The sequence below is a fragment of the Pseudomonas sp. RC3H12 genome, assembly GCF_018596375.1.
In the GTDB taxonomy this organism is placed as follows: domain Bacteria; phylum Pseudomonadota; class Gammaproteobacteria; order Pseudomonadales; family Pseudomonadaceae; genus Aquipseudomonas.
The window spans coordinates 1-111,495 of sequence record NZ_CP075595.1 but is presented as its reverse complement, the minus strand read 5'-3'; the positions used below and the strand labels follow the sequence as shown (position 1 = coordinate 111,495).

The window sequence follows — 111,495 nt, the reverse complement described above, 5'->3', positions numbered from 1 at the left end:
CCTGGATCGCGCAGCGGTTGCGGTTGACCAGCTGATGCCCGGACTGGGTCTCGTCTTCCGCCTGGTCGGCCGCCATCGCCGCCATCTGCGCGCTGCTGGCTACCTGGGCGACGCTGGCGCTCATCTGCTGGATCGCCGTGGCCACCTGGTCGGCCTCGTTCTGCTGCTCCAGGCTGTTGGCGTGGCTGCTGTGCAGTGCCTCGGCCAGGGAGCCCGAATGCCCGGCCAGGCGCGACGAGGTGTCGCCGATACGGCCGACCACCGCGCCCAGCTGCGCCTTGAGCATGCGCATGGCGAACTCGATCTGCCCCAGGCCGTCGCGCCGGCCGGTATACAGCCGTTGGCTGAGTGGGTTGTCGGCAATCGCCTGGGCCTGTCGGCGCAGCCGCTCGTACGGGCGTAACAGCAACCGGATCGCCAGGCTGCTCAAGCCGACCGCCGCCGCCACCTCCAACACGGATTCCAGCAACGGTGCCCCCAGCCACCACTGCCCGGCGCCCAGCACCAGCGCCAGCACGGCGCCGACCGCCAGCGACAAGCGGGTGCCCAACCCGATCACCGGCAGGCGCTCGCGCCAGCCACGCCGGCCCTCGCGCAAGCGCGCATAGGCACGCTCGGCCGCCGCCACCTGCTCAGTGCCAGGCTTGGTCCGCACCGATTGGTACTCCAGCACCTGCCCGCCGCTGCTGATCGGCGAGACAAACGCGCTCACCCAGTAGTGATCGCCATTCTTGCAGCGGTTCTTCACCAGCCCCATCCACGAGCGCCCGGCCTTGAGCGACTGCCACATCTGGGCGAAGGCCTGGGGCGGCATGTCGGGGTGGCGGACGATGTGGTGGGGATTGCCCAGCAGCTCCTCGCGCAGGAAACCGCTGACCTGCAGGAAATCGTCGTTGGCATAGGTGATGCGGCTGTCCAGGTCGGTGGTGGACAGGATGTTGGCGTCGCCGGGGTAATCCACTTCGCGACCGGTAACAGGCATATTGCACTTCATCGGAGGCACTCGTTGTTGTACGGGAGATCGGCAGGGCGTACGACTCTAGGGGCAAACGCCGACGTAACATTGATCCATGGCAGGATATTGGCACTTGGCCATCAACCCACCGAAACTGACAGCCGTGACAGCCTGGCGTCACGCTGCCGACCCGGTCGGCGCGCTATAACCCTGTAACCAGCCAATCCCTCCCCCTGCCCTCCGGCCAAGGTGCCCACCCGATGCGACGTCCGTCCCGCCTCCTCGTACTCGCCGCCCTGGCCCTGGTCCTGCTGGTCGCCATCGGCGCCTGGCTGGGGTCGCGCCGCGAAGCGCCGGCCAACCGCGCCGCCAGCACGATACCGGTGCGAGTGATCGCCGTGGCCCAGCAGGACGTGCCGCGCTACCTCAGCGCCATCGGCTCGGTGCTGTCGCTGCACAGCGTCGAGGTGCGCCCGCAGGTCGAGGGCGTGCTGACCCAGGTGCTGGTCAAGGAAGGCCAGTGGGTCAAGCAGGGCGACCTGCTGGCCACCCTCGATGACCGGGCGATCCGTGCCAACCTCGACCAGGCCCGTGCCCAGCTCGGCCAGACCCAGGCGCAGTTGCAGGTGGGCAAGGTCAACCTCAAGCGCTACCAGTTGCTGAGCAGCGACGACGGCGTGTCCAAGCAGACCCTCGACCAGCAGCAGGCGCTGGTGAACCAGTTGCAGGCGACGATCAAGGGCAACCAGGCGGCCATCGACAATGCCGCGGTGCAGCTCAGCTACACGCAGATCCGCTCGCCGGTGAGCGGTCGCGTCGGCATTCGCAACGTCGACCCTGGCAACCTGGTCCGCACCAGCGACACCCAGAGCCTGTTCAACGTCACCCAGATCGACCCGATCGCCGTGGAATTCGCCCTGCCCCAACAGCAGCTCCCAGTCCTGCAGGGCCTGTTGAACTCAACCACGCCCGCCGAAGTGGAGACCTACCTGGACGCCGACGGCGAACGCAGCCTGCTCGCCAAGGGGCACTTGATGCTGATCGACAATCAGGTCTCGGCCACCACCGGCACGGTGCGGGTCAAGGCCGAGTTCGCCAACCAGGACGGACGTCTGTGGCCGGGCCAGCTGGTCACCGTGCGCCTGCGCACAGCGGTGGACGAGGACGCCCTGGTGGTGCCGCCACCGGTGGTACAGCGCAGCATCGACGGCCACTTCGTCTACCGTCTGGACGGCGACAAGGTCAGCGCCGTACCGGTCAAGGTGGTGTACCAGGACAGCACGCTGAATGTCATTGCCGGGGTCAAGGCCGGCGATCGCCTGGTGCTGGACGGTCAGTCGCGGCTCAAGCCCGGCAGCACCGTGGAGGTCACCCCCGACACCCCTGCCCCGGCGGAAATGGCCGAAAGCAGGAGCCAGCCATGAACACCCGCAACGGGGTCTCGGCCTGGTGCATCGACCACCCCATCGCCACCTTGCTGCTGACCTTCGCCCTGGTCCTGCTCGGTGCCATCGCCTTCCCGCGCCTGCCGGTGGCGCCGCTGCCCGAGGCCGACTTCCCGACCATCCAGGTCACCGCCCAGTTGCCCGGCGCCAGCCCCGAGACCATGGCCTCGTCGGTCGCGACGCCCCTGGAGGTGCAGTTCAGCGCCATCCCCGGCATGACCCAGATGACCAGCAGCAGCGCCCTGGGCTCGACCAACCTGATCCTGCAATTCACCCTGGACAAGAACATCGACACCGCCGCCCAGGAGGTCCAGGCGGCGATCAACACCGCCACCGCGCGCCTGCCCCAGGACCTGCCCAGCCCGCCCACCTGGCGCAAGGTCAACCCCGCCGACAGCCCGGTGCTGATCCTCACCGTCAGCTCGGCGCAGATGCCCGGCAACCAACTGAGCGACTACGCCGAGACCCTGCTGGCCCGCCAGCTCAGCCAGATCGACGGCGTCGGCCTGATCAACATCACCGGGCAACTGCGCCCGGCCATCCGCGTGCAGGCCCAGCCCGAGAAGCTCGCCGCCATCGGCCTGACCCTGGCCGACATCCGCCAGGCCATCCAGCAGACCAGCCTCAACCTGGCCAAGGGCGCGCTGTACGGCGAGCACAGCGTGTCGACCCTCGCCGCCAACGACCAGCTGTTCCACCCCGAGGACTACGCGAAGCTGATCGTCAGCTACCGCAACGGCGCCCCGGTGCACCTGGCCGACGTCGCCAAGGTGATCGACGGCGCCGAGAACGCCTACGTCAGGGCCTGGTCCGGCGAACAGCCGGGGTTGAACCTGGTGATCTTCCGCCAACCCGGGGCGAACATCGTCGACACCGTGGACCGGGTGATGGCTGCCCTGCCCCGCTTGCAGGAAATGCTGCCGGCAGCGGTCGAAGTGTCGGTGCTGCAGGACCGCACGCAGACCATTCGCGCCTCGCTGCACGAGGTGGAGCTGACCCTGCTGATCGCCGTGGCCCTGGTGATCGGGGTGATGGCGCTGTTCCTGCGCCAGTGGTCGGCGACTTTCATCGTTTCCAGCGTGCTCGGTGTGTCGCTGATCGCCAGCTGCGCATTGATGTACGTGTTCGGCTTCAGCCTCAACAACCTCACCCTGGTGGCCATCGTCATCGCCGTGGGTTTCGTGGTGGACGATGCCATCGTCGTGGTGGAGAACATCCACCGCCACCTGGAGGCCGGCGACGACAGCCGCACGGCCGCGCTCAAGGGCGCCGGCGAGATCGGCTTCACCGTGGTATCGATCAGCTTCTCGCTGATCGCCGCGTTCATTCCGCTGCTGTTCATGGGCGGCGTGGTCGGCCGGCTGTTCAAGGAATTCGCCCTGACCGCCACCGCGACCATCCTGATTTCGGTGGTGGTCTCGCTGACCCTGGCACCGACCCTCGCCGCGCTGTGCATGCGCCGCCCCGAGGCACAGCATGACGGTTTCGGCCAGCGCCTGGTGCGCTGGTACGAAAAGGGCCTGGACCGAGCCCTGGCGCACCAGCGCGTCACCCTCGGTGTGTTCGGCCTGACCCTGGCATTGGCGGTGGTCGGTTATGTGGCCATCCCCAAAGGCTTCTTCCCGTTGCAGGACACCGGTTTCATCCTCGGCACCAGCGAGGCGGCGGCCGATGTGTCCTACCCCGCGATGATCGAGAAGCACAAGGCCCTGGCCAAGATCATCGAGGCCGACCCGGCGGTGCGCGCCTTCTCCCATTCGGTCGGTGTCACCGGCAGCAACCAGACCATCGCCAACGGGCGCTTCTGGATCTCCCTCAAGCCCCGTGGCGAACGCGATGTGTCGGCCAGCGAATGGATCGACCGCATGCGCGCGAAACTGGCGCAGGTTCCCGGCATCGTCCTGTACCTGCGTGCAGGGCAAGACATCAACCTCAGTTCCGGGCCGTCGCGCACCCAGTACCAGTACGTGCTCAAGAGCAATGACGGCGTCGCGCTGAACCTGTGGACCCAGCGCCTGACCGAACGCCTGCGCGAGAATACGGCGTTCCGTGACCTGTCCAACGACCTGCAGTTGGGCGCCAGCGTCACCCGCATCGATATCGACCGCCAAGCCGCCGCGCGCTTCGGCCTGACCACCACCGACGTCGACCAGGCGCTGTACGATGCCTTCGGCCAGCGGCAGATCAGCGAGTTCCAGACCGAGACCAACCAGTACAAGGTGATCCTCGAACTGGACGCCCGCCAGCGCGGCAAGGCCGAGAGCCTCAACTATTTCTACCTGCGCTCGCCGCTGTCCGGCGAAATGGTGCCGTTGTCGGCCCTGGCCCATGTCGCGCCACCCAGCACCGGCCCTTTGTCGATCAGCCACGACGGCTTGTTCCCGGCGGCCAACCTGTCGTTCAACCTGGCCCCCGGGGTGGCCCTGGGCGATGCGGTGCAGATCCTCGAACGCACCCAGCGCGAACTGGGCATGCCCGACGCCATCGCCGGCAACTTTCAGGGCGCCGCCCAGGCCTTCCAGAGTTCACTGTCGAGCCAGCCCTACCTGATCCTCGCCGCGCTGGTGGCGGTGTACATCATCCTTGGCGTGCTCTACGAGAGCTTCGTGCACCCGCTGACCATCATCTCCACCCTGCCCTCGGCGGGCCTGGGCGCGCTGATCCTGCTCTGGGCGATGGGCCAGGACTTCACCATCATGGGGCTGATCGGCGTGGTGCTGCTGATCGGCATCGTCAAGAAGAACGGCATCCTGCTCATCGACTTCGCCCTCGAAGCCCAGCGCAACCACGGCATGACGCCGGAGCAGGCGATCCACCAGGCGTGCCTGGTGCGCTTCCGCCCGATCATCATGACCACCCTGGCCGCGCTGCTCGGCGCACTGCCGCTGATGTTCGGCTTCGGCGCCGGCGCCGAGTTGCGTCAGCCACTGGGCATCGCCGTGGTCGGCGGCCTGCTGGTGAGCCAGGCCCTGACGCTGTTCACCACCCCGGTCATATACTTGGCCCTGGAGCGCCTGTTCCACCGCCGCCGGGCCACCGTCGCCCCCGCGCCGACCGCCAGTTGAGACAAGACCATGCGTGTGCTGATCATCGAAGACGAAGAAAAAACCGCCGACTACCTGCATCGCGGCCTCACCGAGCAGGGCTTTACCGTCGACCTGGCACGCGACGGCATCGACGGCCTGCACCTGGCCCTCGAAGGTGACTACGCGGTGATCGTGCTCGACGTGATGCTGCCTGGCCTCGATGGTTACGGGGTGCTGCGTGCGTTGCGGGCGCGCAAGCAGACGCCGGTGATCATGCTTACCGCCCGCGAGCGGGTCGAGGACCGCATCCACGGCCTGCGCGAAGGCGCCGACGACTACCTGGGCAAGCCGTTCTCGTTCCTCGAGTTGGTGGCCAGGTTGCAGGCCCTGACCCGACGCAGCGCGGTTCATGAACCGTTGCAGATCCAGGTCGCCGACCTGTGGATCGACCTGATGGCGCGCAAGGCCAGCCGGGCCGGCCAGCGCCTGGACCTGACCGCCAAGGAGTTCTCACTGCTCAGCGTGCTGGCCCGGCGCCAGGGCGAGATCCTGTCCAAGACAGCCATCGCCGAACTGGTCTGGGACATCAATTTCGACAGTGACGCCAATGTCGTCGAGGTAGCGATCAAGCGCCTGCGCGCCAAGCTCGACGGGCCGTTCGACAACAAGCTGCTGCATACCATTCGAGGCATGGGCTATGTCCTGGAACATCGTGGGTAGCCTCAGGGGCGCTGCGCGCATTTCGTTGATAGCGTGGGAGCGGGCTTGTCCCGCGATGCAGGCCGCGCCGTGGATGGCACCGGCTTGGTCGGTGTTCGCGGGGCAAGCCCGCTCCCACGCTATCCCCAAGGGCACATGGGCATGAAGCGCTTGCACACAAAACCGAGCAACTCCATCGCCCTGCGCCTGTCGGCGCTGTTCGCCATGGTCGCCCTGGCCGTGTTCGTGCTGATCGGCAGCGCGCTGTACCGCCAGGTCGATCGCAGCCTCGACCTGTTGCCTGAAGCCGAGCTCGATGCGCGCTTCAGCGTGCTCGAATCGACCCTCAATCGCTACGGCACCCCCGAGCACTGGGCCAAGATCAACAACAAGCTCAACCTGCTCGGCGAAGAAGACCGGCGCATCCGCTTCTGGGTGGTGAGCGGCGACCCGGCCTTCGAGTACGGCTATCCCAGCGAACAGGTGCGCGGCTTAGCCAAGGGCCCTGTGGGCATGCGCGAGCTGCGCCTGTCCGACAGCCCCTATCCCTACAAGGTGCTGGTCAGCGAGCTGCCCGCGCAGGGTGAGCGCCCGCCCCTGCGTTTTCTGATCGGCATCGACACTGAAACCTTCTGGCAGGCCCAGCACAGCCTGCTGGTGGCCATCGTTGGCCTGGCGGCTTTCGGCGTGCTGCTGGCTTCGCTGCTCGGTTACTGGGTCGCACGTATTGGTCTGCGGCCCCTGCTCGCCCTCTCCGAAGAAGCCCAGGCCCTGGCGCCGCCACGCCTGGACGGTCGCCTGCAGACCCGCGACCTGCCGCCTGAACTGGCACGCTTCGCCGGCACCTTCAATGCCGCCCTCGACCGCGTCAGCCAGGCCTATTCGCAACTGGAAGCCTTCAACGCCGACGTCGCCCACGAACTGCGTTCGCCGCTGACCAACCTGATCGGCCAGACCCAGGTCGCCCTCACCCGCGGGCGCAGCGCCGAGCACTACTTCGAGGTGCTGCAATCGAACCTCGAAGAACTCGAGCGCCTGCGCAGCATCATCAACGACATGCTGTTCCTGGCCAGCGCCGACCAGGGCAGTAAGGCCACCGCTCTTACCCAGGCCTCGCTGGCCGAGGAAGTGGCCACCACCCTCGACTACCTCGACTACATCCTCGAAGACGCCCACGTCAGCGTCACCGTCAGCGGCGATGCCCAAGCCTGCATCGAAAAGGCCCAGTTGCGCCGGGCGCTGATCAACCTGCTGAACAACGCCGTGCAGCACACCGCACCGCACCAGGCGATCCAGGTACGCATCGAGGCTACTGAGGAGCAGGTCAGCATCGCCGTGAGCAACCCGGGGCCGGCGATCGACGACGAACACCTGCCGATGCTGTTCGAGCGCTTCTATCGGGTGGATGCGGCCCGCGCCAACAGCGGCGGCGGCAACCACGGACTGGGCCTGGCCATCGTCAAGGCAATCGCCCTGATGCACGGCGGCAGTGTTTTCGTGCACAGCGAGGCCGGGGCCAATACCTTCGGTATCAACTTGCCGAGCGCTCAACTACGCGGGTTTGCGGTAAAAGTCTGAGTGTTTTTGCCGCGATCATTACTTTTTGCGCAACAGTGCTTATCTGAACAGCCTCTGTTTCCACGCTGTTTACAGGACTAACTTTAGCCCTGTCTCCATTAGCACTTGCCCCGCAAGAAGGTTGTTCCAAATGTCCAACAGTATGGGTATTGCCAGCGTCTTCGTCCTGTCTTCCCTGTTGTTGTCGCCCCTGGCCATGGCGGAAGAATCCCCGGCCTTCGTCGCCCGCAACGCCGAACTCGCCGCGGTTCACCAGGAGGCGCGTGACGCCTACGCCGCGCAGCAGTCCGCTGCGGCTAAAGACGCACAGCAGACAGCTTCCAAGGTATCTGTCGATACCGATGCCGATAGTTGACCGGCCACGTCAGCTGTTTCCAGTTTTCCCTGGGCTACACCATGGGCACTGCCTGTGACGATATGTTAGCCTTTCAAAGCCGCTGCCTTTCAGCGGCTTTTTTTATGCGTCGGAAATCTCAGCCTGGCTGTTACGTCTCTAATAAGAACTTGCAGACACGACAATAAAAAACTGCCCCATCGCTTGACCAAAGGAGTTTGTACCGGTGTCTTTCGCGTTTCGTTTCACCCCGTTGTTCGTTGCATTGGCCGCAACGATGCCCGTGGCCGCACAGGCCGATGAAGACAAGGCTGATGGCTTCATCGAGGGTTCCACGCTGAACCTGCATTTGCGTAATGCCTACTTCAATCGCAACGAGAAGAATGCCTCGATCAAGGACAAGCGCGAGTGGGGCCAGGGCGCCGTCGCACGCTTCGAGTCCGGCTACACGCCTGGCGTGATCGGCTTCGGCCTCGACGCCCACGCCATGGTCGGCCTGAAGCTCGACGGCGGTGATGGCCGCGCCGGCACCTCGATCCTGCCGAGCGCGCCAGAAGACAAGGCGCGCCACGCCTTCTCCACTGCCGGCGGCGCGATCAAGCTCAAGGGCTTCGACACCGAGTTCAAGGCCGGTGACCTGTTCCTCACCAACCCGGTGATCGCCGGTGGCGAAAGCCGCATGCTGCCGCAGACCTTCCGCGGCGTCGCGCTGACCAACAACAGCATCGACGGGCTGATGCTCGAAGGCGGCAAGGTCAGCTTCACCAAGCCGTACAACCAGAGCGGCCACCGCCGCATCAACACCTACTACAGCAACCAGACGCCCGAGCAGGACAGCCAGAACCTGAGCTGGGCCGGCGCGTCGTGGAGCGGCACCGAGGGCGTCACCGCCAACCTCTACGCCGCCGAGCTGAAGGACATCTGGAACCAGTACTACGCCGACTTCGACTACACCTACGCGGTCAACGACCTGGTCAGCCTGAACCCGGGCGTGCACTTCTATCACACCCAGGACACTGGCCAGTCGAAGCTGGGCAGCATCGACAACAACACCTGGAGCGTGCACTTCACCGTCGCCGCCGGGTACCACAGCGTCACCGCCGCCTACCAGCGGGTCAATGGCGACACGCCGTTCGACTACATCAACCTGGGCGACAGCATCTTCCTCGACAACTCGCGCATGTACTCGGACTTCAACGCGCCGAACGAGCGCTCGTGGAAGCTGCAGTACGACTATGACTTCGCCGGCCTCGGCATCCCAGGCCTGAGCACCTCGCTGTCGTACTCGCGCGGCAAGGCCGACCTGACCAAGGCCAGCCAGGACACCCAGTACTACGCCTTCTACAACGCCGACGGCGAAAATGCCCGGCACTGGGAGCGCGACTTCGACGTGAAGTATGTGTTCCAGGAAGGTCAGATGAAGGACCTGTCGGTGCTGCTGCGCTATGCCACGCACCGGGCCAACGCGGCGTACTCGAACATTCAGGACAACAACGAATTCCGCGTGATCGTGGATTACCCGCTGAACGTGTTCTGATCTGAAACCGATCGCGGGGCAAGCCCGCTCCCACGCCAGGTGGCTTATCAGGCGTGGGAGCGGGCTTGCCCCGCGATGGACTTCAACGGTTACGGTTCAACCCAATCTCCAGGTCATTGATCAGCGCCTTGGCCATGGCACTGAGCATCCGCGCCGCACTCCCTGCTTTCAGGTCCCCTTCCATTTCCGCCTCGGTGGTCAGGTGCAGGATGCAATCCTGCAATACCGACAGCTCATCGAATGCCCGGCTCAAGGGCACACCCGGCAGCACGCGATAACATTCCAGGAAAGTCTCGTCGCCAGCGGTGACGGGCATATCGGGCTGCTCGCTCATGGCTGCTCCTCCAGCGAGCTGGCGTGGGCCATCAGGCAACTCAGCAGCCGGCTGAGGATGGAAATGTTCTCCACCAGGATCTCCGGACGCTCATCCACGGGAAAGGCCATGTAGACATCGCAGGTGCGGGTCATCATGGTCATCAGGACTGCGGCATGCTCCCAGACTTCGGCGAGGGGCAGATGGTCGATGATGGAGATGTAGGGGATGGGTGGGTCAGGTACCAGCTTTTTCATAAGCAATTTCCAATGTCGTTAAAGGAAACCGCCAACTCATCCTTTCTCACCAGATAAGGGTGGCAGCCGTACACGGGGTGAGAAAACCGAGGACATTGGAACCCGGCCAGACCTAGGTCTGCCCATGCACGGCTGCCGTAACAGAATGCGGAACCAACATCGTTCAGGTTTCTCACGCCCGGTCACCAAATTTGGCGACCCGACGACATTAGCCCTGATGTATTTCCCGGCCTATCCAGACCCTTCCGGCAAGCGCGTAGGATAGGTCCCAAGCACAGCCCAACTGAAGCATTTGGTTTCAGATTCGGAAATGTCGTACATCTCATCACACGACGAGGCACCTTGGCACTCACCTTGCCAACGCTGCTAACTACGGGCTCGAATACTGGCCACGGCGTCATCATAGGAAGGCGGTTCCTCATACACTGGAGGCGGGTCAATGGTCTCAGCAGAGGTCCGATGAGGCGGCTCTGCTGAGTCGCTTCCGCCAGCTGTACCCCAGCTGGGTAGCGGAAGCCCATTTTCAGCAGCATGTTGGAATCGTGCCGCTTCGAGTTTATCGAAGGTCTTATCTATCTTGATTCTATTGCTCTCATATCTTTGCCACGAATTCGAAGTGTCGATCGATGAGTGAGCCTCAGGATTTGTCTCGACTTGACCGCCAAACTTCTTGGCTTTTTTGATCCTGCTAGGCAACTTGTCAATATGGCGTCTGGCTTTCTCGCTCAGACCAGGGTAGTTCTGCCAATCGGAAAAGTCCTGAAGCGGATTTTCGAGCAGTGCCTCCGGCCGCAACGGTCGCAGCTGATTGCGAGTTGGTCTCAGACCTGAATCATCCCGCAAATTCACAGGGTCCCCAGAGCAGTAGGCATAGGCGTTTATCCCCCCTTCGCCAAACGGGCTCAAGCGGTCCGCCGAGATAAATCGCATAAGCCTTGGGTCATAGACACGACGCCCATTGCCCAATAGATAACAGCCGTGCCACTGCGTACGGAGGTATCCACTGAATCCCAATAGCGACAACGCGCCGTTACTCGCGACATCCGCACCATAGGGTGTATAGGCAATAGCATGGCGTCCCCCGCAAACGACTTGCTGAACCGAACGTTGCTGGTCGAGCGACAGCAAGCTGATAGCGTCAAGAACATTCTGGATTGGACTCATGAAAATGCGCCTATCAAGGGACTTCATATCACCCTGGCTGCACCAGACCAGTTTGACAACTGACAATAATGCCAGGTCATGACCCCACCGTTCCTCTCCATACGCGTCCAACGACGCCCCTCGGGCGATTCCTGCCTTCTGCGCGATAAGCAGTGACACGCACTCAAGACCTTGATCACGAGTAGAGGCCACCTTTCGCAATGGGCCCACTGAATCAATTCCGTCGGGCAAAACACCTTTGATCTTGTCCGACAATCGCGCCTTGCCTAAAATACCGCCGCCGCTTTCCGGCCCACTCCCCATGGATCCCGGGGCTTATGCAGTTGCGAGCATGACGTTGCCCACCCGATCACCACGATCCGCCCTGTACAAGTCACACCCCGAGCTGGTCCTCAACCTGGGCAGCTGCCTTGCCGTGCTCGCCATAGTGGCCATCGTCGGCTACCTGCTGGCCCGCGAGCGCGACAGCGTCGAGCAATCGGAAATGCGCTCGTCGAGCAATATCGTGCAACTGATCGAAAGCGACATCCTGCGTAACGTCGAGCTCTACGACCAGTCGCTCAAGGGCCTGATCTGGGCCGTGCAGCACCCCGAGCTGCTCAACGTGCCGACCAAGCTGCGCCAGCAGATCCTGTTCAACCAGGCCTTCTCCGCGCCGGTGCGCGGCGACATTCTCTGGCTCGACGCCAAGGGCGACGTGCTCGGCGACTCCACCAGCGCGGTGCCGCGCCAGGCCAACTTCGCCGACACCGTGGCCTTCCAGGCGCACCGCGACCGCCCGGGCCTGGGCCTGCTGATCAGCCCGCCGTTCAAGGCACGGCTGGGCAACCTGGACTGGTGCATCAGCTTCAGCCGGCGCATCTCCGGCGCCAACGGCGAGTTCCAGGGCCTGGCCGCCGGGGCCCTGCGCCTGTCCTATTTCAACGAACTGTTCCAGCGCCTGGACATCGGCGTGGACAGCAGCATCAACCTGCTCAATACCGATGGCCAGCTGCTGGCGCGCCAGCCGACCCGGCCGCAGGATCCACTGATCGGCACCAGCTTCAGCGAGCGCCCCAACTTCAAGCGCATCCTCAGCGAACGCAGCGGCAGCTTCACCGCCCGCTCGACGGCCTATGAGGGCCAGCGCCTCTACACCTTCGCCCGAGTCGCCGACCTGCCGTTGATCGTGCTGGTGGCCCACTCGGCCGATGAAGTGTTCCAGTCGTGGCGGCGTACCGCGATCGTGGTCAGCGTGGCCACTGGCGTGTTGTGCATTGGCATCCTCTGGCTGACCTTGCTGCTGGGCCGCGAGCTACGTCGGCGCCACGATGCCGAACTGGGCCTGGCCACCCTCGCCGCCACCGACAGCCTCACCGGCCTTGCCAACCGCCGCCGCCTCGACCAGGTGCTGCGCCAGGAATGGGCGCGCGCCCAGCGCAACCGCAAGCCGCTGGCGGTGTTGATGGTGGATGTGGACCACTTCAAGGCCTTCAACCAGCGCCATGGCCATGCCGGTGGCGACCATGTGCTGCGCGAGGTGGCCACCACCATCGAGCTGTGCATCCGCCGCCCTGCGGACCTGGCGGCGCGTTACGGCGGAGAGGAGTTCCAGGTGGTGCTGCCGGAAACCGAGTTGGCCGGCGCCCGGTTGCTGGCCGAGCGGATTCGCGCCAGTGTCGAGGCGATGCCGCCATTCGGCGATGACGAGCGGTCAGTGACGGTCAGTGTGGGGATTGGCCTGCATATCCCCGGTACCCATCAGGACCTGGCGGCGCTGCTGGGCGATGCGGACGAGGCGTTGTATCGAGCCAAGGCCAATGGGCGGAATCGGGTGGAAGGACCCGCGGGGTGAGTCATGGGGCCGTTACACGGCCCCATGCTGATCAGGACCGAGCGCGGGCTGCGTTACGCAGAGCCTTCACCTGGTCATGATTGCGCTGCACGCCCTGCAGTTGTTTCTCTACCAAGGCATACGAAGTGTCATTGGCCGAGCGCCCCAGTTTGACCAGCTTCTCGCGGGCTTCCTTGTAGGCCTTCAGCGCATGGTCTTCACCACGCTCCACTTCATTGAGCACCGCCTCTTCATCCTTGCCGGTGACCATCGACTTGAGGTTGACCCAGCCACGGTGCAGGTCGCCGCTGATGCTGGTGCTGGTTTCCGGATCGCCGCCCAGGCGGCGCACTTCGCCTTGTAGCTCGGCTGCGGCGCTGGCGCACTCGCTGGCGCGTTGCACGAAGAACGCTTTCAGTTCAGGGTTCTTCACATCCTCGGCGGAGGTCTTGAAGCCTTTCTCACCATCCTTGCTGTACTCGATCAGGTCGTTGAGTACGTCGATCGTGTCTTTGTTGGGGTTACTCATGGCAACAACTCCTTGGCAGGTGATAGTCACCTTGATCGGAGCAGGCTTCGTGCCAGGCCCAGAAAATAAAAATAAATCATATAAATCAGTAACTTGAAGATTTCATAAACACTCCGTTAAACGGCGTTCTGCATGATCGCCGCTTGGGTCGTCGTGCAGTTTGCAGTAAGGTCGCGCTTCAACCACCACCGGCCACCGCCCGATGAAACCCGAAACCCTGCAACTGCTGGTCACCCGCACCATGCCTTTTGGCAAGTACCAGGGGCGGATCATCGCCGACCTGCCCGGGGACTACCTGGCATGGTTTGCCCGTAAAGGCTTCCCGCCCGGGGAGCTGGGCGGGTTGCTGGCGCTGATGCACGAGATCGACCACAACGGCCTGGGCGACCTGCTGGTGCCGCTGCGGGCAAAGATGCCGCGCCGCTGAACGATCAAGAGCCCACGCCACCTGCCGAGACAATTACATCGTTAACTCAAGGACGAACCACCGCTCATGCAAGCTCGCCAATCCGCCTCCTCGGCTTTCGTCATCTCGCTGCTCGTCGCCGGGTGGGGGCTTTTCTACCTGGGCCGGCTGCGCTGGGCATTGATACTGCTGGGCCTGATCCTCGCCGACTTTTTGCTGATCGGCCTGTTCGCCACGCCCAGGGCATTGATCGTCGGCCTGGGTGTCGCTCTGGCGCTGAAGTTCGGCTCGGCGTGCCTGGCCGCAGGCCTTGTGTGGCGCGGCCGCGCCGGGGCTGAACCCGCCGGCGCACGCCTGGTTGCCTACGCTGCGGCGGTGATAGGCGTGGCCGCCCTGCTGCTGGTGCTGCGCGGGCCACTGTTTGGTTACCAACTCAGCCAGATCCCTTCAGGTTCGATGGAGCCGACGCTACAGATCGGCGATCACATCATCAGCGACACGCGCTTGAGCGCAGCGCCCAAGGTGGGGGATATCGTGCTGTACCGCTATCGCAATGGCGAGGCATTCAAGCGTGTGGCGGGGGTTGCCGGCGACCGGCTGGAGATCGTCAATGGCGAAGTGATCGTCAATGGGCGCAACCTGGGGCTGTTCCATGCAGCGCCCGAGCATGTACGCCGTCCCGAGTCGCTGAGCCTGGCACCGACGGTGATTGAGACCGGGCACATCTACCTGCTGGGTGACCGCCGCGACAACAGCAACGACAGTCGCTATGACGGCCAGGTTGCGGTAGCGGACGTGACGGCAAAAATCACCGGGATCTGGTACTCGAAGAACCGCCAGCGTATCGGCACCACCTTCGAATAACCAGCACGGGCCTGCCCCGCGATGGAGTCTGCCGGCCTAGCCCTTGGCCGGCGCCACGACCATCTCCACCTGCTCGCTCTTCTTGATCAGCGCGTACACCACCGCCGTCAGCAGGCTGCCGGCGACGATGGCCAGCAGGTACAACAGCGCATGGTTGATCGCGTTGGGGATCAGCAGCACGAACAGCCCGCCATGGGGCGCCATCAGCTTGCAGCCGAAATACATCGACAAGGCCCCGGTCAGCGCGCCGCCGGCGATGCTCGCCGGAATCACCCGCAGCGGGTCCTTGGCGGCGAACGGGATCGCGCCCTCGGAGATGAAGCACAGGCCCAGCGCCAGCGCCGCCTTGCCGGCCTCGCGCTCACTCTGGGCGAACTTGCGCCGGGCCAGGAAGGTGGCGATGCCCAGGCCGATCGGCGGCACCATGCCGGCGGCCATGGTCGCGGCCATCGGCGCGTAGCTCGACGAAGCCAACAACCCCACCGAGAAGGCATAGGCGGCCTTGTTGATCGGCCCGCCGAGGTCCACGCACATCATGCCGCCGAGCAGCAACCCGAGCAGCACGGCGTTGGTGGTGCCCATGCTGTCGAGGAAGTGGGTCAGTCCCGCGAGCATGGCCGCCACGGGCTGGCCAACCACGTAGATCATCACCAGGCCGGTGAACAGGCTGGCCAGCAGCGGGATGATGAGGATCGGCTTGAGCGCGTCGAGGCTGCTGGGCAGGCGCACCCAGCGGGCGATGGCCTTGGCGCTGTAGCCGGCCAGGAAGCCGGCGACGATGCCGCCGATGAACCCCGCCCCGAGCGTGCTCGCCAACAGGCCGCCGATCATCCCGGGCGCCAGGCCCGGGCGGTCGGCAATGGACCAGGCGATGTAGCCGGCGAGCAGCGGCACCATCAACTTGAACGCCGCCTCGCCGCCGATCTGCATCAAGGCGGCGGGCAGCGTGCCGGGCTCCTTGTAGGCCTCGATGCCGAACACGAACGACAAGGCGATCAGCAAACCGCCAGCCACCACCATCGGCAGCATGAACGAGACTCCGGTCAGCAGGTGCTTGTAGACGCCGGTCTTCTCGGCCGGCGGCATCGCGCCGGTCGCCCCCGCTGCCTCCACCTTGCCCTCGGCCAGTGCCTTGTCCAGCGTGGCGCGGGCCTGCTTGAGGGCGATGCCGGTGCCGCAGCGGTAGATGCGCTTGCCGGCGAAGCGCGCGGCCGGTACTTCGATATCGGCGGCCAACAACACCACATCGGCTGCGGCGATGGCCTCGGCCGGCAGCGGATTGCGTGCGCCGACCGAGCCCTGGGTTTCCACGGTGAGCTGGTAGCCCATGGCCTGCGCCGCCTGTTGCAGGGCTTCGGCGGCCATGAAGGTGTGGGCCACGCCGGTCGGGCAGGCGGTCACAGCGACAATCTTCGGCGCACCCTGCACCGGGGTTTGCGCTGCCTGCACCTGGGCGCCGGCAGCGGCCTCGTCGAGGAAACCTTCACGGTCGGCCAGGGCCTGGGCCGGCGTGCTCTGGTACAGGCGCTTGCCGGCAAAGCGCGCCAGGTCCACCGGCCCGGTGCTGACCACCAGCACCCAGTCGGCCTCGGCGATCTGCGTTGGCGTCAGGCGCAGCTCCGGGTGTTCGGCGTCGTGCACCTCGACGCAGGTTTTCCAGCCCCGACGCTGGGCCGCGGCGGCCAACAAGCGGGCGCTGAGCACGCTGGACACCTGGCCGTTGGGGCAGGCGGTGACAATGGCAATGTTCATCAGCAGCCCTCTTCTTGTTGTTCTGTAAGGCGCACGGCGGCTTCCAGGCGCTCCAGTTGCTCACGGTCGTGAATGCCGAAGCCGACCTGGGTGACTGCCTGGGCGGCGATGGCGGTGGCGCGACGCAAGGTAGCGGCGGGCGCTTCGGCCTGGAGCAGGCCATGGACCATGCCCGCGACCAGCGAATCACCGGCGCCGACGGTACTGGCGATGCGCACTTTCGACGGTTGCGCATGCAGTGCCAGGCCAGCGGCGAACCAGTTCACGCCCTGCTCGCCCTGGGACACCACCACATGCTCGACGCCAGTGGCGAGCAGCCGCCGTGCGGCCGCGCGTTGCTCGTCCGCGGCCTGCACCGGCAGCCCGAGGACTTCACCCAGCTCCTCGGTGTTGGGCTTGACCAGCCAGGGCGCGGCCTGCAGGCCTGCGCGCAAGGCTTCGCCGCTGCTGTCCAGGGCCACCTTCAGGCCCTGCGCCTTGAGCATCAGCAGCAGCTCGCGCAACCACTCGGGGCTGACCCCCCGTGGCAGGCTCCCGGCCACCACCACGGCGTCATGCCCCGGGGCTACGTGGGCCAGACGTTGCAGCAAGGCGTTGCGGGCGGCCTCGTCGACCTGCGGCCCTGGCCCGTTGATATCGGTGACCTGGCCATCGGCCTCGACCAGCTTGATGTTGCTGCGGGTCTCGCCCGGCACGCGGACGAAGCAGTCGGCGAACCCACGCCAGGCAATCAGCGCCTCGAACGGCGCCAGGTTGTCCTGCCCCAGGAAACCGCCGACGGTGACGCTGTGGCCCAGGTCGGCCAGCACCTGGGCGACGTTCAGCCCCTTGCCGGCGGCATGGCTGTGCTGCGCCTGGCTGCGGTTGACCGCGCCGGGTCGCAGGCGGTCGAGGCTGATGGTGATATCCAGCGCCGGGTTGAGGGTGAGGGTGAGGATCTTGGCCATCAATAACGCTCCACCAGCGCCCGAACTGCCTCGGCGCTGTCTTGTTGCAGGGCCTCGCGCGCCAGGGCGCGGGCCGTCGAAAGGTCGGCCTGGCGCACCAGTGACTTGACTTCAGGAATGCTGCGGGCGGCGACGCTCAGTTCGTCCACCTCCAGGCCCAGCAGCACGGCGACCGCCTGCGGGTCGGCCGCCAGCTCGCCGCACACGCCCACCCACTTGCCCTGGGCATGGGCGGCGCGCACGGTCATGTCGATCAGGTTGAGCACTGCCGGGTGCAGGCCGTCGGCCTGGGCCGACAGGCTCGGGTGACCGCGGTCGATGGCCAGGGTGTACTGGGTGAGGTCGTTGGTGCCGACGCTGAAGAAGTCCACTTCACGGGCCAGCTGCGGTGCCAGCAAGGCGGCCGACGGCACTTCGACCATGATGCCCACCTGCAGGTCGGCCACCGGGATCTCTTGGCGCAGGCGCTCGACCATGGCCTTGGCGGCGCGCCATTCATGGAGCTGGCCGACCATGGGGAACATGATGCGCAGCGGGCGGTTGTCCGCGGCACGCAGCAAGGCGCGCAGCTGGTCTTCCATCACCTGCGGGCGTTGCAGGGTCAGGCGCACGCCGCGCACGCCGAGGAAGGGGTTTTCCTCAGCCGCGATCGGCCAGTACGGCAAGGGCTTGTCGCCCCCGACGTCGAGCGTGCGCACCACCAGTGGCCGTCCGTCCAGGCCATCGAGCACCCGGCGGTACTCGGCTTCCTGGGTCGCCACGTCGGGCAGTTGCGGGTGGGCCATGAAGATCAGTTCGGTGCGCAACAGGCCGATGCCTTCGGCACCTTGCTCCACCACCTTGTCGATGCCGTTGCTCTGGCCGATGTTGGCGAACACTTCGACCGCATGGCCGTCGCGCGTCCGCGCGGGCTCATGGCGGTTGGCCCAGGCGATCTGCAGCCGACGCTCGCGGGCATCACGCTCTGCCAGGGCTCGTTGCAACTCGGACTCGGCTGGCGCAACCACGACCTGCCCGCGCTGGCCATCAAGCAGCAGTGGCGTGCCGCTCTCCAGCAACAGCACGGCCGCCCCGGCCCCGACCACCGCCGGGATGCCCAGGGCCCGGGCGACGATGGCGCTGTGGGCGGTGGCGCCACCCTGCGCGGTGACGATACCGGCGACCCGTGCCGGGTCCAGGCGCGCCACGTCCGAAGGGCCGACTTCGACCATCACCAGCACATAGGGCTGCTCTGGCTCGGCGCTGTCCTTGACGCCGCACAGTTGCGCCAGCACCCGACGACCGATATCGCGCAGATCGGCGGCGCGCTCGGCCAGCAGCGCATCGTGCAGGGCCTCCTGCTGACGGGCGGCGGCTTCGATCACCGCCATCCACGCAGCGGCGGCGCTTTCGCCCTGGGCCAGGCGCAGCTCGACGTCGTCGGTCAGGGCCGGGTCGGCGAGCATTTCCTGATGGGTGACAAAAATTTCGCCGATGGCCTTGTCGCTGCGTTGCACCAGGGCCTGAAGATCGGCGTGCACCGTGTCGATGGCCTGGCGCAGCCTGGCCCGCTCCTGGGCGGGCGACTCGCCGCGCAGCGGGTAGTCGATATCGCGCTCGACCTGGACATGGGCCGGACCGCTGGCGATGCCCGGCGCCGCAGCGACGCCTTGCAGCGTGCTGCCTGGCGTCGGGGCCTGCAGGGCGGACATCGGCGCCTCGTCCTGCACCGCTGTGGGCGGCAGTGGATCCACCTCCTCGCCCAGGCCCTGCTCGATGGCTGCCAGCAGTACCGGCAAGGCATCGGCGGCGATATCGGGCTCGGCGATCAGTTCCAGCACCTGGCCACGGCGAGCGCCGAGGCTGAGCAGCTTGCTCAGGCTCTTGACCGAAACGGCGGGCTGGGCGCTGTCGTGCAGCCGTATGCGGATCTCGCCCTCGAAGCCCTTGGCCAGCTGCGCCAGTACCTTTGCAGGGCGAGCATGCAGGCCATGGGCGTTGGCCAATACTATCCGGGCGCTCGGCCAGTCGGCGGGCGCCTCGCCGCCGAGCACTTCGAGTACGGCGCGGCTGCTGGTGGCCTGGTAGAGCATCTGCCCACGGCCTTCGATCAACACCTCGCACAGGCGCTCGAGCAGGGCTTGATGCGCCGCTCCGAGGCTGGCCAGGCAGAACAGGCCATTGAGCGGTTGATCGCGGTAGCGCAACGGTTGTTGCGGGGTGACGAAGGCCAACCCCGGTTGGCGCACCTCACGTTCGCTGTGCAGCCACCACAGCCCTTCACCCAGCGGCAGCGGCTCGGTCTGCTGCAGCACGGCGGCAAAGCCGCTGTCGGCACAACCGGCGCGTTGCAACAGACGAGCGCCGCGCCAGGCCAGTTCGTCGAAGTCTTCCGCCGCCAGGTTGAGGCCGACCAGCTGGGCATCCAGCGCCAGCTCGCGTGGCGCTCCTTGCAGTAACTTGAGCAGTGCCTCGGCGCTACCGGAGCGACGCAGCGCCTCGGCCAGGTCGGTTTCACCGAGGGCGCGGGTCAGCAGTTGCAGCAGGCGCAGATGTTCATCGGAGCGGGCGGCGATGCCGATGGCCAGGTAGACGATCTGGCCGTCGCCCCAGTCCACGCCGTCGGGAAACTGCAGCAGGCGTACGCCCGTGGCAAACACCAGCTCGCGGGTCTGCGGCGTGCCGTGGGGGATGGCGATGCCCTGGCCGAGGAAGGTCGAGCCCTGTGCCTCCCGGGCTTGCAGCCCCGCCAGGTAACCCTCGGCGACCAGACCATCGGCAACCAGTCGATCGGCCAGCAGCGCCAGTGCCTCGCCTTTGTCGGCGGCACGCTGGCCCATGGCAATCTGCTCAACGGCAAGCTCGAGCATGACCCTCTCCTTTTGCGGCAGCCCCGTCGGCTACCGAGGTATTGTTGTGGAATTCGACGGCAAAAGCCGCCGAAACGATCAGCACAACCGGCGAAGACTGATTTTCAGGCAGGAAAATTCGCCTTGCTGAAACGTTTAATCTGACCAAGCGGCCACGTTACTCGATAATCTGCCAACGAAAAAGCCCCATCCTGTCGGACAATTGCGACAATGGTCGTCTGCGCGCGGGCCCGTCGATGGGTGAAACTAGCCGGTCAAGCCCCGCAGGCAGTCCCGGAAACAACAAGGAAAATTCGGTGAAACTCAGCGATATCGCCCGTCTGGCCGGTGTGTCCGTAACCACCGCCAGCTACGTCATCAATGGCAAGGCCGAACAGCAGCGCATCAGCAGCAGCACCGTCGAGCGCGTGCGTGCGGTGGTCGAGGCCCACGGCTTCACCCCGAACCCCCAGGCCGCCGGCCTGCGCAGCCGCCACACCCGCACCCTGGGCTTCATTCTCCCGGATCTGGAGAACCCCAGCTACGCCCGCATTGCCAAGCAGCTGGAGCAAGGCGCCCGTGCCCGTGGCTACCAACTGCTGATCGCCAGCAGCGACGACCAGCCCGACAGCGAACGCCAATTGCAGCAGCTGTTCCGTGCCCGGCGCTGCGACGCACTGTTCGTCGCCAGTTGCCTGCCGCCGGAAGACGAGAGCTACCGCGAGCTGCAGGCCAAGGGCCTGCCGGTGATCGCCATCGACCGGCGCCTGGACCCGGCGCACTTCTGCTCGGTGATCAGCGATGACCGCGACGCCAGCCGCCAGTTGGCCCAGAGCCTGTTGAAAACCCGCCCGCGCAGCATCGCCCTGATCGGCGCCCGCCCCGAGCTGTCGGTGAGCCAGGCCCGCGCCGGTGGCTTCGACGAAGCCTTGCAAGGTTTCGACGGCGAAGTGCGCCGCTACCAGGGCGAAGCCTTCAGCCGCGAGTGCGGCCAACGCCTGATGCAACAGCTGATCGATGAACTGGGTGGCCTGCCGGATGCATTGGTGACCACTTCGTACGTGCTGCTGCAAGGTGTGTTCGACACGCTGCAGGCGCGCCCCGACGACTCACGCCAGCTGCAGCTGGGCACCTTCGGCGACAATCAGTTGCTCGATTTCCTGCCGCTGCCGGTCAATGCCATGGCCCAGCAGCACGGCCTGATCGCCGCCACCGCGCTGGAACTGGCCTTGGCCGCCATCGAGGACAAGCGCTACGAGCCCGGCGTGCACGCCATCGGTCGCACCTTCAAGCAGCGGATCGCCAAGGCCTGACCATGCGCCTGATCGACACCCACACCCACCTCGACTTCGCCGATTTCGACGCCGACCGCCCGCGCCTGCTGGCCAACGCGGCGGCGCGCGGGGTGGAGCGCATGGTGGTGCTGGGGGTGTACCAGGACAACTTCCAGCGAGTCTGGGACCTGGCCTGCGCCAACGAAGGCGTGTACGCGGCACTGGGGCTGCACCCGATCTACCTCGAGCAGCACCTTCCCGAGCACCTGGCGCAGTTGCGCGACTGGCTCGAACGCCTGCGCGGCAATCCACGCCTGTGCGCGGTGGGTGAGTTCGGCCTGGACTTCTACCTGCCCGAACTGGACCCGACGCGCCAGCAGGCGTTGTTCGAGGCCCAGCTGCAACTGGCCTGCGACTTCGAGCTGCCGTCGCTGCTGCACGTGCGCCGCAGCCACGCCCAGGTGATCGCCACGCTCAAGCGCTACAAGCCGGCGCGGGCGGGGATCATCCATGCCTTTGCCGGCAGCTACGAGGAGGCGCGGGAATACATCAAGCTGGGGTTCAAGCTGGGGTTGGGCGGCGCCGCGACATGGCCGCAGGCACTACGCCTGCGCAAGACCCTGCCCAGGCTGCCGCTGGACAGCGTGGTGCTGGAGACCGACGCGCCGGACATGGCGCCGGCGATGTTCCCGGGGCAGCGCAACAGCCCGGAGCACCTACCCGAGATTGCCGGGGCGCTGGCCGAAGTCATGGGGATCGAGACAACGCTGCTGGCAGAGGCCAGCAGTCGCAATGCCTGCGGGGTGTTTGGCTGGCAGCCCGACACAGGATCCGCGTCGGCCTCGATCACACCCTGAACGCCCCGATCAACCGTTTGAGCTCCACCACCTGCGCCGACAACGCCCGGCTGGCATCTTCGGTCTGACAAGCGCCTTCGGTGGTGTCCTGCGCCGCACGGTTGATCGCCACAATGTTCTGGTCGATGTCGTGGGCCACGGCGGTCTGCTGCTCGACGGCGGCGGCGATCTGCTGGTTCTGTTCGACGATCCCGCCCACCGCGCCAAGGATGTTGCCCAGTGCCTGCTGCACCTGGCGCGCTTCGTCCACGGTGCCAGCGGCCATCTGGTGGCTGCTGCCCATCACCCGCACCGCCGCGCCCACGCCTTCGCGCAGGCGCTGGATCATCTGCGCGATCTCCTCGGTGGAGTCCTGGGTGCGCCTGGCCAGGGTGCGCACCTCGTCGGCGACCACGGCAAACCCCCTGCCCTGCTCACCGGCCCGGGCCGCTTCGATGGCAGCGTTGAGGGCCAGCAGGTTGGTCTGCTCGGCGATGCTGCGGATCACCTCCAATACCCGGCCGATGGCCTGGCTGTCGCCCGCCAGCTGGTTAACCGCCGCCACGCTCTGGTCGATCTCGCCGGCCAGGCGGGCGATGCTGCCCTGCTGGCTTTCCACCAGGTCGCGGCCCGAGGCACTCTCATGGTTGACCCGCTGCGCGCCTTCGGCGGCCAGGGCCGCGCTGCGGGCGACCTCCAGCGCGGTGGCGCTCATCTGGTTCATGGCCGTGGCCACCTGCTCGATCTGCTCGCGCTGGCCACTGACCGCCTGGTTGCTGCGGCTCGACACCGAAAGCACCTGGCCGGCCTGCTCCTCGACCGTGGAAACGGTCTTGCCGACCTGTTCGATCAGCCCGCGAATGCGCCGCACGGTCTCGTTGAAACCACGCCCCAGTTCGCCCAGTTCGTCCCGGCTGCTGGCCTGGAAGCTGATGGTCATGTCGCCGGCGGCCACCTTGTCCATGGCGGTGCCCAGGTTGCCGAGGGTTTCCCGGGTGGAGACGTAGAAGCCGCTGTAGAGGTAGATGATCAATGCGAAGACGCAGGCCAAGGCCGCCACCAGCGCGACCGTGCGCAGGCGGTGCTGGCCGAGGCGCTCTTCCAGTTGCCCGTGCAGATGGGCCAGTACGGCATCGTTCAAGCGGTATGTCTGCGCCATCAGGTCGCTGGTCTGCTGGTAGAAACCGGCCCACGGCGCGTCCAGGCTCTCGGCCACCACCACCTGGTCCTCGAACAGGGTCGCCGCCTGCTTGACGGTGGCCTGGCTGGCCTGGGCGCTACCGGCGAGCGCGAGCTTGAGCCCGGCATCGGTTGCCAGGGCGTCATCCAGGCGAATGGCGTAATCGGCGGACAAGCGCTCCAGGCGCTGCAGCAGGTCTTCGAAACGCGCGCTGCCCGAGGAGTCCATGAAGCCACGGCCCAGGGCCACAGCGCCCATTGCCCGGCCCTCACCGATGGCCTGGGTCACCTGGGCGGTGGCATTGCCGAGCAGCTCGCTCAACTGACGCACCGAGGCCTGACTGTCCTGGCTGAGCCCCGACTGGCTGGCCACCAGCTTGCCCAGCACCTGGGCCTGGGCCAGCAACTTGTCGAACAGCGCCGCCTTGTTCTGCAGCGAGCTTTCGTCACGGGCACTGGCAAAGGCCTCGGCCAGCTCGGCACGCTTGGCCTCGAACGCAGGGTCGCTACCCTTGAGGCCATCGAGCCGGGCCTGGACCTTGTCCTGCAGCGCCGCGATGCGGCTTTCCACATCGCCGGCCTGGCCCGACTGGCCCAGCACGGCGTTGATCTGCAGCAGGTTGCCGAGGGTCTCCAGGTCGCCGCGCAACGTCAGGCTCTCGGACAACGGCGCCAGCCCCTGCAATTCGCCACGGGTGGCCTGGAGCTGGCTGTAGGCGTCGCGTACCAGATAAAAGCTGGTGACCAGCATGGGCAGGAAAAACAGGACGCTGATCAGGCTGAACTTCATGCCGAAGCTCAGCCGATTCATCAGTGCGATGGCCGGATAGAGCAGACGCTTCACAGGTCACCTCCTTGAATTCTTGTTGTTCTGCGGGGTAGCACTAGGCCATCTAGGGCCAGTGGCCTTGTATAGCGCAGATTGGAATCAAGGTTTGTAACTTATGGTTAAGCGATCAGCCGGTAGCGAACTGCTCAGACCAACACGGTCCACAGGGCAAAGCAGGCATACCACAGCACCGCGCAGCGCAGCAGCAGCTCCCACAGGCTGTCCAGCCGCTCAAGACCGCGCTGGCGGTCCTCTTCCTCAGGGATGTCGTCGGCCACCCGGCCGACCTTGGCCACCAGGTGCCCGGCGCTGACGTGCCAGTCGAGCAGCTCGTGCAGCATCACGCGGGTCACCGCGACGAAGTTGCCGACCAGGGCGAAACTCACCGTCATCACCCGTACCGGCAGCCAGTCCATGGCGTGGCGCAGTTGCCCGGCCAGGCTCTGCAAGGCGGGCTGGCGGCTGTTGTCCATGGTCAGCGCCAGCAGGCGGTAGGCCAGCGCCGCCGCCGGGCCGAGCAGGAAGTACCAGAAGATCACCGCGAAGAAGCTCTGGTAGGCCTGCCACAGCAGGTGGCCCTGAACCCGCTTGATCAAGCTCTGGGCATCGTCGGCGGCCAACCCCAGGTCGCGCTCGGCCACGTGCAGCGCGGCCTGTTCGTCACCCCGGCGCCAGGCGTCGCGAAACGGGCCCAGCGCCGCCTTTACATCGCCGCGCCCCAGGCTGTAGATCAATACCAGCAGGTGCACCGGCAACGCCAGCAAGCCATAGGCCACCGGCTCCAGCACATGCAAAAGCAGCACGAGCAGCGCCACCGGTGCCAGGATCAGGATACTCAGCGTCCACCACGGGTGGACCTTGCCGCTGCGCTCCAGGCGCACCAGCTCGCCCAGATAGAAGCCGTCGCGCTGCAACCGCTGGCGCAGGGCCGAGAACTTCTCGACCCACAATGCCAGCACCAACACCAGAAAACTCATGCCTTGTCCTCGTTGCGTTGCAGGGCAGCCCGGTAGCGCAGCCAGTCGAATGCCGGGCCCGGGTCGGTCTTGCGCTGCGGGGCAATATCGTTGTGGCCACAGATGCGCTGGGCGTCGATCACTGGCCAAGCCGCGCGGATCTCGCGGGTCAGCCGCTCCAGGGTGGCGTACTGGGCATCGGTGTAGGGCAGTTCGTCGGTGCCCTCCAGCTCGATGCCGATGGAAAAATCGTTGCAGCCCTCGCGCTCGCCGAAGCGCGACACGCCGGCATGCCAGGCGCGGTCGAGCAACGAGACGAACTGGGTCACCGCGCCATCGCGCTCGACGAACAGGTGCGCCGAGACGGTCAGGTGGTTGATGGTCGCGAAGTACGGGTGCTCGTCCGGGTCCAGGCGGTTCTGGAAGAACTGTTGCACCTTGCCGGTGCCGAAGCAGGCCGGAGGCAGGCTGATGTTGTGGATGACCAGCAGCGCAATGGCCTCACCTTCGGGGCGGGCGTTGAAGTTCGGCGAGGGGCAGTGGCTGACGCCGGTGAACCAGCCGGTCGCGCGGTCCAATTGCATGGTGCAGATCCTGAAATGACGCCCGAGACAGATAGTCAGTATGCCGTGGGCGGCCAGTGCTTGCATGTAAATGATTGTGCAGGAGGCTTCAGCCTTGCTGTGCCTGCTGCCCACGCAATTGCTCCAGCACCGCCTCCAGCGCCCGCTCGAACAGCAGGCCATCGTCCAGCAGGCGTACCTCGCCACGACGCAGGGCCATGGCCAGGCCCATGCGGTTCCATTCGCGCACCTTCATGCCGGTGCGGTTGCTGAAGACCAACCGGTCATTGCTGTCGATACGCGCCACCAGCTTACAGCGCAGCGGCTCGTCGTCGTCCATCACCTCGACCCAGGTGCCGACCTGCAACCGCTGTACCTGATGAACGGCAGGGTCATGCTCGTCGAGCGGCAGGCCAGCGTCCAACTCGGACTCATCGCTGACGACCAGCACGATATCGTCCTCCACCCACACTTCGTCCAGCGCGGCATCCGCCTCCGGCGTGCCGCCACAGGCGCGCTGGTGCAGCTTCTCCAGTTGCAGGAAGAAATCACGGGTGGCAGCGGAGTCCAGCGCCACCCCCGCCAGACCGTCGCGCAGCGCCTTGAGCAAGCCCGGCACCTGCTCCAGCAGGCGCTGCGGCTCACGGTACGGGGCAATGCTGACCAGCAGGTCGTCCACCGTCGCCAGGGCCTCGGCCCAGGCTGGCGAAGCCTCACCCTGCTTCAGCCAGGCCAGCAGCAGCACCTGGCTCCAGGATTGAACCAGCATCTGCACCACCACCTGCGGCAGCACCCGGCCATGCAGGCGGTCGTTGAGCTCCTGCTGCACACGCTGGCGGGCCAGCAGCGTACGGGCGCGGCCCTCCTCGGCGTCACGGGTGCGCTGTTCGAGCAGTTCGTTGCGCCGACGTTCATCCTGGCTGAAAGCGAGAAACTCATCGAGCAGTTCATCAAACAGGGCGCAATCGTCGGAAAAGTCATTGAGCAGGCGCTGCACGATCCGTTCGACGCGCAGGTGCAGGCTGTCGCGCAGCCCCTCGGCCTCGGTCTCCCAGCCAATGGCCGCGGCGGCGATTTCGTTGAGCAGGCGGCGCGCCGGGTGGCTGCCACGGCTGAACATGCCCTTGTCGATCAATGCCACCTTGAGCACCGGGATGTGCAGGCGGACGATCAACGCGCGCAGGCTGGCCGGCAGGTTGTGGTCACCCTGGATGAAGGTGAACAGCAGGTCGACCAGGTTGATCGTGTCTTCGTCGTCGGTGGCAATGCGCCGCCGCGTGCCGCTGCGCACGCTGACCCGCAACAGCAGTTGCTCCAGCTGCTGGCCGAGGTTGAAGTCATCCGGCTCGCCAGGGGCCGGCACATAGTGCTGCAAGTGGGTGAGCAGGCGCAGCAGGTCGCCGGTACTGGTCGGCTGGGCCGCACCGGCCGCCTGCAAACGCGGCGTGACCCGCCCGCGCACCGGCGCCAGCAGCGCCTGCACCGAGGCGAAGAACGCCTGGCCGGCGGAGTCGGGCAGGCCGCCCGGCATGACGCTGGCCGGCACGCGCCTGGCAATGCCGCGCCGGTCCTCGGCACGGCGCCGTGGCGCGGGCAGCAGGTCCGGCAGCACGCCGGCACTGGCGAGCAACTGGCTGGCCTCGCCGTAGAGCAGGTCGAGGTCGCGCAGCACATAACGCTCGTACAGCTTGAGCAGCACCATCTTGACGTTGGCGCCGACCCCCAGGTTGCGCCCGGCATCCAGGAAGTAACCGCAGAGGTTGCCTGGCCCGAGTGGGTTGTGCACGGTCTCCAGCGGCACCTCCAGCAACGTGGTGAAGCGCAGGTTCAGTTGATCGAGCAGAAACCCGTCACGCGACAGCACCCGATCGACCATGGCCTGCACGGCCACGGTTCGCTCCAGCGCCGACCTGTCCTGGGTCTGTGACCTGACCAGGGCCTCGAGCCCACCGCCCTGGCCGATACGGGCAAAGGCGTCGTAGAAGGTGTCGAGGAACCCGCGCTCGATGCTCTTGCGCTTCAGGCGCAGGTCGCGCATGGCTTCGAAGTACAGGTTCTGGTCGAGGCGGCCACTGGCCTTGTCGGCCATTTCGAAAAGGGTGTCGTCAGCATTGTCGAACAGCGCCTGCAAGCCCTGGCGCAATTGCAGCGCGGCTTTGTCGCGCACCTGCAGGAGCAGGACCGGAAGGCATGGCGAGGGCGCGCGCGCACCCCGGTCGATGGCCGCCGCCAAGGGCACCACCTTGCCTTCATCATGCATCCCGGACTCCTTGCTGGATGTTGCGTTGTTCGACTGGAAGTGAAATCGTCAAAGCTATGACGCCAATTACAAGGCGCCATTATCGGTGAAAATTCTGACAGCTGCTAGCACGCCTTTCGCACGCCTCAACGGACAATGCATTTGCACAATTGCTCAAACCGCCTGACCAAAGGTCATCGGCACGGCAGCTGTACACGCCGCCCCCCTGCCCTATAATCGCCGGCACCTAGCTTGTGGAGCCGACCATGCCGAACCTACGCCTCGCCGACCTGACCGCCGAAATCGAAGCCAACGTGCGCCGCGCGCTGCTCGAGGACATCGGCGGCGGCGATATCACCGCCCAGCTGATCCCGGCCGAGCGCCTGGCCAAGGCGACCATCATCACCCGCGAGGACTGCGTGATCGCAGGCTCCGCCTGGGTCGATACGGTGTTCCGCCAGCTCGACCCGCGGGTGGCGGTGCACTGGCAGGTGGCCGATGGCGAGCGCGCCACCGCCAACCAGGCGCTGTTCCACCTCGAAGGCCCGGCACGCTCGCTGCTCAGTGGTGAACGCTCGGCGCTGAACTTCCTGCAACTGCTCTCGGGCGTTGCAACCCGCGCGCGCTTCCTGGCCGACCTGGTCGAGGGCACCCAGGTGCGCCTGCTCGATACCCGCAAGACCCTGCCGGGCCTGCGCCTGGCGCAGAAGTACGCGGTTACCTGCGGCGGCTGCCACAACCACCGCATCGGCCTGTACGACGCGTTCCTGATCAAGGAGAACCATATCGCCGCCAGTGGTGGCGTGGCCGAGGCCGTGGCGGCGGCGCACCGCATCGCCCCGGGCAAGCCGGTGGAGATCGAGGTGGAAAGCCTGGACGAGCTGCGCCAGGCGCTGGCGGCGGGCGCCGATATCGTCATGCTCGACGAACTGAGCCTGGATGAAATGCGCGAAGCGGTACGCATCACCGCGGGCAAGGCCAAGCTCGAGGCCAGCGGCGGGGTCAACGAGACCACCCTGCGGGTGATCGCCGACACCGGTGTGGACTACATCTCGATCGGTGCGATGACCAAGGATGTGAAGGCGGTTGACCTGTCGATGCGACTGAGCCTGTGAGCTGAATCGCAGGTACAAAAAAACCGGCCAGATGGCCGGTTTTTTCATTGTGAGGCAAGCCCGCAGGGGCTGGATCAGTGCGCGGCGTTGGCCAGGCCGTCCAGGTAACGCTCGACGTCCAGGGCCGCCATGCAGCCAGCGCCGGCGGAGGTGATGGCCTGGCGGTAGACGTGGTCGGCCACGTCGCCGGCGGCGAACACGCCCTCGACGTTGGTGGCGGTGGCGTTGCCTTCACGGCCGCCGTGAACCACCAGATAGCCGTCCTTCAGGGTCAGCTGGCCTTCGAACAGCGAGGTGTTCGGGGTGTGGCCGATGGCGATGAACACACCGTCAACCTTGATTTCGTCGAAGCTGCCGTCGTTGTTCTTCAGGCGCGCACCGGTCACGCCCATGTTGTCACCCAGCACTTCGTCCAGGGTTGCGTTGAGCTTGAGTTCGATCTTGCCTTCGGCGACACGGGCGTGCAGCTTGTCGATCAGGATCTTCTCGGCGCGGAAGGTGTCGCGACGGTGTACCAAAGTCACCTTGCTGGCGATGTTGGCCAGGTACAGCGCCTCTTCCACGGCGGTGTTGCCGCCGCCGACGACCGCCACCGGCTTGTTGCGGTAGAAGAAGCCGTCGCAAGTGGCGCAGGCCGACACGCCCTTGCCCATGAAGGTTTCTTCCGACGGCAGGCCCAGGTAGCGAGCGCTGGCACCGGTGGCGACGATCAGCGCGTCGCAAGTGTAGGTGCCGCTGTCACCGCGCAGGGTGAACGGCTTGTTGGCCAGGTCGACGGCGTTGATGTGGTCGAAGACGATCTCGGTCTCGAAACGCTCGGCGTGCTCCTGCATGCGCTGCATCAGGGCCGGGCCGGTCAGGCCGTGGGGGTCGCCCGGCCAGTTGTCGACTTCGGTGGTGGTGGTCAGCTGGCCGCCCGCCTGCATGCCGGTGATCAGCAGCGGCTTGAGGTTGGCGCGGGCGGCATACACCGCGGCGCTGTAACCGGCAGGGCCGGAACCGAGAATGATGACGCGCGAATGACGTACTTCGGACATGTCGAACTCCTGTCGAGCGGGCCGCACGGGGCCGGCGTCTGTGCGCCGGTTGCGCCAGCTGGAATTAAAAGGGACCCACGCAGCACTTGGGGAAGGCTACAACGCGTTGGTCCAAAACCAAAAAAGTTGAGCGCACTGTAGCGAGGCCGCAGAGATTAAGGAAATATCCTTCGACAATCCACCTTATAGACAGTCTCTATCCGCAAAGGAAAACGCCAGGCATTGTGCCTGTGCTTTGTTACACGCCGTTTCCCGGAGGCGCGGCGCCTTTCGTCGGCGCGCCAAACTCGGTAAGGTCAGCGCGTTTTCCTCAAGCGGAGCACTCCGATGCAAGCCCCCGTCCTGTCCGGCCCGCAGTACCTGCGCGAAGGCCTGAAACTGGTCCTGAGCCCCAGCCTGCGCCTGTTCGTGCTGCTGCCCCTGGCGGTCAACCTGCTGCTGTTCGGCGGCCTGATCTACTTTGCCGGCCACCAGTTCAGCCTGTGGGTCGATGCGCTGATGCCCACCCTGCCCGACTGGCTGGGTTTTCTCACCTACATCCTGTGGCCGCTGTTCGTCGCCCTGGTGCTGTTGATGGTGTTCTTCACCTTCACCCTGCTGGCCAACGTCATCGCCGCGCCGTTCAACGGTTTCCTGGCGGAAAAGGTCGAAGTGGTGGTGCGCGGCCAGGACAACTTCCCGCCCTTCAGCTGGAGCGAGCTGATGGCCATGGTGCCACGTACCCTGAGCCGCGAGATGCGCAAGCTTGGCTACTTCCTGCCACGGGCCATCGGCCTGTTCATCCTGTCGTTCATCCCGGTGGTGAACGTGATCGCCGCGCCGCTGTGGCTGGTGTTCGGTATCTGGATGATGGCCATCCAGTACATCGACTACCCGGCGGACAACAACAAGATGAGTTGGCAAGACATGCTCGCCTGGCTGCGCGCCAAGCGCTGGCAATCGATGGGCTTTGGCGGGGTCACCTACCTGGCGCTGATGATTCCGGGGGTCAACGTGCTGATGATGCCGGCGGCGGTGGCCGGGGCGACGTTGTTCTGGGTGCGTGAGCGCGGCTGAATGAGTGCCATCGCGGGGCAAGCCCGCTCCCACTGGATCCGTGGGAGCGGGCTTACCCCGCGATGGCTTGAGTTCGGTCAGTGGCTCAGCTGGCTGGAAAACTGCCCCACCGCATCCACCACCTTCTTCGCCCCCTCCTGGATCTCGACGATCACCCCGCCGGTATCGGCGGCCAAGGCCAGGCCCTGCTCGGCCTGACGCTTGCTGGTGTCGATGATGTCCACCGCGGCCTGGGCCAGCTGTTCGTTCTGCTGCACCACCTTGGCGATTTCCTCGGTGGCGCTGCTGGTGCGCGAGGCCAGTTGGCGCACTTCGTCGGCGACCACGGCGAAACCACGGCCCTGTTCGCCGGCCCGTGCGGCTTCGATGGCGGCGTTGAGCGCCAGCAGGTTGGTCTGCCCGGCGATGTCGCTGATGGTCTTGATGATCGCGCCGATCACCTTCGACTGCTTGTCCAGTGCCTGGATGCCCTCGGCGGCTTCCTGCATCGAGCCCTCCAGCCCACGCATCACCTCGACGGTCTGGGTTACCACGTCGGTGGCCTTGCGCGCGCTGTCGTCGGTTTCCAGCGAGGTGGTGTAGGCGATGTCGGCGGCCTGGGCCACGGCCAGTTCCTGGTTGACCTGGTCGGTGATCACAGTGGCGAACTTGACCACTTTGTAGAGCACGTCATGAGCGTCGATGATCGGGTTGTACGAGGCCTCCAGCCACACCACGCGGCCATGGGCATCGATGCGCTTGAAGCGCTCGGCAACGAATTCGCCGCGGCGCAGCCTGTTCCAGAACTCCTGGTAGCCCGCCGAGTTGGCTTCTTCCGGCTCGCAGAACATGCGGTGCGACTTGCCACGGATCTGTTCGAGGGTGTAGCCCATGGTCTGCAGGAAGCGGTCGTTGGCGGTCAGCACCTGGCCTTCGAGGTTGAACTCGATCACCGCGGTGGAGCGCATCAGGGCCTTGATCAGGCTCTCATGCTCGCGGGAGGTCTCGATGGTGCGGGTCAGGTCGCTGGAGTGCAGGGAGAAGTACTTGATGCGCCCGTCGCTGTCCTTGACCGGTTGCAGGATCGAGCGCAGCCAGGCCTCTTCGCCGTTGCCACGCAGCAGGCGGAAGGCGCCGTTGAGGTGCTCGCCCCGGGTGATGGCGTGCTTCATGCGCTGATAGAAATCGAGCTTCTTCACATGCGCCGGGACGATCTCCTCGATATTGCGCCCGATGAGCTGCTCGGCGCGGTAGCCCATTTCGGCCTCGAAGTTGCCGTTGACCGACTCGATGCGCCCCTGTGGATCGAGCTGGAGCACCAGCATCTCGCTGTCGAGGCTGTTCTTGACCTGCTCGATGGACATCAGTTCTTCGCGCAGTTGCTGGATTTCTTTCTTCAGTTTGCTGTTGAACATGGCCGCTCTCCCGGAGCGAATTCCCGTAGTCGAATGCATCTGCATCGGCTGCGTCCCGAGAGTTCTTGAGTGCGTTGCAAGGAAATATTCATACGGATGAAACTGCCGGGAATCAGGCGTCATCCGCACGTCACAAAGGCGTCATATGGCCGCAACGGGGGCGGCGGACACTTTTTGCCATGAACACACCGTCCTTGCGCATCACCCTGGTCAGCGAAACCTTCCCACCCGAGATCAATGGCGTGGCCAACACCCTCGGCCGCCTCAGCGAGGGGCTGCGCCAGCGCGGGCATCAGGTCGAACTGATCCGCCCGCGACAGGCCGCCGACAGCGCAACGGGCAACGATGACGAACTGCTGCTGTGCCGTGGCTGGCCACTGCCCGGTTACCCCGGCCTGCAGTGGGGCGAAGTGTCGATGCACAAGCTATGGCGTCGTTGGCGTCGGCAGCGTCCGGACGTGCTGTACATCGCCACCGAAGGCCCCTTGGGCCTGAGCGCCCTGCGCGCTGCCCGGCGCCTGGGCGTGGCGGTGGTCAGTGGCTTTCACACCAACTTTGCGCAGTATTCGGGGCAGTATGGCCTGGGGCTGCTGTCGCGGCTGCTCACCCACTACCTGCGCTGGTTTCATCGGCGTACCGCCATCACCCTGGTGCCCAGCATCAGCCAGCGCCTGGAACTGGAACGCCGCGGCTTCGAACGCCTTGGCCTGATGGCCCGCGGGGTCGATGCCGGCCTGTTCAACCCGGCACGGCGCAGCCAGGCCCTGCGCGGGCAGTGGGGGCTGGGCGCGGATGACCTGGCCGTGCTGCACGTCGGACGCCTGGCCGCAGAGAAAAACCTGGCCTTGCTGCGCCCTTGCATGGAAGCCCTGCTCAAGGCCTACCCGCACCGGCGGCTGCGCCTGGTGATCGTCGGCGATGGCCCACTGCGCGGCCAGCTCGAACAGCAGTTGCCCGATGCGGTGTTCTGCGGTGCGCAGCGCGGCGAGGTACTGGCCGAGCACTATGCCAGCGGCGATTTATTCCTGTTCCCGAGCCTGACCGAGACCTTTGGCAACGTGGTGCTCGAGGCGCTTGCCTCGGGCCTTGCCGTGGTCGCCTACGATGAAGCCGCCGCCGCCCAGCACATCCGCCACGGCCACAGCGGCGCGCTGGCCATGCCGGGTGATCAGGCGGCGTTCATCGACGCCGCCTGCTGGTTGCTGGAGGAAAGCGAGACCCTGCGCCGGGTGCGCCTCAATGCCCGCCAGCACGCCAGCCGCCAGGGCTGGCCGGCGATCATCGAACAGTTCGAGGGTTACCTGTACGGAGCCTGCCGCGAGTTGCAGAGCACCCGCGAACAGACGCCGCCCCTGGTGATCAAGCCAGGTTCGTCAGCGCCTCACGGCTGAACGGCAGCACGTCTCCCTCACGCCCCTCGCGAACCTTGCGCGCCCATTCGGCATCCACCAGCAAGGCGCGGCCCACGGCCACCAGGTCGAACTCCTGGTCCTGCAGGCGACGCAGCAAGCCTTCGAGGCTGGCCGGCTTGGCCACCTTGTCGGTAGCGACCATGAACTGCAGGAACTCGCCATCCAGGCCGACGCTGCCCACGGTGATGGTCGGCTTGCCGGTGAGCTGACGGGTCCAGCCGGCCAGGTTCAGCTCGCTGCCCTCGAATTCTGGCTCCCAGAAACGCCGGGTAGAGCAGTGGAAGATATCCACACCCGCCTCGGACAAGGGCTTGAGGAACGCTGCCAGGGCCTCGGGGGTCTGCACCAGGCGTGCGTTGTAGTCCTGCTGCTTCCATTGCGAGAAGCGCAGGATGATCGGGAAATCCGCGCCCACGGCCTGGCGCACGGCCTGGATCAGTTCGATGGCGAAACGCGAGCGTCCTGCCAGGTCGCCGCCGTATTCGTCGTCGCGACGGTTGCTGGCCTCCCAGAAGAACTGGTCGATCAGGTAGCCGTGGGCGCCGTGGATTTCCACACCGTCCATGCCGATAGCCTGGGCATCGCGCGCGGCCTGGGCGAAGGCGGCGATCACCTCGCGAATGTCGTCGTGGCTCATCTCCTGGACCAGTACCTGGCCATCCTTCTCCTTGCCGCTCGGGCCATAGCCCGGCACCTCGGCATCCGGCTCGGTGCCCAGGCGGCGCACACTGCCCACGTGCCACAGTTGCGGCACGATGCGCCCGCCTTCGGCATGGACCGCGTCGACTACACGTTTCCAACCGGCCAGGGCATCTTCACCGTGGAAGCGCGGCACGTTGGGGTAGCCATTGGCGGCCTTGTGCCCGACCGTAGTGCCTTCGGTGATGATCAGCCCGACCCCGGCTGCGGCACGACGGCGGTAGTAATCGACCACACCGTCATGGGGCACGCCCCCGGGGCAGAGGGTACGGGTCATCGGCGCCATGACCACGCGGGTCGGCAGGTCAAGGGAGCCTAGGGTGAAAGGCTGGAACAGAGGGTTGCTGGACATGCGGCGCTCCCGGCGGGTGAGGAAATGCGCCTGAGCTTAGGGGCCGCCTGGCGGATGGCCCAGCATTATTGATTTCAGTGATCGGCCGTCATCGTTGTGAGCAGAGCGAATTGCAACAGGAAATTTATTTTCAGAAAGGGCTTGAATTCATCCGACAGTTGCCTGACTTTAGAGTCAAGAGGCGCAGGAAAACCAACGCCCTCAGTGGCCTAGGCGCGCCTCTCGCGAGCAAGCTGAATAAGGATTGAATCATGCAAATCCAGGTCAACAGCAGCAACCATATCGAAGGCAACATCCGTCTCGACCAATGGGTCCGCAGTACCCTGCAAAGCAGCCTCGAACGTTACGAGGACGACCTCACCCGCATAGAAGTCCACCTGCGTGACGAAAACGGCGCCAAGCCCGGTCCCCACGACAAACGCTGCCAGATGGAGGCTCGCCCTAAAGGTCACCAGCCGATTTCCGTGACCCACACCGCCACTTCGCTGGAGCACGCCGTCGATGGCGCGGCCAGCAAGCTGAACCACGCCCTGGAGCATTTCTACGGCAAGTTGCGCAGCAAGCGCGGCGCCCTGGAACTGAGTGATCCAGACGCCTGACCGACAATGGTTCAGACAAGAACGCCCGGCCTTGCGCCGGGCGTTTTCGTTGTTCACCGATCAGCGGGCCTGAACCAACCTCGGTCGAGCCCGGTCAACTTCTGCAATCATTCACTGCAGAACCCGACCATGAACAATCCCTTCGATCAGATCAGCGCCGCCTTCGCCCCGGAGTACCGGGTCAACCTGAGCATCGAACGCCTGGACGGCAGCATCATGCTGACCCTCTCCGACGACAGCGGCGTGGTCGCCAAGCGCCTGATCACCCAGGCCCAGCGCAACGACCCGGTGCGTCTGCAACGAGTCATCGACAGCATTCGCCTGGGCCTGGCCATCGAGCTGGGGCAAAACCCGCTGGAAGTGCTCGCAGCCCTGACCCGCCCCGCGCAGGGCGAGCGCCGTGTCCCTGTCGTCGGCCTGGCAAACTGAGGGTTATTTGCCCTCGTCCACTTCCTTGCCGCTGGCATCCAACGCCTTGGTCGACGGGTAGCGGTACGACGCATAGCGCACCACCAGGATGGCGAAGGCCAGCAGCAGGATACCGCCGCACACGTACAGCAAGCCGACATCCGGCGCCTTGTGGTGCGAGACATCGCCGATCAGCAGGCGGGTCAGCGCGGTGATTGCCACGTAGAGCAGGAAGCGGATCGGCATGTGGTTGGTCTTGAAGTAGATCCCCACCATCGCCCCCAGCTCCAGGTAGATGAACAGCAGCAGGATGTCATCCACGCTCACCCCACCCTTGCCCAGCATGTCCAGGAAGGTCACCACCGCCGCATAGGCGGTGATCGCGCCGATACCGAACAGCGCCAGGTAGTGGAAGGCCTCCACACACAGGTTGCCCAGCGAGTCGGCGGAGCCGTGCAGGCCCTTGCGCAGCTTTTCTGCCCATTTGATGTTCACGATGTTCGATTCCTGATACTGAAGGTCTGGTGCCATGCAGTTAAAGGGCCATGGCTCCTGTCTTGGAAGGCGGTCGATTGCCGCAGGGCACCTGTGGGCTACGCTGATTTTCAGTTTGCCTGGCCATCATTGCGGTTGCAGGGTGATGGCCTGGCGATGTACTGTATAAAAATACAGTTGTCCGCAACCCAATCAGCAAAAAGGCACAGAGGTGATGAATGGCCGTCGAAGTGGTGTACCGCAGCAGCCGCGACCCGGAGCGCTTGTTCATGGATAAAGCCGAAGCAGACCGTCACGACAAGATGCTCGAGCTGGCCGAACGCCTGGCCGAGGTACTGCACAAGGCCGTACCTTCGATGAGCGAGCAGCAGGTAGAGGAAGCCGGCATCTACATGGCGAAGAACCGCGATGTGTTCGCCCGAGCGTTCAAGAGCCAGCCCGATGCGCTGGCGGAGCTGCTCGAAGGCGGCGCGGTGGAATGACGCCATCGCGGGGCAAGCCCGCAAGGCCCGTATCCATGGAAAATTTCGTAGGAGCGGGCTTGCCCCGCGAAATGGCTTTCAGCCGTACAACAATCTTTCCGCCAGCATCTGCGCCACCCGTGCCGGCGAACGTTTCTCCGCCTGGGCATGGGCGAACACTTCGGTCAGCCGCGAAGGTATCCGCGCCAGGTGCGCGGTAATGGTCCCCAGCCCCTCGCCCCGATGGGTGAGCGCCACATAGATCAACCCACCGGCATTGATCACGTAGTCCGGCGCATACAGGATGCCCCGGCTCTCCAGCTGGTCGGCCACCTGCAGCGTGGTCAACTGGTTGTTCGCCGAACCCGCCACTGCCGCGCAACGCAGTTGCATCACGCTCTGCCCATTCAACACCGGCCCAACGCCACACGGCGCGAAGATATCGCACGGCGTGCTGAGCAAGGCTTCATGGGCCACCGGGTGGGCATTGAGCTGCTCCACGGCCAGGCGCACCTTGCCGGCATCCAGATCGCTGACCAGCAATTCGGCACCCGCCGCATGCAGTTGCTCGGCCAGCGCATAGCCGACGTTGCCCAACCCTTGCACCGCCACTCGCAGCCCCTCCAGGTTGTCACTGCCAAGCCTGGCCATGGAGGTGGCGCGGATGCCGGCGAACACGCCCAGCGCCGCATGGGGCGAAGGATCGCCCGAGGCGGTGGTGCTGGTGACGTAGGGAGTGGCCTGGGCAATGCAGTCCATGTCGAGGGTCGAGGTGCCGCTGTCCACCGCGGTGATGAAACGCCCCTGAAGCGTGTCGACGAAGCGCCCGAACGCCTCGAACAGCGCTGCACGGTTTTCCACATGCGGATTGCGCACGATCACCGCCTTGCCGCCGCCCATCGGCAAGCCAGCCAGGGCTGCCTTGTAGCTCATGCCCTGGGCCAGGCGGATGGCATCGGTCATGGCGCTCTCGTCGTCGGCATAGGGCAGGTAGCGACAGCCGCCCATGGCCGGGCCCAGTTGTTCGCTGTGAATCGCCACCACGGCCTTCAGACCCGTGGGCGGGTCGATGAACAGGTGCAGTGACTGGGTGCGGGTGCTTTGCATGAGCGCGAACATCGACGGGCTCCCCCGAGAGGTGCTTCTACCAGTATAAACAGGTCAAGGCCGCACACCGCGCGGGCGGACCACTGGACGAAAAGCCGCGCCAGGGCTACAAGTTAAGCGTGATGGAGAAGCCCCATGAACCCACGCCAAGCCTGCCTGGCCTGCCTGGAACGCGAGCCGGTCGCCCTGCTGGAAGCCGCGCTGTGGATAGCCGCCGAGCATGATCGCACTGTCGAGCCCGCGGCCAGCCTGGCCAGGCTGCATGAGCTGCAACGCGAAGTCAGCACCAGCCTGCCGATGCTGCCGGTCAACGAACTGGCCCAGCCGTTGCTGCGCCAGCTCAACGCACTGGGCTACCAGCAGGACGAGTACCACCCGTTGCGCCCGCACGTGGCCTTGATGGACAAGGTGCTGCAACGTCGGCGCGGCCAACCTCTGCTGCTGGCAATCCTTGCCCTGGAGCTGGCACGGCGGCTGTCGATCCCCCTGGAAGGCGTGAACTTTCCCGGCCACTTCCTGCTGCGGGTACCCGGTGCCGACCACCTGCTCGACCCTTGTGGTGGCCGGCGCCTGTACCCCAACGACTGCCGCGAGCTGCTCGCTCGCCAGTTCGGCCCACAGCTGCCGCTGACCGCCGAACACCTGCGAAGCGCCTCACCGATGCAGATGCTCCAGCGCCTGTCGCGCAACCTTCGCCAGTTGCATATCAGCAACGACAACGACCTCGCGGCGCTGATCGATGCCGAGCGGGTCATGCAACTGGGCCCGGTGCAGGTCGGCGACTACCTGGCCCGGGCCACGCTGTACCAGCACCTGGACTGTCCCCAGGCAGAGCGCTTCGACCTGGAGCACGCCCTGCTGCTGACCGACGACCCGGTGCAGCGCCTGAAACTCACGGAACGCCTCGGCCAGTTGCCCAACGGCAAACGTTCAATCCATTAATGCCTCGCCCTTGACCGTCGCTTCGCGCGGCTGCGGTGCGCGGACCCGGCTGATCAGCAGCGCGCCGAGCAGCGCTGGCACGGCGCAGAAGAAGAAGATCTGCTCCACTGGCATGTGCAACGTCAGCAGTAGACTGCCGAGCAACGGTCCGAGGATCGAGCCGAAGCGCCCGACACCCAGGGCCCAGCCGGTGCCGGTGGCGCGCACCTGGGCCGGGTAGAAGTTGCTGACGAAGGCATTGAGCGTCAACTGCCCGCCAATGATGCAGAACCCGGCGGCGAACACACTGGGCACCAGCCAGCGCGGGTCGTCATGGTTAAGGCCAACCAGCACGCTGAACAGCGCTGCGCCCAGCAGCACGCCCGCCAGCAGGTGAGCCTTGTTGGCCATGCGGTCGGCGCACCAGGCCAGGCACACCGCGCCGAAGGTGCCGGCGAACAGGAACAGCGAAGTCACCAGGTTGGCCTGGTTCAGCGCCAGCCCGCTTTCCTGCAGCAGCGACGGCAGCCAGCTGATCATGAAGTACAACAGGATCAGGCTGACAAAGAAGGTGCTCCACAGCAGCAGCGTGGGCCGGGCGAACCCCTCGCGAAACAGCGCCACCACGGTGAGCTTGCTGTCCGCCGGCTCGTCGCTGGCGATGCGCGCCGCCGGTACCTGCCAGCCCGGCAGCAGGCGAGCGGTGACCCGCTGCAACCGCGCATAGGGCGGGGCGTCGCGCAGCAGGCGCGGCAGCGATTCAGGCAGGAACAGCGCCAGGAACGGGAACAGCAGCAAGGGCGCCACGCCGCCAGCGAGGAACACTGCCTGCCAGCCGTATTGATCGATGAAGCCCGCAGCGACGAAGCCCCCAGCAGCGCCACCCAGGGAGAAGCCGCAGGCCGCCAGGGTGACCATCAGGGTGCGCAGTCGAGGCGGGGCGTAGTCGGCCATCAGCGCCATGGCGCTGGGCATCGCGCCGCCCATGCCGATACCGCAGAGAAAGCGCGCCAGCATCAGGCTGTCGAGGGAAGAGGCGAACACCATCAGCAGCGTCAGGCTGGCGTACAGCAGCACGCAGCACAGCAGCACCCGGCGCACACCGAAGCGGTCGGCCAGTGGCGTGACCGCCAGCGAACCGACCGTAAGCCCCAGCAGGTTGGCGCTGAACACCGGCCCGAAAGCGGCCTTTTCCAGGCCCCAGTCCTGGGCTAGCGCGGGGATCACATAGCCCAGCACCTGGGCGTCATAACCATCGGTGACCAACAACAGGATCAACAGCAGCAGCAGGCGCCACTGGTAGGGTGACACCGGGCGCGCGTCGAGCGCCGCGCGAAAGCTGGCTATCTGGTTGTGCATCGCAAGGTCCCTGTCTTTTGTTGTTATGAGTGCAGGTGCGGGCGGTGGCGATCAGTCGGGCGTGTCGGGCTGCCTCGCCGGGTGGGCCTGATGGAAGGCCGGGTGCTGCCCAGCCAGGGCGGCCACCCGGCGAATGCGCGGGTAGCCACCAAGGTCGATGTTGAAACGCTCTGCCGCGTACAACTGTGGGATCAGGTAGACGTCGGCCACGCTGGGCGTCGCCCCGAAGCAGAAGCCCTCATCGCCGATCAGTTGCTCCACCGCCGCCAGCCCCTGGCCGATCCAGTGGCCGATCCACTGGTTGACCTGTGCCTCGTCGTGCCCCAACTGACGCAGCTGGTTGAGCACGCTGACGTTGTGCAACGGGTGGATATCGCAGCCGATGATCGCTGCCACGCCGCGCACCCTGGCCCGGGCTTCGGGCGCACGGGGCAGCAGTGACGTTTGCGGGAAGGCTTCCTCCAGGTATTCGATGATCGCCGGCGACTGCACCAGCAACTCGCCAGCGTCCGTACGCAGGGCCGGCACCCGCCCCTGCGGATTGAGCGCCAGGTAGTCCGCCCCGCGCTGCTCGCCCTTGAGCAGGTTCACCGGCAGGGCCTGGTAATCCAGGCCCTTGAGCGCCAGGGCGATGCGCACCCGATACGACGAGGTGGAGCGGTAGTAGGTGAACAGTTCCATCGCCCTGCCCTCCTCAGTTGGCCGCGACGATGGTGCCACGGCATTCGCCGAAGCCGATGCTGGCCACGCCATCGCGCACGCAACGGGCGCGCAGGATGATCTCGTCGCCGTCCTCGAGGAACTTGCGCACTTCGCCGCTGGCCAGTTCCACCGGGTGCTTGCCGCCTTCGGTGATCTCCAGCAGGCTGCCGAACGAGCCTGGCGCCGCGCCCGACAGGGTGCCCGAGCCGAACAGGTCGCCCGGTTGCAGCTGGCAGCCGTTGACGCTGTGGTGGGCGACCATCTGCGCCACGGTCCAGTACATGCTGCGGGTGCTGCTCAACGTGAGGCGATGCGCCGGCAGGTTCTGCTCGCGCATGCGTTCGGTCAGCAGCAGCACTTCCAGTTCGATGTCGAAGGCGCCGGCGGCCTGGTCGCGCTTGTCCAGCAGGTATGACAGCGGCTGCGGGTCACCCTCCGGACGGGCCGGCTGGGCGCAACGGAACGGCTCCAGGGCCTCGGCAGTGACCACCCATGGCGACACCGTGGTGATGAAGCTCTTGGACAGGAACGGGCCCAGCGGCTGGTACTCCCAGGCCTGGATATCGCGCGCCGACCAGTCGTTGAGCAGGCAGAAGCCGGCCACGTGTTCGGCAGCGTCACCGATCGGGATCGGCTGGCCCATGTCGTTGCCCTGGCCAATCCAGATGCCCAGTTCCAGCTCGTAGTCCAGGCGCGCGCAAGGGCCGAAGCTCGGCTCGGTCTGACCCGCCGGCAGGGTCTGGCCCTTGGGGCGGCGCACGTCGGTGCCGGACGGGCGGATGGTCGAGGCGCGGCCGTGGTAGCCGATCGGCACGTGCTTGTAGTTGGGCAGCAGCGGATTGTCCGGGCGGAACAGCTTGCCGACGTTCTTGGCGTGCTCGATGCCGACGTAGAAGTCGGTGTAGTCACCGATCTTCGCCGGCAGGTGCAGCTGGCATTCATCGGCCGGATACAGCGCGGCCTTCAGGGCCGTCTGGTGCTCGCTACCCTCGCCCAGCAGCACCAACAGGCGCTCGCGCAGGGCAACACGGGCCTCGCGACCAAGGGCGAAGAAGGCATTCAGCGCACCACCGACGGTGGCTTCGACGGCAGCCTTGGCCGCCCCCTCGAACAACCCGGCGGCCAGCACGGCCTCGAGGTCGAGGATCGCGTCGCCGATGGCCACGCCGCAACGTGGCGCCTGCTCTGGGCGGCTGAAGATGCCCAGGGGCAGGTTCTGCAACGGGAAGTCGCGGTGCCCGTTGGCGTGCTCGACCCAACTGCGGGCAATGGCGGTGTGGTTCATCGGTTATCTCCGGTTCGGGTTGAAGGTGCTCGGCAAGGTGGCCCAGCAACTATCGTAGTCGGCCTGCAACTGCGGGCTTTCGAGGGCCTGGCTGCTCGGGCGCAGCACCTGGCTGGTCTCGAACATGAAGGCCATGGTGTTGTCGATCTTGTGCGGTGCCAGGTCTACCGAGATGGCCTTGTCGCAGGTCTCGGCATCGGGGCCGTGGGCGCTCATCACCCCGTGCAACGAAGCGCCGCCGGGCAGGAAGCCTTCGGCCTTGGCGTCGTAGGCGCCCTGGATCAGGCCCATGAACTCGTTCATCAGGTTGCGGTGGAACCATGGCGGACGGAAGGTGTTCTCGGCCACCATCCAGCGCGGCGGGAAGATCACGAAGTCCATGTTGGCCATGCCATGCACGCTGGTGGGCGAGGTCAGTACGGTGAAGATCGACGGGTCGGGGTGGTCGAAACTGACCGTGCCGATGGTGTTGAAGCGGCGCAGGTCGTACTTGTAAGGCACGTTGCTGCCGTGCCAGGCGACCACGTCCAAGGGCGAGTGCTGCAGCTCGCAAGCCCAGTGCTCGCCGAGGAACTTCTGTACCAGCTGCACAGGGCCGGTGCTCTCTTCGTAGTGGGCGACGGGGGTCAGGAAATCACGCGGGTTGGCCAGGCCGTTGCTGCCGATCGGGCCTAGATCCGGGATGCGCAGCGGCGCGCCGTGGTTCTCGGCGATGTAGCCGCGAGCCTGGGCATCGAGCAACTCGACGCGGAACTTCATACCCCGAGGGATCACCGCAATCTCCAGCGGCTCGACCTCAAGCACGCCCAGTTCGGTGGCGATGCGCAGGCGACCTTGCTCGGGCACCAGCAGCAACTCGCCGTCGGCGTTGAAGAACACCCGCTCCATGGAACGGTTGGCGCGGTAAATGTAGATACTTACGCCGGCCGGTTTCTCCGCTGCCGAGTTGGCCACCATCGGTAGCCAGCCGTCGATGAAGTCGGTCGGTTCGGACGGGATCGGTTGCGGGCTCCAACGCAGGCGGTTGGGATTGACGCCTCCCAACGGCCCGTTCAGCGGCTGGCGCTCCAGGCGCTCGAAGCGTGGGTGCAGGGCCGATGGGCGAATGCGGTACAGCCAGGTACGGCGCAGCTCGCTGCGGGTCATGGTGAACGCGGTGCCCGACAGCAACTCGGCGTACAGACCATAGGGGGCTTTCTGTGGCGAGTTCTGCCCGACCGGCAGGGCGCCGGGCAGGGATTCACTGGCGAATTCGTTACCGAAGCCGCTCAGGTAGGCCAGTTCGGGTGAGGTGTCGCGGGTCATCTCGGAGCCTCCGGGCTTCTAGGAGCCATGATGGGCGATTGGCTGCAGGCCCGATCCTGAAACCGGCACCCAGGGCGGCAGCACGTCTGCGTTGCTTTTATCGTAATCGAATTACGACAAACGTAATTTGCTAGCCCGTAAGCGTCAAGCTATAAAGGCGCCATTCCGTTAAAAACAGAACAGACCTACACACTCATGGCCAAAGCCAACAGCAGTGCCGACAACGGCAAACAGAAGGTCCGCTCGGCGGAAGTCGGCACCGACATCCTCAAGGCCCTGGCCGAACTTTCCCCCTCCACCTCGCTGTCGCGCCTGGCCGAACATGTCGACATGCCGGCGAGCAAGGTGCACCGCTACCTGCAGGCGCTGATCGCCAGCGGCTTCGCCGAACAGGACCCGGCCACCAACCACTACGGGCTGGGGCGCGAGGCGTTGCGGGTGGGCATGGCGGCCCTGGGCAGCATCGATGTGCTGAAGGTGGCGGCGCTGCCACTGTCGCAATTGCGCGACGAGCTCAACGAAAGCTGCTTCATCGCCGTGTGGGGCAACCAGGGCGCGACCGTGGTGAGCATCGAGCCGGCGGTGCGGGCAGTGACGGTGGTAACCCAGATCGGCTCGGTGCTGCCGTTGCTCAGCTCGTCCACCGGACTGGTGTTCGCCGCACACCTGCCCGAGCGCGAGACCGTGGAGCTACGCGACCGGGAACTGGCAGCGCTCGGCCAGACGGCGGACGACTATGCCGCCTTGCTCGAACAGATCCGCCAGCGCGGCCTGCACCATGTGCACGGTTTGCTGATGCCGGGGGTGGACGCGCTGTCCGCGCCGGTGTTCAACGCCATGGGCCAGGTCGCCGCAGTGATGACCGTGGTCGGTCCGACCTCGATCTTCCACGCCGACGAGCACGGCCCGGCCGCCCGGCGCCTGCTCGCCGCCACCCAGGCCACCAGCTGGCGAATGGGATACGGCGCGGATCAGTGAAAGGGCTTACAAAGCATTACGGACTTTTCCTGCGAGAGCAGCCTATAGTTCGCCTCGCACTTTTACTCGAAACGTAAAGGTGAATGTCATAAGCGGCTATTTTTCCCACGGGATCATGCGCTTATTCTGATCTCACTGGCCGGCACGAAGGGCTCTCCCCCCTGCTTTTCGCGCCCGCCCAGGTTCACCGACGTTGATTTTGAAGCTCCTTGATCTAACGTCTCGATTGGCCGCTGCGATTGCAGCGGCCTTTTTTATTTCTGCAAGAATCGCAAGGTCGGCGCCAATCAACCCAACGGATACTTCTGCAGGTTCGCCATCATCTGCTGCAACGCCTGCAGGCTGTCCAGCGGGTGCTGCGCGCCTTCAAAATCACCGATCCGCGCCCAACTGTCCGCCACCTGCTCGGGGGTAAACCCTTCACGCGGATCGAAGCCCACGCCCTGGCTACGCTCCCAGCGCACCTTGCCCACCCAGCCGCCACCCACCTCGAACAGTTCGCCGCTGTCCTGGCATTGCTCGCTGCCCAGATACACCACCAACGGGCTGATCAACTCGGGCTGCAGCCGCTCGAACACCTGTGGCGGGATCAGCCCCTCGGTCATGCGCGTGCCGCCAGTCGGGGCGATGGCGTTGACCAGGATGCCGTGTTTGCGGCCCTCGATGGCCAGGGTCCGGGTCAATCCGTAGAGGCCGAGCTTGGCCATGCCGTAGTTGGCCTGGCCGAAATTACCGTAGATGCCCGAAGTGGACGAAGTGAAGATCACCCGCCCCCAGTTCTGCGCCCGCAGATGCGGCCAGGCCGCGTGGGTAACCTTGTAGGCGCCTTCGACGTGCACGCGGTAGACCAGCTCCCAGTCGCTGTCTTCCATCTTGTGGAAGGTCTTGTCGCGCAGGATGCCGGCGTTGTTGACCAGCACATCGACCCGGCCGAAGGTGTCCAGGGCCTGCTCGACGATACGCGCGCCATCGGTGACCGAGTCATGGTTGGCGACCGCCGAACCGCCCGCGGCGCGGATCTCCGCCACCACGCGGTCGGCCGCCGAAGCGTTGGCGCCTTCACCATGTGTAGACCCACCCAGGTCGTTGACCACCACGTGGGCGCCGCGCGCGGCGAACAGCAGCGCATGGGCCCGGCCCAGGCCGCCACCGGCCCCCGTGACGATCACCACTCGATCCTGCAGACGTACTGGTTCGCTCATGCTCAAGGCTCCTGGCAATGAAGGGATGCAACGCAGTCTCCGCCAGCCGCCGGGGCCGGGCAATCAAGCGCACCGTGGCGAATGCCGCTTGATAACGCCCGGCGATGATCGCCCGGTCAGGACCAGGCAACCTTCAGCGGTACATAACTCATCGGTTGTTCACGAAAGGCCAGGTAGTGGCGCAGCACCTGCACCGGTGCCTCGGTGTGCGGGTAATGGCCGATGCCCTGCAGCACCACGGTGTCCGGATCCGGGACGATTTCCCGGTAGCGCTCGACCATGTGCGCGCCGGACAAAGGATCGACCGCGCCATTGATGAAGCGCAGCGGCACGCCCGGGCGTTGCAGCGCGGCGACCCAGCGTTCGCGCTGGGCCCGGCGCTCCGGCAGGAAGCTGACCAGTTTATGCAGGATCCGTGGGCCACGGTTGGAAGCGATCAGGCTCCAGTAGTCATCCAGGGCGCTCTCGCTGGGATGGGTGCACGGGCCATAGACCTGGGTGACGTTGCGCACCAGGTCGTCGCGCCCGAACGAGCGCCCGACCAGCCAGCCCAGGCGGCTGAGCAGCAGCTTCTGGACCAGCAGCACCCGGCAGCTCTCGGGGAACAGCCCGCTGTTGAGGAACACACAACTGGCCACCTCGAGCCGCCGTTCGTGGTGCCGGGCCAGCAGCTCCTGGGCGACGCTGCCGCCGTAGTCGTGGGCCAGCAGGTGCACCGGCTGGTCGATGTGCAGGTGCGCCAGCAAGGCCTGCTGCAGGTCGGCCTGTTCGAGCAGGCTGTAGTCGTGGTCCGCAGGCTTGGCCGAATCGCCGAAGCCAAGCATGTCGCAGGCCACCACGCGAAAACGCTGGGTCAGGGGTGCCCACAGGTAGTGCCAATCCCAGCTGGCCGTGGGGAAACCGTGAAGCAATAGCAGGGGCTCTCCTTGCCCTGCTGTCCAGTAGCGGATGCTCTGGCCCCGGAAAGTGAAACCCTGGCTCCGGGTGCGCCAGACGCACAATGGAATTTCGGCCAGTGGCATCACGGTCGTCCCGGTGGATACGTGTCGGAAGAGGGCAAGGCTGCGTTCATTGCATGTCACCTCGGCACATACATGTGCTCTCTATGTCGAGGCTCAGTCTAGAAGGCTATACGAAGGTGATAAGTCGCCTTGGCAGCCAGCCTGATGACCGTGCGAGTCAGTGGCACGAACGGTCAGATCAACCTCATCAGCAACGGCGCGGCCAACAGGTTGAGCAGCCCGGTCAGGACCATGACCAGGCCGGCCACCGAGCCTTCCTCGCGCCCGACTTCCTGGGCGCGGCTGACCCCCGCGCCATGGGCGCCGACACCGAACAGAGCGCCCCGTGCCAGCGGTGTGCGCAAGGGCAGCCAACGCAGGAGAATGCCGCCGAACATCGCCCCGAGCACCCCGGTAAACATCACGAACACCGCCGTCAGCTCCGGCACGCCGCCCAGGTCCTGGGCCACGGGCATGGCGAACGGCGTAGTGATCGAACGCGGCAGCAACGACAAGCTGACCGCATCGTCCAGCGCGAGCAGGTGCGCCAGCGCCCAGGAGCTGCCGATGGAAGCCACGCTGCCGGCGAGCATGCCGACCAGCAGCGCCGGCCAGTGCCGCGCCAGGAGTGCCCGTTGTTGCCAGATCGGCACCGCGAACGCGACGGTGACCGGGCCCAGCACGCCCATCAACCAATGCGTGTTGCGGGCGTACTCGGCGTAGGCGGTGTGCAGCGGCACGGCCACCGCCAGCAGCAAGGCCGGCACCAGGATCAGCGGCGACAGCAGGTAGCGTCCGCTGCGCCGGTACAGCCAGCGGCTGCCCAGGTAGGCGCCCAGGGTCAGGGCCAACCAGAACAGCGGCATGGGTTCAAGGCTCATGGCGCAACCTCCAACGGCACACCAGCTCGACCGTGACCGCGGTGACCACCATCACTAGCAGGGTGCTCAGCGCGATCACCAGCAGGATGCGCCAGCCCTCGCTGCGCAGCAGGCTGCCGTAGTCCAGCAGGCTCATCAGCGCTGGAATGAAGAACAGCAGCATCTCGGCCATCAGCCAGCCGGCACCCAATTGCAGCGTGGCGGGTTTGAGCAGGCCGGTGGCGAACAGTGCCAGCAGTAGCGCCAGGCCCATCACGCCACCAGGAATCGGCCAGGCGAGCCAGGCGGCCAGCTGGCCACCGATCAGGAACAGCGCCAGCAACACCGTCAGTTCGGCGAAAAGGCGTAGGGTCTTCTTCAGTAATGCAGGATTCATGGGCAGGAGTTCCTCGACAACGAGCCCATTGTAAAAGTCGGCCCCCTAGGCCAGAAGCGAATTGTTAGACTGACAGCAATTCCAAAACGGAATCCGGCATACATGGAATTCAAACAGCTGCGCAGTTTCATCGAAGTCGTCCACAAAGGCGGCTTCACCCAGGCGGCGAGCACCCTGCACGTCAGCCAGTCGGCGGTGAGCAAGCAGGTCGCCCAGCTGGAACAGGACATCGGCCAACCGCTGTTGGAACGCCAAGGCTCACAGCTGCTGCTGACTGCCGCCGGGCGCATCGTTCTGGAACGCGGCGAGGCGCTGTTGCGCCAACGCCAGGAACTGCTGAGCGAACTGGACGACCTCAGCCAGATGGCCCGCGGCGAATTGCGCCTGGGCCTGCCGCTGCTGGGCAGTGATGCACTGTTCGCTGGGTTGTTCGCCGAGTATCGACGGCGCCATCCGAATATTTCGATCCAACTGCTCGAAGGTGGCAGCCGCATGGTCGAGCAGGCCGTCAAGAGTGGCGAGTTGGAGTTGGGCGGTAGCCTCACCCCGAGCGACCCGGCGTTCGACTACCAGCCGTTCTGCAATGAACCACTGGAAGCCTTGCTGCCCGCCGACCACCCGCTGGCCGGGCAGGTCGACGTTGCCCTGGCACAGCTGGCCGACACGCCGTTTCTGCTGTACCAGCGCAGCTTCGTGCTCAACGATCGATTGCTCAGCGCCTGCCAGCAGGAAGGCTTCACGCCCAAGGAGGGTGGGCGTAGCGGCCAGGCAGACTTTCTTGCCGCGTTGGTGGCGGCCGGGCAAGGCGTGGTGCTGCTGCCGGCGATCGTCGCACGGGCGCTGGAACGGCCCGGAGTGGTGCGCTTGCCGTTGCGGGCGCCGGATTACCTGAGGTGGGATATCGCCTTCATCTGGCGGCGCGGTGCGTATCTGTCACGGGCGGCGCAGGCGTGGCTGGCATTGTTGCGTGAAGACTCAGCCATGCATTGAGACGACCGGCCCTATCGCGTGGCCGGTCCAGGCAAAATCAGCCTTTCAGCACAGCCGCAAATTCCGCCAGCCACGGCTCGGCATCGGTCTCCGGTGTCACGGTCTCACTGGCATCGAGTCGCAGCATCGGCAGCGCTTCGTTCACCCCCAGCTCGGCGAACAGCTCGCGCATCTGCTCGCCACCACCGCAGTAGGTGTCGCCGTAGCTCGAATCGCCCAGGCCGATCACCGCTCCCGGCAGGCCGCGCCAGGCCGCCGGCAGCACGTCGCGGATCGCGCTGTACAGCGGCATCAAGCTGTCGGGCAGCTCGCCCATGCCGGTGGTCGAGGTCACCGCCAGCAACGCGTCGGGGCCAAAGCCCTCAATGTCCTGCAGGGTGGCGCGTGCCGCATGCCAGGCTTCAAGGCCGGCGGCCTTGAGCAGCGACTCGGCGTGGCGGGCGACTTCGTCGGCGGTGCCGTACACCGAACCGGAAATAATGGCGACTTTCATCGGGTGAGGATTCCGAAACTGAGTGAAAACGTAGGATACTAGCATTCGACAGTGGCAAAAGGCCGCCTCCGGCTAAAGTCACAGGCTTCAGGATTTTCCGACGAATGACCGGAACGAAGCGGATTGACCACTGTCCACCGCCGTGAAGAAATCGCCGTTACCGATCGCCCCTTCGAGTCAGACCATGCAAGCAGACGCCCTACTCTCCCAGGACGAACTGGATTTCATCCAGGACATGCAGCATTCGCCCCAACTGAACCTGGCCGACCCCATGTCGAGCCTGCTGGTCAATGGCGACCGTCGTCTCAAGGACCTGCTCACCCGCCTGGTGGCCAATGAGCAGGTGACGCTGCAGGCCAGCTTCAACAACCAGCAGCTGAGTTTTCCCCTGCAACTGGTCGAGGATGAATTCCACGCCCTGCACCTGCAACTCGGCTCGCCGGACATCTACGAGGATGGCCCCAGGCTGCGGCCATGGCGCCTTTCGCTGCAGCAGCCGACCGCGCTGCTGGACGATCACGGCCAGGCCAGCGACCTGTGGGTACGCGACATTTCCTTCAAGGGTGTGCTGCTGGAAGTGCGCGGTGGGGCTGAAGCCCCTGCACAATTCAACCTGCGCTTCGCCGCCGAGGACATCCCGCCGATCGGCCTGCACGGCGCCCTGCGCCGGCGCATCGGCCCGCGCCTCGCCGCCTACGACCTGACCCACACGCCGGCCGAAGAGATCGAGCGCCTGCGCGAGTACATCCTCCAGGCCCACCGCAAGGCTCACCCCGAACTGCACGCCCAGGCTCCCTTCACCGCCTGAAGACCGTCCAGCCCCTGAAACTGACTGGTCATGATTGATCGGCGATAATCCGTGCCCGATTCTTGCAAGTCCGCCTGCGCCGCCCATCACCCCGGGCCGCAAGCCAGGGGCCGGCTACCCGCCAGCCCCGTCGTCAGGAGATACACGATGTCTACCCCACCCGTCACCTTGATGGTGTCGCGCCGCGCCGCCTGCGGCCGCTACCAGGACCTGCTGGCCTGGCTGCACGAAGGCGAGCAGTTGGCCACCGACTTTCCCGGCTACCTGGGTTCGGGCATCCTTGCCCCGCCGAGCGAGGGCGACGAATTCCAGATCATCTTCCGCTTCGCCAGCGAACAGACCATGCACGCCTGGGAGCATTCCGCTTCACGCAGGGCCTGGCTGGAGCGCGGCAACGGCCTGTTCGAGCGCCCCAAAGAGAGGCGCGTGAGCGGTATCGACGACTGGTTCGGCACCAATACAGTGCAAAAACCACCACGCTGGAAGCAGGCAACGGCCATCTGGCTGGCGTTCTTTCCGGTTTCGCTACTGTTCAACCTGCTGTTCGGCCACTGGCTGGCGCCACTCGACCTGCTGCCTCGAGTGCTGCTCAGTACCCTGGCTCTGACGCCATTGATGGTGTACCTGTTCATCCCCCTGTCCACCCGGCTGCTGGCCGGCTGGCTCAACGCCACGCCACGCGCCGCCACCGAACGTTCCCAGGGGCTGCGCAGCCGCTGAGGCACGGGCTCGCAAGGCCGCGCAGTTCGGGTATGCTGGGGCATCACGCACGGACAGACGAACAGACCGCCCGAACATGAACAGCCCAATCCTCATCACCGGCGCCAGCCAGCGCGTCGGCCTGGCCCTGGCCATGGAGCTAGCCCAGGCCGGCCATACGGTGGTCAGCGCCAGCCGCACCTTGCAGGGGCAGGCTGCCCACCCGAACATCCGGCAGTTCCAGGCCGACCTGACCCGCAGCGAAGACCGCCAAGCCCTGATCGAGTACCTGCAACGTGATTACGATGGCCTGCGTGCGATCATCCATAACGCCTCGCTATGGCTCGACGATAGCCTGGACAACCTCGACACCATGTTCCGCCTGCACGTCGAGGCGCCCTACCACCTCAACCTCGCCCTCGGCGAGCTGCTGAACAAGGTGGACAAGGCCGACATCATCCACATCTGCGACGAGACCTCCTCACGCGGCAGCAAGAGCCACATCGGCTATGCCGCGACCAAGGCCGCGCTGCAGAACATGGTGCTGTCGTTCGCCGAAAAGTACGCGCCCAAGGTGCGAGTCAACGGTATCCTGCCCGGTCTGTTGATCCTCAAGGAAGGCGGCGACGAACAGTACCGCCAGCAGACCCTGAAAAAGGCCCTGCTCGAATTCGAACCCGGCGCCCGCCCACTGATCGACGCCGTGCTGTTCCTGCTGCAAAGCCAGTACAGCACCGGCAGCCAGGTGGTCATCAACGGTGGCCGCCATCTGAAGAACCGCATGACCTGAAGAGATCGCCCATGACCCCGCAACAACAGCTCGAACTCGAAGCCGCCGCGTTCCGGCGCCTGGTCGACCACCTGCAAAAACGTACCGACGTGCAGAACATCGACCTGATGAACCTTTCCGGCTTCTGCCGCAACTGCCTGTCCAAGTGGCTCAAGGCCGCCGCCGATGATCGCCAGATCGAGCTGAGCCTGGACGATGCCCGTGAGCAGGTATACGGCATGCCCTATGCCGAATGGAAAGCCCAATACCAGAACGAAGCCAGCGCCGAGCAGAAAGCGGCGTTCGAAAGAGGAAAACCGCGTGACTGACCTGAATACCCTGCGCAGCAGCCTAGCCAGCGGCGAACACGTTTTTGCCGACACCCTGGCCTTCATCGCCGCGAACTACAGCTACCAGCCCCAGGCCTTCGACAATGGCGACGTGCACAACGCCGCCGGGCAGAACGAAGGTTCGTGCAAGACCCTGGGCCTGGCGCTGCTCGAAGGGTTGAGCGACCAGGAGGCACTGCTGGCCTTCGGTGAGCACTACCGTGGCGTGGTCGCCACGCCCGAGGGCAGCGACCATGGCAATATCCGTGCGCTGATCAAGCATGGGCTGGCCGGGGTGAAGTTCACCACCCAGCCACTTGCGCGCCTGGGCTGATAGCAGATGGGGCCGCTGTGCGGCCCCAACCGGACATCAACTGATGAGCCGGCCTGGTGTTCCAGCCTTAAGGCGCCCCTTCTGCAACCACTCCAGCGCAATCGGCCACAGGCTTTCACGAAACCGATCGTGAAAGAACGCGAAGTGCCCGATCTCCCCGACCGAGATATCCACAGGCGCCACCCGCAGATGCCGCCGCTCGCCCGTTTGCAGGTACCCCAGCAATCGTTCAGTGGCCGCCACCGTGCCGAACGGATCGTCAGTCAGGCTGATGGCCAGGGTCGCCGCCTGTACCTGGGCAAATGGCGTCGCCGACAGTAGACGCCCACTGGGCCGCTGCTCGTAACGTGGCGTACGGGCAACCCAATCGCGCACCACGCCGGCCGGGGTGTCTTCCAGCCAGCCCAGGCGCTTGCCGGGGAAATAGCCGAACATCCGGGTCAACAGCGGCATCACCACGTGCCATTTGCCGAACAGCTGCCAACGCTGCTCCGGCGCATAGTCGCGCCAGTAGGCGAACTGCGCGCCCACCAGCAGCGCATGGCGCACCTGCCCCGCCGACGGCGCCAACCCGAGCGCCCAGCCGCCGAAGCTGTGGCCAACCACATGCATCGGCTGGCCTGGATGCTCAGCGGCGGCCAGTTGCAACATCGCTTCGAAGTCCAGCCGGCCCCAGTCGCTCCAGGACGCCTGGAAACCGCGCAGCGTGGCCGGGCGCGACTCGCCGATGCCGCGATAATCGTAGGTGAGCACGTCAAAGCCCTGGGCGAACAGGTAGTCGGCGAAACGCGAGTAGTAGCGGCAACGCACCGAGGTGGCGGCGTTGATGATCACCAGTGGACGCAGGGGGTCGGGTTCGGCGTGGCGCCAGCGAAATCCGCCGAGGCCATAGCCGTCGGCGGCGACATGACGAAAGGCACAGGCGGGTTGGGTAAGGCTGCTCATGGCGCACTCCCTGCGGCGTCGCGCCATGCTGGCGGACGGGCTGTTGTCGTGCGCCAACGCTAGCAAAAAAATGCCCGAACAGCTCAAGTTCCTTGTAGGAGCGGCTTCAGCCGCGATCACCAGCGAAGCTGGTGCCATACACCACCTTGGCTTCATCGCGGCTGAAGCCGCTCCTACAGGTCCTGTGCCCTCAGGTAGTGGGCAGCGCCCGCGCCACGCCCGGCTTGCGCAGCACCGCCAGGCGCGAGCCGTGGTAGCGGGTTTCGCGGAACAGCTTCCAGCGACCGAACAGGCCGTACACATGCATCACCCGGCCCTGCTCGTGGTACCCCATGCGCAGGTGCAGTTTCATTGCTGGCACGTTGTGGGTCTCCACTACGTCCACCACCTTGTGGCAGCCCTTCTCGCGCATGGTGTTCCACAGCTCGACCTGGGCCGTCACCGACAACTCGCTGCCAAAGTACGGCCGGGTCATCTCGCCGCCGAACTCGAAGAACTCGCCGGGTTTCACCGGGAAGGTGCAACCGTAGTAATGCTTGTCGTGGTAATCCACCACGCTGGCCCAGATGAATGCCACGGCATCGCCCTGCTCATCCAGGTACATGTGCCCGGTATGGCCCTCGGCGGCCAGCTCGCGCATGGTCTCGACACGGTCGCCGAAATGCCGGGCGAAGGCATCGGCATTGGCCGTGGTGATCTGCACCAGGGTGACGGGCGCATGCGCCTTGAGGCTGTGCGGCGGCACAGGGCTGATCAGGTCGCGCTCCATCCACAGCAGTTCCCAATGGAAAAACACGTAGCGCTCGAAAAAAGTCTTGAAGGTGCGCTTGAGGCCCTTCCGGCGGATGCGTTCTTGTAGTTTTTGCAGTACGCCCATTGCTCCCTCCTCGGCGCCAGCGAAATTGCCAGGCCAATAGCTGGGGTATAGATCAGGCGGAGGGTGGCCATGGCAAAGGGCCAGCGAGGGATTTGTTTCAGAATATTAACAAGTCGTCGGCGGGAACCGCGCAACCGCCATCAACGGCTGCGCGGTCAAGGACTTGCTTACAGCTCGATGCAGTCGAACCGTACGTCGGTGGCTACGTCTTCGTCGTAGTTGACGTCAGCGCGCTCGAAGCCGAACAGGTTGAGGAACTGTTTCTTGTAACCGGCGTAGTCGGTCAGCTCGAACAGGTTCTCGGTGGTCACCTTCGGCCACATGGCACGGCAGGCGTCCTGCACATCATCACGCAGCTCCCAGTCGTCCAGACGCAGACGGCCTTCGTCGTCCAGTGCAGCCGGCGCACCGTCCGCACGGTACATGCGGTCACGGAACATGCGGTCCAGCTGGTGCTGGGTACCTTCGTGGATACCCTTCTCCTGCATGATCTTGAAGACCATCGACAGGTACAGCGGCATCACCGGGATGGCCGAGCTGGCCTGGGTAACCACCGACTTCAGCACCGCGACGTTGGCACTGCCACCGACTTTTTTGCCCAGGCGCTGGGCGGTTTCGTCCAGGTCCTGCTTGGCCTTGCCCAGCGCGCCGTCCCAGTAGATGGGCCAGGTGATATCGGAGCCGATGTAGCTGAAGGCCACGGTACGGGCCTGTGGCGCCAGAACACCGGCGGCATTCAGGGCGTCGATCCAAAGTTCCCAGTCCTGGCCCCCCATCACGGTGACGGTATCGGCGATTTCCTGCTCGGTGGCCGGCTCGATGCTGGCCTCGATGATGGTGTCCTTGTTGGTGTCGATGGCGGTCGACTTGTACGGCTGGCCGATCGGCTTCAGGGCAGAGCGGATCACTTCACCGGTCTGCGGCAGCTTGCGCACCGGCGAGGCCAGGGAGTAGATGACCAGGTCGACCTGGCCGCCCATTTCGTTCTTGATCAGCTCGATGACCTTGGCGCGGGCTTCGTCGGAGAAGGCGTCACCGTTGATCGACTTGCTGTACAGGCCTTCGGCCTTGGCGAACTTGTCGAAGGCGGCGGCGTTGTACCAGCCGGCGGTACCGGCCTTGGTCTCGGTGCCCGGCTTTTCGAAGAACACGCCCAGGGTGTCGGCCTTGAAACCGAACGCCGCGGTGATGCGGGCGGCCAGGCCGTAGCCGCTGGAGGCACCGATCACCAGGACTTTCTTCGGACCATCCTCGCGCACGCCCAGCTTGCGGGTGGCTTCGATCTGGTCACGGACGTTGAGCTCGCAGCCCTTGGGGTGAGTCGTGGTGCAGATGAAACCGCGAACCTTGGGATGAATGATGGCCAATGTCTGTACCTCGTCAGGTTTAGGCTGGGGCAGCGCCCGCCAGTGGGGCGTTGCCAATTGATCTAGAGGGTGAGACTACCCTCGTGGGATATCCGACACATATTACGAGTTGATCGGATCGATGCAAAACACCAACTGCCCCGCGATGGGGCCGGCAAAGGCACCCACTACGCCTGTGCCAGCGCCGCCTTCAACCACCCCAGGAACCGCCGCGCCAACGGATCCTCCTGGCTTTCCCAATGCACCAGGCAGCTCCACACCGGCCCGCGCACGCGCTGTACCGACAAGGGCCGCAACCGCCCCTCGCCCACCATCCGCCGCGCCAGCAACTGACTGACCAGGGCGATCCCCAGCCCCTCGCCCGCCGCCTCCAGCAGCAACCCTGGGTCGGAGAAGTTCAGCCCCTTGCCTTGCTGCCCCACGTCCTCACCACCCTCCAATTGCCAATGGCTCCAGTCCATCTCCCGCTCGCCATGCAGGGTGGTCCGCCCCTGCTCGGGAAGGTCCGGATGGCACGCCGGATACAGCTGGTCCTGGTGCAGCACGCTGAAGCTGCATTCGGCCTGGGCGCCGATATCGTCGCGGATCGCCAGGTCGATGGTTTCGCTGGCCATGTCCGGCACCTCGAAGCTGGTGAACAGCCACAGGTCCACTTCCGGGCAGCGCTGGTGGAAGTCCGCAAGGCGCGGCAACAGCCAGTGGCGGGCGAACGCCGGGGTGGTGTTGACCACCAGTTGGTTGGGCTTGCGGTACTGGTCCAGCCGGCGGATGCCCACCGCCAGTTGCTGCAACAGCGCCTGGGTGGTGCTGAGCAGGTCGTGCCCGGCATCGGTCAGGCTGACGCTGCGGCCACTGCGGTGGAACAGCGGCTGCTCCAGGTAGCTTTCCAGGCTACGGATCTGCTGGCTGATTGCCGACTGGGTGAGGTTCAGGGCTTCGGCGGCCTTGTGGAAGCTGCCTAGGCGGGCGGCGGCTTCGAAGCCGCGCAGGGCGTTTAGCGGGGGCCAATGCTTGAGCATACTGATAAGCCTGACTGATCAGAAATACGCTAAATCTATCGTTTGTCGCCCCGGATTCCCAGCCATAACATGGACGACAACACCCGCGACGGCGGGCTTCGTTGATAACAATCCCTAATAGATCGGAGTTCACTATGACCCTGTCCCTCGACAGCGGCTGGCGCATGCCCGCCGAATGGGCCCGCCACGCCGCCACCTGGATGATCTGGCCGCACAATCAACCGCTGTGGGAGTCGGGCTGGGGCGTGACCCTGGCCGACGTGCAGCGCGACTACGCCCGGGTGGCCGCCGCCATCGCCCGCTTCGAGCCGGTGAAAATGGTGGTCGATCCGTCGGCCATGACCATCGCCCGCGAACTGTGCGGCGCTGGTATCGAGCTGGTCGAGCTGGCCGTGGACGACAGTTGGTGCCGCGACAGCGGCCCGACCTTCCTGACCCACCCGCAACAGGGCGTGGCGGGCTTGAGCTGGCGCTTCAACGCCTGGGGCGGCAAATCCGAGCACGGCAAGGACCGCAGCCTGGCCCGGCGCATCCTCGACCACCTCGGCCTGGAAGGCCTGAGCACCCCGCTGTGCAACGAAGGCGGCGCCATCCATGTCGACGGCGAAGGCACCCTGATCACCACCGAATCGGTGCTGCTCAACCCCAATCGCAACCCGGGCCTGAGCAAGACGGATTTCGAGGATTGCTTCGCCCGCCTGTTGGGCATCCGCAAGACCATCTGGCTGCCGGGCGACCCGCAGTATGTGACCGGCGACATGACTGACGGCCATGTCGATGGCGTGTGCGCCTTCGCCCGCCCCGGGGTACTGCTGGTCGACGCCACCCACGACCAGGGCTCGGTGTATGCCGAAGTGGCCCGCGAGAACCGCCGCGCGCTGGAACTGGCCACGGATGCCCAGGGCCGTTCGTTCGAACTGCTCGACCTGTTCGAGGCCACCGCGGCCGTGGACAGCGAAGCCGAGGTGTTCTGCGCCTCGTACACCAACTTCTACCTGGCCAACGGTGCGGTGATCATGCCGGCCTATGGCATCGACGCCGACCAGGCGGCCGCGCAGCAACTGGCCCAGGCCTTCCCCGGTCGCGAAGTGGTACCGGTGCGCATCGACCATATCGCCCACGGCGGTGGCGGCATTCATTGCATCACCCAGCAGCAGCCGGCCTGGCAGGGAGCGCGCTCATGAGCACGCTGCGCATCGCCACCACGCAAATGGCCTGCAGCTGGGACCTGCCGGCCAACCTCGAGCGCGCCGAGCAACTGGTGCGCCAGGCCGCTGCCCAGGGTGCCCAGGTGATCCTGTTGCAGGAGCTGTTCGCCACCCCGTACTTCTGCATCGAGCAGTGCCACAGCCACCAGGCCCTGGCCCAGGACTACCACGACAGCCCGCTGCTCAAGCGCTTCGCCGCGCTGGCCAAGGAACTGGGCGTGGTCCTGCCGCTCAGCTGGTATGAACGGGCCGGCAACGCCTTCTTCAACTCGCTGACCGTGGCCGATGCCGACGGGCGCCTGCTGGGTGTGTACCGCAAGACCCACATCCCCAACGCCATTGGCTACCAGGAAAAGGAATACTTCAGCCCCGGCGACACCGGTTTCAAGGTCTGGGACACCGCCTTCGGTCGCCTGGGCATCGGCATCTGCTGGGACCAGTGGTTCCCCGAGACCGCCCGCTGCCTGGCGCTGATGGGCGCCGAAGTGCTGCTGTTCCCCACTGCCATCGGCTCGGAGCCTGGCGCCGCCGAACTGGATTCACGCGACCATTGGCAGATGGCCATGCGTGGCCATGCTGCCGCCAACCTGCTGCCGGTGGTGGCCGCCAACCGCGTCGGCCATGAAGTGGCGCGCAGCGACGACAGCCTGAGCATGCGCTTCTACGGCTCGTCGTTCATCTGCGACCACAAGGGCGCCCTGCTCGCCGAAGCCGATCGCGACAGCAGCGGCGTCTGGCTGCACGACCTGGACCTGGCGCGCATGCGCGAAGACCGCCTGAGCTGGGGCATCTACCGCGACCGCCGCCCCGCCATGTATGCGCCGCTGCTGACCCTTGACGGCCGAATCCCACAGACTGCGAGGGCCTGAACCATGCCAAGCCGTCCATCGAAACTGCTTGCCATCACCGCCCTGCTGGCCTGCGCCGGTGTTGCCCAGGCCGAGCAGGACGCCCTGCGCCTGTACAACTGGGCCGACTACTTTGCCGAGGACACCCTCAAGCGTTTTACCGCCGAAACCGGCATCCCGGTGATCTACGACGTCATGGACGGCAGCGAGGTGCTCGAGGCCAAGCTGATGTCCGGGCGCAGCGGCTACGACCTGGTATTTCCCGGCGACACCGTGGCCGAACGGCTGATGCGCGCCGGCAGCCTGCAGCCACTGGATCGCAAGCAACTGACTGCGCTCGACGATGTAGAGCCCGGCCTGCGCCAGTTGCACGACCGCTACCCCAAGGCCAGCCAGGCCACCGTGCCCTACACCTGGGGCACCATCGGCCTGACCATGGACGCGAAGAAAATCCGCGAGCGCCTGCCCGACGCCCCGCTCGACAGCCTCGACCTGCTGTTCAAGCCGGAGCTGGCGGCCAAGTTCGCCGACTGCGGCATCTCGATGATCGACTCGCCCGACGAAGTGCTGGCCGTGGTGCTTCACTACCTGGGCCGCGAGCCGCGCAGCGCCAAACGTGAAGACCTGGCCGCCGCCAGCGAGCTGCTCAAGGGCATACGCCCGTACGTGCGCAAGCTGCAGTCGCAACCGGTCACCGAGCTGGTCAATGGCAACACCTGCCTGTCGCTGGGCTACAGCGGCGACGTGATCCAGGCCCAGCGCACCGCCGAAGCCGCGGGCAGGGCCATCGACTTCCAGTACCGCGTGCCTCGCGAAGGCACCACGGTGTGGATGGACACCATGGCCATCCCCGCCGATGCCAAGCACCCGGAGTACGCCTATCGTTTCATCAACTTCGTCATGCGCCCGGAGAACATGGCCGCGATCAGCAACTTCACCGGCTACCCCACCGCCAGTGCCAAGGCCCGGTCGCAGGTGGACGCGCGCCTGCGTGACAACCCGGACATCTACCTCAGCGATGCCACCTTCACCCGCTTGATCCCGGGCAAGGACATCCCCCAGGCCGACATGCGTGCGCGCATGCGTGTCTGGACCCGTTTCAAGACCGCACAGGACTGACCGCATGCCCACTCGCCGCACTTTCCTCCAACACATGAGCGTCGTCGCCGGCCTCGGCGCCGCCGCCAGCTTCGGCCTGCCCTTCGCCAGCGCCAGCGAAGCCGGCCGCTGGTTCATGCCCGACGAGGGTGAGCAGCAGCAACGCGCCTACATCGCCTTCGGTGCCCAGGACGCCATCTGGGAAGACTTCACCGAAGACGTCCAGGCCGCCCTCGGGCGCATCGCCCGCGCCATCGCTGCCTACCAGCCGGTGACGGTGTTCTGCCGCGCCAGCGAACGCGATATTGCCGAGGAGGAATGCGGCAGCCACAACATCACCTACGTCGAGACCGAGCTGGACGACATCTGGATGCGCGATATCGGCGCCAACTTCGTGGTCGATGACGATGGCGCCCTGGGCGCCGTGGACTTCAACTTCAACGGCTGGGGCGGCAAGCAGCAGCATCGCTACGACGCCAAACTCGCGGCCCGCGTCGCCAAGTTGGCTGGCGCCCAATACCAGCAGAGCGAACTGGTGGGTGAAGGTGGTGGTATCGAAGTGGACGGCCACGGTACCGGGATCATGACCGAGAGCAGCTGGATCAACAGCAACCGCAACCCCGGCTGGAGCAAAGCCCAGGTCGAGGCCGAGCTGAAGGAGCGGCTGGGGCTGCGCAAGATCATCTGGCTTCCGGGTATCAAGGGCAAGGACATCACTGATGCCCACGTGGACTTCTATGCCCGCTTTGCCGCGCCCGGCGTGGCGGTGGCGAACCTGGACAACGATCCGGACTCCTACGACCATGAGGTGACACTCAAGCACCTCGAGATCCTGCGCAACGCCACCGATGCCGACGGGCGCAAGCTACAGGTGCATACGATGTCGCCACCCTTGAAACCAAGGCGCAGCAAGTTCAACGAGGACAATCCGGATTTCGCGGCGGGGTACATCAATTACTTCGTGATCAACGGAGCGGTGATCGCCCCGCAGTTCGGGGACCGCAGTGCCGATGAGCAGGCGCGGGCGTTGTTGGTGAAGCTGTACCCGGGGCGCAAGGTGGTGCAGTTGGACATCGACGCCATTGCGGCGGGAGGGGGTGGGATTCACTGCGTGACCAACCAGTGCCCGGCGATCTAGCGCAATTGCCGGGGCTGGCGCTCAGCCCCGGCATCGTCAACCTGGCGCTTATGGGTACTGCTGCACGGTGCCTTGCTGGTCATACTGCTGGCCCGGGATCGGCTTCAGGTTGACCTCGACGCGACGGTTCTGCGCACGGCCATTGGCATCGGCGTTGCTGGCGATCGGCTGGTCCGGGCCCATGCCACGCACGCTGACCCGCGACGAATCCACGCCCTGGGAGGTCAGGTAGGTGCTGACCGCCTGGGCGCGTCGCTGCGACAGGTCCATGTTGTGCTGGCGGCTGCCGGTGCTGTCGGTGAAGCCCACCACCTCGATGGTGTTCTGGTTGAACTGCTTGAACGAGTTGGCCAGGTTGTTCAGCGGCGAGTAGAAGCTTGGGGCAATGTTCGCCGAATCGGTGGCGAAGGTGATGTTGCCCGGCATGATCAGTTTGATCTGGTCACCCTGGCGCTGCACTTCGACGCCGGTATTGGCCATCTGCGCCCGCAGCTCGGCTTCCTGCTTGTCGGCGTAGTAGCCGTAACCGGCAGCGGCGGCACCGACCGCGGCGGCGCCGATCAACGCCCCCTTGCCACGGTTGTTGTGGTCGATGGCGGCACCGGCGATGGCGCCGGCCAGCGCGCCAAGGCCACCATACTTGGCGGTCTTGCTCATCCCTGTGGAGCCCTGCGCCTGGCCCTGGCTGTCATACGGGTTGGGGCTGGCACAACCAGACATCAGCGCGGCGGCGGTAGCGACGATAATCAGACGACGCATGGTGAACATGGACAAGCTCCTACTGAAATTCGAAAGTGCAGCGGATCGACTACGGATCTATGCCAGCCTTGGATTGCAGCGCAGCGGAAAAATTCCATGAAACCTCAGGCACGCACGAAGGGGTTCTCGCGCATCTCGTCGCCGAGGCGGGTGTCCGGGCCATGGCCGGTCACCACGATGGCGTCCTCATCCAGGCGGTACAGCCGTTCCTTGATGGAACGAACGATAGCCCGCTGATCGCCTCCCCACAAATCGGTGCGCCCGACACCACGGCGGAACAAGGTATCGCCGGCGATCAGCAACTTGTGCTCGGCGAACCAGAAACTCATCGAGCCCGGCGTGTGCCCGGGGGTGTGCAACGCCACGCCGCAGCCGCATGCCAGCGCCTCGTCGTCGCTCAGCCAGCGGTCCGGCGACGGTACCGGCGTATAGGGCACGCCGAACATCTGACACTGCATTTCCAGGTTTTCCCACAGCGGCTGGTCGGCCTTGTGTAGGTGCAGCGTGGCGCCGGTCAGCTCCTTGAGCCTGCCCGAGGCGAGGAAATGGTCGAAGTGCGCGTGAGTGTGGATGATGCTCACCAGGGTCAGGCCATGGTGCTGCAGGCGGGCGAGGATCTTCTGCTCGTCCCCGCCTGGGTCGACGACGATGGCGTGCTTGCTGACCGGGTCACCGATCAAGGTGCAGTTGCACTGCAAGGGGCCAACGGGGAAGGTTTCGCGGATGAGGCTAACGGGCAATGGGTTCATCTTCCTGGAACTCGGTACAGTCGATAGAGGGAGCGAATATGACCATGGTCCAGCTTGCCTCTCACCAAATCAAGGCAGATACAACCGGAACAACCCGCCCCCCAGCGTCCCGCCATTGGCGATCTCGATCCGCCCGCGCACGCCATTGCGCTCGTGCAACGCGGCAATCCGCGCCGCGAAATACAGCCCCAATCCGGTACTGCCACTCTGAGAGTCGATGCCCTGCACGTAGTCATGCTGGCGCTCGAGCATGCGCTGTGGATAACCGGCGCCGTCGTCGTTGACGCTGATCACCAACTGCTCGCGCTCTTCCTCGATGCTGATCAACAAGGCGTGGCCGGCATAGCGGATGGCGTTGGTGAGGACATTGGCCACCACCGAGGCGACCAGTTCACGGTCGAAGAACCCCAACGGGCTTTCGGTCTCGATACGCCAGGTAGCGAGGATGTCGCGGTGCTTGATCACGTCTTCCTGGGCCGCCAGCTGGGCCTCGATGAAGTCATCCAGCTCGTGGTAGTCCGGGCAGATGGGCAACTGGTTGACGCCCAGCTTGTACAGCCCCAGCAACTGCACGAGCATGCCGTTCAGGTGGCTGAGCTCGTGCTCCACCACGCCCTGTTCGGTACCGCCGCGCAACTCTTCGGGCAGGCGCGCCAGCCATTGACTATGGGCGTGGGTCAGCGCCGAAAGGGAGTTCTTCAGGTCGTGCACGGTGGAGGCGATCACCGTGGAAAAGTCCAGCCCCTGGTTGTCCTGGTTCATGCGCCAAAGACCCGGATGTGCAGTTTGCGGTAACGGTCATAGCGGCTGTCGCTGGCGGGAATGCCGGCCACGCTGGTAAGGCAGTCGCGGCACTCCTGCATCAACGCCGGCGGTGGCGTCTCGCCGCCGATGCGCAGCAGCGCCTGGGCGGTGTTCAGGGCGATACTGATGTTCTTCGGTTGCAGCGACAGCGCCTTGCGGAACATGCCCAGCGCCTCGTTGAGCTGGCCACCCTGGTAGCTGCGCACGCCCTGGCGATTGAGGTCCACGGCTTCGGTCACCGCCCCCAGCACCAGCGGGTCGTCGGTGAGTTTGGCGACGCTCTGCATGACCTTGGGGTCGTCCCCGTAGGTTTCCACGCAACCCTTGAGGATAGAGGTGCCCGCCGCGTCCTGACCGAGTTGCTGCAACTGCTTGGCCACCGTCAGCGCCGCCTCGACGGAGAAGAACTGATCCATTTTTTCCAGGCGCAGCATCGCCTGCTCGGTGAGCTTGGCGGCGGTATCCGGGTCACCGGCCTGCTGCAGGCTGGCGGCCTTCATCAAGCGGGCGCGCACCTGCAGACCCTGGTCCTCGACGTTCTCCTTGGCCACCTCGCTGAGCACGGTGTTGATTTCCACCCGGGTACGCGCATCGAGACCGTTGCCGGTGTTCTTGCTCATCAGCGCCTGGACCAGGCCAAGATTGCTTTCGGCGTCCTTGTAGCGCGAGCTCTGCCCCTGGTTGACCGCATGCCGATAGGCCTTGGACGCGCTTTCGAAGTCGGCGTTGTCCAGCGCCAGCTTGCCCAGCGCAGCCTGGCGGCGCACGGCGAGCGGCGACAGGCGCACAGCCTCTTCGAGCATGTGCTGGGCGCGCTTGGTTTCGCCCTGGGCCACCAGCACATCGGCCATGCCATCGTACAGGTTGGGCATGATCGGGAAGGCCTTGAGGGCCTGCTCGTAGACGCCCTGGGCCTGGGCGTTCTGGCCACGCTTGTGCAACAGGCTGCCGAGCGCCGCGTAGGCCCAGGGCTGTGGGCGGCTGGCCAGGATGTTCTTGAGGAATTTCTCCAGTTCGTCGAAACGATTGAGGTCGCGCAGGGCATCGGCGCGATAGCGCAGGCACAACGGGGCGAACCGCGGGTCTTTCTTGCACAGCTCGGCGCAGGCGGCGAGCACCTCGGCCGGGCGGCTGCGATCCAGGGCCTGGAGAATAGGCTTGAGCAAGGTCTTGCGCTGGGTCAGCTTCTCCAGACGCTGGGCCAGGCCCACGCGATTGAAGGGCTTGGTCAGGTAGGCGTCGGGCTCGTGCTCGATGGCGCTGAGCACGATGGCCTGGCTACTTTCAGCGGTGACCATGATGAACACGCATTCATGGCTGATGAGCTTGTCGAGAATCAGGTCCTCGAGCACCTGCTGGCCATTCTTCTTGCCATCACCCAGGTGGAAATCCTGAAGGATGAAGTCGTAGCGTTTCTGCCCGCACATGCGCAGCGCCTGTTCGCCACTGTCGGCGGTGTCCACGTCGCGTACGCCCAGCTCGCGAAGCATCGAGCGGGTCGAGGTACGGAAGTCGGTAAAGTCGTCGACGATCAGAAAGCTTTTTTGCCCGTACTGCAGCATCAACACGACCTGTATTGGAAGAAGTGGGAAGTGGCGCGGCGATGCGTATCGCCGAAAAGTGTATCGGCAGCGGATCGAGAAAGATGAGCCCGGAACGGCGATAGCCTTGTGCCGCTATGTTAACGGCCGCCCCTGCTGTAAACCACTAGACGAGCAACCCGAGGGACTTGGCCCTGGCCACCGCCTGGGTCCGCCGCTCCACGCCCAGCTTGCTGTTGATATGACTGGCGTGGGTCTTGACCGTATGCAGGGAAATGAACAGCCGCTCGCTGATCTGCTGGTTCGAACAACCCTGGGCAATAAGTTCCAGCACGGCGAACTCGCGGCTGCTCAGGGCCTCGGTGGTGCAGGTGCTGGCGACGAGGGTCTGCGGCAGGTACGTCAGCAGATCGCGCTGCACGGGGCAGGCGGCACGGCCGGCCAACTGCTCACGCAGCCATTGCGGCTGCTCCTCGATCAAGCGCTGGAATGCCTGCAAGGCACCTCCTTGCGCAGCCTCCAGTGCCTGGGCAAGCAGCTTGGCCGCCTCGGGCTCACGCCCCTGGGCCAACAACAACGCGATCAACTGGCATTGCGCGCTGACCATCAACGTCATGCCAGCGCTGGCCTGCCCGCGCTCGATCAGCCTGTGCAGCCTGGCTTCGGCATCGTCGACACGGGCCAGCACTCGCTCCAGCAACGCTTGCTGCAACTCGATATGCAGCGGCAACAAGGGGTGGAACTCCGGCGCGGCGGCAGGCTGCTCGCCACCGTAGGTCTGCCCCAGGCGCAACAGCCACGACTCCGCCAGGTCCGTACGGCCCTGGGCCAACCAGAGCTCGCATTTCACCAGGGTAATCATGGCCAGGTAGAAGATCGGCGGCACATCCCAGATATGCATCAACCGCTCGGCCTCGGCCAGCTCGCAAAATGCCTCGGCGAACCTCCCTTCGCGCCCATCGAGCGAAGCGATCACGCAGTGCCCGATCAGGACACTGATATCGCGACAGCTGCGCGCCTCGCTGAGCCCGGCGCGCAACCGCGCACGGCCCGGGGCACAGTGCAGGCGGGTGGCCAACAGGTAGCCCTCGTACAAGGTGAGGCGCGCGCGCACCGCATACAGGCGTTGACCCGACAGGCCCTGCAACCGTTGCAACCCCTGGCGCACTTCATCCAGTGCCCGCAGTATCTCGCCTCGAGCGTGCAGCACCCGCGCCCGGTCGTAATGGGCCAGTGCCTCGAACAGCGGGTTGCCGACCCGTTGCGCCAACTCGAGCGCCTCTCGGTTCCAGCCCCGCGCCCGCCAGAAATCGCCATCGGCGATGGCCAGGTTCGACAAGGTCGACAGGCACACCAGGCGCTGCCCATAACGTTTGTTCGGCAGGCTCTGCAGCGCCTCGCCACAATAGGCGAGGGTTCGCTCGCGATCACCACGGCCGCGGGCGATGACGCCGCTCAAGGCCAGCCACTGGGCGAGCATCGATTTTTGCGCCGTGGCCGAAGGCGCGGGCAGGAAACGGCTCAGGTAGGCTGCCAGTTCCTCGGCGGCGTCCAACTGGCAGGCAAGCCCCAGGGCCCAGCTGTACAGGACAATCAACCTGGGCGTACTGATCAGCAGGCTGTCGGGCAAATCCATTTTCCAGCGCAGCAGCATGCCGACATTCTGCTCGGCGAGCAGTTGCTCCTCCGACAGGCTTTGTACCAGGTCCGCCGCCACATCCAGATGGCCGGCCCGCAGGGCCTGCTCCACCGCCTCGTCCAGCAGGCCCTGCCCTTCGAACCAGCGGCAGGCACGCAAGTGCAACCCCGCCTGGGGGCCACTGGCCTGCCGGCTACGCAACAGGTCGGAAAACAGATGGTGATAGCGGAACCACAGCCCGTGCTCATCCAGCGGCACCAGGAACACCTGGTGGGCCTGCAGGTAGCGCAGGATCTCGGCACTGTCGTGCCGCTCGCGCAGGGCATCACACAGTTCGGCGCAGAAACGCTCCTGGCACGCGGTGTCGTAGAGAAACGCCTGCACGGGCGCCGGCAGGATTTCGATCACTTCCTCGAGCAGGTAGTCGCGAATCAATCCCTCGCCGCCATGCAGTGCCTGGGGCAAGGCGTTGTCATCGCCGGACTCGCTGGCCGCCAGCTGCCAGAAGCGCAGCCCGGCCACCCAGCCGTCGCTGCGCTGGATCAGGTTGTCCAGGGCCTGGCCGCGCAGACCGGTGGGCTGGCGGCCGATGACCGCCAGCGCTTCATCGGCAGTCAGGCGCAAGTCCTGCTCGTTGAGCTCGACCAGCTGGCGCGACAGGCGCAGGCGTGCCAGGTGCCAGTCGGGCCGCTGACGGCTGGTGACCAGCAGGACCAACCCGGCAGGCAGGTGATTGAGGAAGAACTGCAGGCATCGGTCGAGCACCGGGCCCTGGGCCAGATGGTAGTCATCCAGCACCAGCAACAGGGGGGTGTCCGGCTGCAGATAGAGCGCGAGCTCATCGAGCAGCCCATCGAGCCATTCCTCGAAGGCGAAGGGCTGATGACGCTGGCGCATCTTCAACAGGCCCATGGCCTGCCCGCCGAGCGCCGGGCAGAACTGCTGCAGCCCTTGGAGCAGGCGCTCGAGAAAGCGGCCCGGGTCGGCATCGCGCTGGCTCAACCCTAGCCAGAGGCTGCGCCAATGGCCGGGCAGCTCCTGGCAGAACTCGATGGCGAGGGAACTCTTGCCGAACCCCGCAGGCGCGTTCACCAACAGCAGGCGCCCCGACAGGCCCGTTTGCAGGCGCTGGCACAGGCGTGCCCGAGGCACGTGCGCCTCCGGCAGCGGTGGCCGGAAGAAACGCCCGTCCAACAGGCCCAGGGCCTGGCTGGCGACTCCATGCGTACGGGACAAGTCTGTCATGGCCGGCTCGTTCTGATTGGAATATGGCGGCGGTACGGGTTGTTGCGAGACTAGCGGCAAACGCTGCGCATTTGAAGATGATGTGCGCGCTTTGCGCCATAAAGACTACGACAAAAAGAAACAACACTGATAGACAGCAGTAATTCTCCCTCGCGGGAACAGAAACGCCCCGGCAAGCCGGGGCGTTCTGGGAGATCAAACGGAGGTTGCGCTCAATGGCTCAACGGACACCTGACTGACGCAGGGCAGCCGGCTGGAACTCGGCCTTGCTGGCGCTGAAGCCGAAGTTGTAGGCACTTTTCTCTTCGTTCTTCATGCCCAGCGCCAGGTACCGGCCCGATTGCAGGTCGTAGATGGCTTCCAGGGTGTACCACGGCACCTGCACGTTGTAGTACGGCTGGGCGTGAGCCTCGGAAACACGCCACAACTGGTTGCGACCGTCATACTGGTCGATCACCGCGGCCTGCCAGGTGTCCTCGTCGATATAGAAGTCACGCTTGGCATAGATGTGGCGCTGGCCCGGCTTGAGCGTTGCGACCACGTGCCAGACGCGACGCAGCTCGTAACGCGACAGGTCCTGGTTGATATGCCCGGCCTTGATGATGTCGCTGTACTTGAGCTTCGGATCGTCCAGCTTGTAGGCGTTGGAGGCGATATACATCTCCTTCTTGCCTTCGAGCTTCCAGTCGTAACGGTCTGGCGCACCGTTGTACATGTCCAGGTTATCGGAAGTACGCAGGCCGTCGGCGGCGGTACCCGGACCGTCGTAGGACACTTGCGGCGCCTGGCGCACGCGGCGCTGGCCGGCGTTGTAGATCCACGCCTTGCGCGGCTCCTTGACCTGGTCGAGGGTTTCGTGGACCAGCAGCACGGTCCCGGCCAGACGTGCCGGAGCGGTCACTTCCTGCTTGAAGTAGAACAGGATGTTGCCGGGGTTGTTCGGATCGTAGTCCTTCATCTTGTCGCGGAAGACGAACTGGTCCTGGAAGTACACCAGGCTGTAGGAGCCGTTCTGCTGCGGGGTGGCCTGGGTGACCAAGCGAGTCACGCTGCCGCCACGGTAGCGGGTGATGTGGTTCCAGATCACCTCCAGGCCATCCTTGGGAATCGGGAACGGCACGGCTGTCTTGAAGTTCTCCAGGCCGTTGCCACCGGCGACCAGGGTGGTCTTGGTGGCGTTTTCCTTGATCGCGGCGAAGACATCGTCCGGCACCGTGGAACTGCGGTGGGTCTTGTACACCGGAATCTTGTAGCTATCCGGGTAGCGCTTGAACATCGCCACCTGGCCAGGCGAAAGCTTGTCCTTGTACTGGTCGACGTTCTGCCCGGTGATGGTGAACAGCGGTTTTTCGCTGGCGTAAGGGTCGGAGAGGAAGCCCTTGGCGTCGGCACTGCCGGCGCTCTTGGATAGCGGCTCCCACGGGCCGATGGAACCATCGGCGTTACCGGCCTTCTCGGCGCCCATCGGGGTGAGCGACGCGCCCAGCTTGGCGGCCTCGTCAGCGGAAACCGCAGCCATGACGCTGGATGCCAGCAGGGACATGCCCAGTACACCGGCTTGCAGCAGACGTGTGGTCATTTTCATTCTTTGTCGTCCTGGATCAATGTTCTTAGAAGTTCACGCCGAAGCTGAGCGCGACGAAGTCGCGGTCATCCACGGTGGTGTACTTGCCATCGAAGAAGTTGGTGTACGACAGGCTCGCCGTGTAGGTGTTCTGGTACTCGGCGTCCAGGCCCAGGCTGATGGCCTTGCGCCCTTCCTCGAAGTTGCCGCCAGGCCCCGGGGAGTAGCCGTCGACATCGTGGGACCAGGCCACGCTCGGGCGCAGGTTCACACCGGCGAAGACGTTGTTGTAGTCCCAGATGGCGCGAACGCGATAACCCCAGGAGTCGGAGGTAGTGAAACCGTCGTTTTCGCAGTAGCGCGACAGGTTGTTCTGCTCGACACCCGCCAGCGTCGTGGCGTTGAGGCTCTGGCAGCGGCCATTGGGCAGCGGGCCTGGGCCGTAGACCGGGTCGCGGCCATAGCGGGCCTTGGAGGTGCTTTCCAGGCCACCGACGTGGGTCCAGCCTACCTCGCCGACCATGGTCAGACGCTCGGCGCCCATGACTTGGTCGAAGAAGTGGGTGAACGTGGTTTGCAGCTGGGTGATTTCCTTGCGGCGATAACCTGGCTGGTCGGCATCCGGCGTACCGCGCAGGACCGACGCGTTGGGATCCAGCGGAGTCAGCCCCGAATACAGGATGTCGGTGGTATTCAACTGTACCGGTGCATTCGGCCGATAGCTGATCTCACCGCTCCAAGCGGTACCGGTAGGCAAGGTGGTGGAGAAGCTCAAACCGTAGAGACGGATGTCCTCGGGGTACTCGACGTAGTAGCTGGAGTTACCCGCAACGTACAACGGCATCAGTGCCTGGAGCAGGGCCGGGTTGGTGGCGGCGGCCCCCGGTACGCCGGCCCGGACCAATGCCCCAGCCAGGTTGGCCGGATTATAGAAACCGGCGGCGGCGCCGCGACCGCTGAAGATTGGCGCCCGGCTGTGGTAGTTCATGAAGTAGCCACCGAACTCGGTGTTCAGCGGCTCGTACATGTAGCGCAAGGCCACACCGAACTGGCCGCTGTCACGGGCATCACGGTCAGGGCCGCGGCGCACGATCACGCCTTCGTCCGGCGAGCCCCAGGACACGCCCTGCCCGGTCAATGCGTTCATGGCAGGCCCGGCAAACGGGCCGATCTGCGCGGCCAGGGCCCTTGACACGTTGGCCTGCTTGGCCAACACCGCCAGGTTGTTGTTGCAACCGTCGGCGATCACGTCAGGCTGGGAGAAGAAGGTACCGCAGTTGTCGACGACGGTCTGGTCCCACTCGATCTGGTAGAAGCCTTCGGCGGTGAGGTTGTCGGTCACGCTCTGCGACACGTAGAACATGTTGACGGGGATCAGGCCTTCCTTGATCTCCGCGCCAGGGCGACGGAACGCCGAGACATCGATGGGGTTGATGGCGTTGATACCGCCGCCAATGAAGGTACTCTCGCCCCAGCTCACCACCTGCTTGCCCAAGCGCACGTTGCCCGGCAGGTCGCCGATGCTGTAGTTGTGGTAGACAAAGGCGTCGAGCAGTTCCGCGCCCGAAGACTTGGCGCCTTCCTTGCGGTTCGAATCGCTGATGTCCTTGAACTGGCGGTTTTCATCCTTGAGCTCGAAGTCGTACCAGTACTTGCCACGGACGAACACGCCCGTGTCACCGTACTTGAGCTCCAGGTCGTGGATGCCCTTGAAGATCTTCGAGAACGTCTCGCCTTTCTTGAAGTTCAGGTGGCCATCGTCGGAGGTCTGCGACAGCCCCCTGCCGCCGTTGTTGGCCCCGATGAGGTTCTTGTTGGGGTTGGCCGTCGACCAGCTGGCGCCAACGGAGAGCGACGAGTCGAACTGGCCTTCGATTTCACCGATGTTGAAGCTGACCGCGAAAGCAGGACTTGCGAGCGTGGAAGCGAGGCTGACGGCCAGAGGCAGTTTCGCCCGGCGCCAGAACGGGTTTGCAGATGTCATCGACGCTACTCCATGTACTTTTTTGTTATGGCAGTGAGTCCTTTCAGAAACGGCTCGAGCGCCTGGTGAAGCAGGCTCCTGCCCGTGACGCCGCGCGTTGCCGTGCGGCGCCCTCCCCCATTCCTGAAAATCCCCTGACCCGACTATAGCCAGCGGTCACAGGTGCTTGATCCCTCTAAAGTGTGATTTGCGCGTCCTGCTTGCGGCCCACCCCGATCGGCCGGCCTGCGCGCTGGCAGTGCTCAAGCATGGCTCAATTCTGTCGTTTGACAAGGCGTCATCCTGTCTAGCTTGCGGGGTCGCGCTTGAGAAAGCGCGACCCGCGCCCGCGTTACAGGGTGGAAAGGAAAGCGCTGTTACTGGCCTGCCACTGGCTGATGTCGACGCGGATGCGCTTCTTGTCGAGCTTGCCGACGCTGGTCTTGGGAATTTCAGTAACAAGGGCGATCTGGCTGGGAATCGCCCACTTGTTGATGTGTCCCTGCTCCACGAAAGGCTTGAGATGTTCCTTGAGCGCACGCGCCTCGATGCTCTGCCCCTCGCGCACCACCAGCAGCGCAAACGGGCGCTCCCCCCACTGCGGGTCAGGCACGCCCACAACAGCCACTTCTCGTACTGCAGGGTGGCGACTGATCAGGTCTTCCAGGTCGAGCGAAGAAATCCACTCGCCACCGGTCTTGATCACGTCCTTGATGCGGTCGCGAATATCGATGAAACCCATGCCATCGAGCGTGGCGACATCGCCGGTGTGCAGCCAGCCACCCTGCCAGAGTTCCTCGCCCTTCTCCGGCTCGCGGAAATAACCCATGGTCAACCAGGGCGCGCGCAGCACCAGTTCGCCCTGAGTTTCGCCATCGGCAGGCAGGAAATTGCCATTGCCATCGACGATGGCTGCCTCGACCAATGGCACCGGCACCCCGGCCTTGATCCGGTAGCTGGTACGCTCATCCTCGCTTCCGGCCTGCAGCTCGTCGTTCAGGTGCGCGGCACTGATCAGCGGGCAGGTTTCGGACATGCCGTAGGCGGCGGTGAGCTGGATGCCACGGGCCAGTGCAGCCTGATACAGCGCGCGGTTGAGCGCGCTGCCGCCGATGATGATCTTCCAGCCACCGAAATCCTGGCCGGCTGCCGACGGGCAGTTGAGCAGCATCTGCAGGATGGTCGGCACGCAGTGGGAGAAGGTCACCTTCTCCTCACGCCACAGCCTGATCAGCATGTCCGGCTCATAACGCCCGGGGTAGACCTGCTTGATCCCCATCATGGTCGCCGCGTAGGGGATGCCCCAGGCGTGCACATGGAACATCGGCGTGATCGGCATGTAGACATCGTTGCTGCTCAGCAGCCTCACGCTGTCCAGGCTGCCGAGTACCGAGGTTTCGGCCAAGGTATGCAGCACCAGCTGGCGATGGGTGAAGTAGACGCCCTTGGGGTTGCCCGTGGTACCGGTGGTGTAGAAGGTGGTGGCCACCGAGTTTTCATCGAAATCGGGAAAGTCATAGTGCGGGCTGGCCGCGGCCAGCAACTGCTCGTACTCGCCTTGCAGGCCCGGCAGGTCGGCAGACTTGTCCGGCCCATCGGTCAGCAACACGGTACCTTGCACCGTGGTCAGCTGCCCGGCGATGGCCTGGTAGAGGCCGATGAAATCACTGTTGACCAGCACGAAGCGGTCTTCGGCGTGGTTCATGGTGTAGAGGATCTGCTCCGGCGACAGGCGCACGTTGATGGTGTGCACCACGGCGCCGATCATCGGGATGGCGAACATGCATTCCAGATAGCGGTGGCTGTCCCAGTCCATCACCGCCACGGTGTCGCCGGCCTTCACACCAGCCTCGGTCAACACGTTGGCCAGGCGTGCGATGCGCTCGTTCAGTTGCGGGTAGGTGAGGCGGAGCTGATCGCGGTAGACGATCTCGCGGGTCTTTTCGTAGCGGCTGCCGGACATCAGCAGGCGCTTGATCAGCAGCGGGTACTGGTAAGCGCCCTCGGCGGGCTTGATGATGCGCGTCTGCAACATGGGTATCCCTTTTCTTCAAAGCGGGCAGGACAGTTCAGGCAACAACTGTAGTTCGGTGACGCAGCGGTCAAATCAGCCGAAGGAATGATTTGTGCCGCAGAGGTATGAGCGCAGGCGCTACCGTTGACGAGCGGCGCCGCCGGGCCGGACACTGCGCCGACCCCATCCTGCCCTGCCACCGGAGCCCCAGATGTCCAGCCCACGTCGCGCCGTGTTTCTCGATCACCAGTCACTGGACCTGGGTGACCTCGACCTTTCGCCGCTGCATGCCCAGTTCGACACGTTGCAACTGCATGCCACGACCCGCCCGGAGCAAGTCGCCGAACGCCTGCAAGGTGCCGTGGCCGCCATCAGCAACAAAGTGATGCTCGATGCCGTCACGCTCGCCGCCAACCCGCAACTCAAGCTGATCCTGGTGGCGGCCACCGGCACCAACAATGTCGACCTGGCCGCCGCCCGCGCCCAGGGCATCACCGTGAGCAACTGCCAGGGCTACGGCACGCCGTCGGTGGCCCAGCACACCCTGGCCCTGCTGCTGGCCCTGGCCACGCGCCTGTGCGACTACGAGCAGGCGGTGAAGGCCGGGCAATGGGCCAAGGCCAGCCAGTTCTGCCTGCTGGACTTCCCCATCGTCGAGCTGGAGGGCAAGACCCTTGGCCTGCTTGGCCACGGCGAACTGGGCGGCGCGGTGGCGCGCCTGGCCGAGGCCTTCGGCATGCGCGTGCTGAGCGGGCAGATCCCCGGCCGCCCGCCCCGGGCCGACCGCCTGCCACTGCATGAGCTGCTGCCGCAGGTCGATGCCCTGACCCTGCACTGCCCGCTCAACGAGCAGACCCGGCACATGATCGGTGCCCGCGAGCTGGCGCTGCTCAAGCCCGGCGCACTGGTGGTCAACACCGCCCGCGGCGGGTTGATCGACGAGCAGGCCCTGGCCGACGCGCTGCGCGGCGGCCACCTGGGTGGCGCAGCCAGCGATGTGCTGAGCGTCGAACCGCCGGTCAACGGCAACCCACTGCTGGCGGCGGACATTCCCCGCCTGATCATCACCCCGCACAGCGCCTGGGGCGCGGTAGAGTCGCGCCAGCGCATCGTCGGCCAGCTGGCCGAGAACGCCCAGGCCTACTTCGCCGGTCAGCCGCGACGCGTGGTCGGCTGACCCGCCTCTGGTACACTGCGCCACTTTTTCAGGAGGCGTCGTCCATGGACCCGCGCAGTGAAGTGTTGCTCCGCCAGGCAGAGCTGTTCCAAGGCCCACTGCTGGTCGCTGGCGCCCAGGCCGATGGCCTGCTCGGCCAGTTGCCCGGGGCCCACGGCTGGACCTGGCATGCCGGCGACCAGGCCGTGCTCGAGAGCCGCTTCGCCGGGCGCAGCCATTACGGTGTCGAGGTGCCCGAGGTAGCCTTCGACGCCGCCGTGCTGTTCCTGCCCAAGTCTCGCGAGCTGGCGGCCTACCTGCTCAACGCCCTGGCCTCGCGCCTTGCCGGTCGCACGCTGTACCTGGTGGGGGAGAAACGCGGCGGCGTCGAAGGCGCGGCCAAGCAATTGCAGGCCTTCGGCAGGCCGCGCAAGCTCGACAGCGCCCGCCACTGCCAGTTATGGCAGGTGACCGTGGACAACGCGCCCGAGGCCAAGCCGCTGGAAAGCCTGGCCGAACGCTTTGAACTGCCCCTCGAAGATGGCCCGCTGCAGGTGATCAGCCTGCCCGGCGTGTTCAGCCACGGGCGTCTGGACAAGGGCACCGCGCTGCTCCTGGAGCACCTCGACGGCCTGCCGATCGGCCATGTCCTGGACTTCGGCTGTGGTGCCGGGGTGCTCGGCGCCACGATCAAGCGTCGCTATCCGCAGAGCCAGGTCACCTTGCTCGATGTCGACGCCTTCGCGGTCGCGGCCAGTCGCCTGACCCTGGCCGCCAATGGCCTGGAAGGCGAGGTGATCAGCGGTGACGGGATCGATGCCGCTCCCCGCGGCCTGGACGTTATCCTGAGCAATCCGCCGTTCCATACCGGTGTACACACCGACTACCATGCCTCGGAAAATCTTCTGAAAAAATCCAGGGAACATCTGCGAAAAAGTGGGGAAATCCGTTTGGTAGCCAACAGCTTCCTGCGTTACCAGCCGCTCATCGAAGGCGCTCTGGGCAACTGTGAGATCCGTGCCGAAGCACAAGGTTTTCGCATCTACCGCGCAACACATGGATAAAAACAGGGCTTGCCGAAAGCGATTCGCCTAGGCAGAATCCGCTCCGTCCTAGGGGAGTAGTCTCCCGCGAGCACCCTGCTCGCCCGGTACGCGTCAACACACTTGGCCCACAGGCCATGGCGCGTGCGACCCACGATCTGCGCAGACAGGTCCAGGGTTTGACAAGACCTATGACACGCACACCTTACCCGGGGCGGGGAGGTCGTACGTGTCATAGCCGTGTCGACCCGCCCCCGTAGGAATCCTGATGCTGGAATCATTGCTCGTCCCTACCGCGATCGTCGCGCTTGCCGAAATCGGCGACAAGACGCAATTGCTCGCGCTCATCCTCGCCGCCCGTTTCCGCAAGCCCTGGCCGATCATTGCCGGGATCGTCGCCGCGACGCTGGCCAACCATGCCGCCGCTGGCGCGGTCGGCGCCTGGGTCAGCAGCTTCTTTACCGAGTCGGTGCTGCACTGGATCCTCGCCGCGAGCTTCACCGCCACCGCGCTGTGGACCCTGGTACCGGACAAGATGGACGATGAAGAATCCAGCAACGCACGACGGTTCGGGCCATTCGTGACCACGCTGATCGCGTTCTTCCTGGCGGAAATCGGCGACAAGACCCAAGTGGCCACGGTGATGCTGGCCGCCCAGTATCCGCACCTGATCATGGTGATCATCGGCACCACCCTGGGCATGCTGATCGCCAACGTGCCGGTGGTGCTGGCGGGCAACTTCGCGGCGGAGAAACTGCCGCTGACGCTGATCCGTCGCCTGGCGGCGACCGCGTTCGTGGTGCTGGCCATCGTCGCGGTGTATTCGGCGATGAAGACCAGTGGCTGGATAGGGTGAAGCAGCGGCAAGTGGCAAGTTACAAGCGGCAAGAAAGAGCAGGTGCATCCTGACTTGCCGCTTGAAGCTTGTAGCTTGTAGCTGCTTTTACTTCTTGGCCGCCTGATACAGCGGCATCACCTTCGGAATCGCCGCCTGCAACGAAGCGATACGGCTGCTCGAAGCCGGGTGGGTGCTCATGAACTCTGGCGGCGCGCCTTCGGACGCCTTGCTCATCTTGTTCCACAGGGTGATCGCGGCGTTCGGGTCATAGCCGGCACGGGCCGACAGTTCCAGGCCGATCAGGTCGGCTTCGTTCTCGTTGGCACGGCTGTTGGGCAGGGTCATGGCGTAGTTCACCACGGTGTCGGCCATGGCCATGCTGTCCTGCCCCAGGCCAAAGATCGCGCCGGCGCCCTGGCGGGCCATTTCCACGCCGTAGGCCTTGGACATCGCTTCACGGCTGTGCTCGCGCAGGGCATGAGCGATTTCATGACCCACCACCGCGGCGATCTCGGCATCGGTCAGCTGGAGCTGATCGATCAGCCCGGTATAGACGATGATCTTGCCGCCCGGGCCGCAGTTGGCATTGAGCTCGTCGCTCTTGATCACGTTGACTTCCCAGTTCCACTGCGCGGCATCCGGCCGGAACTGCGGTGCCTGGGCGATCAGGCGCTTGGCGATGGCCTGCACGCGCTTGGCATCATTGCTGCTTTTGTCCAGCACGCCCTTGCTCGACGCCTCGCCGAGGGTCTGCTGGTAGGACTGGGCGTACATCTTGTTGACCTCATCGGTCGAAAGCATGCTGAACATGTATTGCTGGCGTTGCACGCCCACGGCACCACCACTGGTGGTATTGACCGCCTGACAGCCGCCAAGCAGGACGCCGACCGTCAGCATGCTGACAACGAATGACTTACGCATGAAAACACTCCCTTTTTACGTGCCGCGTATCCTAGGCCCAGACGCCCGCCCCTGCCAGAGCCGCGGGTAAGATTTCTGACAAGGTCCTCATGCTTTGGTATTAGCCCGCCGATAACACTCGGTAACGACCTCCTTGCGCGCGGAGCTTTGCCATGAAGTTCAAGTCGATCCAGTTTTCCGTGGCCGCCCTGGCCGGTGCCATCGTGCTGAGCATTGTCGCGGCCCTGGTGCTGTACGCCGTCTACTCCGGGCAACGCACCCAGGCGCTGGTGCAACAGCGCACCCAGCAACAGTTCGAGAACGTCATCGAGCAGCGCCTCACCGCCCTGGCACGCACCCAGGTCAGCGAAATCCAGCGCGGCCTCGAAGCCCCGCTGTCGATCGCCCGCAGCCTGGCCACCGGCAACGCCATGCTCGGCATGCAGGCAAGCGACGGCCAAGCGCTGATGCGGGTCGACCGCGAGCACCTGATCAACCAGCTCAAGCGCACCGTGGAGGTCAACCCAAGCGTGCTCGGCGCTTACCTTGGCTGGGAGCCCAACGCCCTCGACCATGCCGATGCCCGCTACGTCGGCAGTAGCCTGGTGGGTATCGACAGCGCCAACGGCCGCTTCCTGCCCTGGTGGTTCCGCAATGGTGATGGCAGCCTTGGCCAGGACAAGCTGGCCGATGTCGACGACCGCACAGTGCTCGCCACCGGCGTGCGCGCCAGCGAGTACTACCTGTGCCCCAAAGAGTCGAAGAAGGCCTGCGTGATCGACCCCGCGCCTTATAAAGTGGGCGACAAGATGGTCATGCTGGCGTCGTTCGTCGAACCGATCATGGTCGATGGCCAGTTCCAGGGCATGGCCGGCGCCGACCTGTCGGTGAACTTCATCCAGGACCTGCTCAATGCCGCCGATCGCCAGCTGTACGACGGCGCCGGGGAGCTGGCGCTGGTTTCCAGCAACGGCCGCCTGGTGGCCTATACCCGTGACCCGGCGAAATTCGGCGAGAAGGCCAGCGATGTGCTGGACAGCGACGAAGCCGGCACGCTCAAGAACCTCAGCGGCGAAACCCTGCACTACGAAGTGGACGCCGGCAAGGATCGCATCGAGCTGTACCTGCCGTTCAAGGTCGCCAACACCGATGCGCGCTGGACACTGCTGCTGGAACTGCCGCTGAGCGCCGTGATGGCCGAAGTCAACCAACTGCAGCAGGACCTGGCCGAACAGCGTCGTACCGATATCACCGGCATGACCCTCGTCGGCCTCGGCATCGCCGCCCTTGGCCTGCTGGTGATCTGGCTGCTGGCCCTGGGCATCGCCCGCCCGCTCAGGCAGATGGTGGCGATGCTCGACGACATCGCCCAGGGCGAAGGCGACCTGACCCGTCGCCTGCACAGCGACCGTGCCGACGAACTGGGTGCCATCGCCAAGGGCTTCAATACCTTCCTGGCCAAGTTACAGGCCATGATCAGCCAGGTGGTGGGTTCGGTGCAGAAGGTCAGCGACTCGTCCGAGCACACCGCCGACATCGCCATCCGTACCAACCAGGGCGTGCACAAGCAGATGGCCGAGATCGACCAGGTGGCCACCGCCGTGCATGAAATGACCGCTACCGCCCAGGATGTAGCGCGCAACGCCACGCAAGCGGCCCAGGCCGCCAGCGCGGCCGACCGCGCCGCCAACCAGGGCCTGGAAATCGTGCGCGACACCTCCAGCGCCATCAGCGCCCTGGCCAGCGAGATCGGCCGCGCAGTCACGGTGGTCCAGGACCTGGCCCGCGACAGCGAAAACATCAATGCCATCCTCGTGGCCATCCGCGCCATTGCCGAACAGACCAACCTGCTGGCGCTCAACGCCGCCATCGAGGCCGCTCGCGCCGGCGAGCAGGGTCGCGGCTTTGCCGTGGTCGCCGACGAAGTGCGCAACCTGGCGCAGAAGACCCAGCAGGCGACCGAGGAAATCCAGCAGATGATCCAGCAGTTGCAGCAGGGCACCCGCGAGGTGGTCAAGGTGATGGAGGACAGCCAGGGCAAGACCGACGACAGCGTGCTGCAGGCCAGCCGCGCCGCCGAGGCGCTGGAAAGCATCACCCAGGCGGTGTCGGTAATCAACGACATGAACACCCAGATCGCCAGTGCCGCCGAGGAGCAGAGTGCCGTGGCCGAGGACATCAACCGCAATGTGATCAACATCGGCCAGGTGGCAGGCGAAGTGGCGGGCGGTGCCGACGAGTCGAGCCAGGCCAGCGCCGAGCTGACCAAGCTGGCGGAGCAGCAGCGCCGCCTGATCAATCAATTCAGGGTGTAGGTATCAAAAGGGGCGGGGGGTGGGAGCGGGCTTGCCCCGCGATACGATCCTCGCCTCACCACCGCCATCGCGGGGCAAGCCCGCTCCCGCCAGAAAAGCTGTTTGCTCAAGCCGGGGTCAGGCACTCCGGCCCATCGAGCTTCGGATCGTTGACGAAATACGCCAGCGCCCGCTCACGCAGCGCCGTCGGCGGCTTGGCCAGCAACTCGTGCAGCTTCGCCATCGGCGTGTCGGGATCCAGCCACAGCGCCTGCTCGGCCTCGTCCAGAATCAGCGGCCGACGCTGGTTCATCGCCGCTTGCGTCACCACCGCACAACTCAACCACTCTTGTTCCTGCACCGGGTAGACCTCCCACACCGCGGCGAAGAACAATGACGCACCCTCCCCCGGTGTCACCCAGTACGGGCGCTTGCGCGCCGTGCCGCGCCATTCGTAGAAGCCGTTGGCGGGCATCAGGCAACGCCGCTGGCGCAGGGGCTCGCGAAACATCGGCTGCTCGGCGAGGGTTTCGGCACGGGCCTGGGCTGGTGTACGGGAAAGGTCGGTGAGCCAGGCCGGGGTCAGCCCCCAGCGAGCGCTGGCCAGCTGCAACTGGCCGTCGACCTGGCGTTGAATCAGGACCGAGGCGCCGGGCGCGATGTTCCATTGGGCCTTCTGGCCCGGGGGGAAGCCCGGCAGGCCGGCGAAGCTCTGGGACCAGCGAAACAGGGCGTAGCGTCCACACATGGGCGAAATCAAAACCTAGCAGATCAGGGTTCCGGGATAACTCTCCGGTTCGTCACCGGCAAGCGGCTGGGCGGCATTGTACTCATCGATCAGCTGCCGTGCGTACCCGGCCTGCTCGTCGGGCACCGCCAGGCCGAGCAAGCCGTGCATCGGCAACTCGCCCACGGCGCCCATCAGGTCGCGCCCGACCAGGTGCACCTCGATGCCTTCGCTGGCCAGCATGCCCACCAGCACCTGGGCCTCCAGCAGGCTTTCCGGTTCATAGATTCGCCGCATCAGTCGTTCTCGCCAAAGACATCCAGCATCCACTCCTCACCATGGACCTGCAGCACGAAGCGAATGGGCTTGCAGCACACCTGGCAGTCCTCGATGTATTGCTGGTCACCGCCGGACAAGTCCACCGTGGTTTCGACTTCCTCGCCACAATAAGGGCAATCGTAGAGCGCAGTTTCCAGCATCGCGGCCTCCGGAGTGACTTGTGCGTATAATTGCCGGTCTGTTTACAGGGCCTGTGTGCGTCCGAGCCGTTTTTCGGAGCCCGCCCCTACCTAATTACCCTAGCCGTTTCCAACAAGAGAGCATGATGGGCGAATTCGATGCCATCCGACCGTACGACGACGCTGAGGTCCCTGCTGTGCTGGCACGCCTGCTCAGCGACCCGGCATTCCTCGATATCCTCACCCACTTCCGCTTTCCGCGCGCGGCGGGTGCCTTCGGCTGGCTGCTCAAACCACTGATCGCCCGGCGCCTGCGCAAGGAATTTGCCGGCGTGACCTGCGTGTCCACGCTGCAGGACAAGGTCGAGTACTACGTCGACCGCACCATCGACCGCGCTACCGACGGCGTCACCTACAGCGGTGTCGAACAGCTCAAGTCCGGTACCGCCTACCTGTTCCTGGCCAACCACCGCGACATCGTGATGGACCCGGCCTTCGTCAACTACGCGGTGTACCACGCCGGCCTGCCGACACCGCGCATCGCCATCGGCGACAACCTGCTGCAAAAGCCGTTCGTCAGCGACATGATGCGCCTGAACAAGAGTTTCATCGTGCACCGTTCGATCAGCGGCCGCCGCGAGAAACTGGCCGCCTATCAACTGCTCTCGGCCTATATCAACCACTCGATCCGCAACGATGGCGCGTCGATCTGGATCGCCCAGGCCGAAGGCCGCGCCAAGGACGGTGACGACCGCACCGATTCGGCGATCCTGAAAATGTTCCACATGAGCCGCAAGGACGAACCGTTCGGCGCGGTGATCCAGAGCCTGAACCTGATCCCCGTGTCGATCAGCTACGAGTACGACCCCTGCGACCAGGCCAAGGCCCGCGAGCTGTACATCCGCGCCACCACCGGCACCTACAAGAAGGCACCCGGCGAGGACGACAACAGCATCGCCCAGGGCATCACCGGCTACAAAGGGCGGGTTCACATCAACTTCGCCCCCCCGGTGACCGAGTACCACGAGGACACCAAGCAGCTGGCGCAGGCCATCGACCGGCAGATCCTCGGCGGCTACCGGCTGTTCCCGGTGCATTACCTGGCCTATGCGATGTGGGCAGAGAAGGATGCGGCACTCGAAGTGCCGAGCGCGGAGAAGCTGTTCCCGGCCGATGAACTGGCCAAGGCCAAGGAAGAGTGGCAGCGCCGGCTGGATGCCTGCCCGGTCGAGCAGCAGCCGTACCTGGTGCAGCAGTACGCGACCCCCGTGCGCAATCAGTACCAGGTGAAGCGGCAGCCGGCATCGGTCTGACGAGACGTGGGAGCGGGCTTGCCCCGCGATAGTGTCAACTCAGGTGACAGCGTCGCCCGAAAATATGCAATCGCGGGTCAAGCCCGCTCCCACGCAGCAACCGAAACGCCTTTAGATCCAGGTGCTGAACCAGGACAGCAGCAACGCCATCGCCAGGCAGCAGAAACCGAGGATGTAGTAATAGCGCGGCACCCGCTGCTCGAGTACGTCCACCACACCTTCATCCATCGCCAGGCTTTCCTTCACGAGCGCCTCGCGGCGTCGGGCGCCATGCAGCAGCAGCCCGCCCGGGCAGGTGATCAGCAACGCCAGCAGATTGATCAGCTTGGCCGGATGGGCGGCCAGGAAGCCCCAGAGCACTTGCAACGACATTACGCGACCTCGGTATCACGTGTGGCAAAGCCCGGCATTCTACCCAAGCCGACTTCAACCACCGCCACTTTGCGACCAGCTGTCATCGAATTTCATCTGTCACACGCCCGTCATCAAGACAGGCCACCCTGTCGGTCTTCAACTGACCGGAGCTAGTCATGCTGCACGCCGAAAACCAGGACCGCCTCTACCTCGTGGCCCAGAGCGACGAACAACAGGCGCTGATCGACGGCTTCGCGATCAACGTCCAGGACCGCCAGTGGCTGGTATATTGCGCCCTGGGCGGGCATGCCCATGATGACCTGCCGGAGATCGACCCGCACACTGGCATCAGCCTGCTGGACTTTCACGTCCAGGCCGCCTGATCGGTCCTAGTGTGGTGTTTTGCAAATACGACCAATCACTCGCGAGTTATGGTCGTTATTTGTGAAACACCACACTAGATACAGCCATGAAAAAGCCCGCTGCCTGTTTCGCAGGCAGCGGGCTTTTTTACGCGGTATCGGCGTGCTTACTCGCCCAGTACCTGACCGACGGTCGGGTCCTTGAACAGGCGGGTCAGGGCATCGCTGAGCACGTCACTCACCAGCTTGGTGTTGGTTTCCTGGTTCGGCGCCATGCCGAAGCGCTGGTCCAGCGACGCACCGTAACGGCCGCTGTAGCGACGGTTGGCATTCGACACGTCAGCGCGGAAGGTGGCACCGATGGTCGCCTCGGTCACGTACATCTTGTCCTTGGGCGACTGGTACTTGAGCTCGGCCAGGGTCACGGTCAACTGCGGGGCATTGCCGGCATTCGGCGTCGGGGTGAAGCCCAGCAGGCGCACCGCCGCCTCGGCCTGGGCCTGCAGCTTGGGCACCACGTCATTGCCATTGACGGTGATGGTGCTGGTCTCGGGGTACATGCCACCACGGGTGCCGAGCGACTGCGAGGCGCGCCCGTCGACAACCCTGACCACCACCGGCTGGCCGTGGCCGACCGGAGCCAATTGCTGGGTGAGCTTGGGTTGCGGGCTGAGTTGCTGCGGGCTGTGGGCACAACCGGCCAGGCTCAGGCTGGCCACCGCGAACAAACCGACCAACAGACGTTGCAACATGCGCATTTCTCCAGAAAAAGCGGCAAAGGCCCACAGTATACCTAGCGCGCCACACGCCAGCCATCGCCCGGCCCGCTTGTCACAATCGTTTCATGCCCCTGCGTTTATCCTTGCGCCAGCCCTCACTCACAGGACGCCACGTCATGGCCTCGCTCTGGACCCTGCTCTTCCACCGCCCGCGCCACGCCACCTACGCCCGCCTCGACAGCGATGGCACCTGCCTGGCCTTCAAGCACTGCGCCACACCACCGGGCAACGGCACCTGGGTGCCGGTCAGCGAAGCGCGACTGGCCTGGCTGGGCCACCCGCTACCGGCCAGCGCCCGGGTTTGCGACGGTGCAACGCGCCGTTGGCAGCAACGCACCCTCGCAGCCTGACAAACGCTGCAATAAAAACCCAACAAGTACGCCCTTTCCGCCCGCGACATCGTTATAATCTCCCCCCGATTATAAGGACGTCTCCTGATCGGGCCCCGCATTCGCCGCTTCAACCCGGCACCCTCGACGCTTCGCCCACAGAGAGCCTTCCACTCAGGTCTTGCATTGGCTGTCGTGCCTGCTGTTTCCGGCCGTCCGCTGCGCATGAACCTGCGGGTTGCCATCGCGCAGTCCACTTTTGAGGTTCACGACTCCAAAAGAGCGTGAAAAAACGGTTTTTCACAACTTCACGAGAGTGTGGCGAGCAAATGAACAGTCTGGCATGTGCAAGAGCGGCAGATGTGTACCGAACAGCCCTGAACAGACGGCAAAAGCGCTCATCCCTGATGAATGCCTGAGGCCGGTCCATAACGCACGACGGACCACTTGACCATAAGTCGAATTGCCGCACCCGTGGCAATGGGCGTTCAATAGCCGAACACCCAAGACTGATTGGCGGTGTCCGCGGAAGTTGCAAGAACTGCGAAGAGTCGGACATGGCGATCCTGGCCAACCCAGGGATCCTATGCTGTCAATTAGGTGCTGTAGATTGTGGAGACGCGTTAATGGCGCAGAACGAATCGGTTGATGTGGTACTGGTAGGCGCGGGCATCATGAGTGCCACCCTGGCCGTACTGCTCAAGGAGCTCGACCCGACCCTGAAGCTCGAGGTCGTCGAGGCGATGGACTCCGGAGCCGCGGAGAGTTCCAACCCCTGGAACAACGCCGGTACCGGCCATGCCGGCCTGTGCGAGCTCAATTACACCCCGCAGGCCGCCGATGGCAGCATCGACATCAAGAAGGCCGTGCACATCAACACCCAGTTCGAGGTTTCGCGCCAGTTCTGGGCCTACCTGAGCCGCAAAGGCAACTTCGGCTCGCCGCGCGCCTTCATCAACCCGGTGCCGCACCTGAGCTATGTCGAAGGTGACAAGGGCGTTTCGTTCCTCAAGAAGCGTTTCGAGCTGCTCAAGCAGCACCACGCCTTCGCCGAGATGGAATACACCGAAGACAAGGCCGTGATGAAGGACTGGATGCCGCTGATGATGCCAGGTCGCCCGGCCGACCAGCACATCGCCGCCACCCGCGTGATGAAGGGCACCGACGTCAACTTCGGCGCCCTCACCAACAAGCTCCTCAAGCTGCTTGGCGACTCGCCGGATGCCCAGGTCAAGTACAGCAAGAAGGTCGTCGGCCTGCGCCGCAACGGCAGCGGCTGGACCGTGAGCATCAAGGACGTCAACAGCGGCGGCAGCCGTGAAGTGGACGCCCGCTTCGTCTTCCTCGGTGCCGGTGGCGCCGCCCTGCCCCTGCTGCAGGTGTCCGGCATCCCCGAAAGCAAGGGCTTCGGCGGCTTCCCGGTCAGCGGCCAGTGGCTGCGTTGCGACAACCCGGAAATCGTCAAGCAGCACCAGGCCAAGGTCTATAGCCAGGCGGCGGTCGGCGCCCCGCCGATGTCGGTGCCGCACCTGGACACCCGCGTGGTCGACGGCAAGAAATCGCTGCTGTTCGGGCCATACGCCGGCTTCACCACCAAGTTCCTCAAGCACGGCTCCTTCATGGACCTGCCGTTGTCGGTGCGCATGGGCAACATCGGCCCGATGCTAGCCGTGGCCCGTGACAACATGGACCTGACCAAGTACCTGGTCAGCGAAGTGATGCAATCCATGGAGCAGCGCCTGGAATCGCTGCGCCGCTTCTATCCGGAGGCGAAAGCCGAGGACTGGCGCCTGGAGGTGGCCGGCCAGCGCGTGCAGATCATCAAGAAGGATCCGAAGAAAGGCGGCATCCTGCAGTTCGGCACCGAGCTGGTCTCGGCCGAGGACGGCAGCCTGGCCGCGCTGCTTGGCGCATCGCCGGGCGCCTCGGTGACCGTGTCGATCATGCTCGAGCTGATCGAGCGCTGCTTCCCCGAGCAGGCCAAGGGCGCCTGGGCGGCCAAGCTCAAGGAAATCTTCCCCGCCCGTGAGAAGACCCTGGCCACCGACGCGGCCCTGTACCACAAGATCAGCGCTGAAAACGATGTGGCGCTGGAGCTGGTGGAAAACAGCCCGGCCAAGCATTACGCCTGATCCGGCTGAAACAAAAAAACGCCCTTCGGGGCGTTTTTTTGTTTGCGGGCAAACCCTCGTGGGAGCGACGCCACGGATCAAACTCGGGCGTTGTCGATGATCTCGATGTACTCCGGCGCATTGCGCTGGTCGGCGATGGCCTCGACGAAAGTCTTGCCATGTTCGTCCTTGCCATCCAGGTCGTAGCCGGCCGCCACGAAGAAACCGACGTAACGTTCGAAGTCGTCGACGCGCAAGCCGCGGTATCCCTTGATCAGCTTGTGATGCGAAGGCGAAGTCAGGCCATCGGCCGGCTCGAACTGCAGGAACGTCTTGATGTACTCGTCGCTGATCTCGTCACCAATCACTTGTTTCTTGTCTTTACGCATCGCCGACTCCAACTGGACCATCACGGACATTTTCGAAGGCCGGCAGTTTACCCCCCGGCGACGGCGAGCCTCAACGCGTACGTACGGTGCCGGTGTGCAGATCCGCCCAGATATGGCCGTTGGCATAGGTGAGGAACTGAACGTAGAGCGTCTCGTTACGCAGCAGGTCCATGACCACACGGTAGTTGGCCAGCGGGTAGTTGAGCGTCAGGGTGCGGGTCTTGTCGTCGTACACCGGTTTCTTCAGGCTCTTGCCGCCCTCGCCGTCGAAATTGAGCAGGACCTGGCCGATGGTCGAGCCCTTGCTCAGCGGCTTGCCCTTCAGGCGCACCAGCAAGGAGGAGGTGATCGGGATCGGCTGCTGGTCGGACTGGCGCTGGGTGCCGACCACCACGCTATAGTCGGTGACCTGCAGCAGTTGCTGGCTGGCCGGTGCTTCCTGGCGCAGTGAGAGGTCGTCAGGAGGGAGGAACTGGCTGTGCAGCGGTGCGGCGGCAAGCGGCAGGCTCACCGCCATCAAGAGGGGGACGATCGCACGCATGTAGGGCTCCTTGGCATGAGCAGGCACTCTACGCACAGGCCCTGTCGCGGAGCAAGCCCGGTCCTGAAGTAAGGGAGCGGGCTCAAGATTGGGCACAAGCTCAATCGAACTGCGCGCGCATCCAGGCGTGATACTCGGCAACAGCCGCTTCACCTTCACGCGGCGCCCAGTGAGCGTGCTCCCCCTCGCCCACCGCCCGGTACGGCCCGGCCTTGCACTCGAACATGACGCTGTCGGCCTCGAGCACCACCAGGCCATGGTAGGTGCCTGGCACCAGGTCGACCCCAAGACACTCGCCGCCCGCCTGCAGCACACGTTTGTCGGTGACCTGTCCCAGGTCATCGAAGATCAGCAACCCCAAGCGCCCCTTGAGGACGATCAGGACCTCGGCCTTGTCGTCACTCAGGTGCCTGTGCGGTGGGATGTAGGTAGCTGGCTGCAAACCCACCGCCATGCGGTGGCAGGGCTCTTCCATCTGGTGGAAGTTGTGGTGCTGACGACCACGCGGACTCTCGGCGGCCTTTTGTACCAGCCCGACGAACAACGACTGATCGAGGAACGCAGGCTGGCGCATGCTCACATCCCCTTGACGGCGAAGAGGCCGTTGGCGTTGCGCCAGTAGCCCTTGTAGTCCATGCCGTAGCCGAAGACGTAGCGATCGACGCACGACAAGCCGGTGTAGGTGGCCTTCAGGTCCGGGCTGGCCTTGCGGTCGTGGTCCTTGTCGATCAGCACTGCGGTGTGCACGGCGCGGGCGCCGGCGTGCTTGCAGAACTCGATGATGGCGCTGAGGGTGTGCCCTTCGTCGAGGATATCGTCGACGATCAGCACGTCACGGTCGATGAACGACACTTCCGGCTTGGCCTTCCAGAACAGCTCGCCACCGCTGGTGGTGTTGCGGTAACGGGTGGCGTGCAGGTACGAGGCCTCCAACGGGAACTGCAGGTGGGTCAGCAGCTTGCCGGAGAAGATCAGGCCACCGTTCATCACGCAGAAGACCACCGGGTTCTTGTCGTGCAGGTCCTTGCAGATCTGTTTGCCGACCTCGGCGATGGCGGCCTCGACCTCGGCTTCGTTGTACAGGCAATCAGCCTCGCGCATCACTTGACGGATATGCTCGAGATCGGCGGACATGGCGCTCTCCAGGGGGTGCGTTTTGGAAAAGCGGGCAAAGGTACGCATCCGCTCGTCCCAGATCAAGCCTTTATGGACTAACGTGCACAATGACTGCACGACATCAAGGACTGAATAGATTAATCTAGCGCGGTTTTTTTGCCCGCCTCCCGGAGCCCTCCCCCTATGCCTACTCGTGAGATCCGCCATCCGCTGATCCGCCACAAGCTCGGCCTGATGCGCCGTGCCGATATCAGCACCAAGAATTTTCGCGAACTCGCCCAGGAAGTCGGTGCACTGCTGACCTATGAAGCCACCCAGGACCTGCCGCTCGAAACCTACGAGATCGACGGCTGGTGCGGCAAGGTGCAAGTCGAGAAAATCGCCGGCAAGAAGATCACCGTAGTGCCGATCCTGCGCGCCGGCATCGGCATGCTCGACGGCGTGCTCAGCCTGATCCCCGGCGCCAAAGTCAGCGCCGTGGGCGTGGCCCGCAACGAAGAAACCCTCGAGGCCCATACCTACCTCGAGAAGCTCGCGCCGGATATCAACCAGCGCCTGGCCCTGATCATCGACCCGATGCTGGCCACCGGCAACTCGATGGTCGCCACCATCGACCTGCTGAAAAAAGCCGGCTGCAAGGAAATCCGCGCCATGGTCCTGGTCGCGGCGCCCGAAGGCATCGAAGTGGTGGAAAAAGCCCACCCGGACGTGCAGATCTATACCGCCTCGATCGACCAGCGCCTCAACGAGCACGGCTACATCGTGCCGGGCCTGGGTGATGCCGGCGACAAGATCTTCGGCACCAAGCAGAAGGACGCCTGACCATGCAGGACGGCTTCAACGACCCGCTCTGGCGCCAGGTCGTTTCGGGCGCGCAGATGCTCTTCGTGGCATTCGGCGCGCTGGTGCTGATGCCGCTGATCACCGGCCTCGACCCCAATGTGGCGCTGTTCACCGCCGGCATCGGCACCCTGCTGTTCCAGCTGGTCACGGGCCGTCAGGTTCCGGTGTTCCTGGCCTCGAGCTTCGCTTTCATCACCCCGATCATCCTCGCCAAGGGCCAGTTCGGCCTGGCCGAGACCATGGGCGGCGTCATGGCGGCAGGCTTCGTGTACACCTTCATGGGCCTGATGGTGAAAATCAAGGGCACCGGCTTCATCGACCGCATGCTGCCGCCGGTGGTCATCGGCCCGGTGATCATTTCCATCGGCCTGGCCATGGCGCCGATTGCCGCCAACATGGCGATGGGCAAGGGTGGTGACGGCGCTGCGCTGATGCCGTACAAGACCGCCATGCTGATCTCCATGCCGGCACTGCTGACCACGCTGATCGTGGCCGTGTTCGGCAAAGGCATATTCCGTCTGGTACCGATCATCTCCGGCGTGCTGGTGGGCTTCGCTCTGTCGTTCGCCTTCGGCGTGGTCGACACTGCCAAGATCGCCGCGGCCCCATGGCTGGAACTGCCCAACTTCACCGCGCCAGCCTTCAACTGGCAGGCCATTCTGTTCATCGTGCCCGTGGCCCTGGCCCCGGCGATCGAACACATCGGCGGGGTGATTGCGGTGGGCAGCGTGACCGGCCGCGACTACCTGAAAAAACCCGGCCTGCACCGCACGCTGCTGGGTGACGGCCTGGCCACCACGGCAGCCGGCCTGTTCGGCGGCCCGCCCAACACCACCTACGCCGAAGTGACCGGCGCGGTGATGCTGACCAAGAACTACAACCCGAAGATCATGACCTGGGCGGCGGTCTTCGCCATCACCCTGGCCTTCATCGGCAAATTCGGCGCATTGCTGCAGAGCATTCCGGTGCCGGTGATGGGCGGCATTCTCTGCCTGTTGTTCGGCTCGATCGCCGCGGTGGGCATGAACACCATGATCCGCCACAAGATCGACCTGGCCGAAGCCCGCAACCTGGTGATTGTCTCGGTGACCCTGGTGTTCGGTATCGGCGGCGTGCTGATCGGCAGCGGTGACGGCCCGGACGACTGGGGCCTGAAGGGCATCGCCCTGTGCGCCGTGGTGGCCATTGCCCTGAACCTGATCCTGCCGGGCAATGATGGCTGGAAGAACAAGAAGCTGGATGATCAGTTGCCCTGATCGGGCCGCTGCGTTCGTGGGAGCGGGCTAACCTGCTCCCACGAATACTTGGTCAGGCCTTCTCGCACATCTCCGCCAGCACCCTCACCCACTCCGGGTGATCGTTCAGGCACGGCACCAGCACCAGCTCCTTGCCGCCGGCCTCGACGAACTGCTCACTGCCGCGCATACCGATCTCTTCCAGTGTCTCGATGCAGTCGGCGACAAACGCCGGACACATCACCAGCAACTTCTTCACTCCCGCCTTGCCCAGCTCATCCAGACGCGTTTCGGTGTATGGCTCGATCCACTTGGCCCGACCCAGACGCGACTGGAACGATACTGACCACTTGCCGTCCGGGATACCCATCTTCGCAGCGAACGCCCTGGCCGTGGCCAGGCACTGGCCGCGATAACACACCGCGCGCATCTCGGCGCTGGCGTCCTTGCAGCAGTCGGCAGCCTGGAAATCGTGATTGCCGGTGGGGTCGAGCTTTTTCAGGTGTCGCTCAGGCAAACCATGGAAGCTCAGCAACAGGTGATCGTAGTCTTGCTCGAGGTACGGGCGGGCGCTGGCGACCAATGCCTCGATATAGTCGGGATGCTCGTAGAACGGCTGGAGCACGCGGGTCTGCAGGGGCAGCCGGCGCTCGGCGATGGTCTGCTTCGCCAGTTCCACCACCGTGGTCACGGTACTGTCGGCGAACTGTGGATAAAGCGGTGCCAACGTCACCTTGCACACACCTTGCGCAGCCAGGCGCTCGAGCACGCCAGGCAGTGCCGGCTCGCCATAGCGCATGGCGATTTCCACCGGGCCATGGGGCCAATGCTCGACCATCGCCTGGCGCAGGCGGCGGGTCAGTACCACCAGGGGCGAGCCTTCGTCCCACCAGATCGACCCATAGGCATGGGCAGACTGCTCCGGCCGCTTGATCAGGATCAGCGACACCAGCAACCGCCGCACCGGCCAGGGCAGATCGATCACGTACGGGTCCATCAGGAACTGGTTGAGGTAGCGGCGCACGTCGGCCACCGAGGTGGAAGCCGGCGAACCGAGGTTGACCAGCAGCAGGGCATGATCGGTCATGCAGCGTCCTATGTCAGAGGCGGCTGGACAGGTTGTCCAACGCCGATTGCAGATCGTTGAAACGGAACGTGAAACCCGCCGCCAGCAGACGCACAGGGCGGGCGCGCTGGCCACCGAGCAGCAGCGTCGACATCTCGCCGAGCCCGGCCTTGAGCAGCAGCGCCGGCATCGGCATCCATGCCGGACGATGCAAGGTGCGCCCCAGGCGCTTGGCGAACTCGCGGTTGCGTACCGGCTCCGGCGCGCAGGCATTATAGGGACCGCTGGCTTCCTTTTGCTGCATGAGAAAATCAATCAAGGCGATTTGATCGTCGATATGCACCCAAGGCATCCACTGCCGACCATCGCCCAATGGCCCGCCAAGGCCCAGTTTGTAGGGCAGGCGCAGGCGCGACAAAAAGCCGCCATCGGCAGCCAGCACCAGGCCGGTGCGCACCAGCACGACGCGGATACCCAATGCCTGCGCACGCAGGGCAGTCTCCTCCCAGGCGATGCACAGCTGGCTGGCGAAGTCCTCCTTCACCGGGGCCGAGCTCTCCGTGAGCTCGCGCTCGCCGCCGTCGCCGTACCAGCCCACCGCAGAGCCCGAGATCAGCACCGACGGGCGCTGGTCGCGGCGCTCCAGCCAGGCCAGCAGCTGCTCGGTGAGCGCCACCCGGCTGGCCCAGAGCAGGGTGCGGCGCGCCGCAGTCCAGGGACGATCGGCGATGGGCGCGCCGGCCAGGTTGATGACCGCATCCACTGGGTCGTCGGCGGCGATATCGTCCAGCCGCGCGACGCCACGCACTCCAGTGCCACAGATTTTCGCCACCTGTTCCGGCCGGCGGCTCCAGACCGTCAGCCGATGGCCGTCGGCCTGCCACCGTTGGCAAAGGTGTTGGCCGATAAGGCCGGTACCGCCGGTCAGCAATATATGCATGGCTGTGTCCTCACAGTTGGCGGCCGTGGTCTATTTTTAAGATCAAGGCACTTTTTTGACCGATCGCTCTCGGATAAACATAGGCCACCTGCCTATCGAGCGGAATAACCTTATACAAACATTGTGCATTGTACAGGTTTGCCTGGCAGCGTACGCTGCGTAAAGCTAGGTTCGAAGAGGCCATCATGACAGTACCCATCGCCATCATCGGAGCCGGTATCGCCGGCCTGTCCGCAGCCCAGGCCCTGCAGAAGGCCGGGCAGACCGTCCACCTGTTCGACAAGGGCCATGGCAGCGGAGGCCGCATGGCCAGCAAGCGCAGCGAGGCCGGGGCCCTCGACCTGGGCGCGCAGTACTTCACGGCACGTGACCGGCGCTTCGTCGAACAGGTCCAGCACTGGGTCGCCTCAGGCTGGGCCGAGCAGTGGAAACCGCAGTTGTACAACTACCGCGATGGCGAACTGACGCCCTCCCCCGACGAACAGGTCCGCTGGGTCGGCGTGCCGCGCATGAGCGCCATCACCCGTGGCCTGCTCAAGGATGTCACGGTCAATTTCGGCTGCCGCATCGCCGAAGTGTTCCGTGGCAAGCAGTACTGGCACCTGCAGGACACCGAAGGCTGCAGCCATGGGCCGTTCAGCCGCGTGGTGATCGCCGTGCCGGCCCCTCAGGCCACACCGCTGCTGGCGGCCGCGCCGAAACTCGCGGCGGTTGCCGCCGGTGTACAGATGGAGCCGACCTGGGCCATCGCCCTGGGCTTCGAGACACCACTTGACACCCCCATGCAGGGCTGCTTCGTCCAGGACAACCCGCTCGACTGGCTGGCGCGCAACCGCAGCAAGCCAGGCCGTGACGATCACCTCGACACCTGGGTGCTGCATGCCACCTCCAGCTGGAGCAGGCAGCATATTGACCTTGCCAAGGAGGAAGTGATCGAGCAGCTGCGGGGTGAGTTCGCCGAACTGGTCGGGTGCGTGGTACCCGCGCCAACCTTTGCCCTCGCCCACCGCTGGCTCTACGCTCGCCCAACCAGCAACCATGAGTGGGGCACACTGGCCGATGCCGACCTGGGCCTGTACGCCTGTGGCGACTGGTGCCTGTCCGGGCGCGTCGAGGGCGCCTGGCTCAGCGGCCAGGAAGCCGCCAGGCGCTTGCTGGAGCATCTGGAGTAGTCGCTCCTAAAACTTATACAATAAATTTGTTTGTATAAGTTTACATCTGTGCTGAAATTGCCTTGTACAAATTGTGCTGCCTGTACAAGTCATTCGGAGACAGTGATGAACGCTCCCACGCCCAACGGCAAGCCACGCCTGGCCATCAGCGCCTGCCTGACCGGCCTCAACGTGCGCTACAACGCCGGCCACAAAGCCTCCAGCCTGTGTCTCGACCTGCTCGACAAGCACTTTGACTGGGCGCCGCTGTGCCCCGAAGTCGCCATCGGCCTGGGTACCCCGCGCGAACCTATCCGCCTGGTGGGGGACCCTGCACATCCAGCGGTCACCGGCACGCGCAACAGCACCACCGACCTCGCCGGCCCACTGCGCGCCTACGGTGAGCAGATGGCCGGCGAACTGGACGATATCTGCGGCTACATTTTCATGCAAAAGTCACCGTCCTGTGGCCTCGAACGGGTCAAGGTCTATCAGGAAGACGGCCGCCCGGCTCATCATGGTCGCGGTGTCTATGCCGCGGCCTTCTGCGCCCTGCGCCCGGACCTGCCGGTCGAGGAAGAAGGTCGCCTGCACGACCCGGTACTGCGAGAAAACTTCATCGCCCGTGTGTATGCCTACGCCGACTGGCAGCAGCAGCTGCGCCAGGGCATGAGCCGCGGCGCTCTGATTCGCTTCCATGCCCGCTACAAGTACCTGTTGATGGCCCACAACCCCCAGGCGTACCGGACTCTTGGCCGCCTGCTTGGCAACATGCGCCGGGACGACGACCCGTTGCAACTCGGCCTGCAATACTTCAGCCAGTTGATGCAGGCCCTGCGCCGATGCGCCAGCCGCGGTACCCACGGCAATGTGCTGCAGCACCTGAGCGGGTACCTGCGCAACGAACTGGGCCAAAGCGACAAGGCCGAGCTGCAGCAGATCATCGGCCAGTACCAGAGAGGCGTAGTGCCGCTGGTGGTCCCACTGACCCTGCTCAAGCATCATTTGCGCTGCCATCCCGACCCTTACCTGTTGCAACAGGCCTACCTGCAACCCCACCCGGAAGACCTTGGACTACGCAATGCCATCTGACGAGTTGCTCCCTATCGGCGAGGTAGCACGGCTCACCGGCGTCAACCCGGTCACCTTGCGCGCCTGGGAGCGGCGCTACGGCCTGATCAAGCCTCAGCGCACACCCAAGGGCCATCGCCTCTATCCACAAGACCAGGTGCAACGGGTCCAGGCCGCGCTGCGCTGGCTGGAACGCGGCGCTGCAATCAGCCAGGTGCGCGAGTTGCTGGACAACACGGAGAACACTCCGCCAACCCTGCAGGGCGAATGGGGCGAGCGTATCGAGCAACTGATCATGGCAATCGCTCGCCTTGCCCAGCGCCCTCTCGACCAACAGTTGAACCAGGTGATGGCCCTCTACCCCGCCGTGACCGTGTGCGAGCGCCTGCTCCTGCCCCTGCTGGAGGCCCTCACCCTGCGCTGGCAAACCCATTTCGACGCCCGCCTGGAGCAAGTGTTCTTTCACACCTGGCTGCGCAGCAAGCTGGGGGCGCGGGTCTATCACGACGGCCACTCTCTCACCGGCACCTGCGTCCTGCTCGCCCGTACCGACGATACAGCCTTCGACCCGGAGTTCTGGCTCTGCGCCTGGCTGCTGAGCAGCAATGGCCACCCTCTGGAGATTCTCGAGTGGTCGGTCGAACCTCGTCAGCTGCGCCAAGCCGTGGAGCGCTTGCAACCACAAGCACTGCTGCTGCACCTCGGACGCCGCCCCGACCTCGCCGCACTGGGCCGCATGCTGCGGGAAACCAACGTAAGGAAACTCCTGGGTGGCAGCACGGTCACTCTTCATGAGGCAGAGCTACGCGCATTGTCGCTTACCAACCTGTCCCTGTTCGACAGCCCGCAAGCTGCCTTGCGCGGCCTTCAACAACCCTGACCAATCTTGGGCTCGTATTCCATGCAATTGATATGGCTACGCAGTGACCTGCGTGTGGACGATAACACCGCTCTCGCGGCCGCCTGCCAGCGCGGTCCGACCGTGGCCCTCTGGGTCGCCAGCCCTGGCCAGTGGCTGGCCCATGACGACGCACCCTGCAAGGTCGACTTCTGGCTGCGCAACCTGAGGCTGCTGCGCCAGTCACTCGCGGCGCTGAATATTCCCCTGTTGATTCGCCAAGTCGATACGTGGGAGGACGCCCCGCAATGCGTGCTCGATGTCTGCCGCCAGCACAGCATCAAGGCCGTGCACTGGAACGAGGAATACGGCACCAACGAGACCCGGCGCGACGAAGCGACTCGAAACCTCCTGCAACAGGCAGAAATAGGCGCTACCGCCCACCTCGACCAGTTGCTGTTCAGGCCCGGTAGCGTACTGACCCGCAGTGGCCAGTATTTCCAGGTCTTCAGCCAGTTCAAACGGGTCTGCCTGGAACATCTGCACCGCGGCCTCCCCTCACTCGGCAACCCGGTACGTCGTCAAGAGGCGCTGGATATTAACGGCGACGCCATACCCGAGCGTATCGACGGCTTCGAGGCACCTTCCGACGCCCTGCGCCAGCACTGGCCCGCCGGTGAGGATGAAGCACGGCAGCGATTGCAACGCTTCGTCGACGAAACCGTCGAGGACTACGCGCAACTGCGCGACCTGCCCGCCAAGGCCGGTACCAGCCAGCTTTCGCCATACCTGGCTGCGGGTGTGGTCTCGCCACGTCAGTGCCTGCACGCGGCCCTGGGGAGCAACCGAGGTGAATTCGACAGTGGCAGCATCGGTGTGCAGACCTGGGTCAACGAGCTGCTATGGCGCGAGTTCTACAAGCACACCCTGGTGGGCTATCCCCGCGTCTCGCGGCATCGCGCTTTCCGCCCGCACACCGAGGCGCTACCCTGGCGCAATGCGCCTGCCGACCTGCAGGCCTGGAAGGAAGGCCGCACCGGCTTCCCTATCATCGATGCCGCCATGCGTCAGTTGCTGAACACCGGCTGGATGCACAACCGGTTGCGCATGATCGTGGCCATGTTCCTCAGCAAGAACCTGCTGATCGACTGGCGACATGGCGAGCGGCATTTCATGCGCCACCTGATAGACGGCGACCTGGCCGCCAACAACGGCGGCTGGCAGTGGAGCGCCTCTACAGGCACTGACGCAGTTCCCTATTTCCGCATTTTCAATCCTGTTACCCAGTCACAGCGCTTCGACCCGAAGGGGGTGTTCATTCGTCGATGGCTGCCGGAATTGAAGGACAGGGAAGATAAATCGATTCACTACCCGGTGAAATCTGGCGATCTATTTGCTACAAATCATTACGCGAGCCCGATAGTCGATATCGACAGTAGTCGCCAACGTGCATTGGAAGCTTTCAAAGGCTTGTCCAGCTGGCAGGATCAAGGGGCATAGAGCATGACACATCGTTTCTGGATTACAGGAGCCAGCCACGGACTTGGCCTGGCCTTGGTGGAACAGTTGCTCGCGAGCGGGCACCAGGTTGCCGCCAGTGGCAGGGATAGCCAGCAACTCGACAACTTGGGCCAACGCTACGGTGGAAACTTGGTGCGCCTTGGGGACCACTTGCCGGACGCCGCCCAGCGCCTCCCGAGCCGCTGGAGCGCGCTGGATTGCCTGATCATCAATGCCGGAACCTGCGATTACCTTCCTGCCGACGTGACGCAGGCGCAACTGTTCGAACAGATCGTCAGCAGCAACTTGAGCGCCACCGAACAGTGCCTGGTTGGCGCTTTGCCGCTTCTGGCCAAAGGTGACAATCCACAGGTGATGGCTGTTCTCAGCCGTTACTCGGCATTGCAGCTGTACGAGCCGAACCAGCCAGCCAGTGGCAGCAACAGCCTGCCACAGTGGCTTCGTCTGCAGCGTCCCGCCCTGAAGGCGCTGGGTATAGACCTGACCGTGGTGGCGCCACAATCCCTGAAAACCCCGGTGACCTCGGCACAGGCCATTCCGGAGCCCTGGACCGCGCAAAGTGCCGCGCAGGAGTTGCTGGCACGCCTGGGTCAGCGTCAACCCGAACTGGTGCTCGAAGTTCTCGATCCAGGCGAGTTGTGGCCGCTGCCGAAGAACAACTGATACATGCAAGTGCGGGCTTGTCCGCTCCTGCATGGGTCAGCTCAAGGCAGGAAGTGCTGCACGCTGCCCGGCTGATGCCATAACAGCGGCAAGACCTTCTGCAGGCGCTCCGGCTCTCCACTGCTCCAGAATGCAGTCGCCTGCGCCGGGCCCTCGCCGAGGAGCCCGCGCGCCTCCAGCAGCCTTTGCAGTTGGCGCGCCACGGCAGCCCCGGTGTCGATGATCGCCACCTCAGCTGGCACCATTTCGGCCAGCATTGGCCGCAGGAAGGGATAGTGGGTACAACCCAGGATCAAAGTGTCGCAGCCGGCCGCCAGTAATGGCTTCACATAGCCCGACAGCAATTGGCGCAGTTGCTCGCTGAACAGATCGCCCGCCTCGATACGCTCCACCAGCCCGGGGCAAGGCTGGGTGACCACCCGCACATCATTGGCGAAACGGTCGAGCAAGGCGGCGAACTTGGCGCTCTGCAGGGTACCGGTGGTTGCCAGCACACCGACCACGCCGGAACGGGTCGCCGCCGCCGCCGGCTTGACTGCCGGCTCCATGCCCACCAGCGGCCAGTCCGGATACAGCTCGCGCAGGTCGGCCACCGCGGCCACGGTGGCGGTGTTGCACGCCAACACCATGGCCTTGGCGCCCTGCTCGTGGAAAAACCCGGCGATGTGCCGCAGGCGCTGGCGAATGTAGTCCGGCGATTTCTCGCCATACGGCACATGGCCGCTGTCGGCCACGTACAACAAGGTCTCGCTGGGCAGCAGGCGCTGGATTTCGGCCAGCACCGACAAGCCGCCGACGCCGGAGTCCATCACGCCCACCGGCGCCGTGCGCTCAGCCATGGCGCGTGGCGCACACGGCGCAGGCCGGATCACGCTTGACCCGCAGCTCGCGCATGCGAGTACTCAAGGCGTCGATCAGCAACAGGCGCCCCACCAGTGGCTCGCCAAAACCCGCCAGCAGCTTCAATGCCTCAAGCGCCTGCAGGCTACCGACAAGCCCCACCAACGGGCCGATCACCCCGGCCTCGCTGCAGGTCAGTTCGGCCTCACTGCCATGGCCGTACAGGCAGTGGTAGCAAGGGCTGTTGTCGCGCCGCGTGTCGAACACCGACAACTGGCCCTCGAGACGGATCGCCGCACCGCTGACCAACGGCTTGCCGGCAGCGACACAGGCGGCATTCACGGCCTCGCGGGTGCCGAAATTGTCGGAGCAGTCCAGCACCACGTCGACTGCCGCCACTGCGGCGGCCAGCGAATCCTCGTCCAGCGCCTGGCGATAGGCAATCAGGCTGACTTGCGGGTTGATCGCCTGCAGACGCCTGATAGCCGAGTCGACCTTGCTCATGCCGACGCTGTCGCTGTCGTGGATCACCTGGCGCTGCAGGTTGGTCAAGTCGACGGTGTCGAAATCGGCCAGGTGCAGCTCACCGACACCCGCCGCGGCGAGGTACAGCGCAACCGGCGAGCCCAGCCCGCCCAGGCCGATGACCAGGGCCTTGCCGTGCTTCAGGCGCAACTGGCCGTCGATATCCACCTGCGACAACAAGATCTGCCGGCTGTAGCGCAACAGCTCCTGGTCGCTCAGCATGGCAGGCGCCCCAGGCTGATGCGTTCATGGCCACCCAGGTCAACGCGGCTGACCACCTCGGTGAAGCCGCCGATCACCAGCAATTCACGAACCGCGGCGGCTTGATCGTAGCCATGCTCGAGCAGCAGCCAGCCACCAGGCAACAGGTGCCCCGGCGCCTGGGCGACGATCACGCGCAGATCGTCCAGCCCGTCTTCACCGGCCACCAGTGCGCTGCTGGGTTCGAAACGCACGTCACCGGCCACCAGGTGCGGGTCGGCGGCGCGGATGTAGGGCGGGTTGCTGAGGATCAAGTCGAAACGCTCACCGGCGAGGGCGTCGAACCAGTGGCTGGCACGCACCTGGACATTGCCCAGGCCCAGGCGCTGGCGGTTGCGCTCGGCCAGGGCCACGGCCTCGTCGATACGGTCCACCGCCGTCACCTGCCAACCAGGACACTCGCTGGCCAGGGCCAGGGCGATGGCCCCGGTGCCGGTGCCCAGATCGAGCACCCGGGCGGGCTTGGGCGAAACCAGCTCCAGGGCGGTCTCCACCAGCAGCTCGGTGTCCGGGCGCGGGATCAGTGTGTGCGGCGCCACTTCCAGGTCTAGTTTCCAGAACCCCTGCTGACCGAGGATATAGGCCACCGGTTCACCGGCGCGACGGCGCTCGAGGTAGCCGGCGAAGGCGGCTGCAGCCTCGCTACTGACGATGCGCTCGGGCCAGGTGTGCAGGTAGCTGCGCGACTTGCCCAGGGCCGCGGCCAGGAGCAACTCGGCGTCCAGCCGTTCGGTCGGCGAGTCGGGCAACTGTGCATTGCGCAACAAGCTGGCGATGATGGTCATCTCAGTCCCCCAGGGCAGCCAGCTGATCGGCCTGGTATTCGGCCAGCAACGGTTCGATCACCGCGTCCACGCCACCGGCGAGAACATCGTCGAGCGAGTAAAGGGTGAGGTTGATGCGGTGGTCAGTGACCCGGCCCTGCGGGTAATTGTAGGTGCGGATGCGCTCGGAGCGGTCGCCCGAGCCGACCAGCAGCTTGCGCTCGCTGGCGATGGCGTTCTGCGCGGCGCTGGTCTGCATGTCGTTGAGCTTGGCCGACAGCCAGGACATGGCGCGGGCACGGTTCTTGTGCTGCGAACGTTCTTCCTGGCACTCGACCACGATGCCGGTGGGCAAGTGGGTGATGCGGATCGCCGAATCGGTCTTGTTGACGTGCTGGCCGCCGGCACCGGATGCACGGTAGGTGTCCACGCGCAGGTCTGCCGGGTTGATCTCGATCGCCACCTGTTCGTCGGGCTCGGGCAACACTGCCACGGTGCAGGCGGAGGTATGGATACGGCCTTGCGACTCGGTTTCCGGCACACGCTGCACGCGGTGCGCACCGGACTCGAACTTCAACTTGCCGTAGACGCTGTCCCCTTCGACCCGGGCAATGATCTCCTTGTAGCCACCGTGCTCGCCTTCATTCTCGGAGAGGATCTCCAGGCGCCAGCCGCGCTTCTCTGCATAGCGCGAGTACATGCGGAACAGGTCGCCGGAGAAGATCGCCGCCTCGTCGCCACCGGTGCCGGCACGGATTTCCAGGAACACGTTGCGCCCGTCGTTGGGGTCCTTGGGCAGCAGCATGCGCTGCAGCGTCGACTCAAGACCGACCAGTTGCTCCTTCGCCTCGCGCACCTCCTCGACCGCCATCTCGCGCAGATCGGGGTCGGCGTCCTTGAGCAGCGCCTGGGCACCTTCCAGGTCGTCCTGGACCTTGCGCCATTCTTTATAGGCCCCGATGACCGGTTCCACTTCGGCATATTCGCGGGAATAGGCGCGAAAGCGCGTCTGGTCGGAAATGACTTCGGCATCACCGAGCAGCGCGGTGAGTTCCTCGAAGCGGTCCTGGAGCGTGTCCAGTTTGTTCAGCAGCGACGCTTTCATTGCGGGGATTTGTCCGTCGAGCCCTCGTCGAGGGCGAAGAGTTCCTGGGCCATGGCCAGCGCATCGAGGCGGCCTTCGGCGGAGAGCTTTTTCAGTTGCACGCTGGGAGCATGCAACAGCTTGTTGGTCAGGCCCCGGGCCAGCTGCATGAGCACGTCCTCCGGGTTGCCGCCGTTGGCCAGCAGGCGCTGGGCCTTTTGCAGTTCCTCGTCGCGCAGGCGCTCGCTCTGCTGGCGGTAGGCCTTGAGCACGTCCACCGCCGCCAGCTCGCGCAGGCGCACCATGAAATCGTCCGCGCCCGCCGATACCAGTTCCTCGGCGGCCTGGGCCGCGCCCTGGCGGCTCTTGAGGTTTTCCGCGACCACTTCATGCAAGTCGTCGACGGTATAGAGGTAGACGTCGTCCAGCTCGCCGACCTGCGGTTCGATGTCTCGCGGCACGGCGATGTCGACCATGAAGATCGGCTTGTGCCGGCGCTGTTTCAGCGCACTCTCCACCGCGCCCTTGCCCAGGATCGGCAACTGGCTGGCGGTGGAACTGATGACGATGTCACTGCTGGCCAGCTCCTGCGGGATGTCCGCCAGCAGCACCGCATGGGCACCGAACTGCTCGGCGAGGATACTGGCGCGCTCCAGGGTACGGTTGGCCACGACGATACGGCGCACGCCCTGCTCGTGCAGGTGGCGGGCGACCAGGGTGATGGTCTCGCCGGCTCCGATCAGCAGCGCCTGGCTGCGACCCAGGTCGGAGAAGATCTGTTTGGCCAGGCTGACCGCGGCAAACGCCACCGACACCGGGTTCTCGCCGATGGCGGTATCGGTGCGTACCTGCTTGGCGGCACTGAAGGTGGCCTGGAACAGGCGCCCGAGCAGCGGCCCGACGGTGCCCGCCTCGCGCGCCACGGCGTAGGCCGACTTCATCTGGCCGAGGATCTGCGGCTCGCCGAGCACCAGCGAATCGAGGCCGGAGGCCACGCGCATCATGTGCCGGACCGCGTCGTGCTCCTCGTGGACATAGGCGCTGGCGCGCAGCTCGTCGAGGCTCAGCTGGTGATAGTCGGCCAGCCATTGCAGCACGGCATCGGCGGCAAGGTGGTCCTGTTCTATATAGAGTTCGCTACGGTTGCAGGTCGACAGGATCGCCGCTTCGCGGCTGGCGGTCAGTCGGCACAGCTGCTGCAGGGCATCGACCAGCTGCTCGGGCGTAAACGCCACGCGCTCGCGTACGTCTACCGAGGCAGTCTTATGGTTGATACCAAGGGCAAGAAAGGCCATGCAAGATCGCTGGTTGGGACGTGAAGCCGATAATTGTCCTACTTCGCAGGTTTTAGAACAACCACCGTTCGCTATTGTGCTAATGCGGCCAGGCTATTGGCTGCCCCGCCACCTCTATCTGCCTTTGGCTTTGGCTTTGGCTTTGGCTTTGGCTTTGGCTTTGGCTTTGGCTTTTTAGAGCGTGTGTATTGAAAGCTGTATGCGCATTCATTCGCTGCGGCGACTCACAGTCACCTTTCCGCCCTTACGGCCATCCCTTTCAAGGTCTTCGGTAGAATTCGCTGAAATCCAGTCAGGAAGACCCGAGCGATGTGGGCTGATGTACTAGCGCGATTCGAGAAAAAAGCACCCGCCAGCGTAATGGCCAAACTTGCCTTGGAGCAGGCCATTGCGCCGGAGTGGGTCGATCAGGTTTTCGAGGAGCACCGCCAACGGCAGTATTCTCGCGAGCTGCTGTTCTCGACCATTATCAAGTTGATGTCGCTTGTTTCATTGGGCTTGAAGCCATCGCTGCATGCTGCGGCAAGACAACTGGACGACCTTCCCGTCAGCCTGGCAGCTCTGTACGACAAGATCAGTCGAACCGAACCTGCCCTGTTGCGTGCTCTGGTGACAGGCTGCGCGCAGCGCTTGGCGCCGACAATCCATGAGTTGGGCTGCTCAGCCATGCTTCCTGATTGGCAAGTTCGGGTGGTCGATGGCAGCCACTTGGCCTCTACCGAAAAGCGTCTTGGCGCGCTGCGCCAAGAGCGCGGAGCGGCTCGCCCCGGGTTTTCGGTGGTGGTTTACGACCCCGACCTGGATCAGGTAATTGACCTCCAGCCGTGCGAGGACGCCTACGCAAGCGAACGAGTTTGTGTTTTGCCGTTGCTGGCTGAAGCAAAGACCAATCAGGTTTGGATCGCTGACCGTCTCTACTGCACGTTGCCTGTAATGGAGGCGTGCGAACAGGTGAATACATCATTTGTCATTCGCCAGCAGGCCAAGCATCCACGCTTGATCCAGGAAGGTGAGTGGCAAGCACCGATGCCCGTCGCCACAGGCACTGTGCGCGAGCAATCCATCGAAGTAAAAGGCGGGCACCGCTGGCGACGTGTCGAGTTAACGCTTCATTCACCAAACGACTCAGGTGATAACAGCTTGATGTTCTGGAGCAACCTGCCCGAGAGCATCAGTGCGCAACAGATCGCAGACTTCTATCGGCGCCGCTGGAGCATTGAAGGGATGTTCCAGCGGTTGGAAGCAATTCTGGAAAGTGAAATTGAAACCCTCGGCAGTCCGCGAGCCGCCTTGCTTGGATTCACCACTGCCGTGCTGGCATACAACGTTCTGGCCTTGCTCAAGCGAAGTGTTGAACAGGCTCACCGCGATGCCTTGCCCGAGAATTGGGAAGCCTCGATCTATCACTTGGCGGTGCAGATCAGAGGGGGTTACGAAGGCATGCAGATTGCCCTGCCATCCGAGTACATGCCCGTTGTTCCGATGGAAAACCTGGCTCAGCGCCTGCTGGAGCTGGCCAGAAACATCCAGCCCAGACAGGTTGCGAAAAGCCCACGAGGCCCCAAGGTGCCCAAAGCGAAGGCCTGGGTGCAAGGGACCGCTGTACATGCTCATGTTTCGACGGATCGGGTCATCAAGGCCGCCAAAACCAAAAGACCTTGAAAGGGATGGCCCTTACGGCGGGTTACTTTGGACGGCCAAAGTAACCAAAGCCGCCCGGCTCCATTCATCCGGCCCCTACGCTTCGCTCCGGGGTCCCCTCACTCCGGCCTTGCTCCCGGGAGGACCGCGCTGAACGCCCCATCCTGGGGCGCAGCGCTTGACGGGCATCCATGCCCGTCACCTCCCTCCGCAAGACCTGCATTCGGCCTCCTGAAGTCGCATTTTGCGTTGCCTGAACTACCGCGCACCTAGAAGCAAAAGCAAAAACAAGGGCAACGGCAACGGCAACGGCAACGGCAACGGCAACGGCGAGGGCAAGATGCCGCAAGGCCGTTTGCGAACCACCACCGCCATACATTGTCCCTATACTCCGAAGCGCCGCTTTACACCACGACCTTCGCAGGTGGGTTTGCCATCGCGCTTGTGTCATCATGCTCCGACCGCCGGTTTAGCCTCTTTATAAGCCCCTATGAACAAATCCTACGCATTGCTGCTTGCCCTCGCCCTGCTTCAAGGCTGCCAGAGCCTGGCCCCGAAGACGGACGTCCAGACGCCCGCCCCCGTAGCCGGCAAGAGCGCGGAAAAGCCCGTGGTGTACGGATCGTTCAAGCAGGACACCCTGTACAGCCTGCTGGTGGCTGAGCTGGCCGGCCAGCGCAACCGCTTCGACATCGCCCTGGCCAACTACGTCGACCAGGCCGAGAAAACCCAGGACCCGGCTGTCTCCGAACGCGCCTACCGCATCGCCGAGTACCTGGGCGCCGACGAACCGGCCCTGGACACCGCGCTGATCTGGGCCCGCAACGACCCGCAGAACCTCGACGCCCAGCGCGCCGCCGCCATCCAGCTAGCCCGCGCCGGGCGTTACGACGACTCCATGACCTATATGGAGAAGGTGTTGCAAGGCCAGGGCGATACCCATTTCGACTTCCTCGCCCTGTCGGCCGCCGAGACCGACCAGCATACCCGCGACGGCTTGATGCAAAGCTTCGACCGCCTGCTGGTGAAGTACCCTGAGAACAGTCAGTTGGTGTTTGGCAAGGCCTTGCTGCTGAACCAGGATGACAAGCCGCAACAAGCCCTCGACCTGCTCGAGGCCCACCCGCCACAGAATGGTGAGATCGCCCCGGTGCTGCTGCGCGCCCGCCTGCTTCAGGCTCTGAACCGCGGGCCGGAGGCCCTGCCGCTGCTGCGCGGCGCAATCCGCGACAACCCCGAAGACAAGCGCCTGCGCCTGACCTACGCGCGCACCCTGGTCGAGCAGGACCGCATCGACGACGCCAAGGCCGAGTTCGAGAGCCTGCTGCAGCAATACCCGGAAGACGACGAGATCCGCTACTCGCTGGCCCTGGTGTGCCTGGAAACCAAGCACTGGGACGAGGCCGAAGGCTACCTGCAGGAACTGGTCGAGCGTGACGCCAATGTCGATGCCGCCCACCTCAACCTCGGCCGCATCCGTGAAGAACGCAGCCAGCCGGCTGCCGCCCTGCGCGAGTACGCCCTGGTCGGCCCCGGCCCGGACTACCTGCCGGCACAACTGCGCCAGGCCGATATCCTGATTGCCAACGGCCGCAGCGCCGAAGCCTCGAAACTGCTCGCCGAGGCCCGCGAGGCGCAGCCGGACTACGCCATCCAGCTGTACCTGATCGAGGCCGAAAGCCTGGGCAACAACGGCAAGGAAACCCAGGCCGTCCAGGTGCTGGAGCAGGCAATCAAGCGCTACCCCGACGACCTCAACCTGCTCTACACCCGGGCCATGCTCGCCGAGAAACGCAACGATCTGGCGCAGATGGAAAAAGACCTGCGCGCCATCATTGCCCGCGAACCGGAAAACGCCATGGCCCTCAACGCCCTGGGCTACACCCTGGCCGACCGCACCACCCGCTACGGCGAAGCCAAGGCGCTGATCGAAAAAGCCCACCAGCTCACCCCGGACGACCCGGCCGTGCTCGACAGCCTGGGCTGGATCGCCTATCGCACGGGCAACCTCGAGGAAGCCGAGCGCCAGCTGCGCCTGGCCTTCGAACGCTTCCCCGACCATGAAGTCGCCGCCCACCTGGGCGAAGTCCTCTGGGCCAACGGCAAACGCCGCGAAGCCCGCCAAGTCTGGGCCAAGGGCTTCGAAGCCCAGGCCGACAGCCCCATCCTGCGCAAGACACTGTTGCGCCTGACCGGATCCGAGAGCCTGTAAACCATGTTCCTGCGTCATTGCATCACCTTCACCCTCATCGCCCTGCTCGCCGGCTGCGCCGGTTTCGGCAGCAAGGAAGCCGTGCAGGGCCAGGGCAACCCGCAGCTGTGGCGCGAGCACAAGCAGCAGCTGGGCAATCTCGACGGCTGGCAGATCAACGGCAAGGTCGGCATCCGCGCCCCGCGTGATTCGGGCAGCGGCACGCTGTTCTGGCTACAGCGCCAGGACTACTACGACATCCGCCTGGCCGGCCCCCTGGGCCGCGGCGCGGCACGCCTGACCGGGCGCCCCGGCGGCGTGGTGCTGGAAGTCGCCAACCAAGGTCGCTACGAGGCGGCTAACCCCGAGGCGCTGCTGGAAGAACAACTGGGCTGGCGCCTGCCGGTGTCGCACCTGGTTTGGTGGGTGCGCGGCCTGCCCGCCCCGGACAGCAAGAGCCAGCTGACCCTCGACGGCGACAGCCGCCTGGCCAGCCTCGCCCAGGACGGCTGGAAGGTCGAATACCTGAGCTATGTGGAGCAGAACGGCTACTGGCTGCCCGAGCGCCTGAAGCTGCACGGCGAGAACATCGACGTGACCCTGGTGGTCAAGGACTGGCAGCCACGCCAGCTGGGGCACTGATTCGATGCAAAAGCTGACACTGCCGGCCCCGGCCAAGCTCAACCTGTGGCTGCACATTACTGGGCGCCGCGCCGATGGCTATCACGAGCTGGAAACCGTGTTCCAGTTTCTCGAGCACGGCGACGAACTGAGCTTCGCCCTACGCGACGACGGCCAGATCCGCCTGCAGACTGAAATTGACGGCGTGCCCCACGACAGCAACCTGATCGTCCGCGCGGCGCGGATGCTACAGGCACAGGCCGGCACTCCGCTCGGCGCCGATATCTGGCTGCGCAAGGTGCTGCCCATGGGCGGCGGCATCGGTGGCGGCAGCTCCGACGCGGCGACTACCCTGCTGGGACTCGCGCACCTGTGGCACCTGGACTGGAACGAAGATCGCCTGGCGGCCCTGGGCCTTTCGCTCGGCGCCGATGTGCCGGTGTTCGTCCGCGGACATGCTGCTTTCGCACAGGGTGTCGGCGAGCAACTGACCCCGGTCGACCCCGCCGAACCCTGGTATGTCGTGCTGGTGCCGCAAGTGTCTGTCAGCACAGCGGAAATTTTTTCGCATCCAGAGTTGACACGTGATTCCCTCCCCCTTAAGATGCGCCCCGTTCCCGAGGGAAACAGTCGAAATGACTGCCAACCGGTAGTAGAGCAACGGTATCCTGAAGTTCGCAATGCGCTGATTTCACTGGGTAAATTCACTGAAGCTCGAATGACCGGCACTGGAAGTTGTGTGTTTGGGGCCTTCCCAAGCAAAGCCGAAGCTGATAGAGTTCTGGCCCTTCTTTCAGAGACCCAAACAGGGTTTGTGGCGAAAGGAAGCAATATTTCGATGTTGCATCGCAAGCTGCAAAGTCTGATCAAGAAGTCGAGTTCATAAGAATTCGCAGCAACAGATACAGGGGCGTCGCCAAGCGGTAAGGCAGCAGGTTTTGATCCTGCCATGCGTTGGTTCGAATCCAGCCGCCCCTGCCATTTCTTATACTCATCCAGGTTACCCTCAGCCTTCAGGTACTGCGCGTGTCCAAGATGATGGTCTTCACGGGGAATGCAAACCCCGATCTGGCTCGGCGTGTCGTACGTCAGCTGCATATTCCACTGGGTGATGTTTCTGTCGGCAAGTTCTCCGACGGCGAAATCAGTGCTGAAATCAATGAAAATGTCCGCGGTAAGGATGTCTTCATCATTCAGCCCACCTGTGCCCCTACCAACGACAATCTGATGGAACTGGTAGTGATGGCCGATGCCTTCCGCCGATCCTCAGCGTCGCGAATCACTGCCGTGATTCCTTACTTCGGATACGCCCGCCAGGATCGCCGTCCGCGTTCGGCACGTGTAGCCATCAGCGCCAAAGTCGTCGCTGACATGCTCACTGTCGTGGGTATCGACCGTGTACTCACCGTCGACCTGCACGCTGACCAGATCCAGGGTTTCTTCGATATCCCCGTCGACAACATCTACGGCTCGCCCGTACTGGTCGACGACATCGAAGACCAGCGTTTCGAGAACCTGATGATCGTCTCCCCGGACATCGGTGGTGTGGTGCGTGCTCGCGCCGTCGCCAAGTCCCTGGGTGTTGATCTCGGGATCATCGACAAGCGCCGCGAAAAGGCTAACCACTCCGAGGTTATGCACATCATCGGCGACGTCGAAGGACGCACCTGCATCCTGGTAGACGACATGGTCGACACCGCCGGCACCCTGTGCCACGCGGCCAAGGCCCTGAAAGAACACGGTGCTGCCAAGGTTTACGCCTACTGCACGCACCCTGTCCTGTCGGGCCGCGCGATCGAGAACATCGAGAAGTCGGTACTGGACGAGCTGGTGGTGACCAACACCGTTCCGCTGTCCGCCGCTGCTCAAGCCTGTGACCGTATCCGCCAGCTGGATATCGCACCGGTTGTCGCTGAAGCGGTACGCCGCATCAGCAACGAAGAATCGATCAGCGCGATGTTCCGCTAAGCGGAACACGTGTTGATATGAAGCGCCCCGCCCCAGCACTCGTTGGGGCGGGGCTTTTTTGCCATCCCCGTTGGCGCTGGTCGCAAACGCCCTCGGGGGGCTATTTTGGAGAAGCAAAATGACTGATTTCATCCTGAACGCCCAAGCGCGTACTGACCTGGGGAAAGGTGCGAGCCGCCGCCTGCGTCACTCCGCCAACATCCCTGCCGTTGTCTACGGTGGCGATAAAGAAGCCCAATCCCTGACCATCGTGGCCAAGGAAATCGCCAAGCTGTTCGAAAACGAAGCTGCCTTCAGCCACGTTATCGAACTGAATGTCGATGGCGCCAAGCAGAACGTCGTGGTCAAGGCCATGCAGCGTCACCCGGCCAAAGGCTTCATCATGCACGCCGACTTCGTTCGCGTCGTTGCTGGCCAGAAGCTGACCGCCAAGGTCCCGGTTCACTTCGTCGGCGAAGAAGCCCCGATCAAGAAAGGCGGCGAAATCTCGCACGTCGTTTCCGAGATCGAAGTTTCCTGCGAAGCCAAAGACCTGCCTGAGTTCATCGAAGTCGACCTGGCTAACGCCGAAGTCGGCACCATCATCCACCTGTCGGACCTGAAAGCTCCGAAAGGCGTAGAGTTCGTTGCTCTGGCCCACGGTGATGACAAAGCTGTTGCCAACGTCCACGCCCCGCGCGTTGCCGCTGAAGCTGCTGAAGGCGCTGCCGAGTAATCCACTCGCACGCCGGCGTTGATCGGGTTACAGTGCCGCGCGCACCGTAACCCACCAACTCCAAGGAAGAGCCCCTGACGTGACCGCCATCCAGTTGATCGTTGGCCTGGGTAACCCCGGCCCCGAATACGAACAGACCCGGCATAACGCAGGGGCTCTTTTCGTTGAACGCCTCGCCAGCGCCCAGCGCGTCTCGCTGTCCGCTGACAAGAAGTATTTCGGCCTGACGGCTAAGTTCAGCCATCAAGGCAACGATGTTCGTTTGCTGATCCCCACCACCTACATGAACCGTAGCGGCCAGTCCGTGGCGGCTCTGGCGAATTTCTTCCGCATCAAGCCGGAAGCGATCCTGGTGGCGCACGACGAACTCGACCTGCCCCCCGGCGTCGCCAAGCTCAAGAGAGGCGGCGGCCATGGTGGGCACAACGGCCTGCGCGACATCATCGCGCAGCTCGGCAACCAGAACGACTTCCACCGCCTGCGGCTTGGCATCGGCCACCCGGGTGACGCCAAACTGGTCTCCAACTTCGTCCTGGGCCGCGCGCCGCGCGCCGAGCAGGAGAAGCTCGACGCCAGCATCGATTTTGCCCTCGGCGTGATGCCCGACGTGCTTGCCGGCGACTTTGCCAAGGCGATGCGCGAACTGCACAGCCAGAAGGCCTGACACTTTTAGATAGGGGAATACCCATGGGTTTCAATTGCGGCATCGTCGGCCTGCCCAACGTCGGCAAGTCCACCCTGTTCAACGCCCTGACCAAGTCCGGCATCGCGGCGGAGAACTTCCCCTTCTGCACCATCGAGCCGAACAGCGGCATCGTGCCGATGCCCGACGCACGCCTGGCCGCGCTGGCCGAGATCGTCAAGCCGAACCGCATCCTGCCGACCACCATGGAGTTCGTCGACATCGCCGGCCTGGTCGCTGGCGCCTCGAAAGGTGAAGGCCTGGGCAACAAGTTCCTCGCCAACATCCGCGAGACTGACGCCATCGCCCACGTGGTGCGCTGCTTCGAAGACGAGAACGTGATCCACGTTTCCAACAGCGTCGACCCCAAGCGTGACATCGAGATCATCGACCTCGAACTGATCTTTGCCGACCTCGACAGCTGCGAGAAGCAACTGCAGAAGGTCGCCCGCAACGCCAAGGGCGGCGACAAGGATGCCCTGGCACAGAAGGCCATCCTGGAAAAATTGATCCCGCACTTCACCGAAGGCAAGCCGGCGCGCAGCCTGATGAAGAACATGGCTGACGACGAGAAGGCCGTCATCCGCGGTTTCCACCTGCTGACCAGCAAGCCGGTGATGTACATCGCCAACGTTGCCGAAGATGGCTTCGACAACAACCCGCACCTGGACGTGGTCAAGGCCATCGCCGAGGAAGAAGGCGCGGTCGTGGTACCGGTGTGCAACAAGATCGAAGCCGAGATCGCCGAGCTCGACGACGGTGAGGAGAAGGACATGTTCCTCGAGGCCCTGGGCCTGGAAGAGCCTGGCCTGAACCGCGTGATCCGCGCCGGCTACGAGCTGCTCAACCTGCAGACCTACTTCACTGCCGGCGTGCAGGAAGTGCGTGCCTGGACCGTGCGCGTGGGCGCCACCGCGCCGCAGGCGGCCGGCGTTATCCACACCGACTTCGAGAAAGGCTTCATCCGCGCCGAAGTAGTGGCCTATGACGACTTCATCCAGTTCAAGGGTGAGAGCGGTGCCAAGGAAGCCGGTAAATGGCGCCTTGAAGGCAAGGACTACATCGTCAAGGACGGCGACGTGATGCACTTCCGCTTCAACGTCTGATGCAGCGCTCCTGAAAAAACCCGCTTCGGCGGGTTTTTTTTCGCCCACAGAAAAGCCCTACAACCCCCGCCCGCAAAGACCGGCATGCATATCGGC

The 111,495-nt window shown here is 64.7% G+C and carries 107 protein-coding genes, 1 tRNA gene, 5 pseudogenes and 1 riboswitch (1 of these 114 only partly in view); of the genes and pseudogenes, 55 read left to right on the top strand and 58 right to left on the bottom strand.

The window, feature by feature from the left end; all coding sequences use genetic code 11:
* Both KHO27_RS00545 and KHO27_RS26455 read right to left on the bottom strand, forming a co-directional pair.
* On the bottom strand, positions 1-517 hold the beginning of the coding sequence (locus KHO27_RS00545; RefSeq protein ID WP_373682090.1) for a methyl-accepting chemotaxis protein. The gene continues 590 nt to the left of window position 1, outside the view; the window shows 517 of its 1,107 coding nt (coding positions 1-517); its start codon is at positions 515-517; the stop codon falls past the left edge of the window.
* Positions 518-712: 195 nt separating this feature from the next.
* Positions 713-982: pseudogene (locus KHO27_RS26455) on the bottom strand (PAS domain-containing protein); the annotation flags it as partial.
* Between the two features lie 233 nt (positions 983-1,215).
* Between KHO27_RS26455 and KHO27_RS00540 the strand changes: the two are divergent.
* The 6 genes from KHO27_RS00540 to KHO27_RS00515 all read left to right on the top strand — a co-directional run bounded on the left by KHO27_RS00540 (position 1,216) and on the right by KHO27_RS00515 (position 9,574).
* Positions 1,216-2,379 (top strand): efflux RND transporter periplasmic adaptor subunit, encoded by a 1,164-nt coding sequence (locus KHO27_RS00540; RefSeq protein ID WP_102682495.1) that lies wholly within the window; start codon positions 1,216-1,218, stop codon positions 2,377-2,379.
* Complete coding sequence (locus KHO27_RS00535) at positions 2,376-5,465, top strand: multidrug efflux RND transporter permease subunit (RefSeq protein WP_214501014.1); 3,090 nt, start codon at positions 2,376-2,378, stop codon at positions 5,463-5,465. The genes KHO27_RS00540 and KHO27_RS00535 overlap by 4 nt, the downstream gene beginning before the upstream one ends.
* 9 nt (positions 5,466-5,474) lie before the next feature.
* A complete protein-coding gene (locus KHO27_RS00530) occupies positions 5,475-6,146 on the top strand; it encodes a heavy metal response regulator transcription factor (protein ID WP_110700573.1) in 672 nt (223 codons plus the stop codon).
* Between the two features lie 141 nt (positions 6,147-6,287).
* Positions 6,288-7,703 carry a heavy metal sensor histidine kinase gene (locus tag KHO27_RS00525; RefSeq protein ID WP_214501013.1) on the top strand — a complete coding sequence of 472 codons (1,416 nt, stop codon included), beginning with the start codon at positions 6,288-6,290 and terminating at the stop codon, positions 7,701-7,703.
* Positions 7,704-7,833: 130 nt separating this feature from the next.
* The gene (locus tag KHO27_RS00520) at positions 7,834-8,058 is read left to right on the top strand and encodes a hypothetical protein (protein ID WP_023631633.1); all 225 of its coding nucleotides are present in this window, start codon (positions 7,834-7,836) and stop codon (positions 8,056-8,058) included.
* A gap of 205 nt (positions 8,059-8,263) precedes the next feature.
* Entirely contained in the window at positions 8,264-9,574 is a 1,311-nt protein-coding gene (locus tag KHO27_RS00515; RefSeq protein ID WP_110700577.1) for an OprD family porin, read from the top strand.
* A gap of 82 nt (positions 9,575-9,656) precedes the next feature.
* On the opposite strand, the gene KHO27_RS00510 is transcribed toward KHO27_RS00515, so the two are convergent.
* From KHO27_RS00510 to KHO27_RS00500, 3 genes are all read right to left on the bottom strand, one after another.
* Positions 9,657-9,908 (bottom strand): DUF3077 domain-containing protein, encoded by a 252-nt coding sequence (locus tag KHO27_RS00510; RefSeq protein WP_110736833.1) that lies wholly within the window; start codon positions 9,906-9,908, stop codon positions 9,657-9,659.
* Positions 9,905-10,144 carry a hypothetical protein gene (locus tag KHO27_RS00505; RefSeq protein WP_102682502.1) on the bottom strand — a complete coding sequence of 80 codons (240 nt, stop codon included), beginning with the start codon at positions 10,142-10,144 and terminating at the stop codon, positions 9,905-9,907. The genes KHO27_RS00510 and KHO27_RS00505 overlap by 4 nt, the downstream gene beginning before the upstream one ends.
* Before the next feature lie 366 nt (positions 10,145-10,510).
* Positions 10,511-11,308: an RHS repeat-associated core domain-containing protein gene (locus tag KHO27_RS00500; RefSeq protein WP_214501948.1), complete on the bottom strand. Its 798-nt coding sequence runs from the start codon at positions 11,306-11,308 to the stop codon at positions 10,511-10,513.
* Positions 11,309-11,645: 337 nt separating this feature from the next.
* Between KHO27_RS00500 and KHO27_RS00495 the strand changes: the two genes are divergently transcribed.
* The gene (locus KHO27_RS00495; RefSeq protein ID WP_214501947.1) at positions 11,646-13,142 is read left to right on the top strand and encodes a GGDEF domain-containing protein; all 1,497 of its coding nucleotides are present in this window, start codon (positions 11,646-11,648) and stop codon (positions 13,140-13,142) included.
* A gap of 31 nt (positions 13,143-13,173) precedes the next feature.
* On the opposite strand, the gene KHO27_RS00490 is transcribed toward KHO27_RS00495, so the two are convergent.
* Positions 13,174-13,650 (bottom strand): ferritin-like domain-containing protein, encoded by a 477-nt coding sequence (locus tag KHO27_RS00490; protein WP_094010256.1) that lies wholly within the window; start codon positions 13,648-13,650, stop codon positions 13,174-13,176.
* A 202-nt stretch (positions 13,651-13,852) separates the two neighbouring features.
* Between KHO27_RS00490 and KHO27_RS00485 the strand changes: the two genes are divergently transcribed.
* The gene (locus KHO27_RS00485) at positions 13,853-14,077 is read left to right on the top strand and encodes a DUF3820 family protein (RefSeq protein WP_102682503.1); all 225 of its coding nucleotides are present in this window, start codon (positions 13,853-13,855) and stop codon (positions 14,075-14,077) included.
* Between the two features lie 66 nt (positions 14,078-14,143).
* Positions 14,144-14,920 (top strand): signal peptidase I, encoded by a 777-nt coding sequence (gene lepB / locus KHO27_RS00480; protein ID WP_110700585.1) that lies wholly within the window; start codon positions 14,144-14,146, stop codon positions 14,918-14,920.
* Positions 14,921-14,956: 36 nt separating this feature from the next.
* On the opposite strand, the gene KHO27_RS00475 is transcribed toward lepB, so the two are convergent.
* From KHO27_RS00475 to ptsP, 3 genes are read right to left on the bottom strand one after another with little or no spacing between them, the layout of a single operon-like run.
* On the bottom strand, positions 14,957-16,672 hold the full coding sequence (locus tag KHO27_RS00475) for a PTS fructose-like transporter subunit IIB (protein WP_214501012.1): 1,716 nt from the start codon (positions 16,670-16,672) through the stop codon (positions 14,957-14,959).
* Positions 16,672-17,619: a 1-phosphofructokinase gene (gene pfkB, locus KHO27_RS00470; protein ID WP_110700589.1), complete on the bottom strand. Its 948-nt coding sequence runs from the start codon at positions 17,617-17,619 to the stop codon at positions 16,672-16,674. The genes KHO27_RS00475 and pfkB overlap by 1 nt, the downstream gene beginning before the upstream one ends.
* Complete coding sequence (ptsP, locus tag KHO27_RS00465) at positions 17,619-20,468, bottom strand: phosphoenolpyruvate--protein phosphotransferase (RefSeq protein WP_111531692.1); 2,850 nt, start codon at positions 20,466-20,468, stop codon at positions 17,619-17,621. The genes pfkB and ptsP overlap by 1 nt, the downstream gene beginning before the upstream one ends.
* Before the next feature lie 296 nt (positions 20,469-20,764).
* Between ptsP and cra the strand changes: the two genes are divergently transcribed.
* Together cra and KHO27_RS00455 are read left to right on the top strand one after the other, a co-directional pair.
* The gene (gene cra / locus KHO27_RS00460) at positions 20,765-21,760 is read left to right on the top strand and encodes a catabolite repressor/activator (RefSeq protein ID WP_102682508.1); all 996 of its coding nucleotides are present in this window, start codon (positions 20,765-20,767) and stop codon (positions 21,758-21,760) included.
* 2 nt (positions 21,761-21,762) lie between these two features.
* Positions 21,763-22,578, top strand: coding sequence for a TatD family hydrolase (locus KHO27_RS00455; RefSeq protein ID WP_110700594.1), 816 nt, complete (start codon positions 21,763-21,765; stop codon positions 22,576-22,578).
* Here KHO27_RS00455 and KHO27_RS26450 read toward each other — a convergent pair.
* From KHO27_RS26450 to KHO27_RS00435, 5 genes and pseudogenes are all read right to left on the bottom strand, one after another.
* Positions 22,568-23,272: a methyl-accepting chemotaxis protein gene (locus KHO27_RS26450; protein WP_371919248.1), complete on the bottom strand. Its 705-nt coding sequence runs from the start codon at positions 23,270-23,272 to the stop codon at positions 22,568-22,570. The genes KHO27_RS00455 and KHO27_RS26450 overlap by 11 nt on opposite strands.
* 153 nt (positions 23,273-23,425) lie before the next feature.
* A pseudogene (locus KHO27_RS26445) lies at positions 23,426-23,716 on the bottom strand (HAMP domain-containing protein); the annotation flags it as partial.
* 995 nt (positions 23,717-24,711) lie between these two features.
* Entirely contained in the window at positions 24,712-25,542 is an 831-nt protein-coding gene (ampE, locus tag KHO27_RS00445) for a regulatory signaling modulator protein AmpE (RefSeq protein WP_110700598.1), read from the bottom strand.
* Positions 25,539-26,105: a 1,6-anhydro-N-acetylmuramyl-L-alanine amidase AmpD gene (ampD, locus tag KHO27_RS00440; protein WP_102682512.1), complete on the bottom strand. Its 567-nt coding sequence runs from the start codon at positions 26,103-26,105 to the stop codon at positions 25,539-25,541. The genes ampE and ampD overlap by 4 nt, the downstream gene beginning before the upstream one ends.
* Before the next feature lie 88 nt (positions 26,106-26,193).
* Entirely contained in the window at positions 26,194-28,344 is a 2,151-nt protein-coding gene (locus KHO27_RS00435; RefSeq protein WP_110700600.1) for a DUF1631 domain-containing protein, read from the bottom strand.
* Positions 28,345-28,589: 245 nt separating this feature from the next.
* On the opposite strand from KHO27_RS00435, the gene nadC reads away from it, so the two are divergent.
* Positions 28,590-29,438 carry a carboxylating nicotinate-nucleotide diphosphorylase gene (gene nadC, locus KHO27_RS00430; protein ID WP_111531690.1) on the top strand — a complete coding sequence of 283 codons (849 nt, stop codon included), beginning with the start codon at positions 28,590-28,592 and terminating at the stop codon, positions 29,436-29,438.
* Between the two features lie 74 nt (positions 29,439-29,512).
* Here the strand turns inward: nadC and trxB are convergent, their stop codons facing one another.
* The gene (trxB, locus tag KHO27_RS00425) at positions 29,513-30,475 is read right to left on the bottom strand and encodes a thioredoxin-disulfide reductase (RefSeq protein WP_028689829.1); all 963 of its coding nucleotides are present in this window, start codon (positions 30,473-30,475) and stop codon (positions 29,513-29,515) included.
* Positions 30,476-30,802: 327 nt separating this feature from the next.
* On the opposite strand from trxB, the gene cysZ reads away from it, so the two are divergent.
* Complete coding sequence (gene cysZ, locus KHO27_RS00420) at positions 30,803-31,531, top strand: sulfate transporter CysZ (RefSeq protein WP_214501011.1); 729 nt, start codon at positions 30,803-30,805, stop codon at positions 31,529-31,531.
* A gap of 77 nt (positions 31,532-31,608) precedes the next feature.
* Here the strand turns inward: cysZ and KHO27_RS26440 are convergent.
* Positions 31,609-32,028, bottom strand: a pseudogene (locus KHO27_RS26440) (methyl-accepting chemotaxis protein); the annotation flags it as partial.
* Between the two features lie 174 nt (positions 32,029-32,202).
* Positions 32,203-32,835 (bottom strand): annotated as a pseudogene (locus tag KHO27_RS26435) (PAS domain-containing protein); the annotation flags it as partial.
* 269 nt (positions 32,836-33,104) lie between these two features.
* On the opposite strand from KHO27_RS26435, the gene KHO27_RS00410 reads away from it, so the two are divergent.
* Positions 33,105-34,316, top strand: coding sequence for a glycosyltransferase family 4 protein (locus KHO27_RS00410; protein WP_110700608.1), 1,212 nt, complete (start codon positions 33,105-33,107; stop codon positions 34,314-34,316).
* Here KHO27_RS00410 and KHO27_RS00405 read toward each other — a convergent pair.
* Positions 34,285-35,388 (bottom strand): NADH:flavin oxidoreductase, encoded by a 1,104-nt coding sequence (locus KHO27_RS00405; protein ID WP_214501009.1) that lies wholly within the window; start codon positions 35,386-35,388, stop codon positions 34,285-34,287. The two genes, KHO27_RS00410 and KHO27_RS00405, sit on opposite strands and share 32 nt — an antisense overlap.
* 251 nt (positions 35,389-35,639) lie before the next feature.
* Here KHO27_RS00405 and KHO27_RS00400 point away from each other — a divergent pair, with 251 nt between their 5' ends.
* Both KHO27_RS00400 and KHO27_RS00395 read left to right on the top strand, forming a co-directional pair.
* Positions 35,640-35,987 carry an HPF/RaiA family ribosome-associated protein gene (locus KHO27_RS00400; protein ID WP_023630676.1) on the top strand — a complete coding sequence of 116 codons (348 nt, stop codon included), beginning with the start codon at positions 35,640-35,642 and terminating at the stop codon, positions 35,985-35,987.
* Between the two features lie 129 nt (positions 35,988-36,116).
* Positions 36,117-36,416, top strand: a complete 300-nt coding sequence (locus KHO27_RS00395; RefSeq protein WP_214501008.1) for a DUF3509 domain-containing protein — start codon at positions 36,117-36,119, stop codon at positions 36,414-36,416.
* 3 nt (positions 36,417-36,419) lie between these two features.
* Here KHO27_RS00395 and KHO27_RS00390 read toward each other — a convergent pair whose 3' ends face one another.
* The gene (locus KHO27_RS00390) at positions 36,420-36,890 is read right to left on the bottom strand and encodes a phosphate-starvation-inducible protein PsiE (protein ID WP_031315617.1); all 471 of its coding nucleotides are present in this window, start codon (positions 36,888-36,890) and stop codon (positions 36,420-36,422) included.
* A 218-nt stretch (positions 36,891-37,108) separates the two neighbouring features.
* Here KHO27_RS00390 and KHO27_RS00385 point away from each other — a divergent pair, with 218 nt between their 5' ends.
* Positions 37,109-37,372, top strand: a complete 264-nt coding sequence (locus tag KHO27_RS00385) for a YebG family protein (RefSeq protein WP_023631474.1) — start codon at positions 37,109-37,111, stop codon at positions 37,370-37,372.
* Positions 37,373-37,450: 78 nt separating this feature from the next.
* Here the strand turns inward: KHO27_RS00385 and KHO27_RS00380 are convergent, their stop codons facing one another.
* A complete protein-coding gene (locus KHO27_RS00380; protein ID WP_094010269.1) occupies positions 37,451-38,470 on the bottom strand; it encodes a Leu/Phe/Val dehydrogenase in 1,020 nt (339 codons plus the stop codon).
* A 123-nt stretch (positions 38,471-38,593) separates the two neighbouring features.
* Here KHO27_RS00380 and KHO27_RS00375 point away from each other — a divergent pair, with 123 nt between their 5' ends.
* Entirely contained in the window at positions 38,594-39,400 is an 807-nt protein-coding gene (locus KHO27_RS00375) for a SirB1 family protein (RefSeq protein WP_110700615.1), read from the top strand.
* On the opposite strand, the gene KHO27_RS00370 is transcribed toward KHO27_RS00375, so the two are convergent.
* The 4 genes from KHO27_RS00370 to hmgA are packed head-to-tail and all read right to left on the bottom strand — an operon-like array spanning position 39,389 to position 44,030.
* Complete coding sequence (locus KHO27_RS00370) at positions 39,389-40,738, bottom strand: MFS transporter (RefSeq protein WP_214501007.1); 1,350 nt, start codon at positions 40,736-40,738, stop codon at positions 39,389-39,391. The two genes, KHO27_RS00375 and KHO27_RS00370, sit on opposite strands and share 12 nt — an antisense overlap.
* Positions 40,739-40,789: 51 nt before the next feature.
* Positions 40,790-41,419: a maleylacetoacetate isomerase gene (maiA, locus tag KHO27_RS00365; RefSeq protein ID WP_110700619.1), complete on the bottom strand. Its 630-nt coding sequence runs from the start codon at positions 41,417-41,419 to the stop codon at positions 40,790-40,792.
* 13 nt (positions 41,420-41,432) lie between these two features.
* Positions 41,433-42,725: a fumarylacetoacetase gene (gene fahA, locus KHO27_RS00360; RefSeq protein ID WP_111531687.1), complete on the bottom strand. Its 1,293-nt coding sequence runs from the start codon at positions 42,723-42,725 to the stop codon at positions 41,433-41,435.
* A 3-nt stretch (positions 42,726-42,728) separates the two neighbouring features.
* A complete protein-coding gene (hmgA, locus tag KHO27_RS00355; RefSeq protein WP_214501006.1) occupies positions 42,729-44,030 on the bottom strand; it encodes a homogentisate 1,2-dioxygenase in 1,302 nt (433 codons plus the stop codon).
* 195 nt (positions 44,031-44,225) lie between these two features.
* Here hmgA and KHO27_RS00350 point away from each other — a divergent pair, with 195 nt between their 5' ends.
* The gene (locus tag KHO27_RS00350) at positions 44,226-45,008 is read left to right on the top strand and encodes an IclR family transcriptional regulator (protein ID WP_110700625.1); all 783 of its coding nucleotides are present in this window, start codon (positions 44,226-44,228) and stop codon (positions 45,006-45,008) included.
* A 287-nt stretch (positions 45,009-45,295) separates the two neighbouring features.
* Here the strand turns inward: KHO27_RS00350 and KHO27_RS00345 are convergent, their stop codons facing one another.
* From KHO27_RS00345 to KHO27_RS00330, 4 genes are all read right to left on the bottom strand, one after another.
* Positions 45,296-46,210, bottom strand: a complete 915-nt coding sequence (locus KHO27_RS00345; RefSeq protein ID WP_110700627.1) for an SDR family oxidoreductase — start codon at positions 46,208-46,210, stop codon at positions 45,296-45,298.
* Positions 46,211-46,326: 116 nt separating this feature from the next.
* On the bottom strand, positions 46,327-47,232 hold the full coding sequence (locus KHO27_RS00340) for an alpha/beta fold hydrolase (RefSeq protein WP_110700629.1): 906 nt from the start codon (positions 47,230-47,232) through the stop codon (positions 46,327-46,329).
* A 173-nt stretch (positions 47,233-47,405) separates the two neighbouring features.
* Positions 47,406-48,092 (bottom strand): LrgB family protein, encoded by a 687-nt coding sequence (locus KHO27_RS00335; protein ID WP_102682530.1) that lies wholly within the window; start codon positions 48,090-48,092, stop codon positions 47,406-47,408.
* Entirely contained in the window at positions 48,082-48,468 is a 387-nt protein-coding gene (locus KHO27_RS00330; RefSeq protein ID WP_102682531.1) for a CidA/LrgA family protein, read from the bottom strand. The genes KHO27_RS00335 and KHO27_RS00330 overlap by 11 nt, the downstream gene beginning before the upstream one ends.
* Positions 48,469-48,570: 102 nt before the next feature.
* Here KHO27_RS00330 and KHO27_RS00325 point away from each other — a divergent pair, with 102 nt between their 5' ends.
* Positions 48,571-49,458 carry a LysR family transcriptional regulator gene (locus KHO27_RS00325; protein ID WP_110700632.1) on the top strand — a complete coding sequence of 296 codons (888 nt, stop codon included), beginning with the start codon at positions 48,571-48,573 and terminating at the stop codon, positions 49,456-49,458.
* Between the two features lie 37 nt (positions 49,459-49,495).
* Here KHO27_RS00325 and KHO27_RS00320 read toward each other — a convergent pair whose 3' ends face one another.
* Positions 49,496-49,951: a flavodoxin gene (locus KHO27_RS00320; RefSeq protein ID WP_110700634.1), complete on the bottom strand. Its 456-nt coding sequence runs from the start codon at positions 49,949-49,951 to the stop codon at positions 49,496-49,498.
* A gap of 184 nt (positions 49,952-50,135) precedes the next feature.
* Here KHO27_RS00320 and KHO27_RS00315 point away from each other — a divergent pair, with 184 nt between their 5' ends.
* From KHO27_RS00315 to KHO27_RS00295, 5 genes are all read left to right on the top strand, one after another.
* Positions 50,136-50,759 carry a hypothetical protein gene (locus tag KHO27_RS00315; RefSeq protein ID WP_111531685.1) on the top strand — a complete coding sequence of 208 codons (624 nt, stop codon included), beginning with the start codon at positions 50,136-50,138 and terminating at the stop codon, positions 50,757-50,759.
* A gap of 147 nt (positions 50,760-50,906) precedes the next feature.
* A complete protein-coding gene (locus KHO27_RS00310) occupies positions 50,907-51,479 on the top strand; it encodes a putative antibiotic biosynthesis monooxygenase (RefSeq protein WP_023630531.1) in 573 nt (190 codons plus the stop codon).
* Positions 51,480-51,555: 76 nt separating this feature from the next.
* On the top strand, positions 51,556-52,248 hold the full coding sequence (gene folM / locus KHO27_RS00305; protein ID WP_110700638.1) for a dihydromonapterin reductase: 693 nt from the start codon (positions 51,556-51,558) through the stop codon (positions 52,246-52,248).
* Positions 52,249-52,259: 11 nt separating this feature from the next.
* Positions 52,260-52,556 (top strand): DUF1244 domain-containing protein, encoded by a 297-nt coding sequence (locus KHO27_RS00300; RefSeq protein ID WP_214501005.1) that lies wholly within the window; start codon positions 52,260-52,262, stop codon positions 52,554-52,556.
* The gene (locus tag KHO27_RS00295; protein ID WP_110700642.1) at positions 52,549-52,890 is read left to right on the top strand and encodes a HopJ type III effector protein; all 342 of its coding nucleotides are present in this window, start codon (positions 52,549-52,551) and stop codon (positions 52,888-52,890) included. Before KHO27_RS00300 ends, KHO27_RS00295 begins: the two co-directional genes overlap by 8 nt.
* Positions 52,891-52,926: 36 nt before the next feature.
* Here KHO27_RS00295 and KHO27_RS00290 read toward each other — a convergent pair whose 3' ends face one another.
* From KHO27_RS00290 to KHO27_RS00275, 4 genes are all read right to left on the bottom strand, one after another.
* A complete protein-coding gene (locus KHO27_RS00290) occupies positions 52,927-53,835 on the bottom strand; it encodes an alpha/beta hydrolase family protein (protein WP_111531683.1) in 909 nt (302 codons plus the stop codon).
* Positions 53,836-54,025: 190 nt separating this feature from the next.
* Positions 54,026-54,712 carry a GNAT family N-acetyltransferase gene (locus KHO27_RS00285; RefSeq protein ID WP_102682540.1) on the bottom strand — a complete coding sequence of 229 codons (687 nt, stop codon included), beginning with the start codon at positions 54,710-54,712 and terminating at the stop codon, positions 54,026-54,028.
* Between the two features lie 167 nt (positions 54,713-54,879).
* Positions 54,880-56,079, bottom strand: a complete 1,200-nt coding sequence (gene fabV, locus KHO27_RS00280) for an enoyl-ACP reductase FabV (protein ID WP_110700646.1) — start codon at positions 56,077-56,079, stop codon at positions 54,880-54,882.
* A 167-nt stretch (positions 56,080-56,246) separates the two neighbouring features.
* Positions 56,247-57,098, bottom strand: coding sequence for a LysR substrate-binding domain-containing protein (locus KHO27_RS00275; RefSeq protein WP_110700648.1), 852 nt, complete (start codon positions 57,096-57,098; stop codon positions 56,247-56,249).
* Positions 57,099-57,232: 134 nt separating this feature from the next.
* Between KHO27_RS00275 and KHO27_RS00270 the strand changes: the two genes are divergently transcribed.
* From KHO27_RS00270 to KHO27_RS00255, 4 genes are read left to right on the top strand one after another with little or no spacing between them, the layout of a single operon-like run.
* Complete coding sequence (locus tag KHO27_RS00270; RefSeq protein WP_110700650.1) at positions 57,233-58,282, top strand: agmatine deiminase family protein; 1,050 nt, start codon at positions 57,233-57,235, stop codon at positions 58,280-58,282.
* Positions 58,279-59,175: an N-carbamoylputrescine amidase gene (aguB, locus tag KHO27_RS00265; RefSeq protein WP_214501004.1), complete on the top strand. Its 897-nt coding sequence runs from the start codon at positions 58,279-58,281 to the stop codon at positions 59,173-59,175. Before KHO27_RS00270 ends, aguB begins: the two co-directional genes overlap by 4 nt.
* Before the next feature lie 3 nt (positions 59,176-59,178).
* Positions 59,179-60,273, top strand: coding sequence for an extracellular solute-binding protein (locus KHO27_RS00260; protein ID WP_110700654.1), 1,095 nt, complete (start codon positions 59,179-59,181; stop codon positions 60,271-60,273).
* A 4-nt stretch (positions 60,274-60,277) separates the two neighbouring features.
* The gene (locus tag KHO27_RS00255; protein WP_111531681.1) at positions 60,278-61,390 is read left to right on the top strand and encodes an agmatine deiminase family protein; all 1,113 of its coding nucleotides are present in this window, start codon (positions 60,278-60,280) and stop codon (positions 61,388-61,390) included.
* 48 nt (positions 61,391-61,438) lie between these two features.
* Here the strand turns inward: KHO27_RS00255 and KHO27_RS00250 are convergent, their stop codons facing one another.
* From KHO27_RS00250 to KHO27_RS00215, 8 genes are all read right to left on the bottom strand, one after another.
* Entirely contained in the window at positions 61,439-62,158 is a 720-nt protein-coding gene (locus KHO27_RS00250; RefSeq protein WP_023631281.1) for a YiaD family glycine zipper/OmpA-like lipoprotein, read from the bottom strand.
* 95 nt (positions 62,159-62,253) lie between these two features.
* Complete coding sequence (locus KHO27_RS00245; RefSeq protein WP_046857107.1) at positions 62,254-62,898, bottom strand: MBL fold metallo-hydrolase; 645 nt, start codon at positions 62,896-62,898, stop codon at positions 62,254-62,256.
* A gap of 69 nt (positions 62,899-62,967) precedes the next feature.
* A complete protein-coding gene (locus tag KHO27_RS00240; protein ID WP_102682550.1) occupies positions 62,968-63,660 on the bottom strand; it encodes a sensor histidine kinase in 693 nt (230 codons plus the stop codon).
* Positions 63,657-65,264 carry a tetratricopeptide repeat-containing response regulator gene (locus tag KHO27_RS00235; protein ID WP_038707358.1) on the bottom strand — a complete coding sequence of 536 codons (1,608 nt, stop codon included), beginning with the start codon at positions 65,262-65,264 and terminating at the stop codon, positions 63,657-63,659. The genes KHO27_RS00240 and KHO27_RS00235 overlap by 4 nt, the downstream gene beginning before the upstream one ends.
* Before the next feature lie 145 nt (positions 65,265-65,409).
* Positions 65,410-68,127: a winged helix-turn-helix domain-containing protein gene (locus KHO27_RS00230; RefSeq protein WP_111531680.1), complete on the bottom strand. Its 2,718-nt coding sequence runs from the start codon at positions 68,125-68,127 to the stop codon at positions 65,410-65,412.
* A 220-nt stretch (positions 68,128-68,347) separates the two neighbouring features.
* Positions 68,348-69,712 (bottom strand): DUF1329 domain-containing protein, encoded by a 1,365-nt coding sequence (locus KHO27_RS00225; protein WP_214501003.1) that lies wholly within the window; start codon positions 69,710-69,712, stop codon positions 68,348-68,350.
* Positions 69,713-69,737: 25 nt separating this feature from the next.
* Positions 69,738-71,675 carry a DUF1302 domain-containing protein gene (locus KHO27_RS00220; protein WP_110700662.1) on the bottom strand — a complete coding sequence of 646 codons (1,938 nt, stop codon included), beginning with the start codon at positions 71,673-71,675 and terminating at the stop codon, positions 69,738-69,740.
* A gap of 331 nt (positions 71,676-72,006) precedes the next feature.
* Positions 72,007-73,689, bottom strand: coding sequence for a fatty acid--CoA ligase (locus KHO27_RS00215; RefSeq protein ID WP_214501002.1), 1,683 nt, complete (start codon positions 73,687-73,689; stop codon positions 72,007-72,009).
* Between the two features lie 190 nt (positions 73,690-73,879).
* On the opposite strand from KHO27_RS00215, the gene KHO27_RS00210 reads away from it, so the two are divergent.
* The 3 genes from KHO27_RS00210 (at position 73,880) to KHO27_RS00200 (ending at position 76,723) form a co-directional block, all read left to right on the top strand.
* On the top strand, positions 73,880-74,845 hold the full coding sequence (locus KHO27_RS00210; RefSeq protein WP_111531678.1) for a 2-hydroxyacid dehydrogenase: 966 nt from the start codon (positions 73,880-73,882) through the stop codon (positions 74,843-74,845).
* A 44-nt stretch (positions 74,846-74,889) separates the two neighbouring features.
* Positions 74,890-75,888 (top strand): methyltransferase, encoded by a 999-nt coding sequence (locus KHO27_RS00205; RefSeq protein ID WP_110700668.1) that lies wholly within the window; start codon positions 74,890-74,892, stop codon positions 75,886-75,888.
* Between the two features lie 38 nt (positions 75,889-75,926).
* Positions 75,927-76,048, top strand: a riboswitch (yybP-ykoY riboswitch).
* A gap of 90 nt (positions 76,049-76,138) precedes the next feature.
* Positions 76,139-76,723: a TMEM165/GDT1 family protein gene (locus KHO27_RS00200; RefSeq protein ID WP_177485989.1), complete on the top strand. Its 585-nt coding sequence runs from the start codon at positions 76,139-76,141 to the stop codon at positions 76,721-76,723.
* A gap of 87 nt (positions 76,724-76,810) precedes the next feature.
* Here KHO27_RS00200 and KHO27_RS00195 read toward each other — a convergent pair whose 3' ends face one another.
* On the bottom strand, positions 76,811-77,626 hold the full coding sequence (locus KHO27_RS00195; RefSeq protein ID WP_023631454.1) for a M48 family metallopeptidase: 816 nt from the start codon (positions 77,624-77,626) through the stop codon (positions 76,811-76,813).
* A 152-nt stretch (positions 77,627-77,778) separates the two neighbouring features.
* Between KHO27_RS00195 and KHO27_RS26430 the strand changes: the two are divergent.
* Together KHO27_RS26430 and KHO27_RS26425 are read left to right on the top strand one after the other, a co-directional pair.
* A pseudogene (locus KHO27_RS26430) lies at positions 77,779-79,065 on the top strand (methyl-accepting chemotaxis protein); the annotation flags it as partial.
* Between the two features lie 12 nt (positions 79,066-79,077).
* Positions 79,078-79,920 carry a methyl-accepting chemotaxis protein gene (locus KHO27_RS26425; RefSeq protein ID WP_371919247.1) on the top strand — a complete coding sequence of 281 codons (843 nt, stop codon included), beginning with the start codon at positions 79,078-79,080 and terminating at the stop codon, positions 79,918-79,920.
* 106 nt (positions 79,921-80,026) lie between these two features.
* Here the strand turns inward: KHO27_RS26425 and KHO27_RS00185 are convergent, their stop codons facing one another.
* From KHO27_RS00185 to KHO27_RS00175, 3 genes are read right to left on the bottom strand one after another with little or no spacing between them, the layout of a single operon-like run.
* Entirely contained in the window at positions 80,027-80,647 is a 621-nt protein-coding gene (locus tag KHO27_RS00185; RefSeq protein WP_110703091.1) for an SOS response-associated peptidase, read from the bottom strand.
* Positions 80,648-80,662: 15 nt separating this feature from the next.
* Positions 80,663-80,923: a putative signal transducing protein gene (locus KHO27_RS00180; RefSeq protein ID WP_023630964.1), complete on the bottom strand. Its 261-nt coding sequence runs from the start codon at positions 80,921-80,923 to the stop codon at positions 80,663-80,665.
* Positions 80,923-81,105, bottom strand: coding sequence for a CPXCG motif-containing cysteine-rich protein (locus KHO27_RS00175; protein WP_110703088.1), 183 nt, complete (start codon positions 81,103-81,105; stop codon positions 80,923-80,925). Before KHO27_RS00175 ends, KHO27_RS00180 begins: the two co-directional genes overlap by 1 nt.
* Positions 81,106-81,230: 125 nt before the next feature.
* On the opposite strand from KHO27_RS00175, the gene KHO27_RS00170 reads away from it, so the two are divergent.
* Positions 81,231-82,397, top strand: a complete 1,167-nt coding sequence (locus tag KHO27_RS00170) for a 1-acyl-sn-glycerol-3-phosphate acyltransferase (RefSeq protein WP_110703086.1) — start codon at positions 81,231-81,233, stop codon at positions 82,395-82,397.
* Between the two features lie 111 nt (positions 82,398-82,508).
* Here the strand turns inward: KHO27_RS00170 and KHO27_RS00165 are convergent, their stop codons facing one another.
* Entirely contained in the window at positions 82,509-82,769 is a 261-nt protein-coding gene (locus KHO27_RS00165) for a hypothetical protein (RefSeq protein WP_110703083.1), read from the bottom strand.
* A 158-nt stretch (positions 82,770-82,927) separates the two neighbouring features.
* Here KHO27_RS00165 and KHO27_RS00160 point away from each other — a divergent pair, with 158 nt between their 5' ends.
* Positions 82,928-83,134, top strand: coding sequence for a hypothetical protein (locus KHO27_RS00160; RefSeq protein WP_046857121.1), 207 nt, complete (start codon positions 82,928-82,930; stop codon positions 83,132-83,134).
* 146 nt (positions 83,135-83,280) lie between these two features.
* Here KHO27_RS00160 and KHO27_RS00155 read toward each other — a convergent pair whose 3' ends face one another.
* Entirely contained in the window at positions 83,281-83,865 is a 585-nt protein-coding gene (locus KHO27_RS00155) for a YajG family lipoprotein (protein WP_023630961.1), read from the bottom strand.
* A 143-nt stretch (positions 83,866-84,008) separates the two neighbouring features.
* Here KHO27_RS00155 and KHO27_RS00150 point away from each other — a divergent pair, with 143 nt between their 5' ends.
* Together KHO27_RS00150 and mqo are read left to right on the top strand one after the other, a co-directional pair.
* Complete coding sequence (locus tag KHO27_RS00150; protein ID WP_102685298.1) at positions 84,009-84,242, top strand: hypothetical protein; 234 nt, start codon at positions 84,009-84,011, stop codon at positions 84,240-84,242.
* 605 nt (positions 84,243-84,847) lie between these two features.
* Entirely contained in the window at positions 84,848-86,353 is a 1,506-nt protein-coding gene (gene mqo, locus KHO27_RS00145; RefSeq protein WP_102685299.1) for a malate dehydrogenase (quinone), read from the top strand.
* Positions 86,354-86,430: 77 nt separating this feature from the next.
* Here the strand turns inward: mqo and KHO27_RS00140 are convergent, their stop codons facing one another.
* From KHO27_RS00140 to KHO27_RS00125, 4 genes are all read right to left on the bottom strand, one after another.
* Positions 86,431-86,721 (bottom strand): PA4642 family protein, encoded by a 291-nt coding sequence (locus tag KHO27_RS00140; RefSeq protein WP_110703080.1) that lies wholly within the window; start codon positions 86,719-86,721, stop codon positions 86,431-86,433.
* 70 nt (positions 86,722-86,791) lie between these two features.
* Positions 86,792-87,262 carry a hypothetical protein gene (locus tag KHO27_RS00135; protein ID WP_110703077.1) on the bottom strand — a complete coding sequence of 157 codons (471 nt, stop codon included), beginning with the start codon at positions 87,260-87,262 and terminating at the stop codon, positions 86,792-86,794.
* A gap of 100 nt (positions 87,263-87,362) precedes the next feature.
* The gene (locus KHO27_RS00130; protein ID WP_110703074.1) at positions 87,363-87,836 is read right to left on the bottom strand and encodes a WbuC family cupin fold metalloprotein; all 474 of its coding nucleotides are present in this window, start codon (positions 87,834-87,836) and stop codon (positions 87,363-87,365) included.
* Positions 87,837-87,838: 2 nt separating this feature from the next.
* A complete protein-coding gene (locus KHO27_RS00125) occupies positions 87,839-88,396 on the bottom strand; it encodes a hypoxanthine-guanine phosphoribosyltransferase (RefSeq protein ID WP_023630749.1) in 558 nt (185 codons plus the stop codon).
* Positions 88,397-88,561: 165 nt separating this feature from the next.
* On the opposite strand from KHO27_RS00125, the gene upp reads away from it, so the two are divergent.
* Positions 88,562-89,200 carry a uracil phosphoribosyltransferase gene (upp, locus tag KHO27_RS00120; RefSeq protein WP_023630748.1) on the top strand — a complete coding sequence of 213 codons (639 nt, stop codon included), beginning with the start codon at positions 88,562-88,564 and terminating at the stop codon, positions 89,198-89,200.
* 2 nt (positions 89,201-89,202) lie between these two features.
* Complete coding sequence (locus KHO27_RS00115; protein WP_038707351.1) at positions 89,203-90,477, top strand: uracil-xanthine permease family protein; 1,275 nt, start codon at positions 89,203-89,205, stop codon at positions 90,475-90,477.
* Between the two features lie 52 nt (positions 90,478-90,529).
* Here KHO27_RS00115 and hemH read toward each other — a convergent pair whose 3' ends face one another.
* A complete protein-coding gene (gene hemH / locus KHO27_RS00110) occupies positions 90,530-91,543 on the bottom strand; it encodes a ferrochelatase (RefSeq protein WP_214501001.1) in 1,014 nt (337 codons plus the stop codon).
* A gap of 13 nt (positions 91,544-91,556) precedes the next feature.
* Entirely contained in the window at positions 91,557-92,462 is a 906-nt protein-coding gene (locus KHO27_RS00105; protein ID WP_110703068.1) for a TIGR01777 family oxidoreductase, read from the bottom strand.
* Positions 92,463-92,647: 185 nt separating this feature from the next.
* On the opposite strand from KHO27_RS00105, the gene KHO27_RS00100 reads away from it, so the two are divergent.
* From KHO27_RS00100 to KHO27_RS00080, 5 genes are all read left to right on the top strand, one after another.
* Entirely contained in the window at positions 92,648-93,634 is a 987-nt protein-coding gene (locus KHO27_RS00100; RefSeq protein WP_110703065.1) for an NAD(P)/FAD-dependent oxidoreductase, read from the top strand.
* Positions 93,635-93,739: 105 nt separating this feature from the next.
* The gene (locus tag KHO27_RS00095) at positions 93,740-94,705 is read left to right on the top strand and encodes a YbgA family protein (RefSeq protein ID WP_110703062.1); all 966 of its coding nucleotides are present in this window, start codon (positions 93,740-93,742) and stop codon (positions 94,703-94,705) included.
* Entirely contained in the window at positions 94,695-95,564 is an 870-nt protein-coding gene (locus KHO27_RS00090) for a MerR family transcriptional regulator (protein ID WP_110703059.1), read from the top strand. Before KHO27_RS00095 ends, KHO27_RS00090 begins: the two co-directional genes overlap by 11 nt.
* A 21-nt stretch (positions 95,565-95,585) precedes the next feature.
* Positions 95,586-97,022 (top strand): deoxyribodipyrimidine photo-lyase, encoded by a 1,437-nt coding sequence (gene phrB, locus KHO27_RS00085; protein ID WP_214501000.1) that lies wholly within the window; start codon positions 95,586-95,588, stop codon positions 97,020-97,022.
* Positions 97,023-97,025: 3 nt separating this feature from the next.
* Positions 97,026-97,706 carry an SDR family NAD(P)-dependent oxidoreductase gene (locus KHO27_RS00080; RefSeq protein ID WP_214500999.1) on the top strand — a complete coding sequence of 227 codons (681 nt, stop codon included), beginning with the start codon at positions 97,026-97,028 and terminating at the stop codon, positions 97,704-97,706.
* A gap of 41 nt (positions 97,707-97,747) precedes the next feature.
* Here the strand turns inward: KHO27_RS00080 and murI are convergent, their stop codons facing one another.
* From murI to hemA, 5 genes are read right to left on the bottom strand one after another with little or no spacing between them, the layout of a single operon-like run.
* The gene (gene murI / locus KHO27_RS00075) at positions 97,748-98,545 is read right to left on the bottom strand and encodes a glutamate racemase (protein ID WP_111531672.1); all 798 of its coding nucleotides are present in this window, start codon (positions 98,543-98,545) and stop codon (positions 97,748-97,750) included.
* A complete protein-coding gene (locus KHO27_RS00070) occupies positions 98,538-99,293 on the bottom strand; it encodes a molybdopterin-synthase adenylyltransferase MoeB (RefSeq protein ID WP_102685311.1) in 756 nt (251 codons plus the stop codon). Before KHO27_RS00070 ends, murI begins: the two co-directional genes overlap by 8 nt.
* Entirely contained in the window at positions 99,287-100,117 is an 831-nt protein-coding gene (gene prmC, locus KHO27_RS00065) for a peptide chain release factor N(5)-glutamine methyltransferase (protein ID WP_111531671.1), read from the bottom strand. The genes KHO27_RS00070 and prmC overlap by 7 nt, the downstream gene beginning before the upstream one ends.
* Before the next feature lies 1 nt (position 100,118).
* A complete protein-coding gene (gene prfA / locus KHO27_RS00060) occupies positions 100,119-101,201 on the bottom strand; it encodes a peptide chain release factor 1 (RefSeq protein ID WP_110703042.1) in 1,083 nt (360 codons plus the stop codon).
* Entirely contained in the window at positions 101,198-102,475 is a 1,278-nt protein-coding gene (hemA, locus tag KHO27_RS00055; protein ID WP_111531670.1) for a glutamyl-tRNA reductase, read from the bottom strand. The genes prfA and hemA overlap by 4 nt, the downstream gene beginning before the upstream one ends.
* Here hemA and KHO27_RS00050 point away from each other — a divergent pair.
* From KHO27_RS00050 to ychF, 10 genes are all read left to right on the top strand, one after another.
* Positions 102,474-102,653 carry a hypothetical protein gene (locus tag KHO27_RS00050; RefSeq protein WP_214500998.1) on the top strand — a complete coding sequence of 60 codons (180 nt, stop codon included), beginning with the start codon at positions 102,474-102,476 and terminating at the stop codon, positions 102,651-102,653. The two genes, hemA and KHO27_RS00050, sit on opposite strands and share 2 nt — an antisense overlap.
* Positions 102,654-102,835: 182 nt before the next feature.
* Positions 102,836-104,137: an IS4-like element ISPpu8 family transposase gene (locus tag KHO27_RS00045; protein WP_214500505.1), complete on the top strand. Its 1,302-nt coding sequence runs from the start codon at positions 102,836-102,838 to the stop codon at positions 104,135-104,137.
* A gap of 469 nt (positions 104,138-104,606) precedes the next feature.
* The gene (locus KHO27_RS00040) at positions 104,607-106,328 is read left to right on the top strand and encodes a tetratricopeptide repeat protein (RefSeq protein WP_214500997.1); all 1,722 of its coding nucleotides are present in this window, start codon (positions 104,607-104,609) and stop codon (positions 106,326-106,328) included.
* A 3-nt stretch (positions 106,329-106,331) separates the two neighbouring features.
* Positions 106,332-106,949 carry a lipoprotein insertase outer membrane protein LolB gene (lolB, locus tag KHO27_RS00035; RefSeq protein ID WP_102683836.1) on the top strand — a complete coding sequence of 206 codons (618 nt, stop codon included), beginning with the start codon at positions 106,332-106,334 and terminating at the stop codon, positions 106,947-106,949.
* 4 nt (positions 106,950-106,953) lie between these two features.
* On the top strand, positions 106,954-107,814 hold the full coding sequence (gene ispE / locus KHO27_RS00030) for a 4-(cytidine 5'-diphospho)-2-C-methyl-D-erythritol kinase (protein WP_110703033.1): 861 nt from the start codon (positions 106,954-106,956) through the stop codon (positions 107,812-107,814).
* Positions 107,815-107,834: 20 nt separating this feature from the next.
* A tRNA-Gln gene (locus KHO27_RS00025) sits at positions 107,835-107,909 on the top strand.
* A gap of 45 nt (positions 107,910-107,954) precedes the next feature.
* A complete protein-coding gene (locus tag KHO27_RS00020; protein WP_016391678.1) occupies positions 107,955-108,896 on the top strand; it encodes a ribose-phosphate pyrophosphokinase in 942 nt (313 codons plus the stop codon).
* Between the two features lie 118 nt (positions 108,897-109,014).
* Positions 109,015-109,611, top strand: coding sequence for a 50S ribosomal protein L25/general stress protein Ctc (locus tag KHO27_RS00015; protein WP_046857141.1), 597 nt, complete (start codon positions 109,015-109,017; stop codon positions 109,609-109,611).
* Positions 109,612-109,690: 79 nt separating this feature from the next.
* Complete coding sequence (gene pth, locus KHO27_RS00010; RefSeq protein WP_023629555.1) at positions 109,691-110,275, top strand: aminoacyl-tRNA hydrolase; 585 nt, start codon at positions 109,691-109,693, stop codon at positions 110,273-110,275.
* Positions 110,276-110,298: 23 nt separating this feature from the next.
* On the top strand, positions 110,299-111,399 hold the full coding sequence (gene ychF / locus KHO27_RS00005) for a redox-regulated ATPase YchF (protein ID WP_023629554.1): 1,101 nt from the start codon (positions 110,299-110,301) through the stop codon (positions 111,397-111,399).
* Positions 111,400-111,495: the final 96 nt, after the last annotated feature.

Coding starts and splice junctions, on each gene's coding strand:
- KHO27_RS00255 (WP_111531681.1), top strand. CDS start 60,278: ATGCCCACTCGCCGCACTTTCCTCCAACACATGAGCGTCGTCGCCGGC.
- KHO27_RS00040 (WP_214500997.1), top strand. CDS start 104,607: ATGAACAAATCCTACGCATTGCTGCTTGCCCTCGCCCTGCTTCAAGGC.
- KHO27_RS00455 (WP_110700594.1), top strand. CDS start 21,763: ATGCGCCTGATCGACACCCACACCCACCTCGACTTCGCCGATTTCGAC.
- KHO27_RS00285 (WP_102682540.1), bottom strand. CDS start 54,712: ATGGGCGTACTGCAAAAACTACAAGAACGCATCCGCCGGAAGGGCCTC.
- KHO27_RS00405 (WP_214501009.1), bottom strand. CDS start 35,388: ATGTCCAGCAACCCTCTGTTCCAGCCTTTCACCCTAGGCTCCCTTGAC.
- KHO27_RS00140 (WP_110703080.1), bottom strand. CDS start 86,721: ATGCGTAAAGACAAGAAACAAGTGATTGGTGACGAGATCAGCGACGAG.
- prmC (WP_111531671.1), bottom strand. CDS start 100,117: ATGACCATCATCGCCAGCTTGTTGCGCAATGCACAGTTGCCCGACTCG.
- nadC (WP_111531690.1), top strand. CDS start 28,590: ATGCCGAACCTACGCCTCGCCGACCTGACCGCCGAAATCGAAGCCAAC.
- KHO27_RS00205 (WP_110700668.1), top strand. CDS start 74,890: ATGGACCCGCGCAGTGAAGTGTTGCTCCGCCAGGCAGAGCTGTTCCAA.
- KHO27_RS00400 (WP_023630676.1), top strand. CDS start 35,640: ATGCAAATCCAGGTCAACAGCAGCAACCATATCGAAGGCAACATCCGT.
- hmgA (WP_214501006.1), bottom strand. CDS start 44,030: ATGACCCGCGACACCTCACCCGAACTGGCCTACCTGAGCGGCTTCGGT.
- mqo (WP_102685299.1), top strand. CDS start 84,848: ATGGCGCAGAACGAATCGGTTGATGTGGTACTGGTAGGCGCGGGCATC.
- KHO27_RS00330 (WP_102682531.1), bottom strand. CDS start 48,468: ATGAATCCTGCATTACTGAAGAAGACCCTACGCCTTTTCGCCGAACTG.
- KHO27_RS26450 (WP_371919248.1), bottom strand. CDS start 23,272: ATGAGCGCCACCGCGCTGGAGGTCGCCCGCAGCGCGGCCCTGGCCGCC.
- KHO27_RS00210 (WP_111531678.1), top strand. CDS start 73,880: ATGTCCAGCCCACGTCGCGCCGTGTTTCTCGATCACCAGTCACTGGAC.
- KHO27_RS00225 (WP_214501003.1), bottom strand. CDS start 69,712: ATGAAAATGACCACACGTCTGCTGCAAGCCGGTGTACTGGGCATGTCC.
- KHO27_RS00195 (WP_023631454.1), bottom strand. CDS start 77,626: ATGCGTAAGTCATTCGTTGTCAGCATGCTGACGGTCGGCGTCCTGCTT.
- KHO27_RS00095 (WP_110703062.1), top strand. CDS start 93,740: ATGAACGCTCCCACGCCCAACGGCAAGCCACGCCTGGCCATCAGCGCC.
- KHO27_RS00340 (WP_110700629.1), bottom strand. CDS start 47,232: ATGCCACTGGCCGAAATTCCATTGTGCGTCTGGCGCACCCGGAGCCAG.
- KHO27_RS00160 (WP_046857121.1), top strand. CDS start 82,928: ATGCTGCACGCCGAAAACCAGGACCGCCTCTACCTCGTGGCCCAGAGC.
- KHO27_RS00130 (WP_110703074.1), bottom strand. CDS start 87,836: ATGCGCCAGCCTGCGTTCCTCGATCAGTCGTTGTTCGTCGGGCTGGTA.
- KHO27_RS00385 (WP_023631474.1), top strand. CDS start 37,109: ATGGCCGTCGAAGTGGTGTACCGCAGCAGCCGCGACCCGGAGCGCTTG.
- ychF (WP_023629554.1), top strand. CDS start 110,299: ATGGGTTTCAATTGCGGCATCGTCGGCCTGCCCAACGTCGGCAAGTCC.
- KHO27_RS00350 (WP_110700625.1), top strand. CDS start 44,226: ATGGCCAAAGCCAACAGCAGTGCCGACAACGGCAAACAGAAGGTCCGC.
- lolB (WP_102683836.1), top strand. CDS start 106,332: ATGTTCCTGCGTCATTGCATCACCTTCACCCTCATCGCCCTGCTCGCC.
- KHO27_RS00435 (WP_110700600.1), bottom strand. CDS start 28,344: ATGCATGATGAAGGCAAGGTGGTGCCCTTGGCGGCGGCCATCGACCGG.
- folM (WP_110700638.1), top strand. CDS start 51,556: ATGAACAGCCCAATCCTCATCACCGGCGCCAGCCAGCGCGTCGGCCTG.
- KHO27_RS00530 (WP_110700573.1), top strand. CDS start 5,475: ATGCGTGTGCTGATCATCGAAGACGAAGAAAAAACCGCCGACTACCTG.
- KHO27_RS00380 (WP_094010269.1), bottom strand. CDS start 38,470: ATGTTCGCGCTCATGCAAAGCACCCGCACCCAGTCACTGCACCTGTTC.
- ampD (WP_102682512.1), bottom strand. CDS start 26,105: ATGCAATTGGACCGCGCGACCGGCTGGTTCACCGGCGTCAGCCACTGC.
- phrB (WP_214501000.1), top strand. CDS start 95,586: ATGCAATTGATATGGCTACGCAGTGACCTGCGTGTGGACGATAACACC.
- KHO27_RS26425 (WP_371919247.1), top strand. CDS start 79,078: ATGATCAGCCAGGTGGTGGGTTCGGTGCAGAAGGTCAGCGACTCGTCC.
- KHO27_RS00485 (WP_102682503.1), top strand. CDS start 13,853: ATGAAACCCGAAACCCTGCAACTGCTGGTCACCCGCACCATGCCTTTT.
- aguB (WP_214501004.1), top strand. CDS start 58,279: ATGAGCACGCTGCGCATCGCCACCACGCAAATGGCCTGCAGCTGGGAC.
- KHO27_RS00220 (WP_110700662.1), bottom strand. CDS start 71,675: ATGACATCTGCAAACCCGTTCTGGCGCCGGGCGAAACTGCCTCTGGCC.
- KHO27_RS00015 (WP_046857141.1), top strand. CDS start 109,015: ATGACTGATTTCATCCTGAACGCCCAAGCGCGTACTGACCTGGGGAAA.
- KHO27_RS00070 (WP_102685311.1), bottom strand. CDS start 99,293: ATGCTGAGCGACCAGGAGCTGTTGCGCTACAGCCGGCAGATCTTGTTG.
- KHO27_RS00150 (WP_102685298.1), top strand. CDS start 84,009: ATGGCCTCGCTCTGGACCCTGCTCTTCCACCGCCCGCGCCACGCCACC.
- KHO27_RS00270 (WP_110700650.1), top strand. CDS start 57,233: ATGACCCTGTCCCTCGACAGCGGCTGGCGCATGCCCGCCGAATGGGCC.
- KHO27_RS00275 (WP_110700648.1), bottom strand. CDS start 57,098: ATGCTCAAGCATTGGCCCCCGCTAAACGCCCTGCGCGGCTTCGAAGCC.
- KHO27_RS00250 (WP_023631281.1), bottom strand. CDS start 62,158: ATGTTCACCATGCGTCGTCTGATTATCGTCGCTACCGCCGCCGCGCTG.
- KHO27_RS00300 (WP_214501005.1), top strand. CDS start 52,260: ATGACCCCGCAACAACAGCTCGAACTCGAAGCCGCCGCGTTCCGGCGC.
- KHO27_RS00230 (WP_111531680.1), bottom strand. CDS start 68,127: ATGACAGACTTGTCCCGTACGCATGGAGTCGCCAGCCAGGCCCTGGGC.
- KHO27_RS00505 (WP_102682502.1), bottom strand. CDS start 10,144: ATGAAAAAGCTGGTACCTGACCCACCCATCCCCTACATCTCCATCATC.
- KHO27_RS00315 (WP_111531685.1), top strand. CDS start 50,136: ATGCAAGCAGACGCCCTACTCTCCCAGGACGAACTGGATTTCATCCAG.
- KHO27_RS00135 (WP_110703077.1), bottom strand. CDS start 87,262: ATGCGTGCGATCGTCCCCCTCTTGATGGCGGTGAGCCTGCCGCTTGCC.
- prfA (WP_110703042.1), bottom strand. CDS start 101,201: ATGAAAGCGTCGCTGCTGAACAAACTGGACACGCTCCAGGACCGCTTC.
- upp (WP_023630748.1), top strand. CDS start 88,562: ATGCCTACTCGTGAGATCCGCCATCCGCTGATCCGCCACAAGCTCGGC.
- ampE (WP_110700598.1), bottom strand. CDS start 25,542: ATGAGTTTTCTGGTGTTGGTGCTGGCATTGTGGGTCGAGAAGTTCTCG.
- KHO27_RS00170 (WP_110703086.1), top strand. CDS start 81,231: ATGGGCGAATTCGATGCCATCCGACCGTACGACGACGCTGAGGTCCCT.
- hemH (WP_214501001.1), bottom strand. CDS start 91,543: ATGACCGATCATGCCCTGCTGCTGGTCAACCTCGGTTCGCCGGCTTCC.
- KHO27_RS00520 (WP_023631633.1), top strand. CDS start 7,834: ATGTCCAACAGTATGGGTATTGCCAGCGTCTTCGTCCTGTCTTCCCTG.
- KHO27_RS00345 (WP_110700627.1), bottom strand. CDS start 46,210: ATGAGCGAACCAGTACGTCTGCAGGATCGAGTGGTGATCGTCACGGGG.
- KHO27_RS00045 (WP_214500505.1), top strand. CDS start 102,836: ATGGCCAAACTTGCCTTGGAGCAGGCCATTGCGCCGGAGTGGGTCGAT.
- KHO27_RS00335 (WP_102682530.1), bottom strand. CDS start 48,092: ATGAGCCTTGAACCCATGCCGCTGTTCTGGTTGGCCCTGACCCTGGGC.
- KHO27_RS00490 (WP_094010256.1), bottom strand. CDS start 13,650: ATGAGTAACCCCAACAAAGACACGATCGACGTACTCAACGACCTGATC.
- KHO27_RS00510 (WP_110736833.1), bottom strand. CDS start 9,908: ATGAGCGAGCAGCCCGATATGCCCGTCACCGCTGGCGACGAGACTTTC.
- KHO27_RS00165 (WP_110703083.1), bottom strand. CDS start 82,769: ATGTCGTTGCAAGTGCTCTGGGGCTTCCTGGCCGCCCATCCGGCCAAG.
- trxB (WP_028689829.1), bottom strand. CDS start 30,475: ATGTCCGAAGTACGTCATTCGCGCGTCATCATTCTCGGTTCCGGCCCT.
- fahA (WP_111531687.1), bottom strand. CDS start 42,725: ATGAACCACACCGCCATTGCCCGCAGTTGGGTCGAGCACGCCAACGGG.
- KHO27_RS00320 (WP_110700634.1), bottom strand. CDS start 49,951: ATGAAAGTCGCCATTATTTCCGGTTCGGTGTACGGCACCGCCGACGAA.
- KHO27_RS00235 (WP_038707358.1), bottom strand. CDS start 65,264: ATGCTGCAGTACGGGCAAAAAAGCTTTCTGATCGTCGACGACTTTACC.
- cysZ (WP_214501011.1), top strand. CDS start 30,803: ATGCAAGCCCCCGTCCTGTCCGGCCCGCAGTACCTGCGCGAAGGCCTG.
- KHO27_RS00370 (WP_214501007.1), bottom strand. CDS start 40,738: ATGCACAACCAGATAGCCAGCTTTCGCGCGGCGCTCGACGCGCGCCCG.
- pfkB (WP_110700589.1), bottom strand. CDS start 17,619: ATGGCCAAGATCCTCACCCTCACCCTCAACCCGGCGCTGGATATCACC.
- KHO27_RS00375 (WP_110700615.1), top strand. CDS start 38,594: ATGAACCCACGCCAAGCCTGCCTGGCCTGCCTGGAACGCGAGCCGGTC.
- lepB (WP_110700585.1), top strand. CDS start 14,144: ATGCAAGCTCGCCAATCCGCCTCCTCGGCTTTCGTCATCTCGCTGCTC.
- KHO27_RS00080 (WP_214500999.1), top strand. CDS start 97,026: ATGACACATCGTTTCTGGATTACAGGAGCCAGCCACGGACTTGGCCTG.
- KHO27_RS00100 (WP_110703065.1), top strand. CDS start 92,648: ATGACAGTACCCATCGCCATCATCGGAGCCGGTATCGCCGGCCTGTCC.
- KHO27_RS00540 (WP_102682495.1), top strand. CDS start 1,216: ATGCGACGTCCGTCCCGCCTCCTCGTACTCGCCGCCCTGGCCCTGGTC.
- ptsP (WP_111531692.1), bottom strand. CDS start 20,468: ATGCTCGAGCTTGCCGTTGAGCAGATTGCCATGGGCCAGCGTGCCGCC.
- KHO27_RS00325 (WP_110700632.1), top strand. CDS start 48,571: ATGGAATTCAAACAGCTGCGCAGTTTCATCGAAGTCGTCCACAAAGGC.
- murI (WP_111531672.1), bottom strand. CDS start 98,545: ATGGCTGAGCGCACGGCGCCGGTGGGCGTGATGGACTCCGGCGTCGGC.
- KHO27_RS00155 (WP_023630961.1), bottom strand. CDS start 83,865: ATGTTGCAACGTCTGTTGGTCGGTTTGTTCGCGGTGGCCAGCCTGAGC.
- hemA (WP_111531670.1), bottom strand. CDS start 102,475: ATGGCCTTTCTTGCCCTTGGTATCAACCATAAGACTGCCTCGGTAGAC.
- maiA (WP_110700619.1), bottom strand. CDS start 41,419: ATGGAACTGTTCACCTACTACCGCTCCACCTCGTCGTATCGGGTGCGC.
- KHO27_RS00215 (WP_214501002.1), bottom strand. CDS start 73,689: ATGTTGCAGACGCGCATCATCAAGCCCGCCGAGGGCGCTTACCAGTAC.
- KHO27_RS00090 (WP_110703059.1), top strand. CDS start 94,695: ATGCCATCTGACGAGTTGCTCCCTATCGGCGAGGTAGCACGGCTCACC.
- ispE (WP_110703033.1), top strand. CDS start 106,954: ATGCAAAAGCTGACACTGCCGGCCCCGGCCAAGCTCAACCTGTGGCTG.
- KHO27_RS00395 (WP_214501008.1), top strand. CDS start 36,117: ATGAACAATCCCTTCGATCAGATCAGCGCCGCCTTCGCCCCGGAGTAC.
- KHO27_RS00125 (WP_023630749.1), bottom strand. CDS start 88,396: ATGTCCGCCGATCTCGAGCATATCCGTCAAGTGATGCGCGAGGCTGAT.
- KHO27_RS00525 (WP_214501013.1), top strand. CDS start 6,288: ATGAAGCGCTTGCACACAAAACCGAGCAACTCCATCGCCCTGCGCCTG.
- KHO27_RS00185 (WP_110703091.1), bottom strand. CDS start 80,647: ATGTGTGGACGCTACGCCCTGTTTCGCTGGTCCCAGAGCTTCGCCGGC.
- KHO27_RS00240 (WP_102682550.1), bottom strand. CDS start 63,660: ATGAACCAGGACAACCAGGGGCTGGACTTTTCCACGGTGATCGCCTCC.
- KHO27_RS00180 (WP_023630964.1), bottom strand. CDS start 80,923: ATGCGGCGAATCTATGAACCGGAAAGCCTGCTGGAGGCCCAGGTGCTG.
- KHO27_RS00175 (WP_110703088.1), bottom strand. CDS start 81,105: ATGCTGGAAACTGCGCTCTACGATTGCCCTTATTGTGGCGAGGAAGTC.
- KHO27_RS00535 (WP_214501014.1), top strand. CDS start 2,376: ATGAACACCCGCAACGGGGTCTCGGCCTGGTGCATCGACCACCCCATC.
- KHO27_RS00105 (WP_110703068.1), bottom strand. CDS start 92,462: ATGCATATATTGCTGACCGGCGGTACCGGCCTTATCGGCCAACACCTT.
- KHO27_RS00475 (WP_214501012.1), bottom strand. CDS start 16,672: ATGAACATTGCCATTGTCACCGCCTGCCCCAACGGCCAGGTGTCCAGC.
- KHO27_RS00410 (WP_110700608.1), top strand. CDS start 33,105: ATGAACACACCGTCCTTGCGCATCACCCTGGTCAGCGAAACCTTCCCA.
- KHO27_RS00050 (WP_214500998.1), top strand. CDS start 102,474: ATGCAAGATCGCTGGTTGGGACGTGAAGCCGATAATTGTCCTACTTCG.
- KHO27_RS00115 (WP_038707351.1), top strand. CDS start 89,203: ATGCAGGACGGCTTCAACGACCCGCTCTGGCGCCAGGTCGTTTCGGGC.
- KHO27_RS00290 (WP_111531683.1), bottom strand. CDS start 53,835: ATGAGCAGCCTTACCCAACCCGCCTGTGCCTTTCGTCATGTCGCCGCC.
- KHO27_RS00500 (WP_214501948.1), bottom strand. CDS start 11,308: ATGAGTCCAATCCAGAATGTTCTTGACGCTATCAGCTTGCTGTCGCTC.
- KHO27_RS00310 (WP_023630531.1), top strand. CDS start 50,907: ATGTCTACCCCACCCGTCACCTTGATGGTGTCGCGCCGCGCCGCCTGC.
- KHO27_RS00245 (WP_046857107.1), bottom strand. CDS start 62,898: ATGAACCCATTGCCCGTTAGCCTCATCCGCGAAACCTTCCCCGTTGGC.
- KHO27_RS00260 (WP_110700654.1), top strand. CDS start 59,179: ATGCCAAGCCGTCCATCGAAACTGCTTGCCATCACCGCCCTGCTGGCC.